The 115,343-nt window shown below is 61.6% G+C and carries 93 protein-coding genes and 2 pseudogenes (1 of these 95 running past the window's edge); 44 read left to right on the top strand and 51 right to left on the bottom strand.

Annotated elements, in window-relative coordinates; all coding sequences use genetic code 11:
- Nucleotides 1-18 precede the first annotated feature (18 nt).
- The 3 genes from PspS04_RS01715 (at nt 19) to PspS04_RS01725 (ending at nt 2,270) form a co-directional block, all read left to right on the top strand.
- On the top strand, nt 19-294 hold the full coding sequence (locus PspS04_RS01715) for a polyhydroxyalkanoic acid system family protein (RefSeq protein WP_095167283.1): 276 nt from the start codon (nt 19-21) through the stop codon (nt 292-294).
- 730 nt (nt 295-1,024) lie between these two features.
- Entirely contained in the window at nt 1,025-1,447 is a 423-nt protein-coding gene (locus PspS04_RS01720) for a phasin family protein (RefSeq protein WP_095167281.1), read from the top strand.
- Nucleotides 1,448-1,457: 10 nt separating this feature from the next.
- Complete coding sequence (locus PspS04_RS01725) at nt 1,458-2,270, top strand: phasin family protein (protein WP_159993252.1); 813 nt, start codon at nt 1,458-1,460, stop codon at nt 2,268-2,270.
- Between the two features lie 76 nt (nt 2,271-2,346).
- Here PspS04_RS01725 and PspS04_RS01730 read toward each other — a convergent pair whose 3' ends face one another.
- From PspS04_RS01730 to PspS04_RS01775, 10 genes are all read right to left on the bottom strand, one after another.
- Entirely contained in the window at nt 2,347-2,967 is a 621-nt protein-coding gene (locus PspS04_RS01730) for a TetR/AcrR family transcriptional regulator (RefSeq protein WP_095167277.1), read from the bottom strand.
- A 65-nt stretch (nt 2,968-3,032) separates the two neighbouring features.
- Nucleotides 3,033-4,715, bottom strand: a complete 1,683-nt coding sequence (gene phaC / locus PspS04_RS01735; protein WP_159993254.1) for a class II poly(R)-hydroxyalkanoic acid synthase — start codon at nt 4,713-4,715, stop codon at nt 3,033-3,035.
- A gap of 56 nt (nt 4,716-4,771) precedes the next feature.
- On the bottom strand, nt 4,772-5,629 hold the full coding sequence (gene phaZ, locus PspS04_RS01740; protein ID WP_095167273.1) for a poly(3-hydroxyalkanoate) depolymerase: 858 nt from the start codon (nt 5,627-5,629) through the stop codon (nt 4,772-4,774).
- A gap of 155 nt (nt 5,630-5,784) precedes the next feature.
- Entirely contained in the window at nt 5,785-7,464 is a 1,680-nt protein-coding gene (gene phaC, locus PspS04_RS01745; RefSeq protein WP_159993256.1) for a class II poly(R)-hydroxyalkanoic acid synthase, read from the bottom strand.
- Nucleotides 7,465-7,723: 259 nt separating this feature from the next.
- Nucleotides 7,724-8,104, bottom strand: a complete 381-nt coding sequence (locus PspS04_RS01750; RefSeq protein ID WP_159993258.1) for a gamma-butyrobetaine hydroxylase-like domain-containing protein — start codon at nt 8,102-8,104, stop codon at nt 7,724-7,726.
- An 83-nt stretch (nt 8,105-8,187) separates the two neighbouring features.
- Nucleotides 8,188-9,525, bottom strand: coding sequence for an HslU--HslV peptidase ATPase subunit (gene hslU / locus PspS04_RS01755; protein ID WP_095167267.1), 1,338 nt, complete (start codon nt 9,523-9,525; stop codon nt 8,188-8,190).
- Between the two features lie 53 nt (nt 9,526-9,578).
- Nucleotides 9,579-10,109 carry an ATP-dependent protease subunit HslV gene (hslV, locus tag PspS04_RS01760; protein WP_093425160.1) on the bottom strand — a complete coding sequence of 177 codons (531 nt, stop codon included), beginning with the start codon at nt 10,107-10,109 and terminating at the stop codon, nt 9,579-9,581.
- A 247-nt stretch (nt 10,110-10,356) separates the two neighbouring features.
- Nucleotides 10,357-11,055, bottom strand: a complete 699-nt coding sequence (locus tag PspS04_RS01765) for an SPOR domain-containing protein (protein WP_095167265.1) — start codon at nt 11,053-11,055, stop codon at nt 10,357-10,359.
- Between the two features lies 1 nt (nt 11,056).
- Nucleotides 11,057-12,793: an arginine--tRNA ligase gene (argS, locus tag PspS04_RS01770; RefSeq protein WP_159993260.1), complete on the bottom strand. Its 1,737-nt coding sequence runs from the start codon at nt 12,791-12,793 to the stop codon at nt 11,057-11,059.
- A gap of 158 nt (nt 12,794-12,951) precedes the next feature.
- Nucleotides 12,952-15,171 carry a primosomal protein N' gene (locus tag PspS04_RS01775; protein WP_159993262.1) on the bottom strand — a complete coding sequence of 740 codons (2,220 nt, stop codon included), beginning with the start codon at nt 15,169-15,171 and terminating at the stop codon, nt 12,952-12,954.
- Nucleotides 15,172-15,340: 169 nt separating this feature from the next.
- On the opposite strand from PspS04_RS01775, the gene rpmE reads away from it, so the two are divergent.
- Both rpmE and PspS04_RS01785 read left to right on the top strand, forming a co-directional pair.
- Nucleotides 15,341-15,559, top strand: coding sequence for a 50S ribosomal protein L31 (gene rpmE / locus PspS04_RS01780; protein WP_095167258.1), 219 nt, complete (start codon nt 15,341-15,343; stop codon nt 15,557-15,559).
- 332 nt (nt 15,560-15,891) lie between these two features.
- Nucleotides 15,892-17,160, top strand: a complete 1,269-nt coding sequence (locus PspS04_RS01785) for a malic enzyme-like NAD(P)-binding protein (RefSeq protein WP_159993264.1) — start codon at nt 15,892-15,894, stop codon at nt 17,158-17,160.
- Nucleotides 17,161-17,341: 181 nt separating this feature from the next.
- On the opposite strand, the gene PspS04_RS01790 is transcribed toward PspS04_RS01785, so the two are convergent.
- Nucleotides 17,342-19,780: a penicillin-binding protein 1A gene (locus PspS04_RS01790; protein ID WP_442966637.1), complete on the bottom strand. Its 2,439-nt coding sequence runs from the start codon at nt 19,778-19,780 to the stop codon at nt 17,342-17,344.
- Nucleotides 19,781-19,997: 217 nt separating this feature from the next.
- Here PspS04_RS01790 and pilM point away from each other — a divergent pair, with 217 nt between their 5' ends.
- From pilM to PspS04_RS01850, 12 genes and pseudogenes are all read left to right on the top strand, one after another.
- Nucleotides 19,998-21,041, top strand: a complete 1,044-nt coding sequence (pilM, locus tag PspS04_RS01795; protein ID WP_159993268.1) for a type IV pilus assembly protein PilM — start codon at nt 19,998-20,000, stop codon at nt 21,039-21,041.
- Nucleotides 21,041-21,598, top strand: coding sequence for a PilN domain-containing protein (locus tag PspS04_RS01800; RefSeq protein WP_159993270.1), 558 nt, complete (start codon nt 21,041-21,043; stop codon nt 21,596-21,598). Before pilM ends, PspS04_RS01800 begins: the two co-directional genes overlap by 1 nt.
- On the top strand, nt 21,595-22,200 hold the full coding sequence (locus PspS04_RS01805) for a type 4a pilus biogenesis protein PilO (RefSeq protein WP_159993272.1): 606 nt from the start codon (nt 21,595-21,597) through the stop codon (nt 22,198-22,200). Before PspS04_RS01800 ends, PspS04_RS01805 begins: the two co-directional genes overlap by 4 nt.
- The gene (locus PspS04_RS01810) at nt 22,197-22,724 is read left to right on the top strand and encodes a pilus assembly protein PilP (RefSeq protein WP_159993274.1); all 528 of its coding nucleotides are present in this window, start codon (nt 22,197-22,199) and stop codon (nt 22,722-22,724) included. The genes PspS04_RS01805 and PspS04_RS01810 overlap by 4 nt, the downstream gene beginning before the upstream one ends.
- 139 nt (nt 22,725-22,863) lie before the next feature.
- Nucleotides 22,864-24,108 (top strand): annotated as a pseudogene (locus PspS04_RS01815) (type IV pilus secretin PilQ); the annotation flags it as partial.
- A gap of 4 nt (nt 24,109-24,112) precedes the next feature.
- Nucleotides 24,113-24,631, top strand: coding sequence for a shikimate kinase AroK (aroK, locus tag PspS04_RS01820; RefSeq protein WP_095167243.1), 519 nt, complete (start codon nt 24,113-24,115; stop codon nt 24,629-24,631).
- A gap of 147 nt (nt 24,632-24,778) precedes the next feature.
- Nucleotides 24,779-25,879 carry a 3-dehydroquinate synthase gene (aroB, locus tag PspS04_RS01825; protein WP_159993278.1) on the top strand — a complete coding sequence of 367 codons (1,101 nt, stop codon included), beginning with the start codon at nt 24,779-24,781 and terminating at the stop codon, nt 25,877-25,879.
- 10 nt (nt 25,880-25,889) lie between these two features.
- Nucleotides 25,890-27,476 carry an SPOR domain-containing protein gene (locus tag PspS04_RS01830; RefSeq protein WP_095167239.1) on the top strand — a complete coding sequence of 529 codons (1,587 nt, stop codon included), beginning with the start codon at nt 25,890-25,892 and terminating at the stop codon, nt 27,474-27,476.
- A 348-nt stretch (nt 27,477-27,824) separates the two neighbouring features.
- The gene (gene gltB / locus PspS04_RS01835) at nt 27,825-32,270 is read left to right on the top strand and encodes a glutamate synthase large subunit (protein ID WP_095167237.1); all 4,446 of its coding nucleotides are present in this window, start codon (nt 27,825-27,827) and stop codon (nt 32,268-32,270) included.
- A gap of 32 nt (nt 32,271-32,302) precedes the next feature.
- Entirely contained in the window at nt 32,303-33,721 is a 1,419-nt protein-coding gene (locus tag PspS04_RS01840) for an FAD-dependent oxidoreductase (protein WP_095167235.1), read from the top strand.
- 187 nt (nt 33,722-33,908) lie between these two features.
- Complete coding sequence (gene hemE, locus PspS04_RS01845; protein ID WP_095167233.1) at nt 33,909-34,976, top strand: uroporphyrinogen decarboxylase; 1,068 nt, start codon at nt 33,909-33,911, stop codon at nt 34,974-34,976.
- 118 nt (nt 34,977-35,094) lie between these two features.
- Nucleotides 35,095-35,442, top strand: a complete 348-nt coding sequence (locus tag PspS04_RS01850; RefSeq protein WP_159993280.1) for a YgiW/YdeI family stress tolerance OB fold protein — start codon at nt 35,095-35,097, stop codon at nt 35,440-35,442.
- Between the two features lie 44 nt (nt 35,443-35,486).
- Here PspS04_RS01850 and PspS04_RS01855 read toward each other — a convergent pair whose 3' ends face one another.
- On the bottom strand, nt 35,487-36,764 hold the full coding sequence (locus PspS04_RS01855; RefSeq protein WP_095167229.1) for an MFS transporter: 1,278 nt from the start codon (nt 36,762-36,764) through the stop codon (nt 35,487-35,489).
- Between the two features lie 119 nt (nt 36,765-36,883).
- Between PspS04_RS01855 and PspS04_RS01860 the strand changes: the two genes are divergently transcribed.
- Nucleotides 36,884-37,780, top strand: coding sequence for a LysR family transcriptional regulator (locus PspS04_RS01860; protein WP_095167227.1), 897 nt, complete (start codon nt 36,884-36,886; stop codon nt 37,778-37,780).
- Nucleotides 37,781-37,890: 110 nt separating this feature from the next.
- Here the strand turns inward: PspS04_RS01860 and PspS04_RS01865 are convergent, their stop codons facing one another.
- Both PspS04_RS01865 and PspS04_RS01870 read right to left on the bottom strand, forming a co-directional pair.
- Nucleotides 37,891-38,145 (bottom strand): hypothetical protein, encoded by a 255-nt coding sequence (locus tag PspS04_RS01865; protein ID WP_159993282.1) that lies wholly within the window; start codon nt 38,143-38,145, stop codon nt 37,891-37,893.
- 30 nt (nt 38,146-38,175) lie between these two features.
- Nucleotides 38,176-38,565 (bottom strand): DUF6124 family protein, encoded by a 390-nt coding sequence (locus PspS04_RS01870; protein WP_159993284.1) that lies wholly within the window; start codon nt 38,563-38,565, stop codon nt 38,176-38,178.
- Nucleotides 38,566-39,031: 466 nt separating this feature from the next.
- On the opposite strand from PspS04_RS01870, the gene PspS04_RS01875 reads away from it, so the two are divergent.
- Nucleotides 39,032-39,628 carry a helix-turn-helix transcriptional regulator gene (locus PspS04_RS01875; protein WP_159993286.1) on the top strand — a complete coding sequence of 199 codons (597 nt, stop codon included), beginning with the start codon at nt 39,032-39,034 and terminating at the stop codon, nt 39,626-39,628.
- The gene (locus PspS04_RS01880) at nt 39,621-40,493 is read left to right on the top strand and encodes a queuosine precursor transporter (RefSeq protein ID WP_159993288.1); all 873 of its coding nucleotides are present in this window, start codon (nt 39,621-39,623) and stop codon (nt 40,491-40,493) included. Before PspS04_RS01875 ends, PspS04_RS01880 begins: the two co-directional genes overlap by 8 nt.
- 40 nt (nt 40,494-40,533) lie before the next feature.
- On the opposite strand, the pseudogene PspS04_RS01885 reads toward PspS04_RS01880, so the two are convergent.
- The 3 genes and pseudogenes from PspS04_RS01885 to tnpB form a co-directional block, all read right to left on the bottom strand.
- A pseudogene (locus PspS04_RS01885) lies at nt 40,534-40,734 on the bottom strand (7-cyano-7-deazaguanine synthase); the annotation flags it as partial.
- Nucleotides 40,735-40,770: 36 nt separating this feature from the next.
- Nucleotides 40,771-42,291 carry an IS66 family transposase gene (tnpC, locus tag PspS04_RS01890; protein ID WP_159993292.1) on the bottom strand — a complete coding sequence of 507 codons (1,521 nt, stop codon included), beginning with the start codon at nt 42,289-42,291 and terminating at the stop codon, nt 40,771-40,773.
- 18 nt (nt 42,292-42,309) lie between these two features.
- Nucleotides 42,310-42,669 carry an IS66 family insertion sequence element accessory protein TnpB gene (tnpB, locus tag PspS04_RS01895; RefSeq protein WP_237234957.1) on the bottom strand — a complete coding sequence of 120 codons (360 nt, stop codon included), beginning with the start codon at nt 42,667-42,669 and terminating at the stop codon, nt 42,310-42,312.
- Nucleotides 42,670-42,730: 61 nt separating this feature from the next.
- Between tnpB and PspS04_RS01900 the strand changes: the two genes are divergently transcribed.
- Nucleotides 42,731-43,234 carry a DUF4225 domain-containing protein gene (locus PspS04_RS01900; RefSeq protein WP_159993294.1) on the top strand — a complete coding sequence of 168 codons (504 nt, stop codon included), beginning with the start codon at nt 42,731-42,733 and terminating at the stop codon, nt 43,232-43,234.
- Between the two features lie 420 nt (nt 43,235-43,654).
- On the opposite strand, the gene PspS04_RS01905 is transcribed toward PspS04_RS01900, so the two are convergent.
- Genes PspS04_RS01905 through PspS04_RS01995 form a run of 19 tightly spaced genes read right to left on the bottom strand, consistent with a single transcriptional unit; the run spans nt 43,655 to nt 61,027 of the window.
- On the bottom strand, nt 43,655-44,911 hold the full coding sequence (locus PspS04_RS01905; protein WP_159993296.1) for a beta-ketoacyl-ACP synthase: 1,257 nt from the start codon (nt 44,909-44,911) through the stop codon (nt 43,655-43,657).
- Nucleotides 44,911-45,639: a 3-oxoacyl-ACP reductase FabG gene (fabG, locus tag PspS04_RS01910; RefSeq protein ID WP_095167209.1), complete on the bottom strand. Its 729-nt coding sequence runs from the start codon at nt 45,637-45,639 to the stop codon at nt 44,911-44,913. Before fabG ends, PspS04_RS01905 begins: the two co-directional genes overlap by 1 nt.
- Nucleotides 45,632-46,096: a hotdog family protein gene (locus PspS04_RS01915; protein ID WP_159993298.1), complete on the bottom strand. Its 465-nt coding sequence runs from the start codon at nt 46,094-46,096 to the stop codon at nt 45,632-45,634. The genes fabG and PspS04_RS01915 overlap by 8 nt, the downstream gene beginning before the upstream one ends.
- Nucleotides 46,093-47,289 carry a beta-ketoacyl-[acyl-carrier-protein] synthase family protein gene (locus PspS04_RS01920; protein ID WP_159993300.1) on the bottom strand — a complete coding sequence of 399 codons (1,197 nt, stop codon included), beginning with the start codon at nt 47,287-47,289 and terminating at the stop codon, nt 46,093-46,095. Before PspS04_RS01920 ends, PspS04_RS01915 begins: the two co-directional genes overlap by 4 nt.
- Nucleotides 47,286-47,786 (bottom strand): hypothetical protein, encoded by a 501-nt coding sequence (locus tag PspS04_RS01925; protein WP_159993302.1) that lies wholly within the window; start codon nt 47,784-47,786, stop codon nt 47,286-47,288. The genes PspS04_RS01920 and PspS04_RS01925 overlap by 4 nt, the downstream gene beginning before the upstream one ends.
- On the bottom strand, nt 47,783-49,030 hold the full coding sequence (locus tag PspS04_RS01930; RefSeq protein WP_159993304.1) for an NAD(P)/FAD-dependent oxidoreductase: 1,248 nt from the start codon (nt 49,028-49,030) through the stop codon (nt 47,783-47,785). The genes PspS04_RS01925 and PspS04_RS01930 overlap by 4 nt, the downstream gene beginning before the upstream one ends.
- Nucleotides 49,017-50,177 carry a sodium:proton antiporter gene (locus PspS04_RS01935; RefSeq protein WP_095167201.1) on the bottom strand — a complete coding sequence of 387 codons (1,161 nt, stop codon included), beginning with the start codon at nt 50,175-50,177 and terminating at the stop codon, nt 49,017-49,019. The genes PspS04_RS01930 and PspS04_RS01935 overlap by 14 nt, the downstream gene beginning before the upstream one ends.
- Nucleotides 50,171-52,513, bottom strand: a complete 2,343-nt coding sequence (locus tag PspS04_RS01940) for an MMPL family transporter (protein WP_159993306.1) — start codon at nt 52,511-52,513, stop codon at nt 50,171-50,173. The genes PspS04_RS01935 and PspS04_RS01940 overlap by 7 nt, the downstream gene beginning before the upstream one ends.
- Nucleotides 52,497-53,183, bottom strand: a complete 687-nt coding sequence (locus PspS04_RS01945) for an outer membrane lipoprotein carrier protein LolA (protein ID WP_159998716.1) — start codon at nt 53,181-53,183, stop codon at nt 52,497-52,499. The genes PspS04_RS01940 and PspS04_RS01945 overlap by 17 nt, the downstream gene beginning before the upstream one ends.
- On the bottom strand, nt 53,183-53,608 hold the full coding sequence (locus tag PspS04_RS01950; protein WP_159993308.1) for an acyl-CoA thioesterase: 426 nt from the start codon (nt 53,606-53,608) through the stop codon (nt 53,183-53,185). Before PspS04_RS01950 ends, PspS04_RS01945 begins: the two co-directional genes overlap by 1 nt.
- Nucleotides 53,601-55,145 (bottom strand): HAL/PAL/TAL family ammonia-lyase, encoded by a 1,545-nt coding sequence (locus PspS04_RS01955; protein ID WP_159993310.1) that lies wholly within the window; start codon nt 55,143-55,145, stop codon nt 53,601-53,603. Before PspS04_RS01955 ends, PspS04_RS01950 begins: the two co-directional genes overlap by 8 nt.
- Nucleotides 55,126-56,073 (bottom strand): LpxL/LpxP family acyltransferase, encoded by a 948-nt coding sequence (locus tag PspS04_RS01960; protein ID WP_159993312.1) that lies wholly within the window; start codon nt 56,071-56,073, stop codon nt 55,126-55,128. Before PspS04_RS01960 ends, PspS04_RS01955 begins: the two co-directional genes overlap by 20 nt.
- Nucleotides 56,070-56,804 (bottom strand): glycosyltransferase family 2 protein, encoded by a 735-nt coding sequence (locus PspS04_RS01965; protein ID WP_159993314.1) that lies wholly within the window; start codon nt 56,802-56,804, stop codon nt 56,070-56,072. The genes PspS04_RS01960 and PspS04_RS01965 overlap by 4 nt, the downstream gene beginning before the upstream one ends.
- Complete coding sequence (locus tag PspS04_RS01970; protein WP_159993316.1) at nt 56,797-58,479, bottom strand: acyl-CoA synthetase family protein; 1,683 nt, start codon at nt 58,477-58,479, stop codon at nt 56,797-56,799. The genes PspS04_RS01965 and PspS04_RS01970 overlap by 8 nt, the downstream gene beginning before the upstream one ends.
- Complete coding sequence (locus tag PspS04_RS01975) at nt 58,476-59,021, bottom strand: hypothetical protein (RefSeq protein ID WP_159993318.1); 546 nt, start codon at nt 59,019-59,021, stop codon at nt 58,476-58,478. Before PspS04_RS01975 ends, PspS04_RS01970 begins: the two co-directional genes overlap by 4 nt.
- Nucleotides 59,018-59,272 (bottom strand): acyl carrier protein, encoded by a 255-nt coding sequence (locus PspS04_RS01980; protein ID WP_095167185.1) that lies wholly within the window; start codon nt 59,270-59,272, stop codon nt 59,018-59,020. The genes PspS04_RS01975 and PspS04_RS01980 overlap by 4 nt, the downstream gene beginning before the upstream one ends.
- Nucleotides 59,273-59,281: 9 nt before the next feature.
- A complete protein-coding gene (locus tag PspS04_RS01985; protein WP_095167183.1) occupies nt 59,282-59,542 on the bottom strand; it encodes a phosphopantetheine-binding protein in 261 nt (86 codons plus the stop codon).
- Nucleotides 59,523-60,332 (bottom strand): lysophospholipid acyltransferase family protein, encoded by an 810-nt coding sequence (locus PspS04_RS01990; protein ID WP_159993320.1) that lies wholly within the window; start codon nt 60,330-60,332, stop codon nt 59,523-59,525. Before PspS04_RS01990 ends, PspS04_RS01985 begins: the two co-directional genes overlap by 20 nt.
- Complete coding sequence (locus PspS04_RS01995; protein ID WP_095167179.1) at nt 60,308-61,027, bottom strand: beta-ketoacyl synthase chain length factor; 720 nt, start codon at nt 61,025-61,027, stop codon at nt 60,308-60,310. Before PspS04_RS01995 ends, PspS04_RS01990 begins: the two co-directional genes overlap by 25 nt.
- Before the next feature lie 355 nt (nt 61,028-61,382).
- On the opposite strand from PspS04_RS01995, the gene PspS04_RS02000 reads away from it, so the two are divergent.
- The gene (locus PspS04_RS02000) at nt 61,383-62,153 is read left to right on the top strand and encodes a ParA family protein (RefSeq protein ID WP_159993322.1); all 771 of its coding nucleotides are present in this window, start codon (nt 61,383-61,385) and stop codon (nt 62,151-62,153) included.
- Between the two features lie 14 nt (nt 62,154-62,167).
- Here PspS04_RS02000 and trxC read toward each other — a convergent pair whose 3' ends face one another.
- Nucleotides 62,168-62,602 carry a thioredoxin TrxC gene (gene trxC / locus PspS04_RS02005; protein WP_159993324.1) on the bottom strand — a complete coding sequence of 145 codons (435 nt, stop codon included), beginning with the start codon at nt 62,600-62,602 and terminating at the stop codon, nt 62,168-62,170.
- Between the two features lie 194 nt (nt 62,603-62,796).
- On the opposite strand from trxC, the gene PspS04_RS02010 reads away from it, so the two are divergent.
- Together PspS04_RS02010 and PspS04_RS02015 are read left to right on the top strand one after the other, a co-directional pair.
- Nucleotides 62,797-63,093 carry a type II toxin-antitoxin system HigB family toxin gene (locus PspS04_RS02010; protein ID WP_159993326.1) on the top strand — a complete coding sequence of 99 codons (297 nt, stop codon included), beginning with the start codon at nt 62,797-62,799 and terminating at the stop codon, nt 63,091-63,093.
- Entirely contained in the window at nt 63,090-63,491 is a 402-nt protein-coding gene (locus PspS04_RS02015; RefSeq protein WP_103397313.1) for a helix-turn-helix domain-containing protein, read from the top strand. The genes PspS04_RS02010 and PspS04_RS02015 overlap by 4 nt, the downstream gene beginning before the upstream one ends.
- Nucleotides 63,492-63,497: 6 nt before the next feature.
- Here the strand turns inward: PspS04_RS02015 and selO are convergent, their stop codons facing one another.
- The 3 genes from selO to PspS04_RS02030 are packed head-to-tail and all read right to left on the bottom strand — an operon-like array spanning nt 63,498 to nt 70,137.
- Nucleotides 63,498-64,961 (bottom strand): protein adenylyltransferase SelO, encoded by a 1,464-nt coding sequence (selO, locus tag PspS04_RS02020; protein WP_159993328.1) that lies wholly within the window; start codon nt 64,959-64,961, stop codon nt 63,498-63,500.
- Between the two features lie 48 nt (nt 64,962-65,009).
- Nucleotides 65,010-68,360, bottom strand: a complete 3,351-nt coding sequence (gene mscK, locus PspS04_RS02025) for a mechanosensitive channel MscK (RefSeq protein ID WP_159993330.1) — start codon at nt 68,358-68,360, stop codon at nt 65,010-65,012.
- 34 nt (nt 68,361-68,394) lie between these two features.
- Nucleotides 68,395-70,137: a potassium/proton antiporter gene (locus tag PspS04_RS02030; protein WP_159993332.1), complete on the bottom strand. Its 1,743-nt coding sequence runs from the start codon at nt 70,135-70,137 to the stop codon at nt 68,395-68,397.
- Nucleotides 70,138-70,455: 318 nt separating this feature from the next.
- Here PspS04_RS02030 and PspS04_RS02035 point away from each other — a divergent pair, with 318 nt between their 5' ends.
- On the top strand, nt 70,456-70,686 hold the full coding sequence (locus PspS04_RS02035; protein ID WP_095167165.1) for a hypothetical protein: 231 nt from the start codon (nt 70,456-70,458) through the stop codon (nt 70,684-70,686).
- A complete protein-coding gene (locus PspS04_RS02040) occupies nt 70,683-70,985 on the top strand; it encodes a cell division protein ZapA (RefSeq protein ID WP_095167163.1) in 303 nt (100 codons plus the stop codon). The genes PspS04_RS02035 and PspS04_RS02040 overlap by 4 nt, the downstream gene beginning before the upstream one ends.
- Before the next feature lie 141 nt (nt 70,986-71,126).
- On the opposite strand, the gene PspS04_RS02045 is transcribed toward PspS04_RS02040, so the two are convergent.
- Both PspS04_RS02045 and putA read right to left on the bottom strand, forming a co-directional pair.
- Nucleotides 71,127-72,929, bottom strand: a complete 1,803-nt coding sequence (locus tag PspS04_RS02045) for an acyl-CoA dehydrogenase (RefSeq protein WP_159993334.1) — start codon at nt 72,927-72,929, stop codon at nt 71,127-71,129.
- Nucleotides 72,930-73,189: 260 nt separating this feature from the next.
- Nucleotides 73,190-77,143: a trifunctional transcriptional regulator/proline dehydrogenase/L-glutamate gamma-semialdehyde dehydrogenase gene (putA, locus tag PspS04_RS02050; RefSeq protein ID WP_159993336.1), complete on the bottom strand. Its 3,954-nt coding sequence runs from the start codon at nt 77,141-77,143 to the stop codon at nt 73,190-73,192.
- 459 nt (nt 77,144-77,602) lie between these two features.
- Between putA and putP the strand changes: the two genes are divergently transcribed.
- Both putP and PspS04_RS02060 read left to right on the top strand, forming a co-directional pair.
- Entirely contained in the window at nt 77,603-79,087 is a 1,485-nt protein-coding gene (putP, locus tag PspS04_RS02055; protein WP_095167159.1) for a sodium/proline symporter PutP, read from the top strand.
- Between the two features lie 186 nt (nt 79,088-79,273).
- The gene (locus tag PspS04_RS02060) at nt 79,274-80,113 is read left to right on the top strand and encodes a 23S rRNA (adenine(2030)-N(6))-methyltransferase RlmJ (RefSeq protein ID WP_159993338.1); all 840 of its coding nucleotides are present in this window, start codon (nt 79,274-79,276) and stop codon (nt 80,111-80,113) included.
- A 134-nt stretch (nt 80,114-80,247) separates the two neighbouring features.
- On the opposite strand, the gene msrA is transcribed toward PspS04_RS02060, so the two are convergent.
- The 5 genes from msrA to aceE all read right to left on the bottom strand — a co-directional run bounded on the left by msrA (nt 80,248) and on the right by aceE (nt 89,927).
- Nucleotides 80,248-80,898, bottom strand: a complete 651-nt coding sequence (gene msrA, locus PspS04_RS02065) for a peptide-methionine (S)-S-oxide reductase MsrA (protein ID WP_159993340.1) — start codon at nt 80,896-80,898, stop codon at nt 80,248-80,250.
- Between the two features lie 113 nt (nt 80,899-81,011).
- Nucleotides 81,012-83,705 (bottom strand): sensor domain-containing phosphodiesterase, encoded by a 2,694-nt coding sequence (locus tag PspS04_RS02070; RefSeq protein WP_159993342.1) that lies wholly within the window; start codon nt 83,703-83,705, stop codon nt 81,012-81,014.
- A gap of 191 nt (nt 83,706-83,896) precedes the next feature.
- A complete protein-coding gene (locus tag PspS04_RS02075; RefSeq protein ID WP_159993344.1) occupies nt 83,897-85,306 on the bottom strand; it encodes an alkaline phosphatase D family protein in 1,410 nt (469 codons plus the stop codon).
- A 317-nt stretch (nt 85,307-85,623) separates the two neighbouring features.
- Nucleotides 85,624-87,270 carry a dihydrolipoyllysine-residue acetyltransferase gene (gene aceF, locus PspS04_RS02080; protein ID WP_095167154.1) on the bottom strand — a complete coding sequence of 549 codons (1,647 nt, stop codon included), beginning with the start codon at nt 87,268-87,270 and terminating at the stop codon, nt 85,624-85,626.
- Nucleotides 87,271-87,281: 11 nt separating this feature from the next.
- A complete protein-coding gene (aceE, locus tag PspS04_RS02085) occupies nt 87,282-89,927 on the bottom strand; it encodes a pyruvate dehydrogenase (acetyl-transferring), homodimeric type (RefSeq protein ID WP_095167153.1) in 2,646 nt (881 codons plus the stop codon).
- A gap of 382 nt (nt 89,928-90,309) precedes the next feature.
- On the opposite strand from aceE, the gene glnE reads away from it, so the two are divergent.
- From glnE to PspS04_RS02150, 13 genes are all read left to right on the top strand, one after another.
- Nucleotides 90,310-93,249: a bifunctional [glutamate--ammonia ligase]-adenylyl-L-tyrosine phosphorylase/[glutamate--ammonia-ligase] adenylyltransferase gene (glnE, locus tag PspS04_RS02090; protein ID WP_159993346.1), complete on the top strand. Its 2,940-nt coding sequence runs from the start codon at nt 90,310-90,312 to the stop codon at nt 93,247-93,249.
- 334 nt (nt 93,250-93,583) lie between these two features.
- On the top strand, nt 93,584-94,618 hold the full coding sequence (waaF, locus tag PspS04_RS02095; RefSeq protein ID WP_095167151.1) for a lipopolysaccharide heptosyltransferase II: 1,035 nt from the start codon (nt 93,584-93,586) through the stop codon (nt 94,616-94,618).
- 1 nt (nt 94,619) lies between these two features.
- Complete coding sequence (gene waaC / locus PspS04_RS02100) at nt 94,620-95,681, top strand: lipopolysaccharide heptosyltransferase I (protein ID WP_159993348.1); 1,062 nt, start codon at nt 94,620-94,622, stop codon at nt 95,679-95,681.
- The gene (locus PspS04_RS02105; RefSeq protein ID WP_159993350.1) at nt 95,681-96,802 is read left to right on the top strand and encodes a glycosyltransferase family 4 protein; all 1,122 of its coding nucleotides are present in this window, start codon (nt 95,681-95,683) and stop codon (nt 96,800-96,802) included. Before waaC ends, PspS04_RS02105 begins: the two co-directional genes overlap by 1 nt.
- Entirely contained in the window at nt 96,802-97,608 is an 807-nt protein-coding gene (gene rfaP, locus PspS04_RS02110) for a lipopolysaccharide core heptose(I) kinase RfaP (protein ID WP_159993352.1), read from the top strand. Before PspS04_RS02105 ends, rfaP begins: the two co-directional genes overlap by 1 nt.
- The gene (locus tag PspS04_RS02115; RefSeq protein ID WP_159993354.1) at nt 97,608-98,360 is read left to right on the top strand and encodes a lipopolysaccharide kinase InaA family protein; all 753 of its coding nucleotides are present in this window, start codon (nt 97,608-97,610) and stop codon (nt 98,358-98,360) included. The genes rfaP and PspS04_RS02115 overlap by 1 nt, the downstream gene beginning before the upstream one ends.
- Entirely contained in the window at nt 98,360-99,802 is a 1,443-nt protein-coding gene (locus PspS04_RS02120; RefSeq protein ID WP_159993356.1) for a lipopolysaccharide kinase InaA family protein, read from the top strand. The genes PspS04_RS02115 and PspS04_RS02120 overlap by 1 nt, the downstream gene beginning before the upstream one ends.
- Before the next feature lie 198 nt (nt 99,803-100,000).
- Nucleotides 100,001-101,758, top strand: a complete 1,758-nt coding sequence (locus PspS04_RS02125; RefSeq protein ID WP_095169632.1) for a carbamoyltransferase family protein — start codon at nt 100,001-100,003, stop codon at nt 101,756-101,758.
- Nucleotides 101,742-102,872 carry a glycosyltransferase gene (locus tag PspS04_RS02130; protein WP_159993358.1) on the top strand — a complete coding sequence of 377 codons (1,131 nt, stop codon included), beginning with the start codon at nt 101,742-101,744 and terminating at the stop codon, nt 102,870-102,872. The genes PspS04_RS02125 and PspS04_RS02130 overlap by 17 nt, the downstream gene beginning before the upstream one ends.
- Nucleotides 102,872-103,768 (top strand): antimicrobial resistance protein Mig-14, encoded by an 897-nt coding sequence (locus PspS04_RS02135; RefSeq protein WP_159993360.1) that lies wholly within the window; start codon nt 102,872-102,874, stop codon nt 103,766-103,768. Before PspS04_RS02130 ends, PspS04_RS02135 begins: the two co-directional genes overlap by 1 nt.
- Before the next feature lie 8 nt (nt 103,769-103,776).
- Complete coding sequence (locus PspS04_RS02140) at nt 103,777-105,180, top strand: PIG-L deacetylase family protein (RefSeq protein WP_159993362.1); 1,404 nt, start codon at nt 103,777-103,779, stop codon at nt 105,178-105,180.
- A gap of 85 nt (nt 105,181-105,265) precedes the next feature.
- On the top strand, nt 105,266-106,222 hold the full coding sequence (locus PspS04_RS02145) for a glycosyltransferase family protein (protein ID WP_159993364.1): 957 nt from the start codon (nt 105,266-105,268) through the stop codon (nt 106,220-106,222).
- Nucleotides 106,223-106,331: 109 nt separating this feature from the next.
- Nucleotides 106,332-107,435 (top strand): glycosyltransferase, encoded by a 1,104-nt coding sequence (locus tag PspS04_RS02150; RefSeq protein WP_159993366.1) that lies wholly within the window; start codon nt 106,332-106,334, stop codon nt 107,433-107,435.
- On the opposite strand, the gene PspS04_RS02155 is transcribed toward PspS04_RS02150, so the two are convergent.
- Entirely contained in the window at nt 107,421-108,026 is a 606-nt protein-coding gene (locus PspS04_RS02155) for a toluene tolerance protein (RefSeq protein WP_159993376.1), read from the bottom strand. The genes PspS04_RS02150 and PspS04_RS02155 overlap by 15 nt on opposite strands.
- 109 nt (nt 108,027-108,135) lie before the next feature.
- On the opposite strand from PspS04_RS02155, the gene PspS04_RS02160 reads away from it, so the two are divergent.
- The 3 genes from PspS04_RS02160 to hldE all read left to right on the top strand — a co-directional run bounded on the left by PspS04_RS02160 (nt 108,136) and on the right by hldE (nt 112,720).
- Nucleotides 108,136-109,308: an O-antigen ligase family protein gene (locus PspS04_RS02160; RefSeq protein WP_159993378.1), complete on the top strand. Its 1,173-nt coding sequence runs from the start codon at nt 108,136-108,138 to the stop codon at nt 109,306-109,308.
- A 15-nt stretch (nt 109,309-109,323) separates the two neighbouring features.
- Complete coding sequence (gene msbA / locus PspS04_RS02165) at nt 109,324-111,132, top strand: lipid A export permease/ATP-binding protein MsbA (protein ID WP_095169624.1); 1,809 nt, start codon at nt 109,324-109,326, stop codon at nt 111,130-111,132.
- A 163-nt stretch (nt 111,133-111,295) separates the two neighbouring features.
- Nucleotides 111,296-112,720 (top strand): bifunctional D-glycero-beta-D-manno-heptose-7-phosphate kinase/D-glycero-beta-D-manno-heptose 1-phosphate adenylyltransferase HldE, encoded by a 1,425-nt coding sequence (gene hldE / locus PspS04_RS02170; protein WP_159993380.1) that lies wholly within the window; start codon nt 111,296-111,298, stop codon nt 112,718-112,720.
- 44 nt (nt 112,721-112,764) lie between these two features.
- On the opposite strand, the gene PspS04_RS02175 is transcribed toward hldE, so the two are convergent.
- The 3 genes in view from PspS04_RS02175 to PspS04_RS02185 are tightly spaced (at most 43 nt apart) and all read right to left on the bottom strand, a layout consistent with a single transcriptional unit that may run on beyond the window.
- Nucleotides 112,765-113,730 carry a metal ABC transporter ATPase gene (locus PspS04_RS02175; RefSeq protein WP_095169622.1) on the bottom strand — a complete coding sequence of 322 codons (966 nt, stop codon included), beginning with the start codon at nt 113,728-113,730 and terminating at the stop codon, nt 112,765-112,767.
- A gap of 43 nt (nt 113,731-113,773) precedes the next feature.
- Complete coding sequence (locus tag PspS04_RS02180; protein WP_095169621.1) at nt 113,774-114,586, bottom strand: aldo/keto reductase; 813 nt, start codon at nt 114,584-114,586, stop codon at nt 113,774-113,776.
- Nucleotides 114,583-115,343, bottom strand: the 3' portion of a protein-coding gene (locus PspS04_RS02185; RefSeq protein ID WP_159993382.1) for an NAD(P)/FAD-dependent oxidoreductase. It continues 415 nt past the right edge of the window; only the last 761 of its 1,176 coding nucleotides appear in the window; its start codon lies beyond the right edge, outside the window; its stop codon occupies nt 114,583-114,585. The genes PspS04_RS02180 and PspS04_RS02185 overlap by 4 nt, the downstream gene beginning before the upstream one ends.

Genomic DNA, 115,343 nt, shown 5'->3' on the forward strand with positions numbered 1-115,343 from the left:
TCAATCAGGAGTCAATCAATGGCCCGTATTAGTGTTGAACGTGCCCACGGCCTGGGCAAGGAAGCGGCGCGCGAGAAGGCCGATAAACTGGCCGAGAAGCTGGCTGCACAGTATGGCCTGGAGCCCAAATGGGCGGGCGATACCCTCAATCTCAAGCGCTCGGGGGTCAAGGGCGCAGTGCATGTGGGTGAGGATTCGATCCGGGTCGATGTCGAGCTCGGCCTGCTGATGTCGGCGATGAGCGGGACCATCAAGGCGGAAATCGAAAAAGCCCTGGATAAAGCCCTGGTCTGATTGTGAAGTATCCAGCATCGATGCGGCCTGACCCGCCGCCATCGCGGGCAAGCCCGCTCCCACAAAGATTGTGGGTGTATGCAAAATCAGCGAGCAGCCAAAGCGCACTGTGGGAGCGGGCTTGCCCGCGATGAGGCCGGTCCATTCAACATCGATAGTGCCTGACCCACCGTCATCGCGGGCAAGCCCGCTCCCACAAAGATTGTGGGTGTATGCAAAATCAGTGAGCACCCAAAGCGCACTGTGGGAGCGGGCTTGCCCGCGATGAGGCCGGTCCATTCAACATCGATAGTGCCTGACACGCCGCCATCGCGGGCAAGCCCGCTCCCACAAAGATTGTGGGTGTATGCAAAATCAGCGAGCAGCCAAAGCGCACTGTGGGAGCGGGCTTGCCCGCGATGAGGCCGGTCCATTCAACATCGATAGTGCCTGACCCACCGCCATCGCGGGCAAGCCCGCTCCCACAAAGATTGTGGGTGTATGCAAAATCAGCGAGCAGCCAAAGCGCACTGTGGGAGCGGGCTTGCCCGCGATGAGGCCGGTCCATTCAACATCGATAGTGCCTGACCCGCCGTCATCGCGAGCAAGCTCGCTCCTACATAGGTTTGTGGTGTATCCAGCGGTTTGTGTCGGTTCTTAGGGTGCCGTTTCTAATTTTTCTACCTACCTTGTGCCTGAGCCCGACTCTTTTGCGGGCAGTTCCTCAAACCTTCTGCGCGTGAGGTGCACCATGGCCAAAGTTACTTTGAAGAAAAAAACTGACGTTCAACCTGCCCCGGTGAACGAAGTGAAATCCTATGCCCGCAAGATCTGGCTGGCAGGCCTGGGTGCCTACGCCAAGGTCGGTCAGGAAGGCAGCGAATACGTTCAAGAGTTGATCAAGGCTGGTCAATCTGTTGAAAAGAAAGGCAAAAAAGTTGTTACGGAACAACTTGAAGCGGCCAACACTCAGATTGATAACGTCAAGGGTGATGTAGTCAGTCTCAAGGACCGCGTTGAAGTGCAGCTTGATAAAGTCGAGAAGGCTTTTGATACGCGTGTCGCCAGTGCCTTGAATCGTGTCGGCATTGCGTCTAAACATGACGTTGAGACACTCTCTGCTAAGCTCGATGAGCTAACGGCATTGCTCGAACGTGTCGCGCGTAAACATTAAGGAGAACGGGATGGCTGGTAAAAAGAATACTGAAAAAGAAGGCAGCTCGTGGATCGGGAAGGTCGAAGACTACTCCCGCAAAATCTGGCTTGCTGGTTTAGGCGTGTACTCGAAGATCGACACTGACGGTAGCAAGCTCTTCGATACACTGGTCAAGGATGGCGAGAAAGCCGAGAAGCTCACCAAGAGCGCTGTCGGTAAAAAAGTCGACGCCGCCAAGGACTCCGCTTCTTCGGCCAAGTCGCGCATCAGTGGGGTCAAGGATCGCGCGCTGGGCAAATGGGACGAACTGGAAGGGGCTTTCGACAAGCGCCTGAACAGTGCCATTTCGCGCCTCGGTGTGCCGAGCCGCAACGAAGTGAAAGCCCTGCACAGCAAGGTCGACACCCTGACCAAGCAAATCGAAAAACTCACCGGCGCCAAGGTTGCCCCCGTAGCGGCCAAAACCGCAGCGGCCAAACCGGCAGCCGCCAAGACTGCCGCCAAGCCACTGGCCAAGGCTGCAGCTAAACCGGCTGCCAAGCCAGCCGCCAAGCCGGCCGCGAAAACCGCAGCTGCCAAGCCTGCCGCGGCCAAGCCCGCCGCCAAACCTGCGGTGAAAGCTGCAGCAGCGAAACCTGCCGCCAAACCCGCAGCCGCGAAAAAGCCGGCAGCCAAGAAGCCTGCAGCTCCCAAAGCTGCCGCGCCGAAAGCCCCAGCGGTCGCTGCCAAGCCGGCCACTGCGGCTGCTGCGGTCAGCCCGGCGAACTCCGCCGCCGCGCCAGCACCTGCTGCGACCCCGACTGCTACGCCAGCACCTTCGGCGCCAACCAGTCAGTCCTGATATTCCCGGGACAGATAAAAACGCCCGGCCTGCGAAGGTCGGGCGTTTTTGTTGTGCGCGAATCGGCATCCAGCCCTTACGCCTGGCCTTCGAGGTATTGCAGCGCCAGGCGCTCGGTGGCGAGCTTGGCCGGCGGCAGCAGGTGGGGGGCGACCAGCATCATGATCTGGTAGACCACCACCCGCACTTCACCTTCACGGTCGAGAATTCGCTGGTAGTCCAGGGAGAACAATAGGGTCATGGTGATCTGTTCGACCAGTTGGCCCAGGGCCTGGGTGTCGCTGACCAGTTGGCCTTCGGCCTTGAGCCGGGCGAGCAGCGAGGCCAGGGTGCGCTTGATGGCATTGAGCAGGTTACGGATGCCCTTGGCCAGTTTCGGCAGGCGTCCGGCCAGGTTCGACAGGTCCTGGAACAGGAAGCGGTAGTGCGCCAGGCGCTCGATGATCAGATGCAGGAACAGCCAGTAGTCTTCCGGCGCCAGCCGGGCGTCCGACGGCGGATCGAGCAGCGGCGTCAGTTCACTCTGGAAACGTTCGAACAGCCCCAGGATCAACGGCTCCTTACCGTGGAAGTGGTAGTAGAGGTTGCCGGGGCTGATCCCCATTTCGTTGGCAACTTCCATGGTCGAGACGTTGGGTTCGCCCTTCTGGTTGAACAACAACAGGGCACATTCGAGAATCCGGTCGCGGGTTTTCATCCAGTCTTCTTAGTTGTCGAGCCTTGAGTGCCACGGCCTGTTCCCGGCCGTGGCGTCGAGAAAAATCAGCGCACCCGTACGTAGGTACCGGGCGCCGCCTCCATGGGTGGGTAGTGCTGATTGCCCAGGGCCATCAGGGTTTCCCGTTGGGCGCCGGAGCGCTCCTGGATCCATGCAAGCCATTGGGTCCACCAACTGCCGTCGACATGGCTGGCGTCGTAGTACCAGGCCCGAGGGTCGCTGGTCAGCTTTTCACTTTCGACGTAGTTGGCCTTGGGGTTGCCCGGCGGGTTGAGGATGCTCTGCACGTGACCGCTGTTGGACAACACGAAGCGGCGGTTGCCGCCAAGTAGGAGCGTGGAGCGGTACACCGCATCCCAGGGCGTGATGTGATCGTTGATCCCGGCCACGCTGAAGCTGTCGACGTTGACCTTCTGCAGGTCGATCGGCGTGCCGCACACTTCGAGGCCGCCCGGATGGGTCAGCGGGTTGTGTTTGAAGAAGTCCAGCAGGTCGCCGTGAAAGGCGGCCGGCAGGCGCGTGTTGTCGTTGTTCCAGTAGAGGATGTCGAACGCGGGCGGTTCCTTGCCCAGCAGGTAGTTGTTGACCCAGTAGTTCCAGATCAGGTCGTTGGGGCGCATCCAGGCAAACACCTTGGCCATGTCGCGGCCTTCGAGCACACCTTGCTGGTAGGAGCGTCGCTTGGCCGCTTCCAGGGTCTGCTCGTCAGCGAACAGAGTGGCGGGGCTGTCCAACTGGCTGTCGAGCAGGCTGACCAGGTAAGTGGCGCTGGAGATGCGCCGCAGTTGCCGCTTGGCTTGCAGGTGGCCCTGCAGCGCAGCGATGGTCAGGCCGCCGGCGCAGGCGCCCATCAGGTTGACCTCGCGGCTGCCGGTGATGGCCCGGCACACGTTCATGGCTTCTTCCACGGCCTCGACGTAGCTGGACAGGCCCCATTCGCGGTGGCGCACATCCGGGTTGCGCCAACTGATCATGAACACCTGCAGGCCGTTTTTCAGGGCGAACTGGACGAAGCTGTTGCTGGGGCTCAAGTCAAAGATGTAGTACTTGTTGATCTGCGGCGGCACCACCAGCAACGGCTTGGCGTACTGCTTTTCGCTCATGGGCTTGTATTGCATCAGCTCCAGCAGTTCATTGCGAAACACCACCGCGCCGGTGGTGGTGGCAACGGTCTTGCCGACCTCGAAGGCGTGCTTGGTGATCTGGCTGGGCAGCCCGTTGTTGTGCATCAGGTCATCGAACAGATGGCTCAGGCCGCGGACCAGGCTGTGGCCGCCGGAGTTGAACAGTTCCTTGATCGCCAACGGGTTGAGCAGGGTATTGGAGGGCGATACCGCATCGTTGAGCAAGGTGAAGGCAAAGTGCGCGCGGGCGCGATCGTCATCGGGCATGCCGCTTTCGTCGATCCAGCGTTTGACTTGTTTCTGCCAGCTCAGGTAGGCCTGCAGGCTGCGTCGGTAAAACGGATTGAGGGTCCAGCTGGGGTCGGCAAAACGACTGTCGGCGGCGTTGGGTTGGTGCAGGGTCTCACCCAGCAACACGCGGCCCAGTTGGCCACCCAGTGCCAGTGCGTGCCGGGCACTGTGTACCGGGTGACGCAAGCCGTGGGCGGCGACGTTGCGCAAGGTCGAGAGCAGGTCCCGGCCGCGCAGACCGGTGATCGCACTCTGGGCATTGATGAATGCAGCGGCTGTGGGCAAGGTGCCCGGCGCTGGTTTGTCTCGCATGAGTCAACACTCCTTCGTCAAGCCGTGAACAAGTCCCTCATTCCCGCCAGCGCACCTCAGGTGCCGCCATAGGGTGCCGGGTGCGGGTGCATCACCGCCCGCTGCCGTTCTTCCTGGAGGAACTTCATGATGATCGGGGCGACGGCCTCGGCCCGGGTGATCAGGAATAAATGACCGTCGTCGATTATGTGTAGCTGGGCGTTGGGAATACGCCAGGCGAGCAGGCGCATATTGACCAGCGGGATCAGCGGGTCGTCGTCACCGGCCAGCACCAGGGTCGGCTGGTGGATCTTGTGCAGCCAGTGGATGCTGGTCCAGCCCAGCCCCGCGAAGAGCTGCCAGTAGTAGCCCAGCTTGCCGGCGGAGCGGACTTTGCTGGCGTGGTCGGCGGCGAGGTTAGGGTCACGGCGAAATGAGCCACCGTAGATCATCGGCGCAATGCGAATCACGTGGGATGGTTGGATATAACGCCGTGGGCTGGCCATCATCCACAGCACTTTCGGCTTGCCCGGCACCATCACCGCGCCGGCCGCCGTGGCCGCCAATACCAGCTTCTTGCAGCGCTCGGGGTAGTCATGGGCGAACTGCTGCGCCAGGGCGCCGCCCCAGGACACGCCGATCACGTTGACTTGGCCGTAGTCGAGGTAATCGAGCATCCGTGCGGTCAGCTTGGCCAGCCCGGGAAAGCGATACGGCCGGCGCGGCGTCGATGAACCGCCGACACCGGGCACGTCGAAGGCAATCACTTCCAGGTCCGGGTCCAGCGCCTGGACGAACGGAAACACCAGCTCCAGGTTGGCGCCGATGCCGTTGAAAATCAGCAAGGGCGTCAAGTGAGGCTTGCCGGGGCGTACCGCAGTGCGGAGGGTCTGGCCATCCAGGTCGACGGTACGAAAGATGAACGGTTGCGGCATGCTTCAGGCCCTGTGGGTCACGTTCTCAAATTCATCCTCGGCAACCTGTGGGAGCGGGCTTGCCCGCGATAGCGCAGGATCAGTCAGCGCATTGGCTGAAGCTGCTGCCGACATCGCGGGCAAGCCCGCTCCTACAAGGGGGCGAGGTGTGTCAGTTATCGTTCGTGTACGTAGGTCCCTGGTGCGGCTTCACCCGCGGTAAAGGTCTTGTTGCCGAGTGCGCTCGGGGCTTTTTTCAGCTTGCCCGCGCGCTCGGCCTGCCAGGCCTGCCAGTGCAACCACCAGGAGTCGGTGTGCTTGGTCGAGTTTTCTTGCCACTGATCAGCGTTCGATGCCGTCTCGGTGCTGGTCATGTAGCGCGATTTCGGGTTGCCCGGCGGGTTCAGGATGCTCTGGATATGGCCGCTGCTGGACAGCACGAATTCGACCTTGCCACCAAACAGCTGGGCCGACTTGTAGCAGGACTTCCACGGGGTGATGTGGTCGTTGGTGCCGGCCAGGGAATAGACATCGGCCGTGACCTGCTTGAGGTCGATGGGCGTGCCGCACACTTCCAGTGCATTGGGGCGGATCAGTGGGTTGCTTTTGAACATCTCGATCAGGTCGCCGTGGAACGCGGCCGGCAGGCGGGTGGTGTCGTTGTTCCAGAACAGGATGTCGAAGATCGGCGGTTCGTTGCCCAGCAGGTAGTTGTTGACCCAGTAGTTCCAGATCAGGTCGTTGGGGCGCATCCAGGCGAAGACCTTCGCCATGTCCCGACCCTCAAGCACCCCGGCCTGGTAGGAGTGGCGCTTGGCGGACTCCAGGGTCTGCTCGTCGACGAACAGCGCCACCTGGGAGTCCAGGGTGGTGTCCAGGACGCTGACCAGCAGGGTCAGGGAGTTGACCTTCTTCTCGCCGATCGCCGCGTAGTGGCCGAGCAGGGCGGTGCAGGTGATGCCGCCGGAGCAGGCGCCCAGCATGTTGATGTCTTTGCTGCCGGTGATCGCGGTGACCACGTCGACCGCTTCCTTGAGCGCCTCGATGTAGGTCGACAGGCCCCACTCGCGTTGCGCCTTGGTCGGGTTACGCCAACTGACGATGAAGGTCTGCAGGTTGTTGCGCAGGCAGAAGCGCGCCAGGCTTTTTTCCGGGCTCAGGTCGAATACGTAGAATTTGTTGATCTGCGGCGGTACCACCAGCAGGGGGCGCTCGTGAACCTGTTCGGTGATGGGCCGGTACTGGATCAGCTCCAGCACGTCGTTGCGAAAAATCACCGCACCTTCGGTGGTGCCCAGGCTCTTGCCGACTTCGAAGGCGCCCATGTTGACCTGGCTCGGCATGCCACCGTTGTGTACCAGGTCCTTGGCCAGGTGGGAGAGGCCGTCGAGCAGGCTCTTGCCGCCGGTCTCGAAGAAGCGTTTGACGGCAGCGGGGTTGGCCGCGCTGTTGGTCGGGGCCATGGCTTCGGTCATCAAGTTGATGACGAAGTGCCCGCGGTTGATGTCCTGCTCCGACAGGTTGCTGTCGCCGATCCAGTCATGGAGCTCCTTGCGCCAGGCCAGGTAGGTTTGCAGGTAACGTTTGTAGAGCGGGTTCTGGCTCCAGGCCGGATCGTTGAAGCGACGGTCATCGCCTTCGGGTTGCAACTCGGATTTGCCGAACATCACGTTCTTCAGCTCGAGGCCGAAATGGGCCACGTGCTTGACGCTGTGAATGGGTTGTTTGATGGCCTGGGTCAGCACCATACGGGCAGAGGTAAGCAGATCTTTGCGACGCAAGCCGATGACAGGATTGAGCCCCAAGGTGTTTTCCGAGGCTTGGCGTTTCAGGTCATCGTTATTCTTGTTACTCATCTACGACGCTCCATTGTCCTGAGACGAGTACCTGAGTCCTGCTGTGTAGTCACACAGCCAATGCCAGGTACTACTGCTCGGGTGACCGTTAATTGCACATCGCTGACTTTTTACATCAGGGAGCGCTGCACAGAACTTGCCAGCTCCATTGGTTACCCGAGTTTAATTTTTTTCGCAAGCGGGCCAATGGAGGGTCCTGGGCGGGAGCATTCAAGCAGATGAAATTAGAAAATGCCTTCTAATGAGCGTAAGCCCCGGTCTAGAGCATCAGCTTGACTACGGACTCACTCGGATCGCGGGACTTTCCGGCGGCTTTGAGTTCACCAAGATAATCTTCCCAGAGGGCGTCCTGGCGCTGTGCCAACTGGTAGAGGTAATCCCAGGTGAAGAGGCCGCTGTCGTGGCCGTCGTCGAAGGTCAGTTTCAGTGCGTACTGGCCGGCCGGTTCGACCTTGCTCAGTCCTACGCCGATCTTGCCAAATTGCAGGATGGGTTTGCCATGGCCCTGGACCTCGGCGGAGGGGGAGTGCACCCGAAGGAACTCGGCGCTCAGTTGATATTCCTCGCCGGAGGGATATTTGAGCGACAGGGTTTTCGAGGCTTTGTGCAGCTTGATATCGGTGGGAAGCGGGGTTGTCATGGGGCTGGTCGTCCGTCATTGCGAGGGACCTGTGGGAGCGAGCCGGCTCGCCCCCACAGGTCCCTTATCGCAGTAGAAGTGACCTACAGGATATAACGGGACAGGTCTTCGTTTTGCGCCAATTCGCCCAGGTGGCTGTTGACGTAGTCGGCGTCGATGCGGATCGGCTGGTCGCTGTGGGCGCTGGCCAGGTCGCCGGCACTGAACGAAACCTCTTCGAGCAGGCGCTCGAGCAGGGTGTGCAGGCGACGGGCACCGATGTTCTCGGTCTTCTCGTTGACCTGCCAGGCGATCTCGGCCAGGCGCTTGATGCCGTCCGGCTGGAACTCGATGGCCAGGCCTTCGGTTTTCAGCAGGGCGCAATACTGCTCGGTCAGGGATGCGTGCGGCTCGCTGAGGATACGCTCGAAGTCTTCCGGCGACAGGGCCTTGAGTTCAACGCGGATCGGCAGGCGGCCTTGCAGTTCAGGCACCAGGTCGCTCGGCTTGCTCAGGTGGAATGCACCGGAGGCGATAAACAGGATGTGGTCGGTCTTGACCATGCCCAGCTTGGTGTTGACTGTGCAGCCTTCGATCAGCGGCAGCAGGTCGCGCTGTACACCTTCGCGGGAGACGTCGACGCCACCGGAATTGCCGCGCTTGGCGACCTTGTCGATTTCGTCGATGAACACGATGCCGTGCTGCTCGACCGCTTCCAGGGCCTTGGCCTTGAGTTCCTCGTCATTGACCAGGCGGCCGGCTTCTTCGTCGCGGACCAGCTTGAGCGCTTCCTTGACCTTGAGCTTGCGGTTCTTGCGCTTGCCCTTGCCCATGTTGGCGAACAGGCTCTGCAGCTGGTTGGTCATTTCTTCCATGCCCGGTGGCGCGGAGATATCGACGCCCGCGGCTTCGGCGACTTCGATTTCGATCTCCTTGTCATCCAGCTGGCCTTCGCGCAGGCGCTTGCGGAACAGTTGGCGGGTGTTGGAGTCCTGGGCCGGGGCTTCTTCGTTGTTGAAGCCGGTGCGTGCCGGTGGCAGCAGGGCATCGAGGATGCGCTCTTCGGCGGCGTCTTCGGCGCGGTGACGAACCTTGATCATTTCCTGTTCGCGCAGCAGCTTGATAGCGGCATCGGCCAGGTCACGAATGATCGACTCGACGTCGCGGCCAACGTAGCCGACTTCGGTGAACTTGGTGGCTTCGACCTTGATGAACGGTGCGTTGGCGAGCTTGGCCAGGCGCCGGGCGATTTCGGTTTTGCCGACACCGGTCGGGCCGATCATCAGGATGTTCTTGGGGGTGACTTCGACGCGCAGTTCTTCGGGCAGTTGCATCCGGCGCCAGCGGTTGCGCAGGGCGATGGCGACGGCGCGCTTGGCGTCGTCCTGGCCGATGATATGGCGATTGAGTTCGTGGACGATTTCACGGGGAGTCATGGACATAATAATTGGCGGACCTCAGGCAAGAGTGAGCGGTGGCGCGCAGCCACGCACGCTTACTCGGCGCAGTCCTGCTCCTCAATGGTCTGGGTGTGGTTGGTGAAGACACAGATGTCGCCGGCGATGCCGAGGGCGGTTTCGACGATTTCCCGGGCCGACAGGTCGGTTTTTTTCAGCAGGGCGCTGGCTGCCGCCTGGGCGTAACCACCGCCGGAACCCATGGCGATCAGGCCGTTCTCGGGTTCAACCACATCGCCATTGCCGGTGATAATCAGCGAGGCGTCTTTGTTGGCGACCGCGAGCATTGCTTCGAGGCGGCTCAGGGAGCGGTCGGTACGCCATTCTTTGGCGAGCTCGACCGCGGCACGGACCAGGTGGCCCTGATGTTTTTCCAGTTGGCCTTCAAAACGTTCGAAGAGGGTAAAGGCGTCGGCGGTGGCGCCAGCGAAACCGGCGATGACCTGGCCGTGGTACAGGCGACGAACTTTTTTCGCGTTGCCTTTCATCACGGTGTTGCCCAGGGAAACCTGGCCGTCGCCGCCCATGACGACTTTGCCGTGGCGGCGAACTGAAACGATGGTGGTCAAGGGAAGAGTCTCCACGCAGCGGGGCGAAAATGCCTTATGCCAACTCATATGGGGGTGCTGTGGCGTTTTTCAACTGCGCGGTGGTAGAGGGGACGAGTGGTGGTGGGTCGCAGGTCATCCTGGTGGGAGCGAGCCTGCTCGCGAAAGCGTTGTATCAGTCGCCATCAATGTTGACTGAATGTAGGCCTTCGCGAGCAGGCGGAGCGCCGTCCGACTCGCTCCCACAGGAGGGGGGTTGATCGTGCTGTCAGCGGCTCTGGCGTTGTTGTAACAACAGATTGCTGAAGCCGCTGCCCGCCAATTGTTTCTGGGCGGTGGTCAATTGTTCGCGGTTGCTGAACGGGCCGACCAGCACGCGGTACCAGGTTTCGTCCTTGACCGTGCCGGACTCGACCGAAACCGCCTGGCCGAGCAGGATGATCTGTGCACGGACCCGGTCGGCGTCGGCTTCCTTGCGGAACGAGCCGGCCTGCAGGAAGAACTTGGTCACCGGGGCCGCCTTGGCCACCGGAGGCGCAGGCGGTGGGGTCAGGCCGCTCAAGGCTGCCTGGGCGCGCGCGGTGTCGATCTTCGCCGCTTCTGCTGGCGTAACCGGTGCCACGGGCGCGGTCTGCGGTGTTGGCAGGGTTTTTTCAGGCACGGCGTCCGGCGGCACAATCACTTCCGATTCCGGCAGCAGGGTGTAGAAGTCATACTTGGGCTTCACCGGTTGCTGTGGGCTCGGCGGGGTCTTGTTGGCCTCGGCCATGCGCGTGGCTTTCTGTTCTTCCTGCTTGACCCGCTTGACGTCATCGCCCTTGCCCGGCTCCAGCTTCATCAGGAACACGATGAAGGCGCCCACGGTCAGGCCGATGGCCATCCATAGCCAGCCCGGAATCGGCTGTTTTGCAGGAGCTTGGTAACGGCTGGCGCCACGCTTGGGTGCAGGTTTTTTCTTGGCAGCCAACTTACATACGCTCCAGTGTTTCCAGGCCCAAGAGTTCCAGGCCTTGCTTGAGGGTGCGACCGGTCAGCGCGGCGAGGCGCAAGCGGCTCTGCATCTGTGCCGGGGTTTCGGCGCTGAGGATCGGGCAGTTCTCGTAGAAGCTGGAGAACAGCCCGGCAACGTCGTACAGGTAAGTGCAAAGGATGTGCGGCGTGCCTTTCTCGGCGACGTTGTTCAGCACTTCACCGAACTGCGCCAGCTTGGCTGCCAGTTCGTGTTCGTGCGCGGCCTCTAGGACGATCTGCCCTTGGACTTCGCTGAAATCCTTGCCCAGTTTGCGGAACACGCCAGCCACGCGGGTGTAGGCGTACAGCAGGTAAGGCGCGGTATTGCCTTCGAAATTGAGCATCAGGTCGAAGTTGAAGCTGTAGTCGCTGGTGCGGTGCTTGGACAGGTCGGCGTATTTCACCGCACCGATGCCCACCACCTTGGCGATGTTGCGCAGGTCGGCCTCGGCCAGCTCCGGGTTCTTTTCCTTGACCAGGGTGTAGGCGCGCTCCTTGGCTTCGTTGAGCAGGTCGATCAGCTTCACGGTGCCGCCATCACGGGTCTTGAACGGACGGCCATCAGCGCCGTTCATGGTGCCGAAGCCCATGTGTTCCATTTCCATTGGATGGGTCACGAAGCCGGCCATGCGTGCCACGGCGAATACTTGCTGGAAGTGCAGGGCCTGGCGCTGGTCGACGAAGTACAGGGCGCGGTCGGCCTTGAGCACGCCGCTGCGGTAGCGCACGGCGGCCAGGTCAGTGGTGGCGTACAGGTAGCCGCCATCGGCCTTGACGATAATCACCGGCAGCGGGTCGCCGTCGGCATTCTTGAATTCGTCGAGGAACACGCACTGGGCGCCGTTGCTCTCGACCAGCATGCCTTTGGCCTTGAGGTCGTTGACCACATTGATCAGGTCGTCGTTGTAGGCGCTTTCGCCCATGACGTCGGCCATGGTCAGCTTGACGTTCAGTTGTTCGTAGATTTTCTGGCAGTGCGACAGCGAGATGTCCTTGAACTTGGTCCACAGGGCCAGGCATTCCGGGTCGCCGGCTTGCAGCTTGACCACCAGGCCACGGGCGCGGTCGGCGAACTCTGCGGATTCGTCGAAACGTTGCTTGGCGGCGCGGTAGAAGTTCTCCAGGTCCGACAGCTCGTCGCTGGTGATCGGGTTTTCCTGCAGGTAGGCCATCAGCATGCCGAACTGAGTGCCCCAGTCGCCCACGTGGTTCTGGCGGATCACGGTGTCGCCGAGGAACTCCAGCACGCGGGCCACGCCGTCGCCGATGATGGTCGAGCGCAAGTGGCCGACATGCATCTCTTTGGCCAGGTTCGGGGCCGACAGGTCAACCACGGTGCGCTGCACGGGACCGGCCTTGCGCACGCCGACTTTGGCGTCGGCCAGGGCCGCATCCAGGCGCGATGCCAGGGCCTGGGTGTTCTGGAAGAAATTGAGGAAACCCGGGCCGGCGATTTCCGCCTTGCTGACGTTTTCGTCGGCCGGCAGGGCGGCAATGATTTTTTCCGCCAGGTCGCGGGGTTTCATGCCGGCCGGCTTGGCCAGCATCATGGCAATGTTGCTGGCGAAGTCACCGTGGGTCTTGTCACGGGAGTTCTCCACCTGAATCGCCGGCGTCAGGCCTTCAGGCAACACACCGTCGGTAACGAGTTGGGTGAGGGCTTGCTGGATCAACTGGCGAATGGTGTCTTTCATGGTCTTCTCTTTCAACCGCAAAGCGGCGGCGCGTCAATGCGCAGGTGGAAAAACTGGACATTATCCGTTGCGAAGTCGGGCTTGCCAACCTTAGCAGGCCGGTTACGGATATGTGGTGACAAATCGGTTGCCATGGCGGGCAGACGACTTGCAGGCGGTCAATACAAATCGACGGGGTCGACATCCAGCGACCAGCGCACCGCGCGTGCGCTGGGCATCTGCTCCAGCACCAGTAGCCAGCTGCTTAACAGTCGATGCAGGGGCGCTCGGGCCGTGGCTTGCAGCAGCAGTTGCGCGCGATAGCGTCCGGCGCGGCGTTCCATCGGTGCGGGCACCGGGCCCAGCAGCTCGATGCCACTGAGGTTCTGCTCGGCCAGCAACCGCTCCGCCTCGCTGCAGGCCTCGTCGAGGAAACCTTCGGCCTGACCGGGCTTGTGCGCTTCGGCGCGCAGCAATGCCAGGTGGGCAAAAGGCGGCAGCCCCGCGGCGCGGCGTTCGCTCAGGGCCTGTTCGGCAAAGGCGAAGTAGCCCTGCTCGGTCAGTTGCACCAGCAACGGATGGTCCGCCAGGTGGGTCTGGATGATCACCTTGCCCGGCTCTTCGGCCCGCCCGGCGCGTCCGGCAACCTGGACAATCAACTGGGCCATGCGCTCGCTGGCGCGGAAGTCACCGGAAAACAGGCCGCCGTCGGCATCGAGAATCGACACCAGGGTGACGCGGGGAAAGTGGTGTCCCTTGGCGAGCATCTGGGTGCCGACCAGAATGCACGGCTGGCCTTTCTGAATGGTGGCGAACAGTTGGTTCATCGCGTCCTTGCGCGACGTACTGTCGCGGTCGACCCGCAGCACCGGAAAGTCGGGGAACAGGATGCCCAGGCGTTCCTCGGCGCGTTCGGTGCCGGCACCCACTGGGCGCAAATCGACTTTGCCGCACTTGGGGCAATGCCGCGGGACGCGTTCGACATAACCACAATGGTGGCAGCGCAGCTCGCCGGAGCGTTGGTGCACGGTCATCCGTGCATCGCAGCGCTGGCATTCAGACATCCAGCCACAATCGTGGCACAGCAGGGTTGGGGCAAAGCCGCGGCGATTGAGAAACACCAGCACTTGCTGGCCGGCGGCGAGGGTCTGGCCAATGGCTTGTTGCATCGGCCCGGAAATGCCGCTGTCCAGCGGACGGCTTTTCACATCCAGGCGCAGGAAGCGCGGCTGTTTTGCGCCGCCGGCACGCTCGTTCAGGCGCAGCAGGCCGTAACGACCGGTGTAGGCGTTGTGCAGGCTTTCCAGGGACGGCGTCGCGGAGCCAAGGACGATCGGGATATTTTCCTGGCGGGCTCGCACCAGTGCCAGGTCGCGGGCGTGGTAGCGCAAGCCTTCCTGCTGTTTATAGGAGCCGTCGTGCTCTTCATCGATGATGATCAGGCCAGGGTTCTTCATGGGCGTGAACAATGCCGAGCGAGTGCCGATAATAATGTCGGCATCGCCGTCGCGGGCGGCCAGCCAGGCCTCCAGGCGCTCGCGGTCGTTGACTGCCGAGTGCACCAGGGCGATTCGCGCATTAAAACGCTGCTCGAAGCGCGCCAGGGTCTGCGGTCCGAGGTTGATCTCCGGGATCAGGACCAGCGCCTGTTTACCGGCCTCCAGGGTTTTGCGGATCAGTTGCAAATACACTTCGGTCTTGCCGCTGCCCGTCACGCCGGCCAGGAGAAAGGCATGGAAACTGTCCAGGCCAGCGCTGACGGCTTCGTAGGCGGCGCGCTGCTCCGGATTCAAAGGTAGTTCCGGCTGGGCCAGCCAGTGTTCGTGACGCTCGCCGGGGGCGTGCTTGCGGATCTCCACCTGCACCAGTTCCTTGGCCAGCAGCAGGTCGAGGCTGTCCTTGCTCAGCATCAGCTTGCTCAACAACTGATGGGCCACGCCGTGGGGATGCTGGGCCAGGGTCGCCAGGGCTTCGCGCTGGCGCGGGGCGCGAGCGATGCGCGGGTCGTCGAGCCTGGCCCCGGGGCTGATCGACCAGAAGCGCTCCTGGCGCGCCTCGGCCAGTTCGCCCTGGCGCAGCAGGACCGGCAAGGCCCAGCTCAGGGTGTCGCCGAGGCTGTGCTGGTAGTACTGGGAGGTCCACAGGCACAGCTTGAACAATGACGCCGGCAGCGGTGGCGTGGCATCCAGCAGCGCGAGGGCCGGCTTGAGCTTTTCTGCCGGGACTTCGCTGTGGTCGGTGACTTCCACCAGGATGCCGATCATCTCGCGCCGGCCGAACGGTACCCGCAGGCGCATCCCAGGGTGCAACTGCGCCCGCAGCACGCCCGCCGGGGCGCGGTAATCGAACAGGCGGCGCAAGGGCGAAGGCAGGGCGAGGCGCAGGATGGCGTCGGGCACGCGGGGGATTCTCTATAGGACGGGCGGTGAAGAAGGGCCGGAGCCTAGCAGACGGTCGGCATCAGGGACAGCTTGCGTGATTTGGAAGGTCTGGTAGAATCCGCGGCCTAATTACGTGCGGTATTCAACAATGGTGTTGAGTGGCGGCACGCTAGCCTGAGGAATCACCATGAAAGCCGATATCCATCCAACATACGAAATCACCGCAGTTACCTGCAGCTGTGGCAACAAGTTCGAAACTCGTTCGAACCTGGCCAAGCCTCTGGCGATCGACGTATGCAACGAGTGCCACCCGTTCTACACCGGTAAGCAGAAGACTCTGGATACTGGCGGCCGTGTACAGCGCTTCGCAGATCGCTTCGGTGCTTTCGGCGCGAAAAAGGCCTAAGGCCAATCAGCCTGGAAGGCCATTGCGGCTTTTGCAGATTGATGAAAAAGGCGTCCCTGGTGGACGCCTTTTTTTATGCCCGGGATTTGTCGCGGGGCCTGAAGAGAGCCTGTTGTGGTGCTGCCCAGTCACTTGCGGGCAGGCTTGGATAAATAATTGTAGACATTTTTTATGGCGATTGTGAACAGTTGAGCCCTTGTGTTCCGTGGCTCTTGGCCCAAAGTCGTAGGGCGGGGCGCTTGACAGGGGTGACTGGTCAGTCTTGTGGGGACTTTGCCAGGCGCGTATCCTCGCTGACCAGTCTGTCCAACAGTAAAAAGCGGAATGCCCCCATGTCTGATCTGAAAACTGCCGCTCTCGAATATCATGCCCATCCTCGTCCAGGGAAGCTGAGTGTCGAGCTCACCAAGGCCACCGCTACCGCTCGCGACCTGTCGCTGGCCTACAGCCCCGGCGTAGCCGAACCAGTTCGCGAAATCGCCCGCGATCCTGAACTGGCCTACAAGTACACCGGTAAAGGCAACCTGGTTGCAGTGATTTCCGATGGCACCGCGATTCTCGGCCTGGGTAACCTCGGCCCATTGGCTTCCAAGCCAGTCATGGAAGGCAAGGGTGTACTGTTCAAGCGTTTCGCTGGTATCGACGTATTCGACATCGAAGTCGACTCCGAGAGCCCGCAAGCCTTCATCGACACCGTCAAGCGCATCTCCATCACCTTCGGTGGCATCAACCTGGAAGACATCAAGGCCCCTGAGTGCTTTGAGATCGAACGTGCTCTGATCGAGCAGTGCGATATTCCGGTGTTCCACGATGACCAGCACGGCACCGCGATCGTAACCGCGGCCGGCATGATCAATGCCCTGGAAATCGCTGGCAAGACCCTTGCCGATGCCAAGATCGTTTGCCTGGGTGCAGGCGCTGCGGCCATCTCCTGCATGAAATTGCTGGTGAGCATGGGCGCCAACATCGAAAACATCTACATGGTCGACCGTACCGGCGTGATCCACTCCGGCCGTGACGACCTGAACCAGTACAAGGCAGTCTTCGCTCACGCGACCGACAAGCGCACCCTGGCTGACGCCCTGCAAGGCGCAGACGTGTTCGTTGGCCTGTCCGGCCCGAACCTGTTGAGCGCTGAAGGCCTGAAGTCCATGGCGGCCAACCCGATCGTGTTCGCCTGCTCCAACCCTGATCCAGAGATCGCCCCGGAACTGGCGCACGCCACCCGTGACGACGTGATCATGGCCACTGGTCGTTCGGACTACCCGAACCAGGTCAACAACGTACTGGGCTTCCCGTTCATCTTCCGTGGTGCCCTGGACGTTCGCGCCAAGCGCATCAACGAAGAAATGAAAGTAGCCGCTGCCAACGCCCTGCGTGAACTGGCCAAGCTGCCTGTGCCACAGGAAGTGTGCGACGCCTACGGCGGCATCAAGCTGGAATTCGGTCGTGAGTACATCATCCCGAAACCAATGGATGCCCGCCTGATCACCGTGATCTCCGATGCCGTGGCCAAGGCCGCCATCGAGACCGGCGTAGCAACCCTGCCGTATCCGAAGAACTACCCGCTGAAAAGCGTGGATGATGTGTTCAACGGCTAAGCCCGTTTAGCGCTTCAACACAAAGCCCCGGCTCCTGCGAGTCGGGGCTTTTTGCGTTGTGGGCGCGGGCTTGTCGGGAGCGCTATGGCGCAGGGTCTCTCAAGCCTTGCGCGCACCAGGATCCGGCGCAAAAAAAGCCCCGCACTTGTGTCGAAGGCGGGGCTTTTTCAATGGTGTGGCATCAGAACAAGTCGATTGGCGCCACTTCGTCTGCCGGCAGTGGGCTGCCCGGGGCGCTGCCGTTGCCCAGCTCGCTGCCGGTCGGAGGCGTGTCTTCGGCCTTGAACAGTTCGAAGTAGGCGCCTGGCGTGCCTGGGGAGGCGGCGCGACCGCTGACCGGGTCTACCCGCAGGCTGAGGATGCCCTCGGGCTCTGGCTGGGTGTGTGGCGGCTTGTCCTTGAGGGCGGCGCCCATGTAGCTCATCCAGATCGGCAGCGCGACGGTGCCGCCGAACTCGCGCCGGCCGAGACTTTCCGGCTGGTCGAAACCGGTCCAGACAGTGGTCACGTAGTCGGCGTTGTAACCGGAGAACCAGGCGTCCTTGGACTCGTTGGTGGTACCGGTCTTGCCCGCGAGGTCGCTACGACCCAGGGCCAGGGCGCGACGGCCGGTGCCGCGCTTGATCACGTCTTCCAGCATGCTGTTGAGGATGTAGGTGGTGCGCGGGTCGACGATACGTTCGGCGATCGCCGGTGCCTGCTCGGGTGCTGGTGCGGCCGGGGCTTCGCCTGGGATGGCGTCGACAGTAAAGGTCTCGCCGGTCGGCGCGGCGATACCGTTGCTGGCGATATCGCCCTTGGGCACGCTCGGCGGGTTGGCGACGAACAGCGTGTCGCCATTGCGGCTTTCGATCTTGTCGATGATGTACGGGGTGATCTTGTAGCCGCCGTTGGCGAACGTGCTCCAGCCGGTGGCGATCTCCATGGGCGTCAGGGTTGCGGTGCCCAGTGCCAGCGACAGGTTTGGCGGCAGGTCCTGCTTGTTGAAGCCGAAGCGGCTGATGTAATCGATGGTCTTGCTGACGCCCATCGCTTGCAGCAGGCGGATCGAGACCAGGTTGCGCGACTTGTACAGAGCTTCGCGCATGCGGATCGGGCCGAGGAAGGTGTTGGTGTCGTTCTTCGGGCGCCAGACCTTGTCCAGGTACTCGTCGACGAACACGATCGGCGCATCATTGACCAGGGTCGCTGCGGTGTAGCCGCTATCCAGCGCCGCACTGTAGACGAATGGCTTGAAGCTCGAGCCTGGCTGGCGCTTGGCCTGCATGGCGCGGTTGTAGTTGCTCTGCTCGAAGGCAAAGCCACCGACCAGGGCGCGGATCGCACCGTTTTGCGGGTCCAGGGACACCAGTGCGCCTTGGGCGACCGGAATTTGTTTGAAATGCAGGCTGTTGTCGGGCTGGCGCTGGACGCGGATCAGGTCGCCGACCTGGGCCACATCGGACGGTTGGCGCGGATTAGGCCCCATGCTGTTGGTGTTGAGGAATGGCCGGGCCCATTTCATGCTGTCCCAGGCCACGTGCTCTGCGCCGGTGCGGGTCAGCACCTGCAAGCCATTCTTGTCGACCTCGGTGACGATGGCCGGCTCAAGGCTGCTGATGGTGCGCTGCTTGGTCAGCTCGCTGGCCCAGGCGTCGGGCGTCTTGCCTGGAAGGCGGGATTCGGGGCCGCGGTAGCCGTGACGCTGGTCGTAGGTGATGAGGCCTTCATGCACGGCAGTGTTGGCCATTTCCTGAAGGTTGCTCGGCACGGTCGTGGTGACCCGGAAGCCTTCGGTGTAGGCGTCGCTGCCGTAGCGTCCGACCATTTCGGCGCGGGCCATTTCGGCGATGTAGGGGGCGTTCACTTCCGGAGTCGGCACGTGGTAGCTGGCATTGAGCGGCTCATTGACCGCAGCTTGGTACGCCGCCTCGTCGATTTTGCCGAGCTTGTACATGCGTCCCAGGATCCAGTCGCGACGTTCCTTGCTGCGCGCCGGGTTGGCCAGCGGGTTGAAGCGCGAAGGGGCCTTGGGCAGGCCGGCAATCATCGCCATCTGCGCCAGGCTGACGTCGCGGATCGACTTGCCGTAATACACCTGCGCCGCCGCCTCGATGCCGTAGGCGCGGTTACCCAGGTAGATCTTGTTGACGTAGAGCTCGAGGATCTCGTCCTTGGTCAACTGACGCTCGATTTGCAGGGCCAGGAGGATCTCGGTGGTCTTGCGCGAGAAGCTGCGTTCGCTGGTCAGGAAGAAGTTCTTCGCTACCTGCATGGTGATGGTGCTGCCGCCGGACTGGATGTGTCCGCTTTTTACCAACTGCGTGGCGGCACGCATCAGGCTGCTCGGATCGACGCCGTAGTGATTGGCGAAGTTGTCGTCTTCAGCACTTAGTAACGCATTAATGAAATTGGGCGGAATGTCGGCGAAACGTATGGGATTGCGGCGCATCTCGCCGAATTCGGCGATCAGTTTGCCGTCGCTGCTGTAGACCCGCAAAGGAATCTGCAACTGGATACTTCGCAGTGCCTCCACTGACGGCAGTCCGGGACTAAGGTAAAGAAACGCCCCGCTCAGACCCAGCAGCAGTCCGCAGAAAACAGCGACGATGGACCACCCGAAAAATTTCAGCAGACGAATCAAGGCTTTTGGATATCCAGGGCAAAGAATGAATTTGGCGTCAGGGCATTCAGGGAAAACAAGGAGCGGCCTGCGCTTGAAGAAAGCGGAAAAAAACGCTGGGCATTATAAGCATTTTTCCGCTTAAAGCGCATTTGGCCACGCTGTCAAGACGTTGCGATTGCCTGCAAGGCCGGCAAAGCACGCGTAACTCACGGAAAGTCATAGGGAATTGACTGTGCCACGACTCTTCAGGAAAAAACCTAGAACCCTCTTGGGTATCGACATCGACGCCGCCTCGGTCAGGCTGGTCGAATTAAGCCGCTCAGGCGCGTGTTATCGGCTCGAGACCTACGCAATAGAGCCGTTGCCGGCGAATGCAGTGGTGGAGGCCGCCATTGTTCAAGTGGAGGTCGTGGGGCAGGCATTGGCCCGCGCATGGCTGAAAGCCGGGACCCGGGTGCGCAATGTAGCAGTGGCGGTTTCCGGATCGGCGGTCATCACCAAGACCCTGGAAATGCCAGCGGGAATGACGAACGACGACCTGGAAAGCCAGTTGAAGCTGGACGCGGACCAGTACATTCCCTATCCCCTCGATGACATGGCCCTGGATTTCCAGGTCCAGGGAATCTCGCGGCACAATCCGGGGCAGGTCGAGGTGTTGCTGGCGGCCTGTCGCAAGGATCATGTCGAGTTGCTTGAGGCCGCGCTGGAACTGGCTGGGCTGACGGCGCGGGTGGTGGATATCCAGGCGCATGCGCTGGCGCGTTGCGTGGATCTGCTGGCAACGCCGCCGGACGGTGCCCAGGCGCAGTCGCTAGTGGCGCTGGTCGAGATTGGCAACGGTCTGTCGACTTTAAGTGTGATAAGCGCTGGCCAGATCCTGTATGCCCGCGAACAACTGCTGGGTGCGCACCAACTGAACCAGGCCAGTGAGCCGAGCTACGGGTTTGCTCTCGAACCGGCAGGAGTGGCGACGCAGCCGGGTGGGCTGGACCTGTCTCGCGATGCTGAGGTATTGGCGCAACAGCTATCGCGCTCATTGCAGGAGTTTTTCGCCTTGGGCCAGCACGGCGCAGTCGAGCATATCCTGCTGGCCGCAGGGGCCTGCGCGGTGGCCGGGCTGGATCGCCTGCTCGAACAGCATCTGGGCATCCCGACCCGGCTGGCCAATCCTTTTGCCGGCATGGCCTTGGGCAGTGCGGTCGATGCTGCGGCGCTCGCCCACAATGCGCCCGGGTTGATGGTCGCGTGCGGTCTGGCGTTAAGGAGCTTTGACTGATGGCCAGGATCAATCTTCTGCCATGGCGTGAAAAGCAGCGCGAGGCGCGGCACCAACATTTCTTGTGGCAGTTGGTCGGTATCGCCGTAGTTGCGACCGGCCTCATCGTGCTGGGCGAGCGCATCCTTGACCGCGCCATCGAGCAGCAAGCTTCGCGCAACGCCTACCTTGGTGCCCGCATTGCCAGCCTGGATGAGCGGATCAGCCAGATCAGCGATCTACAAGCCCGGCGCGAGCAGTTGCTGGCGCGGTTGCAGATCATTCAGGGCCTGCAAGGTAATCGGCCGGCCAGTGTCAGGCTCTTCGATCAATTGACCCGCGCGCTGACCGATGGTGTGTATTTCACCGAGTTGGGGAGGGTCGGCAAGACGCTGTCGATCGGCGGTGTGGCCGAATCCAATGCCCAGGTTTCGCAGCTCCTGCGTAGCCTTGCGGCCGCGGGTGGCCTGGCTGTTCCTGTGCTGGAGGAGGTTAAAACAGCAAGCGCTGGCGACGAGGGCTCGACCAGTGTTTTTCGCTTGACCGTGGCTCAGGCGCAAGCAGGCTTGGAGGCATGAGGCGGCTGCCATGGTTGACCCTCGATGGCCTGGACATGCACAACATGGCGACCTGGCCGGCGCTGGGCAAAGCCCTGCTGGGCGTGCTGTTGATGGTGCTGCTGTTGGTCCTGGGCTACAGCTTTTATTTGCGCGACCTGCAGGCGCGGCTAGTACTTGCCCGTGCCGGGGAGGACGAGCTCAAGCAGGTATTTGTGAGCAAGGCGCATCAGGCGGCCCATTTACAGCCTTACCTCGAACAGATGAGGACTATGCAAAGCGCCTTCGCCACGCTGTTGCGACAACTGCCCGGCGACACTGAGATGCCGGGGTTGCTGGAGGACATCAGTCGTGCAGGCTCGGGCAGTGGTCTGGAGCTGGAAGAGATCAAGTTGTTGCCCGAGGTCAACCAGCCGTTCTACGTCGAGCTGCCAATCCAGATCAGCGCGACGGGTGCCTACCATGACCTGGCGGCGTTCGTCAGCGCTGTCTCGGCCTTACCGCGGATCGTCACGCTGCACGACTTCAGCATTCGCCCGCTGGATTCCAGCGAGGGTCCGACGCTGCGCATGAACATCCTGGCAAGAACCTATCGCTCCGCCGACAGCGGGCAGCAACCATGAACACGGTGCGTTGCGGGTGGTTGGCGTTGTTGCTCGGTGGTCTGGCTGGCTGTGGTGGTGAGCGCGATTTCAGTGATCTGGACACCTTCATGGATGAAGCGCGCCTTGAATTGCCCGGCCCTCTCGAAGCCGTGCCGACGTGGGCGTCGTACCCGGTGTTCAGTTACGGCGCGGCGTCGCTGCGCAGTCCGTTCTCGCCGCAGGTCACGACGGGCGAGGAGGGGCTGGTGCGAGGCGAGCCAAGGGGTGAGCCGGATCGACTGCGGCCCCGCCAGCACCTCGAGCGCTTCGGTATCGAGCAGTTCGAAATGGTCGGCACCATGGTCGGTACCTCGGGGGCGTATGCCCTGCTGCGCGGTGCGGGTGCGGTGCATCGGCTCAAGGTGGGTGACTACCTCGGGCGCAATGAAGGCCGAGTGGTATCGGTCAGCGAGACCCGGGTCGAGGTGGTCGAGCTGGTGCCCGACGGCCAGGGCGCCTGGCTGGAACGACTACGCAGCCTTTCCTTGAACACGCACTCCTAGTGGAGCTCTAACCATGTACAGGATTTTTTCGACCCTCGGTGTGGCGCTATGGATTGCGCTGCTGTCACCGGGGTTGTTGGCCAACTCCAGGGCGCTGGATATTGTCGCGCCGCCCGGTGATCAGCGCGCCGAGCGTCATGCCTACAGTGGCGAAAGGTTGTCGTTGAATTTCCAGGACATCGAAGTGCGTTCGGTGCTGCAACTGATCGCCGACTTCACTGGCCTCAATCTGGTGGCCAGCGACTCGGTGCAGGGCAGCATCACGCTACGCCTGGATAACGTGCCCTGGGACCAGGCGCTGGACCTGGTACTCAAGACCAAGGGCCTGGACCAGCGTCGGGCTGGCAACGTCCTGCTGGTCGCCCCGGCGCAGGAAATTGCCGCCCGTGAGCGGCAGACGCTGGAGTCGCAGCGGCAACTGGCCGAACTCGCCCCACTGCGGCGTGAGCTGTTGCAGGTCAATTACGCCAAGGCCACTGAAATAGCCCGGCTGTTCCAGTCAGTGACCAATGCCCAGGACCGACTCGACGAGCGAGGCACGCTGACGGTGGATGAGCGGACCAACAACATCATCGCCTTCCAGACCCAGGATCGAATGGACGAGCTACGACGGATCGTCACGCAACTGGATGTGCCGGTACGCCAGGTGATGATCGAGGCGCGGATCGTCGAGGCCAATGTCGATTACGACAAGAGTCTGGGCGTGCGCTGGGGTGGTGCGATGGGCCGGGGCAACTGGAGTGCCTCCGGGGTTGGCGGCGATGGAGCGGCTCTGCTCAGCTCGGGCAGCGCGCCATTTGTCGATATGGGGGCAGCGGGTGCTACCTCGGGGCTGGGCATTGCATTCATTACCGATAACCTGCTGCTCGACCTTGAACTGTCGGCCATGGAGAAAACCGGCAACGGCGAAGTCGTCTCGCAACCCAAGGTGGTGACTGCCGACAAGGAGACCGCGAAGATCCTCAAGGGCACCGAAATTCCTTATCAGGAGAGCAGCTCCAGCGGCGCCACCTCGGTGTCGTTCAAGGAGGCTTCGCTGTCGCTGGAGGTGACGCCGCAGATCACCCCGGACAATCGCATCATCATGCAGGTCAAGGTCACCAAGGACGAGCCCGATTACCTGAACAAGGTGCAGGATGTGCCGCCGATCAAGAAAAACGAGGTCAATGCCAAGGTGCTGGTGGTCGATGGGGAAACTATCGTGATAGGCGGGGTTTTCTCAAATACTCAAAGCAAGGTTGTAGATAAGGTGCCATTTCTTGGTGATGTGCCGTATCTTGGCCGCCTTTTCCGGCGTGACGTGGTGTCGGAGAAAAAATCCGAGCTGCTGGTATTTCTCACTCCGCGTATCATGAATAACCAGGCGATTGCTGTGAGTCATTGATTCTGTGCGAAATTTGATTCTTGTTGGGCCAATGGGTGCGGGTAAAAGCACCATCGGCCGCTTGCTGGCCAAAGAGCTGCGTCTGCCGTTCAAGGATTCCGATAAGGAAATTGAATTGCGCACAGGCGCCAATATCCCGTGGATCTTCGATAAGGAAGGCGAACCCGGCTTTCGTGATCGCGAGCAGGCGATGATCGCCGAGCTCTGTGAGCTCGATGGCGTGGTGCTGGCGACCGGCGGTGGTGCGGTCATGCGCGAAGCCAATCGTCGGGCGCTGCACGCCGGCGGTCGCGTGGTCTACTTGCACGCCTCGGTCGAGCAGCAGGTCGGGCGCACCGCGCGCGACCGCAATCGTCCCTTGCTGCGTACCGCTGATCCGGCAAAAACCCTGCGTGACTTGCTGGCCCTGCGCGATCCGCTGTATCGGGAAATCGCCGACCTGGTGGTGCAAACCGATGAGCGGCCGCCGCGGATGGTGGTGCTGGATATTCTGGAACGCTTGCAGCAGCTACCTCCCCGTTAATCCGCAGGGCGAAATGCGCTATCCTCGGCGTCGCGCCATGGCGGCCGTCGGGTGTGGCGCATGGCTAGCACGCCACGTCACACAGGCAGACGTGGCCAGTCGATAACATAAGACAGGACGCCTGATTCCAACTTACTGTGGGGACACATGCAGACACTTAAGGTTGATCTAGGCGAGCGTAGCTACCCGATCCATATTGGCGAAGGGTTGCTGGATCAGCCCGAGTTGCTGGCGCCACACATCGCCGGACGGCAGGTGGCAATCATCTCCAACGAGACCGTTGCCCCGCTGTATCTGGAGCGCTTGACCCGCAGCCTGGCGCAGTTCTCGGTCATTTCCGTGGTACTGCCCGACGGCGAAGCCTTCAAGAACTGGGAAACCCTGCAAAGCATATTCGACGGCCTGCTGACCGCGCGCCATGACCGCCGCACCACCGTGATCGCCCTGGGCGGCGGAGTGATTGGCGACATGGCCGGGTTCGCTGCCGCCTGTTACCAGCGGGGCGTGGACTTCATCCAGGTACCGACCACCCTGTTGTCGCAAGTCGACTCCTCGGTGGGCGGCAAGACCGGTATCAACCATCCGCTGGGCAAGAACATGGTCGGCGCCTTCTATCAGCCCAACGTGGTGCTGATCGATACCGCCACCCTTAATACGCTGCCGGAGCGCGAGCTGTCCGCGGGCCTGGCCGAAGTCATCAAGTACGGTTTGATCTGCGACGAGCCGTTCCTCACCTGGCTCGAAGAAAACGTTGACCGCCTGCGGGCTCTGGACCAGGACGCCCTGACCTATGCGATCGCGCGCTCCTGTGCAGCCAAGGCCGCGGTGGTCGGTGCCGACGAGCGTGAGACCGGCGTGCGCGCCACTCTCAACCTGGGACATACCTTCGGTCACGCCATCGAAACCCACATGGGCTATGGTGTGTGGCTACATGGTGAGGCGGTCGCTGCTGGCACCGTAATGGCCCTGGAGATGTCCTCGCGCCTGGGCTGGATCACTCCCAAGGAGCGTGACCGGGGCATTGCCCTGTTCCTGCGCGCCGGGTTGCCGGTGATCCCGCCGCCAGAGATGAGCGAAGCCGATTTTCTCGAACACATGGCAATCGACAAGAAAGTAATCGACGGACGTCTGCGCCTGGTGCTGCTGCGCCGCATGGGCGAGGCAGTCGTGACCGACGATTATCCGAAAGAGATTTTACAGGCAACGCTGGGAGCGGATTACCGTGCCCTGGCTCAGCTGAAAGGTTAATAAGATCACAATGACCAGTTTGCATGCCGACGAGGCGTTCCTAGGCCACTACCAGTTGAACCACGACCCCTTTGCTCCGCGGGTGCCTGGCTTCAAGTTTTTCCCTGCCCAGCGCAAACCGGTGCTGGGGCAACTGCATCACCTGGCCCGCTACAGCCAGTTGTTGCTGGTGGTCACTGGCCCGCTGGGCAGTGGCAAGACCCTGTTGCGTCAGGCGCTGGTGGCCAGCACCAACAAACAGTCGGTGCAGAGCGTGGTGGTTTCCGCCCGTGGTGCCGGCGACGCAGCGGGTGTGCTGCGTCAGGTAGCCCAGTCCCTGGATGTCGCCCAGGCGGAAGTCGGTGCGATCCTCAAGCAAGTGGTGCAACTGGCGCTGACCGGCCAGGAAGTCTATCTGCTGGTGGATGATGCCGAGCAGCTCGACGAATCGGCGCTTGAGGCTTTGCTGGCCTTGGCTGCTGGCGCCCCGGAAGGCCGCCCGCATGTGTTCCTGTTTGGCGAGCCTTCGCTGATCGCCGGGCTTGAGCAGTTGAGCACCGAGGAAGAGCGCTTCCACGTGATCGAGCTGCAGCCCTACGCGGAAGAAGAAACCCGCGAATACCTGGCCCAGCGTCTTGAGGGTGCGGGCAGGGGAATCGAACTTTTTACCGCTAATCAGATCTCTGAGATTCACGAAAGCTCCGACGGCTGGCCTGGAAACATCAACCAGGTTGCCCGCGATGCGATGATCGAAGCCATGATTGCTAGCCGCTCCGCGGTCAAGCGTCCAAGTATGGGGTTCAACATGCCGAAGAAACACGTATTGGCGATATCCGCCGTAGTCGTGGTCGCGGTGGCTGCCGCCTGGTTGCTGCCAGGTCGCAACAAGACACCAACCACCGGGGCTCCAGCCAACGAGCAGGCGCAGTTACCCCTGGGTCAGGGTGCCAACGGCGGTGCGCCGTCGGTCGAATTCGCCGGCAATACCCAGCCAATGCCCTTGCCGTTGGTCGGCCAGTCGCAGCCGGTGATGCGCGGTCCTTTGGCTGAAGCTGCCGGTGGCATCACCGAGGGCGATGATGGCGTGCCGCTCGAAGGCTCCAGCAGTGTTCCGCCGACCGTAACCACCATTGCTCCGCCAAGCGGCGTGCCTGCCGGTCCTGCGCCGACGCCCGCGGCCAAGCCGGTGCCTGCGCCAACCCAGGTCGCGACGGCCAAGCCTGCCCCGGCCCCAGTGGCCAAGCCGGCACCCGCGCCTGTGGTCAAGCCAGCGCCGGTGACCAAGCCAGTAGAGAAGCCAGCCACTGTCGCCAAGGCAGCGCCGGCAGCCGGTGGCACCTGGTATGCCGGTCAGAAGCCGGGTAACTACGTGGTACAAATCCTCGGCACCAGCTCGGAAGCCTCGGCCCAGAGCTTCGTCAAGGAGCAGGGCGGCGAGTACCGTTATTTCAAGAAAGTTCTCAACGGCAAGCCGCTTTACGTCATCACCTACGGTAACTTCGCCAACCGCGATGCCGCTGTATCCGCCATCAAGGCCTTGCCAGCGAAGGTTCAGGCTGGTAAACCTTGGCCTCGCTCTGTCGCCAGCGTCCAACAAGAACTGGCAACAGCTCGCTGAAGATTCGGCGGCCTTACCCAGGCCGCCTCTCCCGGCACCTCAAAATTTCTGCAAGGCATGCTGCCCTCAGGCCGCGTGCATTGTGGTGTCTGCGTCACAGTAGTCTTTGAGTCGTTGCGGTCAGAATTAAAAAAAGTTTTGACTAGCACAGTAGATCGCTTTAAACCTTTCATAAATGCGACATAGATTTGCGACATTTCGTCGTCAAATTTGTGAGCCTCTGTGTCGGTGTGTACAATGACCTCCCTTTTGCCCCCGCAAAGCTGGCGTACGTTCGGCGCGGAAGGTAAGTGGTTGAATTGAAAAGAAATTTGTCTCGATAAGAGGCAGCCTGGTGAGAAAGTGTCTATGAAAGCAGGTCTGTACCAACCAGATGAATTCAAGGATAACTGCGGTTTCGGCCTGATAGCCCATATGCAGGGCGAACCCAGTCATACCCTTTTGCAAACGGCCATCGAGGCCCTGACCTGCATGACCCACCGCGGTGGGATCAACGCCGACGGCAAGACCGGTGACGGTTGCGGTCTGCTTATTCAGAAACCGGATGTGTTCCTGCGGGCAATCGCCCAGGAAACCTTCGGCGTAGCATTGCCCAAGCAATATGCAGTGGGCATGGTGTTCTTCAATCAGGACCCGGTTAAAGCCGAGGCCGCGCGCGAGAACATGAACCGCGAGATCCTCGCCGAAGGCCTGCAGTTGGTCGGCTGGCGCAAAGTGCCGATCGATACCAGCGTCCTTGGCCGCCTGGCCCTGGAGCGTCTGCCGCAGATCGAACAGGTGTTCATCGCCGGCGATGGCCTGAGCGATCAGGACATGGCAATCAAGCTGTTCAGCTCCCGTCGTCGTTCGTCCGTGGCCAACGCCGCCGACACCGACCACTACATCTGCAGCTTTTCCCACAAGACCATCATTTACAAAGGCCTGATGATGCCGGCGGACCTCACCGCCTTCTATCCGGACCTGAGTGACCAGCGCCTGCAAACCGCGATCTGCGTGTTCCACCAGCGCTTCTCCACCAACACCCTGCCGAAATGGCCGTTGGCCCAACCGTTCCGCTTCCTGGCGCACAACGGCGAGATCAACACCATCACCGGCAACCGCAACTGGGCCGTGGCCCGTCGCACCAAGTTCAGCAACGACCTGATGGACCTGGAAGAGCTCGGCCCGCTGGTCAACCGCGTGGGTTCGGACTCCTCGAGCATGGACAACATGCTGGAGCTGATGGTCACCGGTGGCATCGACCTGTTCCGTGGCGTGCGGATGATCATTCCGCCAGCGTGGCAGAACGTCGAGACCATGGACCCGGACCTGCGTGCGTTCTACGAGTACAACTCGATGCACATGGAGCCGTGGGACGGTCCGGCTGGCGTGGTCATGACCGACGGTCGCTACGCGGTGTGCCTGCTTGACCGTAACGGTCTGCGTCCGGCGCGCTGGGTCACTACCAAGAACGGCTTCATCACCCTGGCCTCGGAAATCGGCGTCTGGAACTACCAGCCGCAAGATGTGATCGCCAAGGGCCGCGTGGGTCCGGGCCAGATCTTTGCCGTGGACACCGAGACCGGGCAGATCCTCGACACCGACGCCATCGACAACCGCTTGAAGTCCCGTCATCCGTACAAGCAATGGCTGCGCAAGAATGCCCTGCGCATCCAGGCGACCATGGAAGACAACGACCACGGTTCGGCTTTCTACGACGTCGACCAGCTCAAGCAGTACATGAAGATGTACCAGGTGACGTTCGAAGAGCGTGACCAGGTACTGCGTCCACTGGGTGAGCAGGGCTACGAAGCTGTTGGTTCGATGGGCGACGATACGCCGATGGCCGTGCTGTCCCAGCGCGTGCGCACGCCGTACGACTATTTCCGCCAGCAGTTCGCCCAGGTTACCAACCCGCCGATCGACCCGCTGCGTGAAGCCATCGTCATGTCGCTGGAGATCTGCCTCGGTGCCGAGCGCAACATCTTCCAGGAGTCGCCGGAACACGCTTCACGCGTGATCCTCAGCTCGCCGGTGATTTCCCCGGCCAAGTGGCGCTCGCTGATGAACCTCGATCGCCCGGGCTTCGAACGCCAGATCATCGACCTCAACTACGACGAGAGCCTTGGCCTCGAAGCCGCAGTGCGCAATGTCGCTGACCAGGCTGAAGAAGCCGTGCGCGCCGGTCGCACCCAGATCGTGCTGAGCGACCGTCATATTGCCCCGGGCAAGTTGCCGATCCACGCTTCGCTGGCTACCGGCGCGGTGCACCACCGCCTGACCGAAAAAGGCCTGCGCTGCGACTCCAACATCCTGGTCGAGACCGCCACTGCGCGCGATCCGCACCACTTCGCGGTACTGATCGGGTTCGGCGCTTCGGCGGTCTATCCGTTCCTGGCCTATGAAGTGCTGGGCGACCTGATCCGCACCGGCGAAGTGCTGGGCGACCTCTATGAGGTGTTCAAAAACTACCGCAAAGGCATCACCAAGGGCCTGCTGAAGATCCTGTCGAAGATGGGCATCTCCACCATTGCGTCCTACCGTGGTGCGCAGTTGTTCGAAGCCATCGGCCTGTCCCAGGAAGTCTGCGACTTGAGCTTTCGTGGCGTACCGAGCCGGATCAAGGGCGCGCGTTTCGTCGACATCGAAGCCGAGCAGAAGGCCCTGGCTGCCGAAGCCTGGAGCCCGCGCAAGCCGATCCAGCAGGGCGGCCTGCTGAAGTTCGTCCACGGTGGCGAATATCACGCCTACAACCCGGACGTGGTCAACACCCTGCAAGCCGCTGTGCAGCAGGGTGACTACGCCAAGTTCAAGGAATACACGGCGCTGGTGGATAACCGCCCGGTGTCGATGATCCGCGACCTGTTCAAGGTCAAGACCCTCGAGACGCCGCTGGACATCAGCGAGATCGAACCGCTGGAATCGGTGCTCAAACGCTTCGACTCCGCCGGTATCTCGCTCGGCGCGCTGTCGCCGGAAGCCCACGAAGCCCTGGCCGAAGCCATGAACCGCCTGGGTGCGCGTTCCAACTCCGGCGAAGGCGGCGAAGACCCGGCACGCTACGGCACCATCAAGAGCTCGAAAATCAAGCAAGTCGCCACTGGCCGTTTTGGTGTGACCCCGGAATACCTGGTCAACGCCGAAGTGCTGCAGATCAAGGTGGCCCAGGGCGCCAAGCCAGGCGAAGGCGGGCAACTGCCGGGCGGCAAGGTCAACGGCCTGATCGCCAAGCTGCGTTACGCAGTGCCAGGCGTGACCCTGATCTCGCCTCCGCCGCACCACGACATCTACTCGATCGAAGATTTGTCGCAGCTGATTTTCGACCTCAAGCAAGTCAACCCCAAGGCCCTGGTCTCGGTGAAACTGGTGGCAGAAGCTGGCGTCGGCACCATTGCCGCCGGTGTGGCCAAGGCCTATGCCGACCTGATCACCATCTCCGGCTACGACGGCGGCACCGGTGCTTCGCCGCTGACCTCGATCAAGTACGCCGGCGCTCCATGGGAACTGGGACTGGCGGAAACCCACCAGACCCTGCGCGGCAACGACCTGCGCGGCAAGGTTCGGGTGCAGACCGACGGTGGCCTGAAAACCGGCCTCGACGTGATCAAGGCGGCCATCCTCGGCGCTGAAAGCTTCGGTTTCGGCACCGCGCCAATGATTGCCCTGGGCTGCAAATACCTGCGCATCTGCCACCTGAACAACTGCGCCACCGGCGTGGCGACCCAGAACGAGAAGCTGCGCAAGGATCACTACATCGGTACCGTCGACATGGTGGTGAACTTCTTCACCTACGTCGCCGAAGAAACCCGTGAGTGGCTGGCCAAGCTGGGCGTGCGCTCCCTCGAAGAGCTGATCGGGCGGACCGACCTGCTGGACATCCTCGAAGGCCAGACCGCCAAGCAGCAACACCTGGACCTGACACCGTTGCTGGGCAGCGATCACATCCCGGCAGACAAACCACAGTTCTGCCAGGTCGAGCGCAACCCTCCGTTCGACAAGGGCCTGCTGGCCGAGAAAATGGTCGACCTGGCCACCTCGGCCATCAACGACCTGAGCGGCGCCGAATTTAACCTGGACATCTGCAACTGCGACCGTTCGATCGGTGCGCGGATCTCCGGTGAAATCGCGCGTAAGCACGGTAACCAGGGCATGGCCAATGCGCCGATCACCTTCCGCTTCAAAGGTACTGCCGGGCAGAGCTTTGGCGTATGGAACGCCGGCGGCCTGAACATGTACCTGGAAGGCGATGCCAACGACTACGTGGGCAAGGGCATGACCGGCGGCAAGCTGGTTATCGTTCCGCCCAAGGGCAGCCTCTACAGGACGCAGGACAGCGCCATTATCGGCAACACCTGCCTGTACGGCGCCACGGGCGGCAAGCTGTTTGCCGCCGGTACCGCGGGCGAGCGTTTTGCGGTGCGTAACTCCGGTGCCCACACCGTGGTCGAAGGCACTGGCGATCACTGCTGCGAATACATGACCGGTGGTTTTGTCTGCGTCCTGGGCAAGACCGGTTACAACTTCGGCTCAGGCATGACCGGTGGTTTCGCCTATGTGCTCGACCAGGACAACACCTTCGTTGACCGGGTCAACCATGAACTGGTGGAAATCCAGCGGATCAGCGGCGAGGCGATGGAAGCCTACCGTAGCCATTTGCAGCGCGTGCTGAACGAGTACGTCGAGGAAACCGACAGCGAGTGGGGTCGTGAGCTCGCCGAGAACCTCGATGATTACCTGCGCCGTTTCTGGTTGGTCAAGCCTAAGGCTGCCAGCTTGAAAACGTTGCTTTCCAGCACTCGTGCCAACCCGCAGTGATATGCGCCTGAAGAGTTTGATGAGGTTTTAACATGGCTGAACGTCTGAATAATGACTTCCAGTTCATCGAGGTCGGGCGCAAGGATCCGAAGAAGAAACTGTTGCGTCAACGCAAGAAAGAGTTCGTGGAAATCTACGAACCCTTCAAACCCCAGCAGTCGGCCGACCAGGCCCACCGCTGCCTGGGTTGCGGTAACCCGTATTGCGAATGGAAGTGCCCGGTGCACAACTTCATTCCCAACTGGCTCAAGCTGGTGGCCGAGGGCAACATCCTCGCCGCCGCCGAACTGTCGCACCAGACCAACACCTTGCCGGAAGTCTGCGGCCGGGTGTGCCCGCAAGACCGTCTGTGCGAGGGTGCCTGCACCCTTAATGACGGCTTCGGCGCGGTCACCATCGGCTCGGTGGAGAAGTACATCACCGACACCGCGTTCGCCATGGGCTGGCGCCCGGACATGTCCAAGGTCAAGCCGACCGGCAAACGTGTCGCGGTGATCGGTGCGGGCCCGGCGGGCCTGGGTTGTGCCGACGTGCTGGTGCGCGGCGGGGTGACCCCGGTGGTGTTCGACAAGAACCCGGAAATCGGCGGTCTGCTGACCTTCGGCATCCCCGAGTTCAAGCTGGAAAAGACCGTACTGAGCAATCGCCGCGAAGTCTTCACCGGCATGGGCATCGAGTTCCGCCTCAACACCGAGGTGGGCAAGGACGTGACCATCGAGCAGTTGCTCGAAGAATACGATGCGGTGTTCATGGGCATGGGCACCTACACCTACATGAAGGGCGGCTTTGCTGGTGAGGACCTGCCGGGCGTCTACGACGCACTGGACTTCCTGATCGCCAACGTCAACCGTAACCTGGGCTTTGAAAAGTCGCCGGAAGATTTCGTCGACATGAAAGGCAAGAAGGTCGTGGTTCTCGGCGGCGGTGATACGGCGATGGACTGCAACCGCACCTCGATTCGCCAGGGCGCCAAGTCGGTGACCTGTGCCTATCGTCGTGATGAGGCGAACATGCCAGGCTCGCGCAAAGAGGTGAAGAACGCCAAGGAAGAAGGGGTGAAATTCCTCTACAACCGCCAGCCGATCGCCATTGTCGGCGAAGACCGGGTCGAAGGCGTGAAGGTAGTCGAGACCCGTCTCGGTGAGCCGGACGCCCGTGGCCGCCGCAGCCCCGAGCCGATTCCGGGCTCCGAAGAGATCATCCCGGCCGACGCCGTGGTCATCGCCTTTGGTTTCCGTCCAAGCCCGGCCAGTTGGTTCGAGCAGTTCGACATCCAGACCGACAGCCAGGGCCGCGTCGTGGCCCCGGAGCAAGGCAAGTTCAAGCACCAGACCAGCAACCCGAAAATCTTCGCCGGTGGCGACATGGTGCGCGGTTCCGACCTGGTAGTGACGGCGATCTTCGAAGGCCGCAATGCCGCCGAAGGGATCCTGGATTACCTGGGCGTGTAAACCCCGTTCGAAACTGCAACGCAATACCTGTGGGAGCTGGCAAGCCAGCTCCCACAGTGTTTTGTGGTGCTGCAAAAACTGCATTTCATTGCGACAAATTGACCCGATAGACAAAAGGCTGACCTGCAACCGTGCCTTTTGCGTCCGGCTCTGAGAAAATGCCCGCACTTTTTTTCCGGATGCCGACATGACTGCCCTGAAGAACGACCGTTTCCTTCGTGCCCTGCTCAAGCAACCCGTAGACGTCACGCCCGTGTGGATGATGCGTCAGGCCGGTCGCTACCTGCCTGAATACCGTGCCAGCCGCGCCAAGGCCGGCGACTTCATGAGCCTGTGCATGAACCCGGAGTTCGCGTGCGAAGTCACCATGCAGCCGCTCGATCGCTATCCGCAGCTGGATGCGGCGATCCTGTTCTCCGACATCCTGACCATCCCCGATGCCATGGGCCAAGGCCTGTACTTCGAAACCGGCGAAGGTCCGCGCTTCAAGAAAGTCGTCAGCACCCTGGCCGACATCGAAGCCCTGCCGATTCCTGATCCGCACAAAGACCTCGGCTACGTGATGGACGCAGTCAGCACCATCCGCCGCGAGCTCAACGGCCGCGTGCCGCTGATCGGCTTTGCCGGCAGCCCCTGGACCCTGGCCACCTACATGGTTGAAGGCGGCTCGTCGAAAGACTACCGCAAGACCAAAACCATGCTCTATGACAACCCGCAAGCCCTGCACCTGCTGCTGGACAAGCTCGCGCAGACGGTCACCAGCTACCTCAACGGGCAGATCATGGCCGGCGCACAAGCAGTGCAGATCTTCGACAGCTGGGGTGGCGCCCTGTCGGCGGCGGCGTACCAGGAGTTCTCCCTGGCCTACATGCGCAAGATCGTCAACGGCCTGATCCGTGAGCACGAAGGCCGTAAAGTGCCAGTGATCCTGTTCACCAAGAGCGGCGGCCTGTGGCTGGAAAGCATCGCCGACACTGGCGCTGATGCATTGGGCCTGGACTGGACCTGCGATATCGGCAGCGCCCGTGACCGCGTCGGCAGCAAGGTAGCCCTGCAAGGCAACATGGACCCGACCGTGCTGTACGCCAAGCCAGAAGCAATCCGCAGCGAAGTCGGGCGAATCCTCGCCAGCTACGGCAAAGGCAGCGGCCACGTGTTCAACCTCGGCCACGGCATCACCCCGGAAGTCGATCCGGAACACGCCGGTGCCTTCCTGCGCGCGGTGCACGAGTTGTCGGCGCAGTATCACGAGTGATCATGACCCGATAAAAAACGCCCGGCGCTTGCCGGGCATTTTTTTGCGCGCAGATTAAGTTTCAATTCAGCGAGCCTGTTTACGCTGGGTCCATCGAAATCCAGATGGAATCATCGCCATGAAAGCACGCTACCTCGTTCTGCTCGTTGCCCCCCTGTTCAGCACCGCGGTCCTGGCTGCCGGTTACACCGGGCCGGGTGCCGAGCCCATCACCACGGTGGCCGCGGCCAACGAAGCGGCTGACGACACGCCAGTCGTCCTGCAGGGTTTTGTGGTGAAGAAGCTGAACAACGACGACAAATACGAGTTCAAGGATTCCAGCGGTACGGTCACCGTTGAGATCGATGATGAGGATCTACCTGCGGTCGCCTTCAACGACAAAACCCGGGTCAAGCTGACCGGTGAAGTGGAAAAGGGCTTGCTCAAGCGTGAGATCGATGTCGATCGGGTGGAAATCCTCAATTAAGACCGAGTTTTTCCCCAAGGGCCGGCATGCGGCCCTTTTTTGCGTCAGGGCTTGGCGCTCTCCGCCAGGGTCGGCAACTTCGCCAGCTTCAACGCGACCAGCAGCGCAATCACCAGCAGCGTGCCGATGAACAACCCGATCCCGTTCCAGCCGCCCTGGTGCCAGAACACGCCGCCCACCGTACCGGCGATGCTTCCCCCGGCGTAGTAGCTGAACAGGTACAGCGACGATGCCTGGCCCTTGGCCTTGGTGGCGCGGCGGCCGATCCAGCTGCTGGCCACCGAGTGTGCGCCGAAGAAGCCGAAGGTGAAGATCAGCATGCCGACGATCACCAGTGGCAACGGGCTGAGCATGGTCACGGCCAACCCGCCAAGCATCAGCACGATGGTGCCCCAGAGCACCTTGCGCCGACCCAGGCGATCGGCCAGGGAGCCGATCTTCGCCGAACTGTAGATGCCCGACAGGTACACCACCGACAGCAGCCCGACCAAGGCCTGGTCCATGTGGTACGGCGCGGCCAGCAGGCGATAGCCGATGTAGTTGAACAGCGTGACGAAGGCGCCCATCAGCACAAAGGCTTCGAGGAACAGCAGCGGCAGGCCGGCGTCGCGAAAATGCATGGTGAAGCCATCGAGCAAGCTGCGTGGGTGCAGCGAGCGCGCGCGGAAGTTGCGCGATTCGGGGAGGATCTTCCAGAACACCGCCGCGGCGATCAGCGCCAGCCCGCCAATCACCAGCATCGCCGTGTGCCAGCTGACGAAGTCGATCAGCACCCCGACTATCAGTCGGCCGCACATGCCGCCAATGGCGTTGCCGCCGATGTACAGGCCCATTGCCAGGCCGATGTGCTGTGGATGGATCTCTTCACTGAGGTAGGTCATCGCCACCGCCGCCAGGCCGCTCAGGGCCAGGCCGGTCAGCGCGCGCATCAGCAGGATGCCCTCCCAGGTCGGCATCAGGGCGCTGCCCAGGGTGCACAGCGCGGCGGCGAACAACGCTGCGACCATCACCGGTTTGCGGCCGATGCGGTCGGACAGGGGGCCGGTGATCAACAGGCCGATGGCGAGCATGCCGGTGGACACCGAGAGAATCAGGCTGCTCTGCGCGGCATTGATCGAGAACTCATGGGAAAACAGCGGCATCATCGGCTGCACGCAGTACAGCAAGGCAAAGGTGGCGAAGCCGCCGCTGAACAGCGCGAGCACCGTGCGCAGGAACATCGGCGTACCTTTTTCGATGTACACCTCATGCAGTTGGGCGACCCCGGGGGCCTGTGCGGCAGGCGGAAGATCATGGGCGAGTGGCGCAACAGCAGTTTTCACGGGGGACCTCGGGAGTGCACGGCCGGGCAGGCAATGAAAAAAGCATATAGCTGGCTAATGTTTCTATCCAATATATTGTTCGACCTGTTTAAGAGGTTTTACGACCTAATGGAGTTTTCATGGAATTGCGCCATCTGCGCTACTTCATCGCCGTCGCCGAAGAACTGCATTTCGGCCGCGCGGCACAGGTGTTGGGCATCTCCCAACCGCCACTGAGCCAGCAGATCCAGGTGCTGGAACAAGAGGTCGGGGCGCGTCTGTTCGAGCGTACCAATCGTCGGGTCGAACTCAGCGAAGCTGGCCGGCTATTCCTCGAAGAGGCGCGGCTGGTACTGGCCCAGGTCGACAAAGCCGCCGATGTGGCGCGCCGCGCTCAACTCGGCGAGCTGGGGGAGTTGAAGATCGGCTTCACCTCATCGGCGCCGTTCAACTCAACCATCCCCCAAGCCATCTTTGCCTTTCGCCAGCGCTTCCCGGCCGTGCACCTGAACCTGCGGGAAATGAGCAGCACCCAGGTCGCCGATGCACTGGTGGACGAGTCGATCCAGGTCGGCATCATGCGGCCGTTGCCGCTGCCGGACTCGCTGGAGGTGGTCGAGCTGACCCGCGAGCCGCTGGTGGCGGTACTCAGTGCCAAGGACCCGTTATCGGTGGGCAGTGAGGAGGGCCTGTTTCTGTCGGCGCTGGCCCATGAACCGTTCGTGTTCTTTCCGCGCAGCTACGGCAGCGGCCTCTACGCGCAACTGCTGAGCCTGGCACGCGACGCCGGCTTCAGCCCGCACTTTGCCCAGGAAGCCGGCGAGGCCATGACCATCATCGGCCTGGTAGCGGCGGGGCTGGGAGTCTCGGTACTGCCGGCGTCCTACCAGCGGATGCGCATCGACGGCGTGGTCTACCGACCGCTACTCGATCCCCTGGCCATGTCGGCGGTATGGCTGGTACAGCGCAAGGACCAGAAGTCACCGATGGCCAAGGCGTTTGTCGAGCTACTGACGCGCAAGGTCGATGAGGCTTAGGCGGCGATATCGCAGGGAGCGGCAATCTCACATCAGCTCGCGGAAGCCGAAGTCGGCGCCGCGAAAGTTGAGGCAGTGGGCGATCTCCGTGAGCCCGCCCTTGTTCTGTACTAAGCCGAAACCTGCAACTGTAATCGTCGCCCGATGACATCCAACAAATCACATCCATCGCGCAATGAAGTCACTAGTACTCGCGCCAGTTCACTGTAAACGCCCTCGCTAGACGCGAAACCTTCCAACAGCTGAGTTGCAGTACGGATGCGGTAGGCGGCTATTTCGTGCAAAACGTCTAGTGGTGCTTCAGTGTCGATCAGCAGCGATGCAATGGTGCACTCGATGCCGGTGACAGGCATATATCGATCCATGACAAAACCTCCATTGGGTAAAGAAGCCGATCACTTGTAACTGGAATTTTTAGGCACAGCCTCAGGTATTCCATCGGACCGTTCCAAGTTGTCCAGAACCCGATTTACCAGTAACTCACCCAACACGGCCAGTTGATTTATGGCCAACGCTACATTGCGGCGCGAGCCTTCCAGTTCGTAGGCCAGGTCGCTGCTCATGGCATCCAGGGAGGCGAGGGTTTCACTGGCGTGACAGAGCAGAGATTCGGTGTCGACATTGGGGATGATGGTGAAAACATGGCTGACAGGGTCAATGCGGCCAGGGTGGCGCAGGTGCGCGCTGACGGTGCGCCCGCTGAACTCGCAGATCTTTGACAGATCGACCGTATCGACAGAGGTGGCTCTTGGTGATGTCGATACATGGGGGGTGTTTGTTTTCATACCGGAGCTCCTTGCAAGGCTTATGAAAGCATTAGTCCCATGCTGGCAAACAGGATGGGTTAGTGGCTTCTAGATCTGATGTGCAAGAAGTAATACCAGAAAATTCAATTAAATTAATCAATTAAATTAACATCTGTGTAATTGAATGATTCAAATCTGGCTGTTAGTACGGCTATGTCGGTAGGCGCGGCTTTTCATCAGCTTGTTTGCGCTGAGCGTGCGTGTATCGACGTCTCCTATTTAGGTAGGAAGATTCCTTTTTGGTGTGTAGTTATAATTCGTTGAGTAAGGTGCTGTTGGAAAGTGGAAGTTGGGAGCATCATTTGACGACAGGGCGATGTGTTTGTAATAGTGGTTTTTGATCAGGGGGCTGAGAGGTGGGCGTGGTCTCACACAGAATAGTCTTCGGTGTCATTTGGAAAGGCCGTGCGGCTTGTTGAAACAATAAGTAATTGGTGGCTATTTGATGTATAAGAAAGAAAAAACCGAAAACTTAAAGAATAATATTAAATATCTCATAAAGAGTCGTGGAGAAACTCGGCTGTCTTTGTGCAATTCCAGCGGTTTAACCAGGACAACCATCTACAATATTCTGGAGGGGCGGGTAGTCAATGTACAACAGTCGACTATTCGCAAAATATCAGATTTTTTTGGGGTGTCTTACAAGGAGTTAGAAACTGTTGACTTTGAGGAAAAAGAAATAATAGAAAGCAGTGTGTCGTTGCGTGGGAATATGAATCCCGCGGCAGTGCCAATAATAAAAGAAAGCTTGCTGATTAAAAGTTTTGATAAAAGAATCGGTGAGTTGATCATCTCTCATCCGTTGACATATTACTTTGGAGTGGCAAGTAATCTAATTGGTGTGCTTCTGGAGAGTGATATGGGAGGGGCAAACGAATCAGGAGATCTATTGATAGTGAAGAAAGGCGTGTCGAGTAGCAATGGCGAAAAACTAGTATACGACATAAGAACAGAGAGAATATCTGTCGTCAGAGGGTCAGATTTTGACTCGGATATTTTTTGTATTATAGGAGATATAGTAGAGGAGAGGTTTAATGGTTAGTGATTCGGAAGGTGGAAAGTACAAACTTTTGGGGTTTGAGAGCAGTAAAGGGCTTGCTGTGATTATGGTCCTTTCTACGGGGAAAATTTTTAAGATAGAATTGGGTAATTTGTTGAAAAGTGATGTGTTGGATGATTTGAATAAGCGTGAAATAAAAGATGTTTATCGGAAATTTTATTCTGGAGGGACAGTATTGACGGCCTATGAAATAAGTGATCGCCATGAGCGGTCGTGGATGACTTATGTTGCGCTCAATCTAGCGCTGTTTGCGCTTTATATCTTTACTAATGTCGCCTCGGCAAAGCTTGTGTATTTAGAATATTTTGATGTCGTTGTTACTCCTGGTGTTTTCCTTTACCCTTTGACGTTTTTAATAGTTGATCTGTTGAATGAGTCTTATGGGCTTCGGCTGGCAAGGAGGGCGATATTGTTTGCTTTTGCAAGTAATGCCTTTATTCTTTTTCTGCTTGCTGCCACTAGCTATCTCCCAGGACTAGCTGGTTGGAAGCTTGATGTGCCCTATGGTGAAGTTATTGGTCATGTCTCGTCTGCATTAGTAGCGTCATCTGTTTCTTTCCTTTTTTCTGAATATGTAAATTCCTATCTGCTGTGTAAGATAAAGGAACTTACAAATTCCAGGTTTTTGTTTTTGCGTGTGTTTTTCAGTACTTTTTTTGCAGTGATAATAGATAGCTTCATTTTTTGCTTTATCGCATTTTACGGCTCTATGGATAATGGAGATATCCTAAAGATAATTTATATACAGATAGCTATCAAAATGTGTTTTGCTGTTTTTAATGTATTGCCTGCCTATGGAGCAAGGTCATTGTTTAAAAGGTATGTCGCAGGTAGTCAGGTTGCATAAAGAAGGGAGAGGGTATTCCACTCCCGTAGTTCTTTTTTATCTATTGTAATTTTATTTTCAGACTGTTTTTGGTGTCCGTAGAGTTTTCCAAGAAAACCCTCAGTCCTGCTGCGCGTAGATTGCAGGCGTCGCAGTTGGCGCATCCACTCCCCTTGAGTCCGTTGTAGCAAGTCAGTGTGTGATGGCGAATCAAGTCCAACTGATTGTAATGATCGGCCAGTGCCCAGGTTTCGTAAGCGTTCCATGAACCCCACCTATTCAAAAATAGGCGGCGCGCTTAGCGGTGCGATGCGAACGAGCAGTTCCAAGGCAGTAAGGCTTCGTAATCTTCAACCGAGGTTGCCTGTGGCAGGCGTTCAAGTGCGTGGCGCAGCCACGCATAGGGCTCTTGGCCGTTGGCTTTAGTCGTCTCGACCAGGCTGTAAAGTTGAGCGCTGGCCGTCGCGCCTTTGGGCGTGTCGCTGAACAGCCAATTCTTGCGTCCGATAACGAAGGGCCGGATCGCACGCTCGGCCGCATTGTTGTCGATCGGCAAGTAACCGGCTTCGGTGTAGCGCACCAACTTGATCCAGTTGCTGGCCAGGTAGCTGATGGCTTTGCCCAGTGCATTTTGCGCCGTCACTTGTGGCTGGGTTTTCTCCAGCCATGTGTGCAACTGGGCCAACACCAGCAGGCTGTTTTGCTGTCGGCTTTCATGGCGATGTTCATCGCCGACTTCTTTTAAATCTCGCTCGATACCGTACAGCTTGTTGATCAGATTCAGGGCGATATCCGCACGCCCGGTTTTGCCCTTAGGCTGCACCTTTTGCGCCTCGACAAACTTGCGTCGCGCATGTGCCCAACAGCCTAAACGTTCGACACCGGATTGCGCACCCAAGGCGTTATAACCGGCGTAATCGTCGGTCATCAGGTAACCGCGATAACCTTCGAGCAGGCGCGACGGAACCTCCTGCGCCCGACTGGTCGAGTAGTCAAAAAGGATCACCGGCTGATTCGGCGGCCCGCCGGTTTGCACCCACATCCAGGATTGGCTGGCGGGGTCTCGATCAGGCTCTTTCATCACTTGGACACGCGTTTCATCGCAGTGGATCACACGACTTTCCAGCAGCCGATCCCGCATCAAATTGATCAAGGGCTGCAGGTGTTCGCCGCACTGGATAACCCAGCGCGCCAAGGTCTGGCGTGGAATATCGACGCCGTGGCGACCGAGGACTTTTTCGAAGCGATGCAGCGGCAAACCGTCGACGTATTTGGTCGTCAGCAACATCGCCAACACACTGGGGCTGGCCATGCTCTTTTCGATCAGTTGCGCAGGCTTGTCTGCGGTAACCGGTGCGGTTTCGCAATCGCGGCAACCGTAGACCTTGCGCACATGTTTGATCACGCGGATTTGCATCGGCACGATCTCCAGCTGCTCGCTGATTTCCTCGCCAATGGCGTGCTTGCGGCAACCGCAGGCGCAGGTCAGCTCGTGCTCGGGCAGTTCGTGAATGACTTCGATACGCGGAAGATCGGCGGGCAGAGGCTTGCGTTTGCCCCGTCGCTTGGTCGGCGCTACGACCTCTTCTTCAACCGCTTCGTCGACGCTTTCAGCTTCGTTGAACAAGGCCATTTGCGGGGTCGCAGGATCGGCTGTTTGCTCTGACTTGCGCCCGAAAAGGCGCTGACGCAACAGCGCGTTTTCTTCTTCGAGATGAACGATTTTGCCCTTATCCGACTCGCGCTCACTCAGCATTTGCTCAAGCAGTCGCTTGAGCAAAACAGGGTCGTCAGGAAGGTCTTTGGACATGGAAATCATGCCCTGGATTATACCGAATCAAGCGACGAATCGAGGCGTCAAAACTTGATGCGGACGGTTGCGCCACAAATCAAAACCGTCCAGTAACCAGTTGAGTTCTTGAACCGTCAGTACGATGGCTTCATCCGAACAATCCGGCGATGTTTTGAAGCGCTCGGATTCCAGCCGCTTTAGCCAAAGGCAAAAGCCGTTGCGCTCCCAATACAAAATCTTCACTCGGTTGCGAGGCTTGTTGAGGAACACGAAAAGCACCGGGTCAAACACCGCGACCTTGATGTCCAGTTCGACCAGAGCGGCGAGGCCGTCGATGGATTTTCGGAAGTCGACGGGCTTGGGATAGAGATAGACTTTATCGACTTTTGCGTCGGGACGCATCATGAGGTGCTGGCTCCGGAAAGGAATCGGGAGCACAGCATCGGGGATCAGGTGATGACTTTGAATGTGGGGTTTATGGTGCGCTTACCTTTTTTATGCTCAAAACGGAGTTGGGGTTGTTGCAGGTGCCATGCAGGTTGAAGTAGGAGTTGCCATTACGGGGGCTTCATATGGATTGGCAGCACCGCTCGGTGCATTTTTCGTCGCGCATGGAGTTAATAATATTTACGAAGGAGGGATGAATATTTATAACGGTCCTGCCGCCCAAACAGTACGGGGGCCTACTAGGCGCGCCTATGCATCATTTATGGGGGATGATTATAAGGGGGATGTAGCATATGGAACCATCGACTTGATTTTGTCTGCTGGCGGTATGATGCGACCAGTACGCAAGGTGGATTCTGTACAGCTTTTCAGGCGAGATCCACTGAATTACGAGTCGGCCTACCAGCAATCTGGTAAGTTGGCTTTGTTTTTTGAGGCGCTAGTTGATTCAATTACAATTAATTCTTTGGTTTCAAAGGACGGGTCGGAAATGGAAAGCAAATGGCGTGAGGAGCGACGGTGACTACCAAATCTTACGAAGTCTTGGAATATAAAAGCGCAAACTCGCGGTAACAATGATAGTGAACACAATGCCATTGACAATCCAATAAGTAGTGCCATTTAAGGGAAATATTTTTGTTATTCCCCACACAATAATCATTGTGTATCCCATGGAGCAGCCGATAACAACCAAGCCCAAACTTGCTAAGTATCTGATTGTATACATTATAGAAGTCCTTATCCGCAGATCATTGTGTTCAATATAACCTGAATTTACAAAATAAGTGTAACACTGAAACAAAAGACAGAGGATCTTACCCGGTCTACACTTGCCGCAATATGCTCTTTCCTGTGAGCGATATCGCGGCAACAGTATTTAACAGCTGGCCACCACTTGCACGATCCCTCTGGCGCTCGATTGCCAGCGAAACAATGGCCACCGTTATGCCGCTGGCAAGCCAGCTCCCGAGTGCATGGACCAGCGCTTGAAAATCAACGAAGTATTCACCCCGCCAAACGCAAAATTATTGTTCATCACGTACTGGTTGCACATCTGCCGGAACTCGCCACGCAGGTAGTCCAGCGCGCCGCACTGGGGATCGACGTGGTCGAGGTTGAAGGTGTGGGCGTATTCGTCGCTGTTGAGCATTTCAATGCTGAACCAGGACTCCAGGGCACCGCAGGCGCCCAGGGTGTGGCCCAGGAAACTCTTTTGCGAGCTGATGGGCATGCGGTTGCCGAACAGGCTGCTGGTGGCCAGGGTTTCGGCGATGTCACCCTGTTCGGTGGCGGTGCCGTGGCCGTTTACGTAGCCGATCGCTGCTGGCTCCAGGCCGGCGTCCTCTAGCGCCAACTCCATGGCCCGGCGCATGGTGCTCTGTTCTGGACGGGTGGTGTGTTGACCGTCGGCGTTGCTGCCGAAACCGACGACTTCGGCGTGGATATGCGCACCACGAGCCAGCGCGTGCTCAAGTTCTTCAAGCACCAGCATGCCGCCACCCTCACCGATCACCAGGCCGTCGCGCGCAGTGTCGTAGGGCCGTGGGCTGGATTGCGGCGCATCGTTTTTCAGGCTGGTGGCGTAGAGCGCATCGAACACCATGGCCTCGGTCGGGCACAGCTCTTCGGCGCCGCCGGCGAGCATCAACGGCAAGCGTCCGAACTTGATCGCCTCATAGGCGTAGCCGATGCCCTGGCTGCCGCTGGTGCAAGCGCTGGACGTGGGGATCAGGCGCCCGGTGAGGCCGAAAAAGATGCTGATATTGGCTGCCGTGGTGTGCGGCATCATGCGCACGTAGGAGTTGGCGTTGAGCCCTTCGGCCACCGAGTTGAGCAGCATGTTGCCGAAGGCCTTGATCTCGTCGGTGCTGCCGGTGGATGAGCCGCAGGCCACACCCATGCGCCCGTCCTTGATCGACTCGTCACCTAGCAGGCCAGCGTCGGCCAGGGCCCGTTCGGCCGCGCCAACTGCCAGGCGGGACACCCGGCCCATACTGCGCAGCTGTTTGCGGGTCCAGTGGGCCGGCACCTTGAAGTCATCGATGGGGCCGGCCAGCCGGGTGTTCAGCTCGGTGAACCGATCCCACTCGTGCATGCGCCGGATGCCGCTGTGGTTGGCCTTGAAGTGGCCGGCGATGGTTGCCCAGTCGTTACCCAGGGAGGTGATGCCGGCCATGCCGGTGACGACGACGCGCTTCATCAACACAGGCCTCCATTGACGGCCAGTACCTGGCGGGTGATGTACGAGGCTTCCGCCGACATCAGGAAGTTCACCGCGCCAGCCACTTCCTGTGGGGTGCCCAGGCGTTGTGCGGGGATCATTTTCATCAGTTCTTCCACCGGCACGTTGTCATCGAGCATGGCTGTGTCGATCAGGCCGGGTGCGACGCAGTTGACGGTGATTTTGCGCTTGCCCAGTTCGATCGCCAATGCTTTTGCCGCGCCGATCAGACCGGCCTTGGAGGCACTGTAGTTGACCTGCCCGCGATTGCCGATCAAGCCCGACACCGACGTGATACAGACGATCCGGCCGGCGGCGCGGCGGCGGATCATCGGCATCATCACCGGGTGCAGTACGTTGTAGAAGCCGTCGAGATTGGTGCGCATGACCTGGTCCCAATCTTCTTCGCTCAGGGCGGGAAATGCACCGTCGCGGGTCAGTCCGGCGTTGAGCACCACGCCGTAGTAGGCGCCATGGGCCTCGACATCGGCCTCCAGCACGGTTTTGCACCGGGCGCGGTCGGCGACGTCGAACTGCAGGACCCGGGCGCGCCGGCCGAGGGCCTCGATCTCGGCCTGGACCGCGTCGGCCTCGGCGCGACCGCTGCGGCAGTGGACCACGATGTCATGCCCGGCCTGCGCCAGGCGCAGGGCGATGGCGCGGCCGATGCCACGGCTGGAGCCGGTGACCAGTACGAATTCAGTCATCACTGGACTCCTTGGATTGATCGAGATATTGAGCCGCCTGGGGCGGGCGGAACACATTCAGGCGAGCACTGGCGTGAATGCCGGTGCCGTGGATATGGCATTCGAACACGCCCATGCCGTTGTCGTCTTCCAGGGAGCGGATTGCGTGGATGGTCAGTTCGGTGCCGGCCGGGAACTGCTCGACGTTGCATTCGAACTTGCGGGTACCGAGCAGGAACCCCAGCTCCACGGGATTGCCGCGCCGCCGGGCCTGGCAACCGGCAAAGGCGGCGACGCTCTGGGCCATCAGCTCGATGCCGACCCAGGCTGGCAGGCTGCCGTCCGGATGGTTGAACAGGCCGTCGGGCTTGACCGTCAGTTGGGTGTGAATCTGTTCTTCGTCGAACCCCAGGACCCGGTCGATGAGGATCATGTCGCCAGCGTGGGGCAGCAGTTCGGCGAGCGGCCAGTCAATCATGGTGCGTCTCCGATAATCAGGCTGACGTTGTTGCCACCGAAGGCGAAGGAGTTGCTCATCAGGTAGCGCGGACCAATGGACGCCAGGCGATCGGTCGGCGTCACCCATTGCAGTGCTGGCAGCCCTGGGTCCGGCTGGCCGTCCCAGAGGTGAGGAGGCAGGACGCGGCCGGGGTTGTCCGCGCCCAGGCTCAGCCAGCAGAACGCTGCTTCCAGGGCGCCGGCGGCACCCAGGGTGTGGCCGGTCAGGGGCTTGGTCGAGGAGCACGGTACGCCGGCCGGGAACAGACTGGCCACGGCCTGGCTTTCCATCGCATCGTTGTGCTGGGTCGCGGTGCCGTGCAGGTTCAGGTAGCTGATCTGCCCGGGCTGCAGGCCGGCACGGTCGAGGGCTTTGTGCATCGCTTGCCGCGCGCCGCGACCGGAGGGCTCGGGGGCGGAAATATGGTGTGCATCGGAACTGGCGCCGCCACCGAGCAGGGCCAGCGTCGGTTGCTCATTGGCACAGCGGGTCATCAGGAACAGTACCGCCGCCTCGCCGATGTTGATGCCATTGCGGTTCACGGAGAACGGATTGCAGCGTTGTTCGGACACCGCTTCCAGGGCCGAAAAACCGTTGAGCGTCAGCTTGCACAGGCTGTCGACGCCGCCGCACAGCACCGCGTCGCACAGGTCCTGGTCGAGCAGGCGCTGGGCGCTCAGCAGGGCGCGGGCGCTGGAGGTGCAGGCGGTGGAAATCACATAGGCCGGGCCGCGCAGTTGCAGCCAGTCGGCGAGGAAGTCCGCCGGGGCGCCCAGTTCCTGTTGCCGGTAGTCATAGTCTGCGGGGAATCGCCGGTCCCGCAGATAGGTGGCCAGGCCCTGGCTGGCTTCGTCGATCCCTGAGGTGCTGGTGCCCAACACCACTGCTATACGCTGCGCTCCGTAGCGTTGGATGACCTGGTCGATGTCGGCACGGATCTGCAGCGCCGCTTCCAGCAACAGCTGATTATTGCGACTGGCGTGCTGGCGCAGATGAGCGGGAATGGCTGCCAGTTCACCCTGGACTGCCGCCACCGGCAGGGCGCGCTGTGGCACCCAGCCCGACTCGACACGCATCCCCGAGCCGTCCCCGGCGAACAGGTTGCGCGCGACTTCCTGCTGCCCGCGACCGAGGCTGCAGACCAGCCCGAGGGCGTTGAGGTAAGCCGTCATGGGGTGTCCCCGCGAAGTGGCGTGACCTGATAGGTCGGGCCCTGGGGCAGGCTGAGCTGAAAGTTCAGGGGCTGGGCATAACGTACGTCCCAGCGCGTGGGCAGCGAACGTTGCGCGCCATGCTGCCAGGCGCTGGGGTAGTTGGCTTGCAACTGGTCTGGCGGCGTCAGGGCAAACAGTAACGCGGCGAACAACTCCCGGGCTTGCGGGTTGGGCGGCAGCAGGCCGTCAGCCTGCCACTGGCCGTTGACCAGTTTCTGGCGTGCCTGGGGGATACCCAGCAAGTCCATCATTGACCAGCGAATCCCGGGTTCTTCACGCTGGATCACCAGCACCCAATCCTGGCGTTGCTGGTCCTGCGATTGTTGCACGTGCAGTTGCAGCGGCAGCGCCAACGCCGGTTGCCCCGCGGGCAGAGGTGGTTGGCCTGCGCATGCGCTCAGCAGCAAGGCAGCACCCAGCAGCATCAGGCGAGCGACAAGGTCACGCTGGCTCATGTGGCATCCCGGGCACAGAACTGCGAGATCATTTTCAGCCGGCGCCGGGCCTCGCTGACAAACGGATTGCGTTCGTCCCAGGCATAGCCGGCGAGGATCGCGCTGATCATGCGGCGGATCTCCACGGTGCCGCCCTGGTGGTAGATCACATCCTGGAAGGTGCCGTTGTACCAGCCTTCGACATAGCAGCGGAAGGTGTCGACCCCGCGTTTGAGGGGGTCGGCGAACTCGCGTTGCCAATCGACGCTGTGCCCCTGTAGTTGGCGATCGAGGACCGCGGCGGCCATGCTCGCCGAGCGCATGGCGATGGTCACGCCGGAGGAAAACACCGGGTCGAGGAACTCCGCGGCATTGCCCAGCAGGGCAAACCCCGGCCCGTGCAAGGTCTTGACGTTGGCCGAGTAGCCGCCGATGGTCCGGGCCTCGGTGTCCCACACGGCGTTTTGCAGAACCTTGGCCAGGCTCGGGGTTTCGGCGATGAAGCCTTGCAGGCAGGCATCCAGGTCGGCGCTGCGCCCGGCGAAATGCTCGGCGGCCGCGACCACGCCCACCGAGCAGCGGCCATTGCTGAACGGGATGGTCCAGAACCAGATATCGCGTTGGGTCGGGTGGGTAGTGATGAGGATTTTCTCGCGCTCGAACGCCGGGCTGTCGATCCGGTCCTGCACGTGGGTGAACACTGCCTGGCGCAGCGGAAAGTTCGACGCCACTTCGAGGTCGAGCAAACGCGGCAGCACGCGGCCGTAGCCACTGGCGTCGAGGATGAAGGCGGCTTGCACGAGGTACTGGCTGCCGTCCTCGCGCAGTACCTGCAGGAGGGGTTGCGGGCGCTCGACATCGACGCTGACGATGGCCTCGCCGTAGCGGATTTCCACCCCTTGCAAGGCGGCCTGGTCGGCCAGCAACTTGTCGAAGTCGGCGCGCTGCACCTGAAAGGTGGTCGGCTTGCCGGCGGTGAAGGTGTCACCAAAGTCGAAGGCGCTGTAGTGCTCGCCCCAGGCGAAGGCGGCGCCGTTCTTCAGCTGGAACCCGGCGGCGTTGACCGCATCGAGCATGCCGGCTTCTTCGACGAAGTCCAGGCAGTGACACAGCAGGCTCTCGCCGATGGAAAATCGCGGGAAATGCTGGCGTTCGATGACCAGCACATCGTGGCCCTTGCGCTTGAGCAGCGCGGCGGCAATCGCCCCCGAGGGGCCGGCGCCGATGATCACTACCTGACGCTGTTCTATTTCAACGGTTGGCACGTGGACTCCTTGCCGTAGCGGCGCTATTTCCGGGGGCGCGGTGCATGCCGAGCAAGGCCGGCAGTAGCGTCGCGACGAGACCCATCAGCATCAGCGCGAAGTACAGCGCGCCACTGATGAGCTGTTGTTGCAGCAGCAGGTTGAGAAAGACGATCTCGCTCAACCCGCGAATATTCAGCAGCACAGATTCGCGCCAACGGCTGGCACCTGCAAAGGATAGTCCGGCCCAGCCCAGGCCCAGCCAGTTGCCGAGCAATTTGCTGGCGATCGGCAACAGCAGCAAGGCCAGCAATTGACCCCAGCCCAGGCTGTCGAGGGCGCTGTGCACGTCGATCTGCACAATGCCGAAGGTCAGGATCAGCGGGATGGCGATCCAGGTCTGCACACGGTTCATCCACACCGCCGGCAGGGGCAGCACCAGCGCGATTTTCATGGTGGCCATCAACAGCAGGTAGCCGATGCCGAGAATCAGGGCGTTGAGCTTGTAGTGCTCGGCCACTACCAGCAACAGGAAAAACCCGGCGCTGTAGATCAGCGGCTGGCGCAGCCCGAGCAGGCGCAGGAGCAGCGGCGTGCACGCACCGGCCAACGGCAGCAACAGGCTGCTCAGGTGCAGGCTGCCCTGGGCTACGGCGAACAGGGTCCAGCAGGTCAAGTCGATGAGGATCGCCGTTTGCACCAGGCGTCGGGTCGCAGCCGCGGGATAGCCGATGTGGCGCAGGTACAGGTACAGCACCGGGATCGCGGTGATCGCGAACAGCAGGCCGACCGCCAGGGAACTGATCCAGGGTTGCGCTGGCAGCAGCCAGATGGCCGTGGCCAGGCCGCAGGCGAAGGGCAGGCAAAAGCTCGGCAGGGCGATTTTCAGGCTCTGGCGGTCCAGGCGCAGGTCGATCACGTCGCTGAGGATATGCCCCAGCAGTAAGGCAAAACCCAGGCTGTAGAGGTTTTTCAGCCACCCGGGGCCAATCAGTTCGGCACCCGTGAGCTGCCAGCCCGGCTCGATCCAGAAGTACATCAGCAACGGCAGGCCAAAGGTGGCCAGCAGCAACTGGCTGACGATCGGAATCAGGCCCAGGTGTCGGCCGAGGTAGGTGGCCGCGGCGAACAGCGCCAGGGCCAGGAGCCAGAACAGGGCAATCAGCATGCTTGCGGCTCCCGGCGTGGCGCCGTGTGGGCCTGGCTTCCCGCCCACGGCGCGAGGATGAAGCTGAACACCAGCCCCAGGCTCACCGCCAGGCCGAAGTTGCTCACCGCCGGGGTGCTGGACACCGCCAGCAGGCCGAACGACAGCCAGGTGGTCAGCGCCGCCAGCAGGGTGCCTAGCAGGCTCACCGCCGCGCCACCCACCTGTTCGCGCATCAGGATCGCGTAGTCGACGCTGATCGCCGTTACCAGCAGCAGGCCGAACAGGCTGAACAGGGTCAAGGGTTGCCCCAGCCAGCCCAGGCTGGCCAGGCTGCACAAGGCGGCCAGCAACGGCAGGAGGACGATGCGCAGGGCACCGCCCAGGCCAAAGGGCAGAATCAGCACCAGCACGATCAGCACGCAGGAAGCGAGCTTCAACTCGGCGGCGCTGATTTGCGTGGCGGCGAATACCTGGTTCAGGTCGCCGAGGCGATCCACCAGCACCACGCCGGGCAAGTCCTGGGTCTGCACCCGCAGTAATGCTGGGTCGTTCAAGCCTTGCAGGCTGACCATGGCCGCTACGCCCTCGGCGTTTGGGCCCAGCCAGAGGGTGCGGTAGGGTTCAGCCAGCGGCCCCAGCAGCGCGGCATCGATATCCTGCAGCGGCAGTGCCTGCAACGCCGCCAGTTCTGCCTGCAGCGCCTCGTTCGAGATGCCGAGGGCCAGCAAGGGTTGCCAGTGCTGGGGCAGCTTGGCCAACGCCTCGCGCACCTGCTGCTGCACGCTGGTGGCACTGACCAGTTGATCGAGCGCGAGGAAACCCTGGAGTTTTTCCAGGTTGACCAGTTGCTCCAGGCGTTCGCTCAAGGCGCTCTGGCGCTCGAGCAATTGCTCCTGGTTGGCGGCCCGCACCAGGAAAAACTGACTGGTGGGCTGAAAGCCGGTGATCTGCGCGATGGTCCGCGCCTCTTCGGTGAGTTGCGCGGGCGCTCCGACCCATTGGCGAATGTCGTTGCGCGTGTGCAGTTGCAACAGGCCACCGACACAGAAGGCGAGCAGCAGCGCGAGCAACACGGGGGTGCGCAAGTGTTTGAGCAGGGCTTCGCGCAGGTTCAGCAGTCCTTCGCAGATCCGCAGCGGCCACTGCGCCGGGTTCAGCTCCAGGCCCTTGAGCAGCGCCGGCAGCAGGCACACCGCCGACAGATAGGCGCCGAGCAGTCCGGCGGCCGAGAACACGGCGATCTGGGTCAGGGCCGGGAAGGGTGTCCAGGCCAGGGCCAGGTAGCCAATGCAACTGGTGAGCAGGCTCAGGGTCAGCCCCGGCAAGGTCAGGCGCAAGGCCGGCCAGCTGCGCCAGGGTTTCAGGCTCCAGCTCTTGGACAGGTAATGCAGTGGGTAATCCACCGCCACCCCGATCAGGCTGGAACCCAGGACCAGGGTCATCACATGCATGTGGCCAAACAGCGCGACACAGGCCACCGCGCCAAACAACATGCCCACCAGCACCGGGACGAACGCCAGCAGCACCCGCCAGCGGCGGAAAGCCAGCAACAGCAGGAGCAAGATCCCCAGGGTGGCGCCGCCGCCGACCCAGGTCATCTCCCGGGTCGCCTGCTGCTGACCGGCAGCGGCATACAGCAGGCCGCTGGCCGCGAGCAGTTGCACGTCAGCCTTGGCGGCCTGTTCGCGGCTGCGTTCGAGCAGCCCGGCCACTTGCAGCGGCAGTTGCATGTCGAAGGCATTGCCGGCGGTGCGGGCCCGCAGCAGGACCCAGCTCTTGCCGTCGGCGTCGGCAATCAATGCGCCACTGCCGATGTCCAGCTGCACCACGCCGCGCTGCGGTTGGCTGTTCTGGATACGCCCGGTCAGGCCCAGCCAGTCGTCCTGGCTGGGCACCAGGCTAAAGCTGCTGAAGGGGTCGAACAGGGCTTGCAGGCGTTGCTGGATAAAGGCGTCCGGCTGTTCCAGCAATTGTTGCCGGTCGGTCTTCGACAGCATGGCCAGGCGACCTGACAGCAGTTGGCTGCGCAGGGCCGGCAGATCGGCTTGCAGATCCCACTGGACCTTTTCGAACAGACCGCTGGCCTGCCATTGAGCGCCGAGGGTCTGCGCCATCTGGATGGCCTGACTGCGCTGCTGATGGCCGACCAGCACCAGCATTTCCCGGTTCAGCGGTTCTTGCATGCGCTGTTCGGCGCGCAGTTCCAGCGCGTCGGGAGTGGTGCCGGGCGCCAGTTCCATGAGGTTGGCCGACAAGGGCGCGCCGTCGCGCCATTGCCAGGCGCCGAGCGCGAGCACGCCCAGCAGCAGGCCCAGGAACAGCCAGGGCAGCCTGCGTTCACTGGGCAAAGTCATGTTGCTCCGCGTCACTGAGAGGTTGATTGGCGGTGCTGTCCTGCATGCGCAGCAGGGTGCTGTCGCCCTGGGTTTCGAGCAGTTCGATGCGCTGTACCAGTTCACCGCCGTCGATGTTGATTTGCTGGAATACCTGCTTGAGCAGCAGCGAACGCGGGGTCAGGGTCAGGTGCCAGCGCTGTGCATCGCCACTGAGCGCCAGTTCGAAATCACGTTGCAGGCCGCTGCTGTCACCTTGCAGCACCGCGAGGAACAAACGGTTCTGCTCGGCACCGGCGCTTTTGCCCGGCAGCATCTGCCAGCCGTTGGCGTCACGCCGGGCGATGCCTTGGGCGGTGATGCGGTAGTCCTGCTGCAGCGGAGTCTTGAGCAACCAGAGCAAGCCGTGATCCTTGGCCAGCACGAAGCTGCCCAGGCTGGTCAACGGTTGGGGTAGGGCGCGCAGGTGTTTTTCCTGAATGAACTGGCCGTGGATTACCGTGGGCTTGGCCAGTTGAGTGCTGAGCTGTTGCAGGTCGAATGCCTGTGCGCTGAAGCTCAGTAATACCCCCATTCCGGTAGGAGCGAGCTTGCTCGCGAAGAACCTGAGGACGCATCGCAATACCAGGCGTGCAGCGTTATCGTTGACGACTTTCGCGAGCGAGCTCGCTCCTACAGGGGGGGTGTGCATCATTCGAGGGCTCTCGTGACGGCATCGGTGAACACTTTCGGCGAGGCCAATTGCATCTCGCGGCTGGCCAGGTCGACGGCGACCTGCACCGTGCAGGCACGGGTCAGGCGCTCGCCGCTGGCGAGGTCGCTGATCAGGTAGTTGATCTTCAGGCGGTTTTCCCACTCCACCAGGCTGGCCCGCACATTCAGCCGCTGGCCGAACACGGCGCCGCGCACGTAGCGCAACTGCAGGTCGATCACCGGCCAGGCGTAGCCAGATTCCTGCATGGCCTTGTAGTTGTGGCCCAGGCTGTCGAGCAGGGCGCAGCGGGCGATCTCCAGGTACTTCACGTAATGGCCATGCCAGACCACGTGCATGCTGTCGACGTCAAAGAACGGCACGAGGATCTCGGTGTCGTGGTGCAGCACTCCCTTGCTACGCATGCAGCCTCCAGTGTTGTTCGCCGATTCGTTGCAGGCACAGGCGCAACTCGCCTTCCAGGGCGCGGTCTTCGATCACCGGGGCAAAGTCCTTGGCCAGCTCCGCGTGCATGGCCGCCAGTGCTGGCGGCAATGGCCGGGCATCGGCTGCCTGGCCGCGTAGCCACACCCCTTGCTGGGCGGCCAGCAAGGTGGCGGCAGCGACCTGCTCGGTCAGCTCCAGCACGCGGATCGCGTCGCGGGCGGCAATGGTGCCCATGCTCACCTTGTCCTGGTTGTGGCATTCGGTGGAACGCGAGAACACGCTGGCCGGCATGGTGTTTTTCAACGCTTCGGCGGTCCAGGCGCTGGTGCCGATCTGCACCGCCTTGAAGCCGTGGTTGAGCATGGCCCGCTCGGCGCTGGCGCCTGACAGGTTGCTCGGCAAACCATGGTTGTAGCGTTCGTCCACCAGCAAGGCGAGCTGACGGTCGAGCAGGTCGGCGACGTTGGCCACCAGGTTCTTCAGGCTGTCCATGGCGAAGGCGATGTGCCCACCGTAGAAGTGCCCGCCGTGCAGCACGCGCTCGGCTTCGGCATCGATGATCGGATTGTCGTTGGCGCTGTTGAGTTCAATCTCGATGAACGAGCGCAGCCAGTTCAGGCTGTCCGCCAGTACGCCCAGCACATGGGGTGCGCAGCGCAGCGAGTAGCGGTCTTGCAAGCGATGCAGGGGCGCGGTGGGCGCATCGATCGCCAGGTCCTTGCGCAGCCAGGCGGCGACTTGCATCTGCCCTGGGTGGGGCTTGGCGGCGAACAGGCGCTCGTCGAAGTGTTCCGGGTTGCCTTGCAGGGCGACCACATTCATCGCGGTAATGCGCGTGGCCAGTTGCAGCAGGTAGTCGGCGCGGGCGAAGGCCAGGCAGGCCAGGCCGGTCATCACGGCGGTGCCGTTCATCAGCGCCAGGGCTTCCTTGGGGCGCAGTACCAGCGGTGCCCAGCCGAGCTCGCGGTGGACCTCGGCCGAGGTGCGGCGCTCACCGCGCCACAGCACCTCACGCTCCCCAGACAGGGTTGCGGCCACGTAGGACAGCGGCGTCAGGTCACCGCTGGCGCCCACTGAACCCTCCTGCGGGATCAGCGGCAGGATGTCCTGGTCGAGGAACGCCTGCAGGCGCTCCAGCAGTTCCACGCGAACCCCGGAGACGCCATGGCACAGCGACTGCAAGCGTGCGGCCAGTACGGCGCGGGTGGCCTGGGCATCAAGCAACTGGCCCAGGCCGCAGCCGTGAAAGGTGTACAGGTGACGGGGCAGGGCCTCGACGTGGTGCAGCGGAACCGCCACCACGCAGGAGTCGCCGTAACCGGTGGTCACGCCATAGATCACGCCTTCCTTGTCCAGCAACGAATCGAGAAACCGCGCGCCCTTGGCGATGCGCTCGCGGTAGGCGCTGTCGCTTTGCAGCCGCGCAGGGGCCTGGCGGTTAGCCAGGGCCAGCACGTCCTCGATGCGCAAGGGGAGTTCGCCGAAGGTTACCGGCTCAAGCGTGGGCGTCGTCATCGGCTTTCCAGAAAGGGTAGAAGTTGAACCATTGTTGGGGCGCTTGCAGGCAATAGTGACTCAGGCGTTCGGCATAACGGGAAGCCCACTGATGAATGACCTGCTCGCGCTCGCTGCGTTTCCACAGTATCGCCTCGGCGAAGGGTTCGAGGGTCAGTCGGTAGTGGCCCGCGGGTTGCTTCAGGCACAGCAGCAGATTGACCGGGCATTTCAGCAAGCCGGCCAGCAACCACGGGCCTTGCGGGAACGCCGCCGGATGGCCGAGGAAGTCCACGGTCACGCTGCGCCCGCCGTGCAGGGGCACCCGATCACCGGCGATCGCCAACCATTCGCCACGCTCCAGGCGCTCGTGCAGCTGCAGCATGGTCAGCGGGTCCAGCTCGCTGACCTGGATCAGCCGCAGGTTGGTTGCCCCGGCCTCCCCCAGCAAGCGGTTGAACTGCTCGGCGTGCTTGGTGTGCACCAGCACGTTCATGGTGACCCGCTCGCCGATCTCCGCCAGTGCGCGGCACACCTCGAGATTGCCCAGGTGGGCGCCCACCAGCAGTTGCCCGCGGGCACCGCGCAGTTGATTGCGCAGCAGGGCCGGGTCGATGATCTCGATCTGCTCGATGCTCAGCTTGCCGTTCCAGACGTCGAGCTTGTCGAGCATCGAGTCGGCAAAGGCCATGAACTGGCCAAACACCCGCCAATGGCTGGGGCGCAAGTCGTCGCGAGCGCTCCAGTCGGCCAGGCGCTGCTGGTACTGCCAGGCGCTCTGGCGGGCATTACGGCCAAACAGGAAAAAGTACAGGACGATGCCGTACAGCAGCGGGCTCAATGCGCGTCGGCCCAGCAGCTTGGCAGCGCCGGCGGTGAATTTCATCAACCAGAAGCTGCCGCGCTCCTCGCGGTCGGCCCAGTGCTTGTTATCGGCGTTGCCACTCATCGGCGCCACCGCCGCCAGAGCAGCGCGGGCGAGCGCAGCAGCATGCCGAAGAACAATCGGGTGTGCATGCGCGTGATCAGCACGTTGTCGTGGAACAGGCGAAAGTGCGAAACGCCGTCCAGTGGGTAGTGCACCCGGGTTTGCAGCCACAGCATGGGCTGGTTGCGCCAGGCCAGGCGCACCAGGATGTCGGAGTCGAAGTCCATGCGCCGGCCGATGTTGGCCGAGTCGATCAGGGCCAGGGTCGGTGGCAGCGGATAAACGCGATAACCACACATGGAGTCGCGGATCTGCAACGACAGGGTGTTGATCCAGACCATCACGTGCGTCAGGTAGCGCGCGTACAGGCGGCCTTTGGGCACGCTGGCGTCGTACAGTGGGTAACCGCAGACCAGCGCCTCGGGGTGGGCTTTGGAGCAGGCGATAAACCGCGTGGCATCCTGCAGGTCATGCTGGCCGTCGGCGTCCACCTGCAGGGCATGGCTGAAGCCCAGGCGCGCGGCTTCGCGCAGGCCGTGCATCACCGCGCCACCCTTGCCCTGGTTGACGCCCAGGCGCAACACAAACACCTTGGGCCGTTGGCCGAGGGCATCCAGTACCGCGGCGCAGGCCGGGCTGCTGGCATCGTCCACCAGGATGCACGGCAAATCGGCGGCCAGCATGGCCTCGACCACCCGGGTAATGGCGGTTTCGTGGTTGTAGACCGGGATCACCGCGCAAGGGTTATGCATCAATTGCGCTCTCGAGCAGGATCCGCCCACTGGAGCAGGTGGCGGTGGCATTGCGGTAGGTGAAGTACAGCTTGCCGCGTGTTGCGTCAAAGCGCAGGTGCAGCTGGATTTCATCGCCCGGGCGCACCAGTTGCTGGAACTTGAGCACTTCCATACCGGCAAACTTTTGCGGCAGGTTCATCAACTGCAGGCCCAGCTTCAAGGCCCAGTCCACCTGCACCACGCCCGGCAACACCGGTGCGAGAGGGAAGTGACCGCTGAAGTAGGCCAGGTCCGGGGGCACGGCCAGTTGCAGGCTCCACTGACCTTCGTCTTCACTCTGCTCCAGCACCTCGGGGGCCTTGGGGCGCGGCGCCAGGAGCAGGGCATCGATGGTTTTCTGCGGGAGTTTGCCCTGGGCATTCATCGGCAGTTGTCGCAGCAAGCGCCAGCGGCGGGGCAGTGCCAGGGCTTCGCAATGCTGGTTGAGGTGTTCACGCAGGACCTGGGTCAGGTTGCGCCGACCAATATTGCGCAAGGCATGCAGGCCCGTTTCGCTGAGCACCAGCACTGCGCCGAGCGAGGCACGGTTTTCCTGGACCACGCCCAGGCGGGCTTCGGCGACCCAGTCGTGGGTCACCAGGGCTTGCTCGAGCATGGGCAGGGAAATGCGTTTTTCTTCCAGTTTGACGATCCGGTCCAGGCGCCCCAGCAGTTCGAAGCGCCCGTGCGCGTCGATGCGGGCGGCATCGGCACTGTGTTCGACATGACCGGGCGGCAGGTAGGGCGAGGCGATCAGCAAGGCGCCGTCGCTGTCCTGGCGCAGCTGGACGCCGGCAAAGGGCTGCCAGGGCTCATGCCCCTGACGCCAGGCAATGCCACCGGTTTCCGAGCTGCCGAGGATTTCCGTTGGCCATTGCTGCAGTCGGTCGTGAAGACTTTGCGCGGCTTCGCCCGGCAGCGCGCCACCGGAAGAAAACACTCGGCGTACCGCACTCAGGGCCGGCCAGTCGAGGTTGTCGCCCATGCGCTTGAGCAGGGCCGGGCTGGCGACCCAGGCAAAGGCCGGATGTTCGCGACTGGCGCGCTGCAGGTCTTCGGGAAACGCCAGTTGTTTGCGCACGAACGGGCGCCCGGCACACAACGGCCACAGGACGCGGAACAACAGGCCGTAGATATGTTGCGTGGCGACGCTGCCAATCAGGCAGGCGTCGCCCAGGTCGGCGCCCCACAACTGCTCGAGAGCCTCGACTTCGTTGGCCAGTTGGCGCAAGGACTTGTCGATGCGCTTGGGTTCACCGCTGGAGCCGGAGGTGCACAGGCTCAATTGGCAGCGATCGAGATCCAGGGTGGCGGGCGCCAGTGGCGGGTCACGCAAATCGTCGAGGCAGGCATCACCCGGCTGGTTGCTCAGCCACAGCTCGACTTCACTGCTCCAGCGTTGACGGGTCTGGGCTTGCAGGTCGGCAGGCAGCAGTACGCTGACCCCGGCCCGCCAGGCGCCGAGCAGGGCGATGGCCAGGTCGGCGGCGTCTTCCAGGTGCACGGCAATACGCTGCACGCCGCGGGCCTGCAGGCCGGCAGCCAGGCTCAGCGCCTGCTCGCACAGGCGTGCATGGTCGAGCGCCGGGCTGCTGGTCACGGCCCGCTGTGTTTGAGTCTTGAGCAACAGGTGCTCAAGTTTTATCCAGTTCATGGGTGGCCTCGTACCCGTTGTCGTATGAGCCACTCGATGGCAAACATCAGACCGATCAAAACGTAGGAAATCAGCCCGGTGTACAGCGCCCACCAACTCAGCGGTGCCCACAGGGTCAGGGCAGCAGCACACAGGCCGTTGCACAGGAAAAACAGGCACCAGGCAATCGTCACATGGCGGGTATAGCTAATGGCCTTTTGTGGCAACTGCGGCTCGCGCAGGCGCGCCAGGCGCTCGACCATCGGCGGGCCGTACTTCAGGCTCGCGCCGAATAGCCCCAGCAACAGGCCGCTGATCAGCACCGGGTACCAACGCAGCAGGCCCGGGCTGTCGAACAGCGCCAGCATCAGGCAAAACAGCAGCACTGCAGCGGCCATCAGCACGTCGCCAGGGCGTCGTTTGCCGGTCACGGCCCTGGCCAGCCACAGGCTGCCCAGCAGCAAGGCGAATTGCCACGGGGCGAAGTGCGCCATGCCGTAATACACCGCAAAGGGGTACAACAGGCCCGTGAGCAACAGGCCAAGGCCGATCACTGGGCTCATGCTGCCGGTTGAACCAGACGATAGACCGCCTCGACCACATCGCTGACAGTGCGCACCGACTTGAACTCTTCGGCGGCGATTTTCTTGCCGGTCTGGCGCTTGATGTGGTCGATCAGGTCGACGGCATCGATGCTGTCGATCTCCAGGTCCTGGTACAAGTGGGATTCAAGACTCACGCGCGCCGGATCCAGTTCAAAGAGTTCGACCAGGGCATCGCGCAAGGTGTTGAAAATATCGTCACGAGTTTGCATGGTCCGGTCTCAAGCTGCCTGTTTTGCCGTGACGAACGCCGCAAGGCTCGCCACATTGATGAAGTGGTTGCGGGTGTCCTTGGCGTCGGCATCGATCTTGATGCCGTACTTTTTCTGGATCGCCAGGCCCAGCTCCAGGGCATCCACGGAGTCCAGGCCCAGGCCTTCGCCGAAGAGCGTCTGCTCATCGCCAATGTCATCGACACCGATATCCTCCAGGCCCAGGGAATCGATGATCAGCAGTTTTATCTCACGGTGCAGTTCGCTCATCTTCGGCGAGCTCCTTAATATAGTAATGATGCAAGTAGTCGTTGAGCTTGCGCGAGGCCTGCGGCGCAGGCCCCATCGCGGCGAAGGCTTGTGGGTCTATATCGGCCCCTACGCGGAAACTGAAGTGCACGCGGCGCTTGGGGATCCGGTACCAGGGTTCGGCTTTGGTCAGGGTGGTCGGGCTGACCTTGATTATCACCGGGGTGAGGATGCTCGCACCCCGCAGGGCAATGGCCGCCCCTCCACGATGGAAGGCCGGTGGCTGGCCGGGCTGGGTGCGTGTGCCTTCCGGGAAGATAATCAGGGTTTGCCCGCTCCTGAGCGCGTCGGCGGCGGCATCGAGCATGTCCATGCTGCCGTCGTTGCTGATGTATTCAGTGCAGCGTAGCGGACTGCGGGTAAAGGGGTTCTCCCAAAGGCTTTGCTTGACCACGCAATTGGCGTGGCGCACCAGGCCGATCAGAAACACCACGTCGATCAGCGACGGGTGATTGGCCATGATCATCTGTCCCGGACGGCCGAGGCGTTCTGCGCCCTGGATGTCGTAGGTCAGCACGCCGGTACGGGCCATGAACCGCACAAACAGCCAGAATAGCCGGCTGACCGTCGCGCGTGCCCGCCGCCTGTGGGTCGGGGCATCTGCGGGCAAGCAACCGAGTACCGGAAAAACCACCAGCCGCAGGCACAGCCCACCCAACCCGAACAGGGCAAAGCTGGCAGCCGTCGCCAGCAGGCGCCAGTAGTAGGCGTCGCGGTTTTTTTCGGTCACGGATTGCGTTGCCAGGTCCATACACGATTTTTCCAGGCATGTTGGCAAGAAGTCTCCTGGCCGAGGAGCACAGGTAACAGATTCAGCGCGTGGGGCCAGTGGGCTTTGGACAACGGATCCGCTGCGCTGTTCAGGGACAGCTGCCAGTCTTTACCGGGGGTCAGCAGCAAGCCGACGGCGTAGGGGAACGGCACGTCGTCGATCCACGGTGAGTAGGCCTGGGGGGGCTGATCTTCGGTCACCACCAGCAGCACTGCCGGTGCACCTTCGTCGAGCAGGGCTGCGGCTTCCAGCACGCCATGTTCGAGGCCGTCACCGGCGGCGGCCAGGGCGGTCATTTCGCTGGTTTCCCCGCGCATGATCGACCACAGTCCGATGATCGCATTGTGCACTGACAGGCTGAACTGGGTAGGCGACAGCGGCTGCTCGGTCGCCAGGTCGCTGAGGATCTCGAAGGTGCGCGGGGTTTCACCATGACGGGACACGAACACCAATGGCAGGTGCTCGCGACCTTCGGCCAGCGGCCAGCCGACGCTGAAGGCCATGCGGGCCAGGCGGCTCAGGCGGCGGCGCTGCATGGCTGGAAGAAAGGATACGTCGGGAGCCTCATCGCTGGCCGGGAGTACCACCGGTTGGCGGCTCCAGGCTTGCCAGTCGTCCACGCTTACGAGCCCAGGGGCCCAGGCGCGCCATTGGGCGATGCTGAATGTGATCACTGAATTCTTCCCGCCCCTGCGGGCTTCCTTGACGCGGTAAGTCGTTTCGATCGGCGACAGACCTGGCGTGGCACAGAGGCCGAGTGTCGCGCATTATCCCGGTGCTGTTGGCTTGTAGCAAATGCTGGTTACATTTTGTTCAGTAGATGATGGGCGTTCTCAAGTAATCGGCGGCGGGGTAATTCTGCGGGTTTCGCCGGGAAAATCTGCCAGCCACTTCTTCAGTCATTGGAAGATCGCGCTGGTTAACTCGAAGAGATTGCAGCTGACTCTGTAGTCTGTTTGCCGCCAAGGTAGCTAAGCGGCATCGAGGCCTACTACACTCGGTCATTCTTTGATACACGGAGGTTTTGCAATGCGGCGCGTGGTGTTCAATCAGAAAGGTGGCGTGGGCAAATCCAGTATTGCCTGCAATCTGGCGGCGGTCAGCGCCAGCGAGGGCTATCGCACCCTGCTGGTGGATCTCGATGCCCAGGCCAATTCCACTCAATACCTCACCGGGCTGACCGGCAATGACATTCCGATGGGGATTGCCGACTTCTTCAAGCAGACCCTGTCGTCCGGGCCGTTCTCGAAGAAGAACCGGGTGGATATCTATGAAACCCCGTTCGACAACCTGCACGTGATCACCGCCACGGCTGAACTGGCCGACCTGCAGCCCAAGCTTGAGGCGAAGCACAAGATCAACAAGCTGCGCAAATTGCTCGACGAACTGGCCGAAGACTACGACAGGATCTACCTCGACACCCCGCCAGCCCTGAACTTTTATGCGGTTTCAGCGTTGATCGCCGCCGATCGCGTGTTGATTCCCTTTGATTGCGACAGTTTTTCCCGTCAGGCGCTGTACGGCCTGCTGGCGGAGATCGAAGAATTGAAGGAAGACCACAACGAAGGCCTGGAGGTCGAAGGCATCGTGGTCAACCAATTCCAGGCGCGGGCCAGCCTGCCACAGCAGATGCTCGATGAGTTGATTGCCGAAGGCCTGCCCGTGTTGCCGGTGTACCTGGGCAGTTCGGTGCGCATGCGTGAGTCGCACCAGGCCAACATGCCGCTGATCCACCTCGACCCGCGGCATAAACTGACCCAACAGTTCGTCGACCTGCACAATCTGTTGGAACACTCCTGACCTTCACGCGCGCATCAGATGCCCTGTGCGCGTAGCCAGCCAAGCAATTGCGGTAATGCCATGGCCCCGCTCTGGCGCGCCACTTCCCGGCCGTTCTTGAACAGGATCAGGCTGGGAATCGAGCGAATCGCCAACTGAGCCGACAATTGCTGATTGGCCTCGCTGTCCAGCTTGGCCAGGCGGCATTTGCCCGCCAGTTGCCCGGCCGCCTGCTCGAACACCGGTGCAAACGATTTGCATGGCCCGCACCAGTCCGCCCACACATCCACCAGCAGCGCCAGATCGCCCTTGATCTGGCTGGCGTAGTCGCCTTGCTTCAATTCAAACGGCTTGTTCAGCAGGACTTCGGCCTTGCAGCGCCCGCATTTCGGATGGTCGTTGAGGCGCTCGGCGGGAATGCGGTTGAGGCCGTTGCAGTGGGGGCAGGGGATGAGGAGTGGGTCGGTCATGAGTGATATCCAATGGGAAGCTGATATCACCTAGTTGGAGACGTTTGCTCATGTTTTCAATCGCGCAGTGATCAGCGTTAAAACTAGGCTGAGTCGTACCGAGCCAGACCGCTGGTCTACTTCGGATTATCGCAACTTGCGATATCTTTTATCTGTGATTAACTCCCCATAGCAAAATGCGATAAGGATGTTGCATGCATGTTCTCACCGAAAAAAGAGTACGTGAAGCCAAGGTCAGATGGCCAATGGCAGCCAATGCGCTGGACCATTGGTATCAATTAGCCAAAGGAAGCAAACCGTCGGATTTTGCGGCGATGAGAGCCACATTCCCTGCTGTCGACAAGGTAGGTGAGCTTCATGTTTTCGATATCGGTGGCAACAAGCTGCGGTTGATAGCTTTTGTCAGATATCGATCGCAAAAGCTTTATATCAAGCATGTGCGGGATCATCGCGAATATGACCGCGGCAAGTGGAAGGAGGAAAAAGCATGAGTGTACTGATCAAAAAAGCTGCCGAGCATTGGGAGTTTGTCTCACCGCTGCTTCGAAAACCGAAAAGTGAAGATGACTATGACCTGCTGGCGCATGCGCTGGACGAGTTGCTCGAGATGACGGGCGATGATGAGTCCCACCCGCTGATGAGCCTGGTGGATATCATTGGTGACTGGATTGAGGAGTGGGACCATAAGCATCACCCGATGCCCAAGCCTAGCGGGGTCGAGATTCTTGGCTACTTGATGCGTGAACACGGCCTCAGCCAGAGCGACCTGCCTGGCGTCGGCCCTCAGTCGGTCGTGTCCGAAATCCTGAGTGGCAAGCGCCAGCTCAACCTGCGCCAAGTCCGCTGGTTGGCCGAGCGCTTTAGCGTGTCGGTTGAAGTCTTTATCTGACTCACCTCACGACGAACAACTGATCTCCAGATGCTTGCCCCATTCCGGCGGGCGTTCAGCGTAGCTGTCCATTCCCGGTTGTTGCTCGAACGGCTTGCTCAGCACCGCGTGCAGGCGGCGGACTTCGCAATAGTCGCCATTTTCTGCCGCATCGATGGCTTTTTGCGCCAGATAGTTGCGCAGGATGTACAGCGGGTTGACCGCGTGCATCCGTGTGCGGCGCTGTTCCTGGTCAACCAGCCCTTCACGGGCCACCCGGTCCTTGTAGCGCTCGCCCCACGCATCAAAACCCTGGATGTCGACAAAGTCATCGCGCAAGCGGGCTAGGGCCTGCTCGGGTGCCTGATCGCCGAGGCGGCGGAAAAACAGGCTGTAGTCGACGGCACTGTTTTGCATTAACTGCAGTAGCTGCTCGACCAGGGCCTGGTCACTGTCTTCGCCGGTGGTCAGGCCCAGGCGTCGGCGCATCAGGTCCAGGTAATGGGCCTGGAACAGCGGCAAGTACAGGCTCAGGGCCTCGCGCAGGGCTTCGACACTGATGAATGGCGTCAGGGCCTGCGCCAGGGCGCTGAGGTTCCACTGGCCGATCGGTACCTGATTGCTGAACGAGTAGCGGCCCTGGTCATCGGAGTGGTTGCAGATGAAGTGGGCATCGAAATCGTCGAGAAAGGCGAATGGCCCGAAGTCGAAGGTGATGCCCAGGATCGACATGTTGTCGGTGTTCATCACCCCGTGGCAGAACCCATAGGCCTGCCACTTGGCAATCAGCTCGGCGTTGCGCTCGACGATTTCGCGGAACATCGCCAGGTAAGGCTCCGGCTGTTCCAGGCACTCGGGGAAGTGCTGCGCCAGGACGTGTTCGCCGAGGGCCTTCTGTTGCTCGGGACGTTTGGTGTAGTAGAAGTATTCAAAGTGGCCGAAACGCACGTGGCTCGGCGCCAGGCGCAGGACCATCGCCGCCCGTTCCTGTTTCTCTCGCCACACCGGTGTGCTGGAGCCGATCACACACAGCGCGCGGCTGCTTGGGATGCCCAGCGCGTGCAGCGCTTCCGAGGCGAGGAACTCGCGGATCGAGGAGCGCAGCACGGCGCGGCCATCGCCCATGCGTGAGTAGGGCGTCTGCCCGGCCCCCTTGAGGTGCAGGTCCCAATGCTCGCCGGCCTGGTTGTAGACCTCGCCCAGCAATAGCCCGCGGCCATCGCCCAGTTGCGGGTTGTAGGAACCGAACTGATGCCCGGAGTAGACCATTGCCCGGGGTTCGGCTTCTGCCCACAGTTTATGACCGCCGAACAGCTCGGCGAACACCGGGGTCTCGGCCACCGCCGGGTCGAGGTCCAACAGGGCCATGGCGGCGGGGCTGGCCACGACCAGGCGCGGCTCGCTGATGGGCTCGGGTAGGACATGGGTTGAGAACGCGTCGCCCAGGCGAGCGAAGCGGTTGTCGAAGGTCAGTTCGTCGAGGGCTTTCAACGGCCATCTCCAGCAGAATGTCCGAGCATTCTGCTGGGGATTGTCCGGTTAGTCGAGTTTCGGCGCGGGTGGTTGTTGCTCGCCAGAGAGGTCCTTTGCCGCAACGATGGTTTTCGCTTCCGGTTCGATCGGCACCATCTTGTATTCCTGGCCGTGGAGGTTCTTCAGGTACACCTCCATCTGCCGGAACGAGATGTTGATGTGCTGCTTCTTGAACTCGCGGTTGATGAACCGGTTGATCTCGTCGAGGACCGGGTTGCGGTCACCCAGGTCACGCACGTGCACGCGCAGTTCGTGATCCAGGGTGCTTTCGCCGAAGTTCAGGAAGTACACGTGGGGCTCCGGCTCCTTGAGCACCCGCGGATTGTCGCGGGCGGCCTTGAGCAGCAGCTCCTTGACCAGGTCCAGGTCCGAGCCATAGTCCACGCCAAGCTTGAGCGTCACACGGGTGATGGTGTCGGTCAGCGACCAGTTGATCAGTTGCCCGGTGATGAACGTCTTGTTCGGGACGATGATGTCCTTGCGGTCGAAGTCGGTGATGGTGGTTGCGCGGATGCGGATTTTGCTCACCGTGCCCGACAGGTTGCCGATGGTGATGGTGTCGCCGATCCGTACCGGACGCTCGAACAAAATCATGATCCCGGAGATGAAGTTGGCGAAGATTTCCTGCATGCCGAAACCCAGGCCGACCGAGAGCGCCGCCACCAGCCATTGCAGCTTGTCCCAACTGACCCCGAGGGTCGACAGGGTGGTCACGAAACCGATGCCGGCGATCACGTAGGTCAGCAAGGTGGTGGTGGCGTAGGCGCTGCCCTGGGCCAGGTCAAGCTTGGACAGCACCAGCACTTCCAGCAGGCCGGGCAGGTTGCGCGCCAGGGCCATGGTGATGCCGATGATGATCAGGGCGCCGAGCATGTCGCCGATGCTGATCGGCACCATGCTCATGTTGGCGCCGGTGCCGCTGGTGTATTCGTAGAGGGTGATGTTGTCCAGGTACGAGAACACCGTGATCAGGTCGGCCCAGACCCAGTACAGGGCGGCAATGAAGCCACCCAGCAGGGCCAGGCGGATCAGGCGCAGGGATTGCTCGTTGACCTTCTCGATGTCCAGCGTCGGCTCTTCGACCACCACTTCGCCATCGCCGGCTTCCTTGGCCGCCAGGCGCTTGGTCAGCGCCCGCTGGTAGGCCAGGCGCCGAGCCGCCACGGACAGGCCACGCACGAAGGTGGCCTCGATCACCAGCCAGAACATCAACAGGTACAGGGTGTTGATCAACCGGTCGCTGAGCTTCAGGGCGGTGTAGAAGTAGCCAAAGCACACGGCAATGAACAGCGCCACGGGCAGCGCGGTGAACATCACCCCGACCGCCTTGCGAAACAGCGAGGCGTTGTTGTGGGTCGGGCTATGCAGCAACAGGCGACTGAGCAGCCAGGCCATCAGGGCGTAGCAGGTCAGCACCACGCCGATGCCCAGCACATCATCGGCCAGTGCCGCCGGTTGCAACTCGGCCACCGCTACCACGGCGACCAGCGCGATCACCACCACGCCCAGGCGCCGGATCCAGCCGCGAAGGAACTCGACCTGGGGTTTTTCCCAGCGGAAGTGCAACTGCGCCACGCCGCCGGGAGCCAGGATCCGGTAGGCGGTGTAGAACACCAGCCAGGCCTGGGACACTTGCAGCAGGGCCGCACCGAGGTTGGTGTTTTGCCCGCGGGCGTCGATCTGCAAGGCGTAGCCACACAGCGCCAGTGCCAGGGAAACCGGCATCGCCAGCAGCACATTGATCAGAATTGCCTGGGGCGTGTGCCATTGACTGTCGCGCTTGAAGTGCCCGATATCCTGGTGGACCTTGTTCAGGCGGCCATACAGGTACTTGCGGCGCCACAGTAGAAAGCCGATCAGCAGCGCCAGCGGGGTGAACAGCAGCGGTCGCTGGATCAGGCCGTCACTCAGCTCGGTCAGGGTCGAGGTCCAGGGCAGGGTGTTGATCTGCTTTTCCAGGCGCGTCGGCACGGCCCGCAGCCATTCCAGGTCCAGCGGCTTGTTGCTGGGGATCCAGAACATCTGTTCGTCGAGGGTCGAGCGCAGGTTCTGGGCGGTGGTCAGCAGTTGCTTCTGGTTCAACTGCAGGGTGATGGATTCGTTGAGCAGGGCGCTCAGCTCACGGTTCAGGCGCTCCAGCAGGTCGACCCGGGTCAGTGCCAGCTCCAGCAGGTTCTTGCGCAGTTGCGGGGTGACCTGGTCCGGCGGTTGGGCTGCCAGCAAGTTATCCACATAGGCTGTGGGATTGCTGATCAGCTCGCGTTGCTGATTGACTTCGAATTGGTACAGGCGGATGTCGGCAATCTGGTCGGCCAGGTCGCGGTCCAGGCGCAAGCGGGGCAGGGCCTGCTTTTGCTTGTAGAGGATCTTCGACAGCAGCAGGCTGCCCTTGAGGACGCTGATCTGTTCATCCAGCGCCGCGTCGCTCTGGGTCACGGTGTCGAGCTGCTGTTTGGTTTGCAGGTTCTGCTGGGTCAGTTCGTTGAGGCGGTCGGTGCTTTTGAGCAGGTAGTCGGAGAGCTTCAGGTTGGCCGCGCTTTCGGTGGCGAGCAGGCTGCTGCCGCCGGCTTTCTGGGCTTCGATCGACTGCTGGGTAACCGTCTCCTGGGACTGTGCCAGGCGTTTCTGGTTGATCAGGGTCTGCAGGTCCTGGATCTCCCGCTCCATACGCATAGTGCGTTCGGTCAGCAGGTCGTGCTGGCTGTTGCCCAGGTCCTGTAGCTGGCTGTTGCCGGCCAGTTCCTGGCGGCGCAGCGGGATCAGCGCATTCAGGGCGGCGAGCTCGGCGTTGAGCAGATCGCGTTGCTCGTTGGAGAGAGTCTTGCCGTTGTCCTTGCCGGTCTTGAGGATGTTGTTGATCTGCAGGATGCGGGTCTGGCTGCTGCTGATTTCGGCCTGGGCGCGCTCGGGGCGGGTCTGGGCCGTGATGATCAGGCTATTGGCATCGGCCAGGGCCTTTTGCAGGTCGCTTTGCTGGGTACTGCGCTCGGTGAGCATCTGTTCGAGCTGCGGCACGCTCAGGTTGGCGTAGCGCTGGGCAACCGGGATCACCTTGGTCGCCTCGAGACGGTCCAGTTCGCGCTGGTTCTCGATGTTCTGCTTGGGCGCGGTGCTCAGCTGTTGCTTGAGGTCGTTGAGGCGCTTGTCGTAATCGGCCTTGTTCGACAGCTGGGTCAGGGTCTGTTGCAGTACCGCTTGCAGGGCTTTTTGATCGGCCTCGGGCAGTTTGCGTTCGGCGATCTTGTCCAGGCTCTTCTGCACGGTGTCAGCGGAAGGTGGTTCGGCCGCCTGCAGGGTGCCGACGGAAAGACTCAGCCCCAACAGGGCTACAGCTAAAAATGTGCGCAGGGTTGGCATAGAGACCGATCGAAAACGTGGCGGAAAAAGGAGTTTAGAGGAACAAGCCGGGGCCCGGGCGACTTCCTTCGGGGAATCTGACGCCCACTTTGGCAATCTTGTTCCCGTCCATGACCGCAACCGTCCAGATGGTGTTGTTCCATTCCACCTGGTCACCTACCACCGGAGCGCCGCCGACTTTCTGGGTAATGAAGCGGCCCAGCGGCATGTCCGGATCGACCCCTTCGAGTTGCAGCCCGTACAGCGCGGAAACCGCGCCCAGCTGGGCGTCGCCTTCGAGAACGAAGTCGCCGAAAAAACGCAGGTCGAGGCCCCGTTGCGGGGCCTGGCTGAACAGTTTTCCGAGGGCCGGGAGGTTGTGTTCATGGCCGATCACGCAGAGCAAATCATCGACTTCGAGCACCGTACTACCCGACGGATGGAGCAGTTGCTGGCCGCGAAACAGGGCAGCGATGCGGGTGCCTTCGGGCATTTTCAGCTCGCGCAGGGCTGCGCCGATGCACCACTTTTCCGCGCCGAGACGGTAAACGAACAGTTCCCACTCGCTGGTCACGTGCACTTCCAGGGCTGCGCGGGAGATCGGCGCGGGCTCCGGCGGCACCGTCACCTTCAGCAGCTTGGCCACCCACGGCAGGCTCGTGCCCTGGACCAGCAGCGACACCAGCACGATGAAGAACGCCAGGTTGAAGTACAGCTGGGCGTTGGGCAGCCCGGCCATCAGCGGGAACACCGCGAGAATGATCGGTACCGCGCCGCGCAGGCCGACCCAGGAAATGAACACCTTTTCCCGCCCATGGAAGGCCTTGAACGGCAGCAGGCCGACCATCACCGACAGCGGCCGGGCAAACAGGATCATCCACAGGGCCAGGCCAAGGGCCGGCAGGGCGATCGGCAGCAGGTCGTGGGGCGTTACCAGCAGGCCCAACACCAGGAACATGCCGATTTGCGCCAGCCATGCCATGCCGTCGAGCATGTGCAAAATGCCGTGGCGGCTGCGCACCGGGCGGTTGCCGATCACCAGGCCGCACAGGTACACCGCAAGGAAACCACTGCCGTGCAGGGCGTTGGTCAGGGCAAAGACCACCAGGCCACCGGCGATCACCAGGATCGGGTACAGGCCGGTGGCGAGGTTGATCCGGTTGACCATCTGCAGCATCAGCCAGCCACCGCCCAGGCCAATCAGGCCGCCGATGCCGAACTCGCGCAGCAGGTGAGTCAGCAGGCTCCAGTGCAGGCCGGTCTGGCCGCTGGCGAGCATGTCGATCAGGGTCACGGTGAGGAACACCGCCATCGGGTCGTTGCTGCCGGACTCGATTTCCAGGGTGGCCGTCACACGTTCGTTGAGGCCCTTGCCGCCGAGCAGGGAGAACACCGCCGCGGCATCGGTGGAGCCGACGATGGCGCCGATCAACAGGCCCTGGATCAGGTTCAGGTCGAACAGCCAGGCCGCGGCCATGCCGGTCAGCCCGGTGGTGATCAGCACCCCGACGGTGGCCAGCGACAACGCCGGCCATAACGCCACGCGAAAGCTCGAGACTCTGGTGCGCAAGCCGCCATCGAGCAGGATCACGGCCAGGGCCAGGTTGCCGACCAGGTACGCGGTGGGGTAGTTATCGAAAATGATGCCGCCACCGTCAACGCCGGCGGTCATGCCCACGGCCAGGATGATCACCAGAATCGGGATGCCCAGACGGGAGGAAAGTGAACTTACTAGAATGCTCGCACCTACCAGCAACGCGCCGATCAAGAACAGGCTGTTGATGGTCGTCGCATTCAAAGGCAGTACTCCGGAAAGCTGAAAGGCGGGCGCGAACTGACCATGCAGTCTGCGTGCCAGCGATTCTAACCTGTTGAAATGTGATGCTGTCAAAAAGCTTTTAAGTGGCCTGTTTCACCCCCGTGTAATCAAGGGGGCGCGGGTAACAATTGCTTGCCCCTGACGAGTTGCAGGAACCAGATGGGCCAATCGCAGTCTTTAACATTCGCAGGAAAGATCGCCGCCAGGAAAATCAAGGCTCTGCGCCGCAATAACCCTGGCGCCTGTGGTGACTTTTCTTTATCGTACGCGCCCTTTGAAAATGCCCGGAATATCAAAATGTTGGAAGCAACCCTAAGCCAATTGGAACAACTGGTCAGCGAGCTGGTGCAACAGAACCAGGAACTGCTCGGCACTAACCAGACCCTGAGCGCCGAGCTGGCCCAGGCCAAGGACGAAAACGAAAGCCTGCAATTGAGCCTGATGGAACAGGAAGAAAAGCAGGGTGCCACCGTAGCCCGTATTCAAGCCCTGGTTGAGCGTGTGAGCGCAGGTCCTGTGAACGCATGAATCACGGTGCCGATGGGGTAAAAGTCGTTTCCATTCTTGGAGAAGACTATTCGATCAAGGCGCCGGCCGGGGAAGAGCAGATGCTGCTCGACGCCGCGCTCATGCTCAAGGCGGTGCTGGCTGAGACCAAGAAGAAATACCCGACCCTGATCGGGGACAAACTGCTGGTGCTGACGGCGATGAACCTGTGTTCAAAGCAGTTGGAAATGCAGAAACGTCACCAACAGGAACTCGACCGTTACCAAGAGCAAGTCAGCGCCACGGTCGAAGTGATTGCCAAGACCATCAGTCAGGTCTGACTGAAAATAGCGTCGGCCCAACTGACGCTATCGCGGGCAAGCCCCGCTCCCACTTATCTGTGAACAACACAGATCCTTGTGGGAGCGAGCTTGTTCCGGGCGGCGATCCGATGATTGGATTTCAGCACCGCAAGGCAGTGATCAAAACCACTCATCCTGCATGCCCAGGCACACGTCATCGCGCGCTTCAAGAATCGCCAGCTCATGGTGGCAACCCGGCACTTCCCAGGTCAGGAAGTAGCGCGCCGCCTGCAGCTTGCCTTTATAGAAACCGACGTCCGCGGCATTGCCCTTGGCCAACCCTTCTTCGGCGCGGATCGCCTGTTCCAGCCAGCGCCAGCCGATCACCGTGTGACCAAATACCTTCAGGTACAGCGCCGAGTTGGCCAGGCTGCTGTTGACCTTACCCTGAGCCAGATCGGTCAGCAGGCCGATGGTCACGGTTTGCAGGCGCGCCACCAGCTTTTCTAGTGGCTCACGTAATGGCGTCAGCGATTCATATGCCTGGGCACGTTCGGCGGTGTCGGCGATCAGGCGGATCAGTTGCTTGAGCCCCGCGCCGCCGTTCTGCGCGAGCTTGCGCCCCAGCAGGTCCAGCGACTGAATGCCGTGGGTGCCCTCGTGGATCGGGTTCAGGCGGTTGTCGCGGTAGTACTGCTCCACCGGGTACTCGCGGGTGTAGCCATGGCCGCCGAGGATCTGGATCGCCAGTTCGTTGGCCTTCAGGCAGAACTCCGATGGCCAGGATTTGACGATGGGCGTCAGCAGGTCCAGCAGTTCGTGCGCCTTTTTGCGCTCGGCTTCGGTCTCAAGCGTCGTGGTGTCATCGAACAATCGCGCTGCGTAGAGGCCGAGGTCGAATGCGCCTTCGACGTAGGCTTTCTGGGTCAGCAGCATGCGCTTGACGTCGGCGTGCTGGACGATCGAAACCGGGGCGGTATTCGGGTCCTTGCTGTCCGGCAGGCGACCTTGCGGGCGTTCGCGGGCGTATTCCAGGGAATACAGGTAGCCGGCATACCCCAGCATCACCGCGCCCATGCCGACGCCGATCCGCGCCTCGTTCATCATCTGGAACATGCAGCTCAGGCCTTGGTGCGGCTTGCCTACCAGATAGCCGACACACTCCCCGTTATCGCCGAAGTTCAACGCAGTCGAAGTGGTGCCGCGCCAGCCCATCTTGTGGAACAGGCCGGCCAGCAGCACGTCGTTGCGCTTACCGAGGCTGCCGTCATCGTTGACCAGGAACTTGGGGACGATGAACAGCGAAATCCCTTTCACGCCGGCCGGCGCGTCCGGCAGCTTAGCCAGCACCATGTGCACGATGTTTTCCGAGAGCGGATGATCGCCGCCGGAAATAAAGATCTTGTTGCCCTTGAGACGATAAGTACCGTCAGACGCCGGTTTGGCGCGGGTGCGGATGTCCGACAGCGACGAGCCGGCGTGGGGTTCGGTGAGGGCCATGGTGCCGAAAAACCGACCGTCGATCATTGGCTGCAGGAAACGTTGTTTCTGCTCGTCGGTGCCAAAGCTCTCGATCAGGTTGGCCGCGCCCATGGTCAGGAACGGGTAGGAAGTGGTTGCCGCGTTGGCTGCTTGAAAGTGGGCGAAACAGGCTTGCGACAGCAGGGTCGGCAACTGCATGCCACCGGCTTCGAAACTGCGGGCGGCGTTGAGAAAACCGGCTTCGAGGAAGGCATCCACGGCAGGTTTGACTTCCGGGATCAGGATCGCCTTGCCGTCTTCATAGCGCGGCTCGTTCTCGTCGCCCTTGCGGTTATGGGGCGCAAAGTACTTCTCGGCGATGCTGCGGGCGGTGCCAATGGCCGCGTCAAAGGTCTCGCGGTTGTGCTCGGCGAAACGCTCGCGCTGAGTCAAACCCTCGGCATCGAGGACTTCGTACAGCTCGAAAGCCAGATTGCGGGAACTGAGCAGCGTCTCGGACATGGCGGCCTACCTGTTTTGGAATGGGCCGAGTCTAGAGGCGGGAAGGGCGGGGTGAACAGGAAGATTGATGAGCGTGATGGTGGGCAAGAGCGGTGACTTAACATACTCACCACAAACCACTGTGGGAGCTGGCTTGCCAGCGATGGCGGCAGATCAGTCAACACTAATGGTGACTGACACATCGCTATCGCTGGCAAGCCAGCTCCCACAGGGATTGTTGCTTAACCGGGCATCTGTTGCAGGTGCCCGGCTTATCGGTTTTAGCCAATAGTCATCAAGCTGGCGTTACCGCCGGCCGCTGCGGTGTTGACGCTCAGCGCGCGCTCGATCACCAGGCGTTCCAGCGCAATGCCGGTTTCCCCCGGCGCCTGGCCGTGGACCCCGACGATGGCGCCGGCACGGGTTGCCACTTGCTGGCAGACCGCACGCAACTGGTCGGAGTGACCATGATGCAGCACGGCATCAATGACGACTTCGTCCTTGGTCCAGTCTGCAACCCGCTGGATGCGCGCCTGTACTTCTTTTGGCAGACGGGCCAGCAGTGCCTTGCTCAGCTCGTTCTCCGGCATCACTGCCGAGCCGCCCACGGCCAGGACCGCCGCCAGTTGCGTCAGTAGGTCGCTTTCGCTGTCCGCCAGGCACAGTACGTGTTCGCGCGGCAGGATCGCATAGCTGTTGCGCTCGCCGGTCGGGCCGGCCAGGACGCGGGTGATACCGCTTTGCGATTGCTCGGCGAACTTCACGCACAGGGCGCTGAGGTCGTTGAGCTTGTGGCTGTCGGCCCAGGCTTGCAGGGCGGTCAGTGGCTTGCGCATGGCATCACGCAGACGCACATCCGGCGCTGTCTCGGCATCGGCACGGGCGAAGGATTGCTCGATCGCGTCGCTTGGGCGAGTCGACAGCAGGCGGTACAGGTACAGCGGGCCACCGGCTTTCGGGCCAGTGCCCGACAGGCCTTCGCCGCCGAACGGTTGCACGCCGACCACGGCACCCACGATGTTGCGGTTGACGTAGACGTTACCGGCATTGACGTTGTCGATCACCTTGGCGATGGTCTCGTCGATGCGAGTGTGCACGCCCAGGGTCAGGCCGTAGCCGGAAGCGTTGATCTGCTCGATCAGCAGGTCGATGTCTTTGCGCTTGTAGCGCACCACGTGCAGTACCGGGCCGAAAATCTCGCGTTGCAGCTCGTCGAAGCTTTCCAGCTCGATCAGGGTCGGCATGATGAAGGTGCCGCGTTTGACTTCCTCGCCATCGGCGATTGCCACCTGGTACACGCTGCGACCTTTGTCGCGCATGCCCTGGATGTGCTTCTCGATGCCAGCCTTGGCTTCGGCGTCGATCACCGGGCCGATGTCCACGGACAGGCGCTCCGGATTGCCCAGGCGGCATTCAGCCATGGCGCCCTTGAGCATTTCGATCACGCGGTCTGCCGAATCTTCCTGCAGGCACAGCACGCGCAGTGCCGAGCAGCGCTGGCCGGCGCTGTCGAAGGCCGAGGAAACCACATCGATCACCACCTGTTCGGTGAGGGCCGAGGAGTCGACGATCATGGCGTTCTGGCCACCGGTTTCGGCGATCAGTGGAATCGGACGGCCCTGGGAGTCCAGGCGCCCGGCGATGTTGCGTTGCAGCAGGCGCGCGACTTCGGTGGAACCGGTGAACATCACGCCTTTGACGCGATCGTCGCCGACCAGGCCGGCACCGACGGTTTCACCACGGCCTGGCAGCAGTTGCAGGACGCCTTCAGGGATACCGGCTTCGAGCAGCAGGCGCACGGCTTGAGCGGCGATCAGCGGGGTCTGTTCCGCAGGCTTGGCCAGTACCGGGTTACCGGCGGCCAATGCAGCAGCCACTTGACCACTGAAGATTGCCAATGGGAAGTTCCACGGGCTGATGCACACCACCGGACCCAGTGGGCGGTGGGCGTCGTTGCTGAAATCGTTGCGTGCCTGCACCGCGTAGTAACGCAGGAAGTCCACGGCTTCGCGCACTTCGGCGATGGCGTTGGCGAAGGTCTTGCCGGCTTCGCGGGCCAGCAGGCCCATCAGCGGCTGGATCTCGCCCTCCATCAGGTCGGCGGCACGTTCCAGGATCGCCGCGCGCTCGGCGGGCGGGGTGGCCTGCCAGATCGGTGCGGCGTTGAGGGCGCACTGGATCGCGTTGTCGACGTCTTCGACGGTGGCTTCCTGGACGTGGCCGACCACGTCGCGATGATCCGACGGGTTGAGGACCGGTGCCGGGGTTTCGCTGCTGGAGGCACAACCGAGCATCGGCGCGGCTTTCCAGTTGTTATGGGCGCTCGACAACAGGGCGCAGGACAGCGACGCCAGGCGATGTTCGTTGGCCATGTCGATGCCGCTGGAGTTGGCGCGCTCGCTGCCATACAGATCACGCGGCAGCGGGATACGCGGGTGCGGCAAGCCGAAGCCGCCTTCCAGCGTCGCCATCTGCTCGATCTGGTTCACTGGATCGGCCACCAACTCCTGGATGGAGATCGACTGGTCGGCGATCCGGTTGACGAACGAAGTGTTCGCGCCGTTTTCCAGCAGGCGACGTACCAGGTACGCCAGCAGGGTTTCATGGGTGCCGACCGGTGCGTACACGCGGCACGGACGGTTCAGCTTGCCTTCGGAAACCTTGCCCACGACTTGTTCGTACAGTGGTTCACCCATGCCGTGCAGGCACTGGAACTCGTACTGGCCCGGGTAGTAGTTCTGACCGGCGATATGGTAGATGGCCGACAGCGTGTGGGCGTTGTGGGTCGCGAACTGCGGGTAGATGACTTCTGGTACCGACAGCAGTTTTCGCGCGCAAGCAATGTAGGAAACGTCGGTGTACACCTTGCGGGTGTAGACCGGATAGCCTTCCAGGCCTTCGACCTGGGCACGCTTGATCTCGCTGTCCCAGTACGCGCCTTTTACCAGGCGGATCATCAGGCGATGACGGCTGCGGCGAGCCAGGTCGATCACATAGTCGATCACGTACGGGCAACGCTTCTGGTAGGCCTGGATCACAAAACCGATGCCGTTCCAGCCAGTCAGTTGTGGTTCGAAGCACAGGCGCTCGAGCAGATCCAGCGACAGTTCCAGGCGGTCGGCTTCTTCGGCGTCGATGTTCAGGCCGATGTCGTATTGCTTGGCCAGCAAGGTCAGCGACAGCAGGCGCGGGTACAGCTCGTCCATCACGCGCTCGTACTGGGCGCGGCTGTAGCGTGGGTGCAGGGCCGACAGCTTGATGGAGATGCCCGGGCCTTCGTAAATACCGCGACCGTGGGACGCCTTGCCGATCGAGTGGATGGCTTGCTCGTAGGACGCCAGGTATTTCTGCGCGTCATGTTCGGTCAGCGCTGCTTCGCCGAGCATGTCGTAGGAGTAGCGGAAGCCCTTGGCTTCGAACTTGCTGGCGTTGGCCAGGGCTTCGGCGATGGTTTCGCCGGTCACGAACTGCTCGCCCATCAGGCGCATGGCCATGTCGACGCCCTTGCGGATCATCGGTTCGCCGCTTTTGCCGATGATGCGGCTCAGGGACGAAGTCAGGCCGGATTCGTTATGGGTGGAGACCAGTTTGCCGGTCAGCAGCAGGCCCCAGGTCGCAGCATTGACGAACAGCGACGGGCTGTTGCCCAGGTGCGGTTGCCAGTTGCCGGTGCTGATCTTGTCGCGGATCAGGGCGTCGCGGGTACCTTTGTCGGGAATCCGCAGCAGCGCTTCGGCCAGGCACATCAGGGCCACGCCTTCCTGGGACGACAGGGAGAATTCCTGCAGCAGACCCTGGACGATGCCTGCACGGCCGCCGGCGCTCTTCTGGTTACGCAGTTTTTCCGCAATCGAGGCGGCCAGCTTGTTGGTGGCATCGGCCATCGCTGCAGGCAGGCGGGCCTGTTCGAGCAGCATTGGCACCACTTCCGGCTCAGGGCGACGGTAGGCGGCGGTGATCGAGGCGCGCAGGACCGATTGCGGCAGGATGCTTTCCGCGAACTCAAGGAAGCACTGGTGCGCGTGGTCGACGTGCACGTCAGTGCTGTCATCGGCCTCGGCACGGGTCAAACCGTTGAGCTCGGTCAGGGTTGCACCACCCTCGAGTTTTTCCAGGTAATTGAAAATCGCCTGCTTGATCAGCCAGTGCGGCGTGCGATCAATCGAGGTCGCGGCGGCTTTGAGGCGCTCGCGGGTCGGGTCGTCGAGTTTGACCCCAAGGGTGGTGGTAGCCATATTTTTATCCTCATGTTTGCCACGACTGCGTGGCATCAGCTGGCGGCAAGATTAGCGGCGCACTGAGGGAGGTGCAACCTGGTGCAACCCTTTTTTGTCGGAATTATCGGCAGTTCGTCAGGAATTAAATTCAAGCAACAGCGTGTCGCCCCTGCTTGGTGCTTTTTCTCCCAGTCCGTTGAGTTTCTTGCTCCGAAAGGGAGCAAAAACTGTCCTTTAAAATAAATTTCCGACTGGGTGCAACTTATTCGGGCGAAACAGGTTGCACCTCATTTGCTTTGTTGAATAGCATTCGCGCCCAAGGTGCAACCATCCACGAGACGGTTCATCGGCTGATGGCTTTCCTGGGGAAACATCAGTCATAAATGCGCGGATTCTCCAATCGTCTTTCAAGCGTAATCGTTTGGTGGCGGTTCAACAGACCGCTGCTACATAAAAACAAAGCCAGGGCGTAACTCAATGAGTGCAAGCAATCCAACCCTGATCACGTTCGTGATCTACATCGCAGCAATGGTGCTGATCGGCTTCATGGCCTATCGCTCCACCAACAACCTTTCTGACTACATTCTCGGTGGCCGTAGCCTGGGCAGCGTCGTGACCGCGCTTTCCGCTGGCGCCTCGGACATGAGTGGCTGGTTGTTGATGGGCCTGCCAGGTGCCATCTATATGTCGGGCCTGTCGGAAAGCTGGATCGCCATCGGCCTGATCATCGGTGCCTACCTGAACTGGCTGTTCGTGGCCGGTCGCCTGCGGGTACAGACCGAGCACAACGGTGATGCACTGACGCTGCCGGACTACTTCTCCAGCCGCTTCGAAGACAAGAGCGGCCTGCTGCGCATCATTTCTGCCGTGGTGATCCTGGTGTTCTTCACCATCTACTGCGCTTCCGGCATTGTGGCTGGCGCCCGTCTGTTCGAAAGCACCTTCGGCATGTCCTACGAGACTGCGCTGTGGGCCGGTGCTGCGGCGACTATTGCCTACACCTTCGTCGGTGGTTTCCTGGCAGTCAGCTGGACCGACACCGTGCAAGCCACACTGATGATCTTCGCCCTGTTGCTGACGCCGATCATCGTGCTGCTGGCCACCGGTGGCGTCGACACCACCTTCCTGGCCATCGAAGCGCAAGATCCAAGCAACTTCGACATGCTGAAAAACACCACCTTCATCGGCATCATCTCGCTGATGGGCTGGGGCCTGGGCTACTTCGGCCAGCCGCACATCCTGGCGCGCTTCATGGCGGCGGATTCGGTGAAATCGATCGCCAAGGCGCGTCGCATCTCCATGACCTGGATGATCCTGTGCCTGGGCGGCACCGTGGCAGTGGGCTTCTTCGGTATCGCCTACTTCTCGGCGCACCCGGAAGTTGCCGGCCCTGTGACCGAGAACCACGAGCGTGTGTTCATCGAGCTGGCCAAGCTGCTGTTCAATCCGTGGATCGCTGGCGTGCTGCTGTCGGCCATTCTGGCGGCGGTAATGAGCACCCTGAGCTGCCAACTGCTGGTGTGCTCGAGTGCCCTGACCGAAGACTTCTACAAGTCCTTCCTGCGTAAGAACGCTTCCCAGGTCGAGCTGGTCTGGGTCGGCCGCGCCATGGTCCTGGCGGTTGCACTGGTGGCCATCGCGATGGCAGCCAACCCGGAAAACCGCGTACTGGGCCTGGTGAGCTACGCCTGGGCCGGCTTCGGTGCCGCCTTTGGTCCGGTTGTACTGATTTCGGTACTGTGGAAAGGCATGACCCGTAACGGCGCACTGGCCGGTATCGTGGTAGGTGCGGTGACTGTGATCGTCTGGAAGCATTTCGAACTGTTGGGTCTGTACGAAATCATCCCGGGCTTCATCTTCGCCAGCCTGGCAATCTTCCTGGTCAGCAAGATGGGCGAACCATCGGCCGGCATGCTGCAGCGCTTTGCCGCAGCAGAGAAAGATTTCCACCTGAACAAGTAATTGCCAGGGCCAATGCCCTGATCAATCGCTGATCAAAGAACGGCCCGCAGCCTGATGGATGCGGGCCGTTTTCGTTGGTGGACTTTGCTGAAACAGGCAACTGCAAAAGCGCAGGCCCGCTCAGCCGTGAACCCCTGACTTGCTGGCCGGTAAAAGGTAAACTTCGCCTCCTTCGCAGGAGCAGCCATGAATTATCGTCACGCCTTCCACGCCGGCAATCACGCCGACGTGTTCAAACACCTGACCTTGACCCGCCTCATCGCCCTGATGTCGCGCAAGGAGCAGCCGTTTGCCTATCTCGACACCCACGCCGGCATTGGTCTGTATGACTTGCAGGGCGACCAGGCCAGCCGGACCGGTGAGTACCTGGAGGGTATCGCGCGATTGTGGGGCGAGCCGGACCTGCCGGTGCTGACGGCCGACTACATGCAGGTGCTGCACGAGATGAACCCGGATGGCCAGTTGCGCTACTACCCTGGCTCGCCGGAGCTGGCGCGGCGCCTGACCCGCCCGCAGGATCGTGTCCTGCTCAACGAGAAGCACCCAGAAGACGGCTTGCTGCTCAAGGACAACATGAAGGGCGATCGCCGGGTCAAGGTGCACCTGGGCGAAGGCTGGCATGTGCCCCGGGCGATGCTGCCGGTGCCTGAGAAGCGTGGCTTGATGCTGATCGATCCGCCGTTCGAGAAGCTCGATGAGATGCAGCGCTGTGCCGCTTCGCTCAAAGAAGCGATTGGCCGCATGCGCCAAACCGTGGCGGCGATCTGGTACCCGGTGAAGGACCAGCGCATGTTGCGCCGCTTCTATCAGGACCTGGCCGGCAGCGGCGCGCCGAAGTTGCTGCGTGTGGAATTGCTGGTGCATCCGCTGGATACGCCGAACAGCCTGAACGGCTCCGGGCTGGCGATTGCCAATCCGCCGTGGGGGCTGGAAGAGGAATTGCGGGAGCTGCTGCCGTGGCTGGCGCAGAAGCTGGGCCAGACCCAGGGTGGGTGGCAGATGGATTGGTTGATTGCCGAGAGTTGATCAGCTGTTTTAGCGGCGTCTGATCGGACGCCATCGCGGGCAAGCGGAGCGCCGCCCGGCCCGCTCCCACAGGTTTTGTGGGAGCGGGCCGGGCGGCGCTCCGCTTGCCCGCGATGCTATTGACGATCTGCAAATCAGATCGGGCAGGTCACGCCTGTGCCGCCGATCCCGCAGTAGCCCTCAGGGTTCTTCGCCAGGTACTGCTGGTGATACGCCTCGGCGTAGTAGAAGGTCGGGGCCTGTTCGATTTCGGTGGTGATGGTGCCCAACCCCGCCTTGGTCAGCTGCGCCTGGAACGTCTGCTCGCTGGCCTTGGCTTCCTCCAGTTGTTCAGGTTTGACCGCGTAGATCACCGAACGGTACTGGGTACCGATGTCGTTGCCTTGGCGCATGCCTTGCGTCGGGTTGTGCAGCTCCCAGAACATCGCCAGCAATTGCTTGTAGCTGATCCGGTCCTGGTCATACACCACCAGCACCACTTCGGTGTGGCCGGTCAGGCCCGAGCAGACTTCCTCATAGGTCGGGTTGGGGGTGAAGCCGCCGGCATAACCCACCGCCGTGCTGACCACGCCTTCACGCTGCCAGAACTTGCGTTCCGCGCCCCAGAAGCAGCCCAGGCCGAAGATCGCGAACTCCACGTTGCCGATGAAGGGACCCAGCATGTACTGGTCCTTATTGACGAAGTGTTTCTCCGGTACGGTGATCGGGGATTCGCGGCCGGGCAGGGCTTGTTCTTTAGTTGGGAGCACGTTTTTGTTCACCAGAATTTCCGAGCGCAAGACCATGATCAGTCCTCTCAGTCAGAGTATGTAAGTAGTCAGACCGCCAGTGTGCCGAATAATCCCCGCGGGAGCGAGCACGCCGCAAGCGGGCGCTCGCTCCCGCAGGGATGACTCAGTCAGGCAATTGGGCCACGTGGGTAGCGTTTGAGCTTGTCGATCAGCTCGGCGCCGGGGATCGGCCGGTCGAACAGGTAGCCCTGGCCGACGTCGCAGCGATGGCGGCGCAGGAAGGCCAGTTGTTCGGCCGTCTCGATGCCTTCGGCCACCACTTTGAGCTTGAGATTATGGGCCATGGCGATCACGGCCGAGGTGATCTCCATGTCGTCCTGGTTGTCCGGGATCTCATGAATGAAGCTGCGATCGATCTTGATGATGTCGATCGGGAATTTCTTCAGGTAGCTGAGGGACGAATAACCGGTGCCGAAATCGTCCATGGCCAGGGTCAGGCCCAGGCGTTTGAGCTGGTCGAGCTGCAGGTGAGTGTCTTCGGTGGCTTCCAGCAACAGGCCTTCGGTCAGTTCAAGCTCCAGCAGGTGGGCGGGGAGCTTTTCTTCCTTGAGGATGTTGGCAATCGAGGACACCAGGTCCGGGTCGGAGAACTGCTTGGGTGACAGGTTGATCGCCACCTGCAGGTTGCCCAGCCCGGCAGCGCTCAGTTGGATGCTCATGCGGCAGGCCTGGCGGGCGATCCATTTGCCGATGGGGATGATCAGGCCGGTCTCTTCGGCGACGCTGATGAACTGGTCGGGGCGGATCATGCCTTTTTCCGGGTGGTTCCAGCGCAGCAGCGCTTCCATCCCCAGCAGGCGACCGGAGCGCAGGCACAGCTTGGGCTGGTAGAACACGTCCAGCTCGTTCTGGGTCAGGGCGCGGCGCAGGTTGTTCTCCACGAACAGCTTGTAGCTGGCCTCGGCGTTCAAGGCTTCGGTGAACACCTGGACCTGGTGTTTGCCATTGGCCTTGGCCTTGTGCAGGGCCAGCCCGGCGTTGCGCATCAGTGTTTGCGGGTCGCGCCCGTGCAGCGGCGCGCAGGCCACGCCGACGGAGGCGGTGACGCTGATCAACTGGTTATCGACGAACATCGGCTTGTCCAGCGTCATCAACAGCTGGCTGGCCATTTGCTGACCGATAGACAGGCTGGCGTCATCCAGCAGTACCGCAAATTCGTTGCTGGCAAAACGCGCGAGGCTGCCACTCGGGCTCAGGCTGTTGCGCAGGCGGCGGGCCAGGCTGATCAGCAGCTTGTCGCCGGTCTGGTGGCCGAGGCTGTCGTTGATCCGCTTGAAATTGTCGATGTCCACCAGCAGCAGGCAGATCGGGCTGTCGCTGTCGCGGGCAAAACGTTCGTCGAGGTTGCGGATAAACGCGGGGCGATTGCCCAGGTTGGTCAGGTTGTCGGTATAGGCCAGGCGCTCGATGCGCTGCTGGGCCAGCTTGGCCTGGGTGATGTCTTCGTAGATGCCGATGTAGTGGGTCAGCTCACGGTTGTCGCCATACACCTTGGAAATCGACAACTGGCCCCAGTAGGGCTCCAGGTTCTTGCGCCGGCTCTTGAACTCACCTTGCCAGCTGTTGCTCTTGGCCAGGCTCGAGGGCGCGTCGAACAGCAGTTCGCTGAGATTTTCCAGGGCCGGCAGTTCCGACAGGCGCTGGCCGTGGACTTCTTCGGTGCTGTATTGGGTGATCGCCGTGAAGCTGGGGTTGACGTACTCGACCACGCCGTCGCAATTGACCAGCAAAAAGGCGTTGGCACTTTGCTCGACCGCACGCTGGAACAGGTGCAGGGCGCTGGTGGCGGTGCGCCGGTTGTGGTTGTTGATGACCTGGGCAAACTGGTCGGCCAACTCGCCGGCGAAAGCGATTTCGTCCGACTGCCAGGCACGGGTCACGCCGGTCTGTTCCAGGCACAGGACGCCGACCACCTGGCCGTCCACGCGGATGCTGGCATCGAGCATGGCGTTGACGTCCCGTGGACGCAGGCTCTCGGCCATTTCCCGGGTGCGCGGGTCATGCATGGCGTTGTGGGCATCGATGGCCCGGCTCGAGTGCAGGGCTTCCAGGTAATCGGGGAAGCCGCTGGCGTCGATCACTTCGGGTAGCCGGTGTTCCTGCGAAGAGCGGTGGTAGGCGGAAATCGGCAGCAGTTGGCGATTTTCCAGGTTCCACAGGCTGGCGCTGTCGATCTGGTAGATATCGCAGGCACTGCGGGTAATCAGTTCGGCCGCTTCGCGCAACGAATTGCCGGAGCTGTAGCGCTGGCGCGTCAGCAGCAGGATCAGGTCTTGCTGGGCACGCATGCGCTCCAGGTGTTGCAGTTGTTCCTGCTGGGCGCGCTGGTTCAACTCCAGGGCAATCTGCAGGCGCGAATTCTGGGTTTCCAGGTCAAGCGCCGGCAGCAGGGGGTCGTCTTCGAACAGGCCGTCGACCACCAGCAGATAACCGCGCAGCAGGTGCCGATTGTGTTGTTTATAGGCTTCGCCCATTTCCAGCAGGCTCAGGGAGCCCTGGGCAGTGTGCAGGGTGTAGCGGATCAGGTAGTGCGGGCTTTGGCTCAGTTGCTGCTGGATCGTATCGTGCAACTGATAACGGGCTTCAGGCTCCATCAGGCTGGCGTAGGGCGAGCCGACCAGGGCGCAAAGCTCTACGGCGGGCAGGCCGAACTGGCGTTCGCAGTTGGGGTCGAGAAACAGCAGGGCCCAGCTTGCTTCATTCAGCCGCTCGAAACGCAGCATGCCGAGCCGCGAGGGCACAGGCAATTGCGTCACTACCTCGGCCACCATTCGGCTGGCGGCATCGGGATGGCTTTTCATGGAAGAAACTCGCTTCGAAAATGCTGAACGCGACGTGCTCACGCCCTCTGTGTAGCCAGCGGCAAGGTTGCATGATGCCGCCCTGGCTGACAATAGAGGATGAAGGCTTAGTGCTATAGGTGTTTATCGGCCGAAACACGGATTTCTGTAGGAAAACTGCGCGTAATTTGTGGGATTTCGTAAGGCCACACCTACACAACAAGTGGCAGAGTCTGGGGGGGAGGGTGCAGGGGAAGGTTTACCGAATACAACAGGTCGCCACCCGTGTCGCGGTACTCCACGCGAATATGCTCGGTGTGCACCGTCAGGTGTGCGAAGTTGTCCTGGCTGATCACCTTGCTTGTCCATTCGAGGTAATAGTCGCCGGCAGCGGTTTTCGCCAGCGGCTGGTCAAGGATGAACGACGAGGACTTGGCAAAGGGCAGCCAGGCGCTGTTGCAAAACGGTGACGAGACGATGGTCTGCACCTCGAAGTCCGGGTCTGCTGTGTGACGTAGGCGCGAGGTGAGTGAGCCGTGGACGTCACCCGAGATGATCAGCACATTCCTGATCTTGTGCAGGCGGATGTTTTCGAGGATGCGCAAGCGCTGTTCGGGGAAGGCTTTCCAGGTGTCACTGTCATTGCTTTTACTGTCCGGGAACAGCATCACGCCGGTGACCAGCATTTTGACCCGCGCCGGGCTGTGGATCAGCCACTTGAGCACCGCTTGCTCTTGATCGGCATCGATGATGCGTCGGTCGTCGGCCGAGAGGTTGCGTCGGGTTCGGGTGTCCATGACAAACCACTCGATGTCCCCCTGGGCAAATTGGTACCAGTAATGTGCCGGCTGGTCATCGGGTTGCTCGCCAGCCGGACCATGACTGGCTTGATAGATTTCGTACGCGGCCATCGCGTTGCGATACAGGCTGTTGTCGTTGCCACCGGCGTTGGCGGGCCAGTTATCCTCTATTTCGTGGTCGTCGAGAATCATGTAGGTCGGCAATGAGGCCATTAGCGCCCGAATATGGGGCTGAGAAAAAGCCGCGCGGTACTTGGCGAGAATATCCGGGTAATCGCGGTCCGGGGCGACGAGGTTCATGTCGTCCACATACACCTGGTCACCGGTCATCACCAGGGCGCTGATCGCTGGCGAGGAGGTGTCTGCCAGCCGCTTGATCGCCGCAAAGATCCGGTCGCCCTTGGCGGGCGCTGACGGGAGACCCAGGGTCATGCGCAGGTAGCGGCACGAGCCGACGATGTAGCTGCGGGGGGTGCAGGCTTTGCTGGAGGCGGTGCGAAAGCGGTAGGTTTCCCGGGGCCATTGCAGTTTTAACGGGTCAAGGGTTTCCAGGGCTGGTCGGGTATTGCCCGTATTGAACCAGCCTGCCTGGTACTCATACTCGGTATCGCTGGCGAGGTCATGCAGCGCGATCACCGCCGACATGTCGCGAGCCGTCGTCAACTCGGCAAAGAGCACTTTGGACCAGTTCGGATCGCCCGTGCGGCGATAACGCAGCCCGGCAAATACCCAGGCGTTGGTCACTGGGGCGCCTCGCAGAAACAGGCGGGTGTGTTGAAAGGTGGTATGGCCAACAATCGGGCCGACAGTAGGCTTGAGCATATTCGAATCCATTCGAAGTGCGGCGTGGGAAGTCGCGTCCAGCACGGTATGTGTGCTTTGCAATTCATCTTATGGCTGGAGGGCATTTGAGAATTGGCGGGGAAGTGGACCCGGGACGTGGTCCTGGTCAACTGTTGGCGTAGTCTTTGGTGTTAACGCCGGTAGGAATGCGTAGCGGTTTTGCCTAAGCGCCTTTCGAGGTTGGGCTGTTTTGCAGGCAAAAAAAGCCCCGCCAATTGGCGGGGTTGAGGTACGAGCGTGGCGCTCGGAAAACGTGGAGCACGCAGGGCCCTTCGCGAAAGAAGGGCCCAGCGGTCTTACAGCAGGATGGTGCGGATGTCGCCCAGCAGGTCGCTCAGACGCTTGGTGAAACGGGCCGCAGCGGCGCCGTTGATCACACGGTGGTCGTAGGACAGCGACAGCGGCAGCATCAGTTTCGGCTGGAAGGCTTTGCCGTCCCAGACTGGCTGGATGGTTGCCTTGGACACGCCGAGGATCGCCACTTCCGGTGCATTGACGATCGGCGTGAAGCCGGTGCCGCCAATGTGGCCGAGACTGGAGATGGTGAAGCAAGCGCCTTGCATGTCGTCGGCCGTGAGCTTCTTGTCGCGGGCTTTGGCAGCCAGCGCAGCGGCTTCGCCAGCCAGTTGCAGCAAGCTCTTCTGATCAACGTTCTTGATCACAGGAACCAGCAGGCCGTCTGGGGTATCAACCGCAAAACCGATGTTCACGTACTTCTTGCGGATGATCGCCTTGCCGCTTGGTGCCAGGGAGCTGTTGAAGTCCGGCAGTTCCTTGAGCAGGTGTGCGCAAGACTTGAGCAGCAGCGGCAGAATGGTCAGCTTGACGCCAGCCTTCTCGGCCACAGCTTTCTGGGCAATACGGAACGCTTCCAGCTCGGTGATATCCGCCGAGTCGAATTGGGTCACGTGCGGAATGTTCAGCCAGCTGCGGTGCAGGCTCGACGCGCCGATTTGCATCAGGCGGGTCATCGGCACTTCTTCGGTTTCACCGAAGCGGCTGAAGTCCACGACTGGAATCGGAGGGATGCCAGCGCCGCCAGTAGCACCGGCGGCCGGGGCTTCCTTGGCCTTCTGCATCATGGCCTTGACGTAAACCTGCACGTCTTCCTTGAGCACACGACCGTGCGGGCCGCTAGGGCTCACCGAATTCAGCTCGACGCCGAATTCACGGGCCAGTTGGCGTACGGCCGGACCGGCGTGAACCTTGGCACCGCTTGGCGCTGGCGCAGCAGCCGGGGCCGCAGCGGCCTCGGCTTTGGCAGCAGGAGCAGGGGCGGCAGCGGCAGGTGCCGCTTCAGCCTTGGCCGCCGGAGCTGGCGCAGCAGCAGGTGCTGGGGCTGCAGAGGCTGCACCCTGGACTTTGAGCTTGAGGATAAAGTCGCCAGTGCCGACTTCGTCTTCGAGCTTGACCGCGATGCTTTCCACGACGCCGGCAGCCGGCGAAGGGATTTCCATGCTGGCCTTGTCGGATTCCAGGGTGATCAGCGACTGATCAGCCTCGACGGTGTCGCCGACCTTGACCAGCAGTTCGATGATCTTGGCCTTGCCCGACGAGCCGATGTCCGGGACATGAATGTCCTGCACGGTGGCGGCGGCAGGTGCAGCAGCCGGGGCCGCAGGGGCCTGGGCAGCAGCTGCAGGCTTTTCAGCCGCAGGAGTGGCAGGAGCAGCGGCAGGAGCGGCTGGCGCAGGGGCTGCATCAGCAGCACCTTCGATTTCCAGCTCCAGCAGTTCGTCGCCTTCTTTCAGGCGATCGCCCAGCTTCACTTTCAGGCTCTTGACCACGCCGGCCTTGGGAGCAGGGATTTCCATGCTCGCCTTGTCCGATTCCAGGGTCAGGATGCTCTGGTCGGCTTCGACTTTGTCGCCGACCTTCACAAACAGTTCAATTACTTCACCTTCACCGCTGCCGATGTCAGGTACGCGAATGAGTTCGCTCACGGAAAATCTCCTCAGCAGTCCAGTGGGTTGCGTTTTTCCGGGTTGATACCGAACTTGGCGATGGCTTCAGCCACAACCTTAGGTTCGATGTCACCACGGTCAGCCAGTGCTTCCAGGGCTGCCAACACCACGAAATGACGGTCAACTTCGAAGAAATGACGCAGTTTCTTGCGGCTGTCGCTGCGGCCGAAACCGTCAGTGCCCAGGACTTTGAATTCCTTGGACGGTACCCACTGACGGATCTGCTCGGCGAACAGTTTCATGTAGTCGGTAGAGGCAATCACCGGACCTTTACGGCCGTTCAGGCACTCTTCGACGTAGCTCAGCTTAGGCTTCTGGCCTGGGTGCAGACGGTTGCTGCGCTCCACGGCCAGGCCATCGCGACGCAGTTCGTTGAAGCTGGTAACGCTCCATACGTCAGCGCCGACGTTGAACTCTTCACGCAGAATCTTCGCCGCTTCACGGACTTCACGCAGGATGGTGCCGGAGCCCATCAGCTGTACGTGGTGCGCCGCTTCGCGGTTGTCTTCTTCGAGCAGGTACATGCCCTTGATGATGCCTTCTTCCACACCGGCCGGCATGGCTGGCTGCTGGTAGGACTCGTTCATCACGGTGATGTAGTAGAAAACGTCCTGCTGCTCTTCGGTCATCTTCTTCATGCCGTCCTGGATGATCACCGCCAGCTCGTAGCCGTAGGTTGGATCAAAGGTGCGGCAGTTCGGGATGGTGGCAGCCAGGATGTGGCTGTGACCGTCTTCGTGTTGCAGGCCTTCGCCGTTCAGCGTGGTCCGCCCAGCGGTACCGCCGATCAGGAAGCCACGGGTACGGCTGTCGCCGGCCGCCCAGGCCAGGTCGCCGATCCGCTGGAAGCCGAACATCGAGTAGAAGATGTAGAACGGCAGCATTGGCTGGTTGTGGTTGGAATACGAAGTACCGGCCGCGATGAAGGAGCTCATGGCGCCTGCTTCGTTGATCCCTTCTTCAAGGATCTGGCCCTTCTTGTCTTCCTTGTAGAACATCACCTGGTCTTTATCGACTGGCTCGTAGAGCTGGCCGACGGAGGAGTAGATGCCCAACTGGCGGAACATGCCTTCCATACCGAAGGTACGGGCTTCGTCCGGGATGATCGGGACGATGCGCGAACCGATTTCCTTGTCCTTGACCAATTGCGCGAGGATCCGCACGAAGGCCATGGTGGTGGAGATTTCACGGTCGCCCGAGCCGTCCAGGATCGCCTTGAGGGTGTCCAGTGGCGGGGTCGGAATGCTCACGCTCTGGGCGCGGCGCTGTGGCACGAAACCGCCCAGTGCAGTACGACGCTCGCTCAGGTAGCGGGCTTCAGCGCTGTTTGGCTCAGGCTTGAAGAACGGCAGGTTCTCCAGCTCTTCGTCCTTGACCGGGATGTCGAAACGATCGCGGAACAGCTTCAGGCTTTCAACATCAACCTTCTTGGTGTTGTGCGCGGTGTTTTTCGCTTCGCCGGCACCGGTGCCATAACCCTTGATGGTCTTGGCCAGGATGACGGTCGGTTGTTCTTTGTGGTTGACCGCTTCGTGGTACGCCGCGTAGACCTTGTACGGGTCGTGGCCGCCACGGTTGAGCTTCCAGATCTCGTCGTCGGACAGATCGGCAACCATCGCCTTGAGTTCTGGCGTGTTGAAGAAGTGCTCACGGACGAACGCGCCGTCCTTGGCCTTGTAGTTCTGGTACTCGCCGTCGATGACTTCGTCCATGCGGCGTTGCAGGATACCGTCGACGTCCTTGGCCAGCAGTGGGTCCCAGAAACGGCCCCAGATGACTTTGGTCACGTTCCACTGGGCACCACGGAACACACCTTCGAGTTCCTGGATGATCTTGCCGTTGCCGCGAACCGGGCCGTCGAGGCGCTGCAGGTTGCAGTTGATGACGAAGATCAGGTTGTCCAGCTTCTCGCGGCCAGCCAGGGAGATCGCGCCCAGGGATTCGGGCTCGTCGCACTCGCCGTCGCCCAGGAAGCACCAGACTTTCTGCTTGCCTTCCGGAATGAAGCCACGGGCTTCCAGGTACTTCATGAAGCGTGCCTGGTAGATCGCCTGGATCGGGCCCAAGCCCATGGATACAGTCGGGAACTGCCAGAAGTCAGGCATCAGCCAAGGGTGCGGATAGGACGAGAGGCCCTGGCCGTCGACTTCCTGGCGGAAGTTGTTCATTTGTTCTTCGGTGATGCGGCCTTCCATGAACGCACGGGCGTAGACGCCTGGCGAGGTGTGACCCTGGAAGTAGATCAGGTCGCCGCCGTGTTCGTCGGTCGGGGCCTGGAAGAAATAGTTGAAGCCGATGTCGTACAGGGTAGCGCTGGAGGCGAAGCTGGAGATGTGACCGCCCAGGTCAGAATCTTTCAGGTTCGTACGCATCACCATGGCCATCGCGTTCCAGCGTACCAGCGAGCGAATGCGGCGTTCCATGAACAGGTCGCCAGGCATGCGTGCTTCGTGGGTAACGGGGATGGTGTTGCGGTATGGCGTGGTGATGGCGTAAGGCAGTTGCGAACCGCTACGGGTTGCGAGTTCGCCCATACGGGTCATCAGATAGTGAGCACGGTCTTCGCCTTCTTTGTCGAGAACCGATTCCAGGGCGTCCAGCCATTCCTGGGTTTCGACGGGATCGAGGTCTTGCATGGCTTGCTCCAGGGCGGAAAGGCTACCAGAATCGGTTGCCTGAGTTAGCGACTGGCCTTGTGGGCAGACGTTATAAATTCTTGGAATGCCGGAGGTTGATTCGGCGGCGTGTAGTTTTACTACAAATCTCCGGGCATTTCAGCCTTTCGAATGTATATACGAGTAGTAAAACTACAGAAGAACGGCTTGTGGCCTCCTGCTGTGTTGTGAGAATAATCGTTACTCTTGGTCTTTAGCCAACCAGAATAGGGTCGAGCGTGATGCTGGCTACCAAAAATATTGAGATTTCAGCTATTTCTAACCTTTGTTCGACAGTCCTTTGCGTAGTGCAATTGCTGGGTTCACTACAGACCGCCCTTTCTACGCCGATCAAGGATAGACCATGAGCCTGCCTTCGCTTGCCCAACTGCCCGCCATTCTCCAGCCGTTTGTCAGCCGTGCCGAGCAATCGTTGCGCGCGGCCGTGGCCGCCCTCGACGATGATCATGGCCTGTCCACCTGGACGCCCGAACGCTGGGCGCAATGGGCTCGCGTGACGGGCGCCAGCGACTTTGTCTCTGAACAATGTGTACGTGACCCCTTGATGTTGCTGGCGCTGGTGCAGTCCGGCGAGTTGGACCGCCCTTTCGCTGCGGGCGAGCTATGCGCGCAGATCGCAACGGCAGCGCAGGCAGCTACCACCGATGACGAACTGGCCCGGGCACTGCGCCGCCAGCGTAACCGGCACCAGGTGCGCATCATCTGGCGCGACCTGAACCGTCAGGCCGACTTGATCCAGACCTGCCGCGATCTCTCGGACATGGCCGATGCCAGCATCGACCAGGCCTATCAGTGGTTGTACCTGCGCCACTGCCAGCAGTTCGGCACGCCCACCGGGCGGCGCAGTGGCGAGCCGCAGCAGATGGTCATCCTCGGCATGGGCAAGCTCGGCGCGGTGGAACTCAACCTGTCCTCGGACATCGACCTGATCTTCGCCTACCCCGAAGGCGGCGAGACCGTCGGCGTCAAGCGTGCGCTGGATAACCAGGAGTTCTTCATTCGCCTGGGCCAGCGGCTGATCAAGGCGCTGGACCCGATGACCGTCGACGGTTTTGTATTTCGCGTCGACATGCGCCTGCGTCCGTACGGCTCGTCCGGCGCGCTGGTGCTCAGCTTCAATGCCCTGGAGCAGTACTATCAGGACCAGGGCCGTGACTGGGAACGCTACGCCATGATCAAGGCGCGGGTGGTGGCCGGCGACCAGGTCGCAGGGGCGCAATTGCTCGACCTGCTGCGCCCGTTCGTCTATCGGCGCTACCTGGATTTCTCGGCGATCGAAGCGCTGCGCACCATGAAGCAGTTGATCCAGCAGGAAGTGCGGCGCAAGGGCATGGCCGACAACATCAAGCTGGGCGCCGGTGGCATCCGTGAAGTGGAATTCATCGCCCAGGCCTTCCAGCTGATTCACGGCGGCCGCGACCTGAGCCTGCAGCAGCGTCCTCTATTAAAGGTGCTCAGCACGCTGGAAGGGCAGGGTTACCTGCCGCCGGCGGTGGTCGGCGAATTGCGCGAGGGTTATGAGTTTCTGCGTTACACCGAGCACGCGATCCAGGCGATTGCCGATCGGCAGACACAAATGCTCCCCGACAACGAGCAGGATCAGGCGCGCATCGCCTTTATGCTGGGTTTTGCCGACTGGCCAGCCTTCCATGCGCAGTTGATGTATTGGCGGGGCCGGGTCGACTGGCATTTCCGTCAAGTGATCGCCGATCCCGACGAAGAGGAGGGTGCGCAAAGCGAAGTGGTGGTCGGTGGTGAATGGTTGCCGCTGTGGGAAGACGCCCAGGACGAAGAAGCCGCGTGCCGTCAGTTGCAGGAGGGCGGTTTTGCCGATGCGCCGAAAGCCCTGAAGGCCTTGGCCGGCCTGCGAGGCAGTCCGCAGCTGCGGGCAATGCAGCGTCTGGGGCGCGAGCGTCTGGACGCCTTTATCCCGCGCTTGCTGGCCCAGGCCGTCGAGCACGCCAACCCGGACCTGGTGCTGGAGCGCGTGCTGCCATTGGTCGAGGCCGTGGCGCGGCGCTCGGCGTACCTGGTATTGCTCACGGAAAACCCGGGTGCCTTGCGCCGCTTGTTGACGCTGTGCGCGGCCAGTCCGTGGATTGCCGAACAGATCACCCGCTTCCCGCTGTTGCTCGATGAGCTGCTCAACGAGGGGCGTCTGTTCAAGCCGCCCCTGGCACCGGAGCTGGCGGCGGAGCTGCGCGAGCGCCTGACGCGTATTCCCGAGGATGACCTGGAACAGCAGATGGAGGCCCTGCGGCACTTCAAGCTGGCGCACCGCCTGCGGGTCGCCGCCTCGGAAATCGCCGGTAGCCTGCCCTTGATGAAGGTCAGCGACTACCTGACATGGCTGGCCGAGGCGATCCTCGAGCAGGTCCTGGCCCTGGCCTGGCGCCAGACCGCCGCCAAGTATGGTTCGCCACAGCGCCCCGACGGCACCTTGTGCGACCCAGGCTTTGTGATTGTTGGCTACGGCAAGGTCGGCGGCCTGGAACTCGGCCATGGTTCGGACCTGGACCTGGTGTTTATCCACGACGGTGACCCGCAGGCGGAAACCGACGGGCCCAAGCCGATCGATGGCGCGCAATTTTTCACCCGCCTGGGCCAGCGCATCATTCATTTGCTGACCACCCAGACCAACTCCGGGCAACTCTACGAAGTCGATATGCGCCTGCGGCCTTCCGGCGCCTCGGGGCTGTTGGTCAGTTCGCTGGGGGCGTTTGAGCGCTATCAAGAGAATGAAGCGTGGACCTGGGAACATCAGGCGCTGGTGCGCGCCCGTGTGCTGGTGGGCAGCCAGGATGTCGGCCAGGCGTTCGAGAAAGTCCGCGCCAAGGTGTTGGGGCGAGCCCGCGATTTGCCCAAGCTGCGCCAGGAAGTCAGCGAGATGCGCGCCAAGATGCGCGATAACCTGGGAACCAGGATTACCGGTGCCGGGACGGCGGCCAATGCCTTCGAAGCCACGGTGCTGTTCGACCTCAAGCAGGACGCCGGTGGTATCGTCGATATTGAATTTATGGTGCAATACGCGGCTTTGGCGTGGTCCCAGACGCATCCGCCGTTGCTGCGCTGGACAGACAACATCCGCATTCTGGAAGAGCTGGAGCACGAAGGCTTGATGCCTGCGGCCGATGCCAGCCTGATGCGTGAGGTCTACAAGGCCTATCGCGCCGCCGCTCACCGCCAGGCGTTGCAGAACGAGGCCGGGGTGGTGGCAGGCAACCAGTTTGTCGATGAGCGCCAACAGGTGTTGCGAATCTGGCGCGAGTTGGGGCTAAGCTGACGCGGGGTAGTTCAAACACCTCATGCCCCTTGTGGGAGCGGGCTTGCCCGCGATGGCGTCGTCAGACATCACCGTTGATGTCGGCTATTACATCGTTATCGCGGGCAAGCCCGCTCCCACAGTGAAGGTGCTGTGATTGGTAGATCTGGAGCCACTCAAGCGACACTGCACGGGATGTGCACCAATACCCATGTGGGAGCGAGCCTGCTCGCGATAGCGGAGTGTGAGTCGACAGCAGTGTTGAAGGTAATCACCCCATCGCGAGCAAGCCCGCTCCCACAGTGTTTTTCGAAGCAGGGAGGCCAATGCCTCCCCTATTCGTTTGTGGATAACTATGAAAATTCTGATCGTTGGGCCCAGTTGGGTCGGTGACATGGTGATGGCGCAGACACTGTTCATGTGTCTGCAGCAGCGTCATCCACAGTGCGAAATCGACGTGCTGGCCCCGGAGTGGAGCCGGCCGATCCTTGAGCGCATGCCCCAGGTGCGCCGGGCCTTGAGCTTTCCGCTCGGCCACGGCGCGCTGGAGCTGGCAACGCGCCGGCGGATCGGCAAGTCCCTGGCCGGCCAGTACGACCAGGCGATCCTGCTGCCCAACTCGTTGAAGTCGGCGCTGGTGCCGTTTTTTGCCGGCATCGCCAAGCGCACCGGCTGGCGTGGCGAGTTTCGCTACGGTCTGCTCAACGATGTGCGCACGCTGGATAAAGAGCGCTACCCGCTGATGATCGAGCGTTTCATGGCGCTGGCCTATGAACCGGCAGCCGAACTGCCGACGCCTTATCCACGGCCCAGCCTGCAAATCGATCCTGTGACCCGCGAGGCGGCATTGGCCAAGTTCGGCCTGACCCTCGATCGCCCGGTGCTGGCGCTGTGTCCGGGGGCCGAGTTCGGCGAGGCCAAGCGCTGGCCTTCCGAGCATTACGCCAAGGTCGCCGAGGCGAAGATTCGCGAGGGTTGGCAGGTCTGGCTGTTCGGTTCGAAGAACGATCACGCGGTCGGCGAAGAGATCCGTTCCCGGTTGATTCCCGGGCTGCGGGAAGAGGCGATGAACCTCAGTGGCGACACGTCGCTGGCCGAGGCCATCGACTTGCTGTCCTGCGCCGACTCGGTGGTCTCCAACGACTCCGGGCTGATGCACGTGGCCGCGGCGCTGAATCGTCCGCTGGTGGCGGTCTACGGTTCGACTTCGCCGGGCTTTACCCCGCCGCTGGCCGAGCACGTCGAAATCGTGCGCCTGGGCATCGAATGCAGCCCGTGTTTTGACCGCACCTGCCGCTTCGGCCATTACAACTGCCTGCGCCAGCTGATGCCGCAAGCGGTGAACGATGCCTTGCAGCGGTTGCAGGGCACTGTGGTCGAGGTTCGTTAAGTTGCGGGTACTGTTGATCAAGACCTCTTCGCTGGGCGATGTGATCCATGCGTTGCCCGCGCTGACCGACGCTGCGCGGGCGATCCCCGGCATCCAGTTCGACTGGGTGGTGGAAGAAGGCTTCGCCGAGATCCCCACCTGGCATCCGGCGGTGGGCAAGGTGATTCCCGTGGCGATCCGTCGCTGGCGCAAGAATCTCTGGCAGACCATCAAGAGCGGCGAGTTCAAGCGCTTCAAGCAAAACCTGCAGGCGACCAAGTACGACTTGGTGATCGATGCCCAGGGCCTGCTCAAAAGTGCCTTGCTGACCCGTTACGTGCGGGCGCCGGTGGCTGGCCTGGACAAACACTCGGCGCGCGAGCCGCTGGCGGCGCGCTTCTACTCGCGGCGCCTGGCGGTGGCCCGTGGGCAACATGCGGTAGAGCGTTTGCGCCAGTTGTTCGCCGTGGCCCTGGGCTACGACTTACCCAAAGGCCTGGGCGACTACGGCCTGAACGTCGAGCGCCTGGTGGAGTTGCCGCGCAAGAATCCGTACGTACTGTTCCTGCACGGCACCACCTGGGACACCAAGCACTGGCCGCAAGCCTATTGGCGCGAACTGGCCGAGCGCATGGGGCACCTGGGCATGGCGGTGAAGTTGCCGTGGGGTAATCCGGCCGAGAAGGCGCGCGCCGAGCGAATCGCCCAGGGCCTGCGTAACGCCGAGGTGTTGCCCAAGCTGAACCTGGCGGGCGTCGCCAAGGTGTTGGCCGGCGCGCAAGCCTGCGTGGCGGTGGATACCGGCCTCGGGCATCTGGCCGCGGCGCTGGACGTGCCGACGGTGTCGCTGTTCGGTCCGACCAACCCGGGCCTGACGGGCGCCTATGGTCGCAGCCAGGTGCACATGGCGAGTGATTTCCCCTGTGCGCCGTGCATGCAAAAGAAATGTACCTACCAACCGACGGCTGAAGACCAGCGTCGGTTTGATCTCAAGCGCGAGTGGCCACTGTGCTTCACTCGCCTGAACCCCGAGCGTGTCGCGAGCCGACTGAGCACGTTGTTAATGGCTGAGGAGCTGCGCTGATGCAATTGGCTTTTGTACTGTACAAATATTTCCCGTTTGGCGGCTTGCAGCGTGATTTCATGCGCATTGCCCTGGAATGTCAGCAGCGCGGACACCAGATCCGCGTTTACACGCTGATTTGGGAAGGCGACGTGCCGCCGGGTTTTGAAGTGCTGGTGGCGCCGGTGAAGGCGTTCTTCAACCATCGGCGCAATGAAAAACTCAGCGCCTGGATGGCCGAGGACCTGGCCAGGCGCCCGGTGGACCGCCTGATCGGTTTCAACAAGATGCCTGGCCTGGACGTCTACTACGCCGCCGACGGTTGCTTCGAGGACAAGGCGCAGAACCTGCGCAATTCGTTGTACCGCCGCTGGGGTCGCTACCGGCATTTCGCCGAGTATGAGCGCGCGGTGTTCGCCAAGGACGCGAAAACCGAAGTGCTGATGATCTCCGAAGTCCAGCAGCCGCTGTTCATCAAGCATTACGACACCCCGCTGGAGCGCTTCCACTTGCTGCCGCCGGGCATTGCCCAGGACCGGCGCGCGCCGCCGAATGCCGGCGAAATTCGCGCGGACTTTCGCCGTGAGTTCTCCCTGGCCGACGACGAGTTGCTGCTGGTGCAGATTGGCTCCGGGTTTAAGACCAAGGGCGTTGACCGCAGTCTCAAGGCCCTGGCCGCGCTGCCGGCCGAATTGCGTAAACGCACGCGGCTGTTTGTAATTGGCCAGGATGACCCCAAAGTATTCCAGTTGCAGAGTGCCGCACTGGGCCTGGGCGATAATGTGCAGTTCCTCAAGGGCCGCAGTGATATCCCGCGGTTCCTGCTCGGTGCCGACCTGTTGATCCACCCGGCGTACAACGAAAACACCGGGACGGTACTGCTCGAAGCGCTGGTGGCCGGGTTGCCGGTGCTCGTCAGCGCGGTGTGCGGTTATGCCCATTACATCGCCGAGGCCGACTGCGGCCTGGTGCTGGACGAGCCCTTCGAGCAGGCGCAACTCACGCAGTACCTGACGACCATGTTGAGCGATGATGCCGCACGTGCGGCCTGGAGCCGTAATGGCCTGGCCTTCGCTGACACGGCCGACCTTTACAGCATGCCGCAGCACGCGGCGGATGTGATTCTGGCGGAGCAACACTGATGAAGTTGATTCTGGCCGAACCGTTCAAGAGCCTGTGGGCCGGACGCGATGCGTTCAGCGCCGTCGAAGGCCTGGAGGGCGAGGTTTACCGTGAACTCGAAGCGCGCCGCACCCTGCGCACCGAAGTCGCTGGCAACGGCTACTTCGTGAAGATTCACCGGGGTATCGGCTGGGGCGAGATCTTCAAGAACCTGCTCACGGCCAAGCTGCCGGTGCTCGGCGCGGGCCAAGAATGGCGGGCGATCCAGCGCTTGCACGAGGCCAGGGTGCCGACCATGACCGCCGTGGCCTATGGCGAAAAAGGCAGCAACCCCGCTGACCAGCATTCATTCATCATCACCGAAGAGCTGGCGCCGACCGTCAGCCTCGAAGACTTCAGCATCGACTGGGCCCGGCAAGCGCCGGAGCCCCGGCTCAAGCGCGCGCTGATTGCCGAAGTGGCGCGCATGACCGGCATGATGCACCGCGCCGGGGTCAATCACCGCGACTGCTATATCTGCCATTTTCTGCTGCACACCGACAAGCCGGTCACGGCTGAGGACTTCAAGCTCTCGATCATCGACCTGCATCGGGCCCAGACCCGCCCGGCGATCACCCGGCGCTGGCGCAACAAGGACCTGGCCGCGCTGTACTTCTCGGCACTGGACATCGGCCTGACTCGCCGCGATAAGCTGCGTTTCCTCAAGGGTTATTTCCTGCTGCCGTTGCGCCAGATCCTGCGTGAAGAAGCCTCGCTGCTGGCCTGGCTCGAGGGCAAGGCGAACAAACTGTACGAGCGCAAACAGCGCTATGGGGATGCGCTCTGATGACTGATTTTCTAGCCGCCGAGGACCGCGAGCGGTTCGAACGCCACGGGCTTGCCACGTTCGATGCGCTGTGGGCGCGGGAACTGGAAGCGGTGGACGAGCCCAACACCTCGGGTGGGGGCTGGAGCAGCGTGTTCCGCCTGGACCTGGACGGCCAGGGGTATTACCTCAAGCGCCAGAGCAACTACCTGACCCGGACCCTGCACCGACCCTTCGGCGAACCGAGCTTTGCCCGGGAATTTCGCAACATCAGTCGTTACCGGCAGTTGGGGGTTCCGGCGCTTGAGGCGGTGTTCTTTGGCGAGCGCAAAGTCGCCGGCGAAGTCCGCGCGATCCTGCTGACGCGGGCGCTGGATGGCTGGAGCGACCTGGATGCGCTGCTGCAACAATGGCCGCAGCTCAGCGCCGGGCAACAGGCGGCGATCCTGCGCGCCTGCGGCTTGTTGGCGCGACGGCTGCACGGCGTGCGCCAGGTGCATGGCTGCTTTTATCCCAAGCACATCTTCTTGCAGGCCGATGGCGAAGGCTACCGGGCGCAACTGATCGACCTGGAGAAAACCCGCCCGCTGCTGTTTGGCCAGCGCGACCGGGTCAAGGATCTGGAGCCGTTGTTGCGCCGAGCGCCGGTCTGGAGCACCGAGAATGTGCGCAGCTTGCTGGCGGCGTACCTGGATCAACCCGCCGACAGTGCGCTGGTGGATGCCTGGCTGCAGCGCTTGTCCGCTCGACGCAGTCATAAGGGGACGCGTTGATGCGTTTGTCTGAACTGAAAAACGCCGGACGCACCCCACAACTGCCGTTGAGCCTGGAGTTGGCCGATGCCGCGGGCCCGGCGCAGTTGCAACTGCTCAGTCTGCTGCGGGTGCTGCCCGGCCAGCGCTATGTCGGGGCCGGGGTCTGGCGCGGGCGTCCGGTGTTGGCCAAGTTGCTGGTGGGCCGCAAGGCGGCGCGGCATTTCCAGCGTGAGCTGGACGGTGTGCGCCTGCTCGCGGCCCAAGGCCTGACCACCCCGTTGTTGCTGGCTGACGGCCTGAAAGAAGGCGAGGGCGGCTGGTTGCTGTTCGAACTGCTCGAGGGCGCGCACAGCCTGGGCGACGCCTGGCAACAGGTCGAAGCCCTGCCAGTGCTGGCGGATGAGCAAAGCGAAGTGCTGGCCGAGGCGCTGGCCGCCATTGGCCAGATGCACAGCAAGGGCCTGTGGCAATCGGACCTGCACCTGGACAATCTGCTGCGCCACGGTGGTCGGCTGTATTTGATCGACGGTGCCGGGATTCATGCCGAAACCGCGGGGCAGCCGTTGTCGCGGCAAAAGGTCCTGGAAAACCTCGGGGTGTTTTTTGCCCAGTTGCCCAAGACGCTGGAGCCGTTCACCGAAGAGTTGCTGGTGCATTACCTGCTGAGCAATGGCGAGCACGCGTTGCCGCTCGAAGCCTTGCAGAAGCAGGTACGCAAGATTCGTAGCTGGCGACTCAAGGATTACCTGATCAAGGTTGGCCGCGAGTGCTCGCTGTTCGCCGTGCAGCGCGGGGCCTTTGGGTTGCGTGCGATTCGCCGCGACGAAGAGGCCGCCATGTTGCCGGTGCTGGAGCAGGCCGATGCCTTGCTCGACCAGGGGCATCTGTACAAGACCGGCGGCGCGGCGAGTGTGGGCAAGGTTGAGGTGGGTGGTCGTACGCTGGTGGTCAAGCGCTACAACATCAAGGGGTTTGCCCACTGGCTCAAGCGTTTCTGGCGTCCGAGCCGCGCCTGGCATTCCTGGCGCGAGGGCAATCGCCTGGCGTTCCTCGGCATCGCCACGCCCAAGCCGCTGGCGTTGCTGGAAAAACGGTTTTTCTGGCTGCGCAGCCGGGCCTACCTGATCACCGAGTATCTGCCGGGGCCGGACATCATTGAGCGTTTTGCGCCCTATGTGGAAAGTGGCGAGGCGCCTGAGGCTGAGTTGGTGGCGCTGGATCAACTGTTTGCCGAGTTGATCGCCGAGCGCATCAGTCATGGTGATTTCAAGGGGCATAACCTGTTCTGGGACCGGGATCGCTGGTCGTTGATTGACCTGGATTCGATGTGTCAGCACGCTTCACTCAGTAGTTTTGCGCCGGCTTATGCGCGGGATCGGGCGCGGTTCATGCGTAATTGGGGTGAGGGGTCGGCGTTGTATCGGGTGATTGATCAGCGGTTGCCCAAGCAGGTGGCTTGACTCTTTTTTTTGGAGGGGTATACCCCAACCCCCCGTAGCAGCTGTCGAGCCCGCGAGGCTGTGTTCGAGGACGCAGTCCTCGCCGCCCGTCATCTTTACGCTATAATCTCGCCCTTTAGCTGTTTCTCGCCTTGGTGCGGGGACACATTATTTCCAGGCGCACGTCGCCTGCATGCAGACTAAAGAGGCTAGACCCCTGTGGCATTGACGATTCTTGGCCTGTCCGGCGCCCTTAGCCATGATCCTTCCGCAGCGCTGTACATCGACGGCAAGCTGGTCGCGGCTGCTGAAGAAGAGCGCTTCGTACGCGATAAACATGCAAAGAACCGCATGCCTTACGAATCGGCGAAGTTCTGCTTGGAACAGGCCGGTATCAAACCTTCAGACGTTGACGTAGTCGCGATCCCGTTCGCCCCGATCAGCCTGTTCGGCAAGGCCCGCTGGCAGTACGCCAAGCGTTACTGGTACGCCCCGGATCGCGCACTTGACGCGATCCTGATGGGCAACCGTCGCTACAAGCGCTATCGCAACAAGATCGTCTGGTGCCTGGAGCAACTGGGCTTCGATCCGAAGAAAATCAAGATCGAGCCGGTCGAGCACCACTTGGCCCACGCCTCCAGCGCTTATCACTGCTCCGGTTTCAAAGAGAAAACCGCGATCCTGGGTATCGACGGCAAGGGCGAGTACGCCACGACCTTCTTCGGTTACGGCGAAAACGGCAAGATTCACAAGATCAAGGAATTCTTCGATCCGGACTCCCTCGGCGGCCTGTATGGCGCGATCACCGAGTTTCTCGGCTTCGACATGCTCGACGGTGAGTTCAAGGTCATGGGCATGGCGCCGTACGGTGACGCCAGCAAATACGATTTCTCGCGCCTGGCTTCGTTCGAAAACGGCGAGTTGGTGATCAACACCGACTACGCCAACGTCATCGGCCTGCGTCGTTATAAAGAGAAGGGCAAGGGTTACTACTTCTCGCCGAAGCTGATCGAGTGGCTGGGTCCCAAGCGCGAAGGTGACATCGCCGACGAGCCTTACATCCACTACGCCGCCAGCATTCAAGCGCTGTTCGAAAAAATTTCGCTGCAGATGATCGATCACTACCTGGGCGACGTGCTCAAGGAAACCGGCAAGCTGGCCTATGCCGGTGGCTGTGCGTTGAACGTCAAGCTGAACCAGAAAATCATTGCTCGCGACGACGTCAAAGAGCTGTTTGTGCAGCCTGCATCCGGCGATGCCGGTACCGCAGTTGGCGCTGCTGCCTACGTGTCCCACGCCCGTGGCGTACCGGTCGAGAAGATGGAACACGTCTACCTCGGCCCCTCGTACAGCAACGAAGACGTGATCGCCGCGTGTGCCCGTCACCCGAGCAAGCCTGCTTGGCGCAAGCTTGAGAACATGCCGGAAAACATCGCCAAGATCATGGTCGATGGCAACCCGGTAGCCTGGTTCCAGGGGCGCATGGAGTTCGGTCCGCGTGCCCTTGGTGGTCGTTCGATCATCGGTTGCCCGAGCGCCGTTGGCGTGGCTGACCGGATCAACCACCAGATCAAGTTCCGCGAGCGCTGGAGGCCTTTCTGCCCGTCGATGCTCGACACCGTGGCGCCGCAGATGATCAAGATCGATCACCCGGCCCCCTTCATGACCTTCACCTTCGAAGTGGCTGAAGAGTGGAAGACCCGCGTGCCGGAAGTCGTCCATGAAGACGGCACCTCCCGAGCCCAGGTGCTCAAGCGTGAGTACAACCCACGCTACTACGACATGATGAAAGCCCTGGAAGTGCTGACCGGCAACGGTGTGTCGCTCAATACCTCGCTCAACCGTCGTGGCGAACCGATGATCTGCTCGCCGACCGACGCGCTGAACATGTTCTTCGGTTCCGATCTACAGTATTTGATCATGGAAGACATTCTCGTGGTCAAAGACGGCGCGGACGCTTATGACACGCTCGGCTGAGCGCCATGTCCTGCAGTTCTGTCACGGCTATGACGGGCCGTTCCTGGACTGCGCCCGGCAGTACGCCAGCCTGTTTGCGGGCTCCGGTTATCGTGTGACCACGGTGTTCCTCACCGGGGTGGCCGATGCCGAAGTCGCAGCCGGCTGCGCGTCTGACGAAGTGCTGTTCATGGAATACAGCTCCAAGGCCATTCGTGGCCTGAAGCTGGGCGCGATTGCCGATCTGCGCAAGATCGCCCAGTCGCGCCAGTTCAGTTTCTGTATCGCCCACCGGTTCAAGCCGATCTACATCGCCTTGCTCGCCACGGCGCTGCCGGTGATTGGCGTGCACCACGCCTTTGGTGACTACCAGCGGCGTACGCGCAAGCTGTTTGCGCAGATTTTCCGCAAGCGTCTGAGCCTGCTCGGGGTCTCTGACGCGGTGCGCGACGACATGCGCCGCTGCCTGCCGAAATGGCCGGCAGCACGCATTCAAACGCTCTACAACCGTATCGATGTCGACGCCTTGCAGGCCAGCCAGCTGTCCTTCGCCCAGGCGCGGGAAGAGTTGGGCCTGTCGCCGGATGCCTGGGTGGTCGGCAACGTTGGCCGCCTGCACCCGGACAAGGACCAGGCCACGCTGCTCCACGGCTTTGCCCAGGCTTTGCCAGGCTTGCCGGTCGATAGCCAACTGGCGATTCTCGGCACCGGCCGCCTGGAGCAGGACCTCAAGGAACTGGCCCGCGAACTGGGGATCGGCGATCGCGTGTTGTTCCTCGGCCAAGTGCCTGAAGCGCGTCGCTACTTCCGCGCTTTTGATGTGTTTGCCTTGAGCTCCGACCATGAACCTTTTGGCATGGTGCTACTCGAAGCCATGGCGGCCGGCGTGCCGTTGTTGGCCACGGCGTGTGGCGGGGCCAAGGAAGTGGTCGAAGGCGTCGGTATCCTGTTTCCTCTGGGCGACGCCGAGCACCTGGCGCAAGGGCTGCAACACCTGGCCCGGATGGACCAGCGGGAGCGCCAGTTGTGCGCCGAGCTGATGCTTGAGCGCCTGCGCCAGCAATTTTCCGATCGCGCGGTACGCGAGGCGTTCTGGCGTCTGCCGCCTGTCATTGATCTGACGACGAGGGCTTGATGCTCAACCGATTCCAAGGCTGGCGCGAACGCGGCTGGTCCGTTGTCGACGCGTCGACCTATTGCGACGCCTGGCAACGTTGGGGGGGCAGCGTCGCGACTCACCCGCTGGTGGTCGAGCGCCTGGCTGACCTGGCCGGTATTCCCGTACGTTACCTGGCCTGGGAGCAGGGCGGCGAGCTGCAGGCGGCGATCCCGACCTGGGGCCGCGACCTGGCCTTGTCCAAGGATGTGCTCAAGCGTCATGGCAAGAAAGGTCTGTTTGACCTCGGCAATGCCGAGTTGATTCTGCCGGCCGCCCCCGATGCCCAGGCCGTGCTGCGCCATCGTGCCCGCTACTTGTCGGCGCTCAATGAAGGTCGTTTCACCGGCCTCAGGCTGCAAGCCGAGCAATTGGCGATGGCACGCACACCCGAAGAACTGTCGAAGAAATTTCGCTACAACCAGCGCCGTGAACTGCGCTTGCTGGAAGAAGCGGGCGGCGTGGTGCGGCCGGTCAGCGAGTTTTCCAGCAGCGAACTGGCCGCTATCTACTGCGATCTGTTCCAGCGCCGCTGGGGTTTCCCAGCCACGGGTGCGGCGCGCATGAGCGAGGTGCTGGAGTTGCTGCGCGAGTTGTTGATCGGTTCGGTGATCTTCCTCAACGATGCGCCGATTGCGATCCAGCTGGTGTACCGGGTGCAAGCGCCGCAGTGGATCAGCGTCGAGTACATCAATGGCGGGGTCGACCCCGAGACCCGTGAGTTCAGCCCCGGTAGCGTGCTGAGCTTTCTCAACACACAAAGTGCCTGGGAGCAGGCGCGGGCAGTCGACAAGCCGTTGCGCTTTTCGTTTGGTCGCGCAGATCGTGAATACAAGGACCGTTGGTGCAACCCCGTGCCCGTCTTCACTGTATGAGCCAGCCCATGAGTCGCAAGCAGCAACTGCTCAAGCGTCATCGACGCAACAAACGCATCGGCCTGTTGATCACTCTGGTGCTGTTGGTCGGCATCGGCGTGCTGCTGGCCTGGTGGGTGCCGCTGGTGCTGGCGGTGCTGGCCTGGGTCGCCCACGAGGCCTGGTTCGCCGACCATTTGTTCTATTCGCCCAAGGACGATTACGTCTACAGCTTCCCGCCGTACACCCCGCAGCCCAAGGTTCGCCTGGACGGGGACCGGCTGTTGCTGGATGAGGGCGTGATCCTGGCGGACGACACCACGCTGGTCCTGGCCGTGCAGGTCAAGAGCACCTGGCTGGGGCGCTTTTTCGACCCGGTGGTCGAGCTGGCTGGCGGTGATCAGCCGGATCGGCAAGTCTTCGAACGCGGGGTCAGTGGCCTGCGTTACCTCAACCTCAGTGGCCAGGCGCAGGTTCTGTCTGCCGGTCAGTTGCGCTTGCGTGGGCATTTCTGCCGGCTGGCCGGGGAGCCGCTGCTGTGGTCGATCGAACAACCGGACTACCGCCAGCAGCGGGTCATGGTGATTGCGCCCCATGCCGATGATGCCGAACTCGCCGCATTCGGCCTGTACAGCCAGGCTGCCGAGACCTGGATCGTTACCCTGACGGCCGGTGAAATCGAAGCCGAACATTATCAGGCGATGGGCCTGGACAAGGTCCAGGCATCGCGGCTCAAGGGCCGTCTGCGCGCCTGGGACAGTATTACGGTGCCCCGTTGGGCCGGTGTGCCCGAGGCGCACTGCGTGCAGTTGGGGTATTTCTGCCTGCAGTTGCCTGCCATGCAGGCGGCACCGCAACAGCCGGTGGCCTCCCGCGAGGCCGAACTGGGCGATATCCGCGCCTTCCGCCGGTTCAACCCGTTTACCTTGCCGGGCGACCTCGACGGCCGCCCGACCTGGAACAATCTGCTGGCCGATCTGCGCGAAGTCCTGCTCAAGGCGCGCCCTGAGGTGATCGTGCTGCCCCACAGCTCGCTCGATCCCCACCCTGACCACATCTGTGCCCAGCAAGCGGTGCTGGAGGCGTTGCAGGGGCTTGAGTGGCAGCCCTCGGTACTGCTCGGCTACGCTAATCACCTGCACGACAACGATCGCTGGCCCATGGGCGACTCCGGTGCCGGGATTGCCTTGCCGCCGGTGTTCGACGGGTCGCAGGTGCTGCAGCCGTATTGCCTGAGCCTGTCGCTCGAACAGCAGCGGGACAAGGCCATGGCGCTGGGCATGATGCATGACCTGCAGCCCCGCGCACCGTTCAAGCGGCGCTTGCGCCGTGGCTTGCAGCGCTGGCTGGCAGGGCGTCGGGGTTCGCCCTATGGCGAAAACGAGTTTTTCCGCAAGGCAGTGCGTCGCCACGAGCTGTTCTGGCGTTTGTAATTATGTATTGCGGGACATCTTTCTACTGAGATCGTGGGTTAATCTCTGCACTTTTTTTGGGCTGGCGGGCACTGCAAGGAAAACGATGAAGGTTCTATTTCTGGTGCAGAAAGAACAGCGGGCGATTCTCGACCGCTTGTATGAAGGCGTGGCCGATCATTGCGAATGCGACCTGCGGTGGCTCAGCAGTGACGAGCAGCGCAACCTGCGCCGCTACTTCCGTCGTGAAGTGGATGTGACGCGTTATGAGCGCATCGTGTTTTTCCTGCGGTTCAAGCAGGAAATCCGCCAGGCGAGTTTTATCCGCACCATCCCCAACCTGGTGATCCTCGAGCACGACGCCTACCAGAACTACATTCCTTGCAAATACACCGGCAAGTTCAGTGCGCACTACCGCCGCCTGCCGTGGGCACGGGTCATCAGTTCCGGCTTCGTGGTCGCCGAGCGCTTGCGCCAGGAGGGCTTCGACGCGGTGTTCGTGCCCAAGGGCTATGACCAGAGCCTGTTGCAGGATCAGGGCCGGGAGCGCGATATCGAGCTGGCCTTCGTCGGCAGTACCAACAGCGTTGCCTACAGTGGGCGCAAGGCATTGCTCGACGAGTTGGCCAGTGTCGAACCGCTGGTGGTGACTCGCACCAAGTCCGGTGACGAGTATCGCGATACGCTCAACCGGATCCGCTTTTTCGTCAGTGCCGATGTCGGCATGGGCGAGTTCATGATCAAGAATTTCGAAGCCATGGCCTGCGGCTGCGTGCTCCTGGCCTTCGACCAGGGCGAGGCCGAGAGCCGTGCGCTGGGCCTGCAGGACATGCACAACATCGTGTTCTATCGTGACATTGCACAGTTGCAGGAAAAGCTTGCGCTGCTGCGTGCCGATACTGGGCTGGCAGCCAGCATTGCCCGCAATGGCCGGGACCTGGCCGTCAGCCAGTTCAGTTTTGCGCGGGTCGGCCAGCGGATCGTCGAAGAGCTCCAGCCCCCGCTAAGACCGCGCGCGGCCTTGAGCCTGGTCGAACGAATTCGCCTGAAGTTGGGTATTTGACCGGGTATTCCAAGCGTTTGAGAGCATTTGAAACTATAACTGGCAATGACCAGGCACTGTTGGGGTCCAACAGTGCCTCAAGCCGATGTGGAAAAGGGTGCCCCGCTCGATGAGTATCCTCAATGTCATGTGGTCCGGTGGCTCAGCCTTTGCCTCCATCCACAAGGTTCATCGGCAGATTCTGAGCCAGGTGGATCCGACCATCACGGTCAATACCTGGCTGCTGTGCGGCGATAAGCAAGGCTGTGCCGCCGATATCGGGCAAACCCGGGAGTGGCACTTGTCCTCCAGCCGGCTCAAGGGCAAACACGTCTGGAAACTGCTGCAGGGCAGGATGCGCGCGCACTTCCACCGCGCCCTCAAGGACACGGATACACAAGTGGTGTTGCTCGATGGCCTGGGCACTGCCCGCGCCTTGTTGCCGGTCCTGGAAAAACTGCCGTCGCTGCGTGCGGTGGTGCTGTTTCACGGGGAAACCCGGATCAGGGCCGCCGACCGTCAGTTGTTGGCGGGGTTCGATTCCTCCCGGTTGACCCTGGCGGCGGTTTCCCAAACTCTCGCTGAGTCATTGGCCAGCGCTCTGCATTTGCCGGTCGTCACGTTGCGCAGTGCGCTTGACCCCGTCGACTTTCGCTCCCGCCTGCTGTCTCGCGAACAGGCCCGAACCCGTCTGCACCTGCCCACCGATGACACTCCGGTGGTGGGCGCAGTGGGGCGTCTGGTGGGTAACAAGGGATTTGCCTGCTTGATTGAGGCGTTTGCCATGGCGCTGATCGAGCGTCCGCGCCTGCACCTGGTGATTGTCGGTGAAGGTCATGCACGCGCCGCCCTGCAGGAGCGGATCAACCAGCTCGGCCTGCAGGGGAGTGTCTCGCTGCCTGGGCACCTGGACGATGTGGCAAGGCTGTACCGAGCATTCGACTGGGTGGCGATCCCGTCGCTGGAAGAGGGCCTGGGCCTGATTCTGCAGGAGGCGGTACTGGCCGGTGTGCCGGTATTGAGCAGCGAGCTTGCGGTGTTCCGCGAGCAGTTGGCAGAGGCGGGGTGGTACGCCGCGACAGAAGACACTCAAGCCTGGAGCGAGGCGCTGATCAAGACGTTCAGCGTCGCTCCCGAGCAGATTGCCCAGGCTCAATCGGCGGTACTGTGCCCGGACCGCGGGTGGCTGGAATTCAGCCAGGCAGCCCGGACCCTGTTGTCATGCCGGCAGTAGGGATCGCTCGAGAGTGTGCATTGGAAAGCTCTCGTTCAGCTTCTCGCGCTCAATATAGCGCGCGAAGTGTTGCAGGTTGCGCTTGACTAGATGCGGTGGCAGCGGCCCGCGGGTGAAGCGCATGTCGGCGACATCAATCAGGCCATACTGATTGTCGGGCGTCACCACGATGTTGCCCAGGTGCAGCGAGCGGAAGTAGACCCCGGCGCTGTGCAGCTGGCGAATGAACAGGGTCAATGCGGGCAAGGCCTGTTGCCAGTCGAAGCCTGCCTTGGCTGCAATCTGGCGCAAGGTTTCGCCAGGCAAGGGGCGGTAGAGGACTGCCGTCATGCCGGGCGTTTCCAGTTGATGGAATTTCAGCGTCTGCAGGGTCGGGATGCCGAGTTCTTCGAGCTGGGCGGCGTTCTCGATAAAGCGTTTCGAGTACGGGCGAAACAGGGCCGACGAGAGCAGTCGCTTGCGCCGGAACAGCTTGAGAATGTTGCCGTCCGGCAAAAGGAATACTTTCGGGCCGAAGCTGTCGGCTTCTAGTACTCTGGCGCCTTCAACCATTTGAGTTAAAGCGGCGTGTGGAAGCCGGAAGCATTGCATGTAGGAAGCCTTGTAGAAAAATGGGGCGTATGTGCGATCAATGATGCCGAAAAGTTGTTGTTTTCACCATGCCGTGTTGGCACTTGGATTTTTCAGCGGGAGCGGGTAGATGCAGGAAACGCGTTGGGCGCAGGTTTGGATGGCGACAGGTCTTCTATGGTTTTTGCTCGCTATCGCGTTCGCTCCAACCAACAAGATTTACCAGCAAGGGTTGGTCGCGTTTCTCTGGTTGCCGACCCTGTTTCTGGCCTGGTCGGCACGGGCTCGACTGGCTGAGTTGTGGCAAGCGCAGCGGGTGCTGTGCCTGGCGGTCCTGGCGCTGGGAGCCTGGGCGTTGCTGACCCTGCTCTGGACCCAGGATCCCGAACCTTCGCGCGGGGCCAAGCGCGCGCTGTACGTCATCGTCTTCCTGCTGTTTTTCCCGGTACTTGCCAATACCCGCCCCGAGCGGGTGATTCGCATCATGCAGTGGGGCGGCCTGGGGCTGGCCTTGACGGCGGTGCTGGCGGCCATCAAGTTCTACCTGGTCGACGATAACCTGTGGACCGCGCGCCTGGTTGGCCTGGGCCAGTTGGCTCATCCGATCCTGGGTGGTTATGTGCTGGGCCTGGCAGCTGTCTGGCTGGCGCACTGGATTCCGCAGGAGCGCTGGAAACAGGCGGTCTGGGTGGTGGCGCTGGCATTCCTGTGCGGGTTTGTCGTGCTGTCCCAGAGCCGGGGAGCGGCACTGGCCCTGTTGCTGACGTTCGTCAGCATGCCGATCTGGAGTCGCGACCGCCACAGCCGTCTGATCGCCGTCGGCGCACTGACGATGGCGATGTTCGCATTCTGGCTGCTGGAGCCTTTGGTGATGGCCAGGGGCGCCTCATTCCGCCCGCAAATCCTGATGGCCAGCCTGGACATGATTGCCCAGCACCCGTGGCGTGGCCTGGGCCTGGGTTCGGCCTACTCGGTGTTTACCGAAGGCCATGAGTTCGATCACGCCCACAACCTGTTTACCCACATCACCATCGAATTGGGGCTGCCCGGGCTGCTGCTCTGGTGCGTGGTCTGGTTTGCCGTGCTGCGCGAGGCGTGGCGGGCACGTGATACGGTGTACGGCCGTGGCATCATCGGGATCTGGATGTTCTCGTTCCTGGCCATGCAATTCGACGCGGCGAGCATCAGTGGCACCCCGCGTGCCGAGTGGTTCATCAGTTGGTTGCCGGTGGGCCTGGCCAGCGTTTTGGTATGGACACAGGCCAAGTTCCAAGCCTGTGATAAAATTCCGCGTTCTACCTAAGAAGTGAGCTCTACGATGAGTGCAGCACCGCCCAATGCGGAACAGGATTCAAGCCTGAAAATCTATTTTCGACTGCTGGGGTATGTAAAACCCTACGTAGGCATTTTCCTGTTGAGTATCCTGGGCTTTGTGATATTTGCCTCCACTCAACCGATGCTGGCCGGGATTCTCAAGTACTTCGTCGATGGCTTGAGCAACCCCGAAGCCGTGCTCTTCCCCAATGTGCCGTTCCTCCAGGACCTGCAGTTGCTGGTGGCCGTGCCCCTGCTGATCATTCTGATCGCGGCGTGGCAGGGACTGGGTTCGTTCCTGAGTAACTACTACCTGGCCAAGGTTTCCCTGGGCCTGGTGCATGACCTGCGGGTGGAGCTGTTCAACAAGCTGCTGGTATTGCCTAACCGCTATTTTGATACCCATAACTCCGGGCATCTGATTTCCCGCATTACCTTCAACGTGACCATGGTCACCGGGGCGGCGACCGACGCCATCAAGGTGGTGATTCGTGAAGGCCTGACAGTGATTTTCCTGTTTGCCTACCTGTTGTGGATGAACTGGAAACTGACCCTGGTGATGCTGGCGATCCTGCCGATCATTTCCTTCATGGTCGGCAACACCAGCAAGAAATTCCGCAAGCAGAGCAAAAAAATCCAGGTGGCCATGGGGGACGTGACCCATGTCGCTTCCGAAACCATTCAAGGCTATCGCGTGGTCCGCAGCTTCGGTGGCGAAAGCTACGAAGAGCAGCGTTTTGCCCGGGCCAGCCAAAGCAATACCGACAAGCAGCTGCGCATGACCCGCACCAGCGCCATCTACACCCCGGCGCTGCAGTTGGTGATCTATACCGCCATGGCCTCGCTGATGTTCCTGGTGCTGTTCCTGCGCGGTGATGCCACCGCCGGTGATCTGGTGGCCTACATCACCGCTGCCGGTTTGTTGCCCAAGCCAATCCGCCAGCTGTCTGAAGTCAGCTCGACCATCCAGAAGGGTGTCGCCGGTGCTGAAAGCATCTTCGAGCAACTGGACGTCGAGCCGGAAGTCGACAGCGGCACAGTCGAGCGCGAGCGCATCAGCGGTCGCCTGGATGTGCACAACCTGAGCTTCACCTACCCGGGTACCGATCGGGAAGTATTGAAAAACATCAGCTTCAGCGCAGCCCCCGGGCAGATGATCGCGCTGGTGGGGCGTTCGGGCAGCGGCAAATCGACACTGGCTAGCCTGATTCCACGTTTCTACCATCACGAAAGCGGCAAGATCCTGCTCGATGAGGTCGAGATCGAAGACTATCGCCTGCGTAACCTGCGCAAGCACGTGTCCCAGGTCACTCAGCATGTGACCTTGTTCAACGATACGGTCGCCAACAACATTGCCTATGGCGACCTGGCCGGCGCGCCTCGCGAGGACATCGAGAAGGCCGCTGAAGACGCCTATGCCATGGACTTCATTTCCCAGTTGCCGCAGGGCCTGGACACTGAGGTCGGGGAAAACGGCGTGCTGCTGTCAGGTGGTCAGCGCCAGCGCCTGGCCATTGCCCGCGCCCTGTTGAAGAACGCGCCATTGCTGATCCTCGATGAGGCGACTTCCGCCCTCGATACCGAGTCCGAGCGCCATATTCAGGCAGCCCTGGATAAAGTCATGAAGGGCCGCACCACCCTAGTGATTGCCCACCGGTTGTCGACCATCGAGAAAGCCGACCTGATCCTCGTCATGGATCACGGCGAAATCGTTGAACGCGGTACCCACACCCAGTTGCTGGCCCAGGGCGGGTACTATTCGCGCCTGCACGCCATGGGCCTAGATGAGCCGACTCCGGCCGGTATTGCCTGATAACGACAGAGGGGTGAGCCTGGCTCACCCCTCTATTTGTCTGAATTGTTTAAAAAATAAACAATTTCACAGTCTGCATCACAGCCGATGAAGCTCTCGAACTAGCCAGCGTTCACCCTGTGCTAATATCGCGCCCCTGTTCATTTTGTATGTGGGTTGCACCATGAAGTTGTCCATGCCGCGATTCGATCAAGCCCCTGTCTTGGTGGTCGGCGATGTCATGCTCGACCGTTATTGGCATGGTGGTACCTCACGGATTTCTCCTGAGGCACCGGTGCCGGTGGTCAAGGTCGAGCAAATCGAAGACCGCCCGGGCGGTGCCGCTAACGTTGCGTTGAACATTGCTGCGCTCGGCGCGCCAGCGTCCCTGGTCGGCGTGACCGGTGACGACGAAGCTGCCGACAGCCTGACCAACAGCCTCAAGGGCGCTGGCGTGCGGGCGTTGTTCCAGCGCATCGCCCACCAGCCGACCATCGTCAAGCTGCGGGTCATGAGTCGTCACCAGCAACTGCTGCGTATCGATTTCGAGGAACCCTTCGCCACCGACGCCCTGGCGCTCGGCACCGAGGTCGATAATCTGCTCGAAGGCATCAAGGTGCTGGTGCTGTCCGACTACGGCAAGGGCGCCTTGAAGAACCACCAGGTGCTGATCCAGGCGGCTCGTGCCCGTGGCATTCCGGTGCTGGCCGACCCCAAGGGCAAGGACTTCTCGATCTATCGCGGCGCCAGCCTGATCACCCCTAACCTCAGCGAGTTCGAAACCATTGTCGGCGGTTGCGTCGATGAGCACGACCTGGTGAGCAAGGGTGCCAAGCTGATGCACGACCTGGATCTCGGCGCGTTGCTGGTGACCCGTGGCGAGCACGGCATGACCTTGTTGCGTCCCGATCATCCGGCGCTGCACCTACCGGCGCGTGCCCGCGAAGTGTTCGACGTGACCGGTGCCGGCGATACGGTGATTTCGACCCTGGCGGCGGCGATCGCGGCTGGCGAAGAACTACCCCACGCAGTGGCACTGGCCAATCTGGCGGCGGGCATTGTGGTCGGCAAGCTGGGTACGGCGGCCATCAGTGCTCCGGAATTGCGTCGGGCGATTCAGCGTGAAGAAGGCTCGGAGCGCGGCGTACTGGGGCTCGAGCAACTGTTGCTGGCCGTCGACGATGCGCGTGCGCACAACGAGTCGATCGTCTTTACCAACGGTTGCTTCGATATTCTCCATGCGGGTCACGTGACCTACCTGGAGCAGGCGCGGGCCCAGGGCGATCGCTTGATCGTCGCGGTCAACGACGACGCTTCGGTGAGCCGCTTGAAAGGCCCTGGCCGACCGATCAACAGCGTTGATCGGCGGATGGCCGTACTGGCGGGCCTGGGCGCGGTGGACTGGGTGATCAGCTTCCCTGAAGGCACCCCGGAAAACCTGCTGACCCAAGTCAAGCCGGACGTGCTGGTCAAGGGTGGCGACTACGGGATCGACCAGGTCGTCGGCGCCGATATTGTCAGCGCCTATGGCGGCACGGTGAAGGTGTTGGGGCTGGTGGAAAACAGCTCGACTACCGCGATCGTCGAGAAGATCCGCAAGACCGAGTAAGGCTGAGCCGGTGCGAGGGCTTGCTCCCTCGCCACCGCCCGCGTTTAGCGGGTCGCCTTGCGCGGCACGATTTTCTTCAGCAGTTGCCTGGCCTTGCCGGTCAGGCGGCTCAAGCCTGACGGCTTGCCTGGCTGGCTCAAGCCTTGTTGCTTGAGCCAGTCCTTCCATTTGATTCGTTCATCGCGTACCAGCCAGCCTTCCTGCCGGGCAAAACTCTCGGCCAGGTACAGACCGCGCGTGCTCGCCGGGTACAACTGATCCTTTTTCAGGGTGTAGAGCTCGGGCAGCGGCTGACCATCCTTGAGGGGCATCAGGTACAGGTCCGGGCGCTTGCGGTCCAGGCGGGCGACCAGTTGATCGCCTTCCAGGCGCTCGTCGACATGGAACAGGCTCAGGGACTTGGCTTCCTTGGGCACATCCAGGCGCAAATCGTAAATCAGTTGCAGCGACGCCGTGGGCAGGTGCACGTAGGCCCGTGGGCGCTCGATCAATTGCAGGTTGGCGCAGCGCACCGGGCGTGCCGCGCCCGACTCCGGGGTCAGGCGAAACGGCATGGCTTCGCGGTAATGCAGGGCGGTGGCATAGGGCGCTGGCAGCCAGGTGTCGTTGAACCGACCGCCGAGCCAGCCTTCCGGGGTTTCCAGCAGGCATTCTTCGGCGATCTCCTGAATCGCCGTGTGCAGCGGCAGATTCAGCTCGTGGGCCGGAACGTAACCGGAAATCAGCTTGAGCACCACATCGCCACGGTCCTGGCGGCGTTGGCGCACCAACACCCAATAGTCGCGATTCTGCCAATGCAGGGTCAGGCGCACTGACACGCCGAGGTTGGCCAGCTCCAGGGCAAAGTGTTCGGCATTGGCCACCGTGACCGGGCGTCGACGTTGCAGGGTCTGGGAGAAGTTGAGCGGCATCCCGACGCTCTGGTAGCTCAGGCCTTCGGGAGTCGCTTCGACGTATAACGGCAGGGTCTTGAAGTTGCTGGGGTTCTTTCTTATGAGCGTGCGCGGCATGTCGGCTCCTTCTTGCGTCGGGGTCGGCCGCCTCGGCGGCGGTTCAACGACTGGCTAGGACTTGAGCAACGGTCGCCACATTGTGGGCGAGGTGCAGCGGATTGATGGTCCCGACAATAGCACTGGCAACCCCGGGTTGGGCAAACAACAACTCGAAGCTGGCACGTACCGGGTCCACCCCCGGACTCAGGCACACGTGACCGCTGGCCAGGGCTTTTTTGACCAGGATCGCTTTGCCGTGTGCAGCAGCGTAGTCGATCACCGGCCGCTCGGCCTGTTCGTTGAGATTGTACGTGACCATGGCGCAATCGCCCTGTTCCAGAGCCTTCAGGCCGCCTTCGACGGTTTTTCCGGAGAAGCCGAAACCGCGAATCTTGCCCTCGGCCTTGAGCGCGGCGAGGGTCTGGTAGACCTCACTGTCGTTGAGGATCGCCAGGTCGTTGCCGTCCGAGTGCACCAGCACCAGGTCAATAAAATCCGTTTCCAGACGTTGCAGGCTGCGCTCGATCGAGAAACGGGTATGGGCGGCACTGAAATCGTGGCGCGACTGGCCGTCGGCGAACTCTTCACCGACCTTGCTGACAATCACCCAGTCTTCGCGCTGGCCACGCAGCAGCGGGCCGAGGCGTTCTTCGCTGCGGCCATAGGCGGGGGCGGTGTCGATCAGGTTGATGCCCAGGTCGCGGGTCAGCTTGAGCAGCATGCGCGCTTCGTCGTCGTCGGGGATCTGGAAACCGTTGGGGTACTTCACCCCTTGATCGCGACCCAGCTTGACGGTGCCCAGGCCCAGTGGCGAAACCCGCAGGCCGGTGCTGCCCAGCGGGCGGTGCAAGTCGTGCAGAGTGGCCTGGCTCATGGCAGCAGTTGCTCCCAGGCCGGTACCGCCATGGGTGGTTTCGGCAGGTCGGGCAAGGGCGCCGGGTGGCTCGGCTGGATGCCGTCGCGCTGCAGGGCAGCGAGCACCCGGTCAGCAAAGTCCGGGGCCAGTGCCAGCTTGGTTGGCCAGCCCACCAGCAGGCGGTCCTGCTCGGCGAGGAAGGCGTTGTCGGGACGGCTCAGGCCCGACTGCTGCGGCTCGGCGCGATCGACGCGCAAGGTTGCCCACTGCGCCTGGCTGAGGTCGATCCAGGGCAGCAGTTGCCCGAGTTCTTTTTGCGCGGCGGCGATTTGCGCAGCGGGTTCGCGTGCTACACCTTCGGCTTCCGCAATATCACCGCCCAGGTACCAGACCCATTGGCCATCGGCCGCCGGATGGGTGGTGACGGTGATGCGCGGTTTTGGCCCACCGCCCAGGCAATGGGCGTACAGCGGCTTGAGGCTCGGGCCCTTGACCAGGATCATGTGCAGCGGCCGGCATTGCATGGCCGGCTGGCTGAGGCCCAGGGCGGCGAGCAGGTCGGCATTGCCGGCGCCGGCGCTGAGGACGATGCGTTGCGCGCGGATCTCCCGCTCGTCGACCCGCAGGCCGACCAACTGACCGTCTTCCAGCAACGGTTCGATCTGCTGTGCAGCCAGCAGGCCATCACCGGCCAGTTGCGCCAGGCGGCTGATCAGGCTGGGGACATCGACAACCAACTCGGCCAGGCGATAGACCTTGCCCTTGAAGCGTTTGT

This window comes from Pseudomonas sp. S04 (assembly GCF_009834545.1).
In the GTDB taxonomy this organism is placed as follows: domain Bacteria; phylum Pseudomonadota; class Gammaproteobacteria; order Pseudomonadales; family Pseudomonadaceae; genus Aquipseudomonas.

What these genes read in the sequence shown, in the direction of transcription:
- PspS04_RS02140 (WP_159993362.1), top strand. Translation starts at nt 103,777, where the DNA reads ATGAGTCGCAAGCAGCAACTGCTCAAGCGTCATCGACGCAACAAACGC.
- PspS04_RS02040 (WP_095167163.1), top strand. Translation starts at nt 70,683, where the DNA reads ATGAATCACGGTGCCGATGGGGTAAAAGTCGTTTCCATTCTTGGAGAA.
- PspS04_RS01940 (WP_159993306.1), bottom strand. Translation starts at nt 52,513, where the DNA reads ATGACTTTGCCCAGTGAACGCAGGCTGCCCTGGCTGTTCCTGGGCCTG.
- PspS04_RS01875 (WP_159993286.1), top strand. Translation starts at nt 39,032, where the DNA reads ATGTATAAGAAAGAAAAAACCGAAAACTTAAAGAATAATATTAAATAT.
- PspS04_RS02120 (WP_159993356.1), top strand. Translation starts at nt 98,360, where the DNA reads ATGCGTTTGTCTGAACTGAAAAACGCCGGACGCACCCCACAACTGCCG.
- PspS04_RS01960 (WP_159993312.1), bottom strand. Translation starts at nt 56,073, where the DNA reads ATGAGTGGCAACGCCGATAACAAGCACTGGGCCGACCGCGAGGAGCGC.
- hemE (WP_095167233.1), top strand. Translation starts at nt 33,909, where the DNA reads ATGACTGCCCTGAAGAACGACCGTTTCCTTCGTGCCCTGCTCAAGCAA.
- PspS04_RS01970 (WP_159993316.1), bottom strand. Translation starts at nt 58,479, where the DNA reads ATGAACTGGATAAAACTTGAGCACCTGTTGCTCAAGACTCAAACACAG.
- PspS04_RS01935 (WP_095167201.1), bottom strand. Translation starts at nt 50,177, where the DNA reads ATGCTGATTGCCCTGTTCTGGCTCCTGGCCCTGGCGCTGTTCGCCGCG.
- PspS04_RS01725 (WP_159993252.1), top strand. Translation starts at nt 1,458, where the DNA reads ATGGCTGGTAAAAAGAATACTGAAAAAGAAGGCAGCTCGTGGATCGGG.
- PspS04_RS01715 (WP_095167283.1), top strand. Translation starts at nt 19, where the DNA reads ATGGCCCGTATTAGTGTTGAACGTGCCCACGGCCTGGGCAAGGAAGCG.
- PspS04_RS01805 (WP_159993272.1), top strand. Translation starts at nt 21,595, where the DNA reads ATGAGGCGGCTGCCATGGTTGACCCTCGATGGCCTGGACATGCACAAC.
- PspS04_RS01810 (WP_159993274.1), top strand. Translation starts at nt 22,197, where the DNA reads ATGAACACGGTGCGTTGCGGGTGGTTGGCGTTGTTGCTCGGTGGTCTG.
- PspS04_RS01955 (WP_159993310.1), bottom strand. Translation starts at nt 55,145, where the DNA reads ATGACGACGCCCACGCTTGAGCCGGTAACCTTCGGCGAACTCCCCTTG.
- aceE (WP_095167153.1), bottom strand. Translation starts at nt 89,927, where the DNA reads ATGCAAGACCTCGATCCCGTCGAAACCCAGGAATGGCTGGACGCCCTG.
- rpmE (WP_095167258.1), top strand. Translation starts at nt 15,341, where the DNA reads ATGAAAGCCGATATCCATCCAACATACGAAATCACCGCAGTTACCTGC.
- PspS04_RS02130 (WP_159993358.1), top strand. Translation starts at nt 101,742, where the DNA reads ATGACACGCTCGGCTGAGCGCCATGTCCTGCAGTTCTGTCACGGCTAT.
- PspS04_RS02105 (WP_159993350.1), top strand. Translation starts at nt 95,681, where the DNA reads ATGCAATTGGCTTTTGTACTGTACAAATATTTCCCGTTTGGCGGCTTG.
- putP (WP_095167159.1), top strand. Translation starts at nt 77,603, where the DNA reads ATGAGTGCAAGCAATCCAACCCTGATCACGTTCGTGATCTACATCGCA.
- PspS04_RS02060 (WP_159993338.1), top strand. Translation starts at nt 79,274, where the DNA reads ATGAATTATCGTCACGCCTTCCACGCCGGCAATCACGCCGACGTGTTC.
- PspS04_RS01860 (WP_095167227.1), top strand. Translation starts at nt 36,884, where the DNA reads ATGGAATTGCGCCATCTGCGCTACTTCATCGCCGTCGCCGAAGAACTG.
- PspS04_RS02035 (WP_095167165.1), top strand. Translation starts at nt 70,456, where the DNA reads ATGTTGGAAGCAACCCTAAGCCAATTGGAACAACTGGTCAGCGAGCTG.
- PspS04_RS01880 (WP_159993288.1), top strand. Translation starts at nt 39,621, where the DNA reads ATGGTTAGTGATTCGGAAGGTGGAAAGTACAAACTTTTGGGGTTTGAG.
- PspS04_RS01990 (WP_159993320.1), bottom strand. Translation starts at nt 60,332, where the DNA reads ATGGACCTGGCAACGCAATCCGTGACCGAAAAAAACCGCGACGCCTAC.
- phaZ (WP_095167273.1), bottom strand. Translation starts at nt 5,629, where the DNA reads ATGCCGCAACCGTTCATCTTTCGTACCGTCGACCTGGATGGCCAGACC.
- PspS04_RS01870 (WP_159993284.1), bottom strand. Translation starts at nt 38,565, where the DNA reads ATGAAAACAAACACCCCCCATGTATCGACATCACCAAGAGCCACCTCT.
- PspS04_RS02160 (WP_159993378.1), top strand. Translation starts at nt 108,136, where the DNA reads ATGCAGGAAACGCGTTGGGCGCAGGTTTGGATGGCGACAGGTCTTCTA.
- PspS04_RS01945 (WP_159998716.1), bottom strand. Translation starts at nt 53,183, where the DNA reads ATGCACACCCCCCCTGTAGGAGCGAGCTCGCTCGCGAAAGTCGTCAAC.
- tnpB (WP_237234957.1), bottom strand. Translation starts at nt 42,669, where the DNA reads ATGATGCGTCCCGACGCAAAAGTCGATAAAGTCTATCTCTATCCCAAG.
- phaC (WP_159993256.1), bottom strand. Translation starts at nt 7,464, where the DNA reads ATGAGTAACAAGAATAACGATGACCTGAAACGCCAAGCCTCGGAAAAC.
- PspS04_RS01980 (WP_095167185.1), bottom strand. Translation starts at nt 59,272, where the DNA reads ATGCAAACTCGTGACGATATTTTCAACACCTTGCGCGATGCCCTGGTC.
- PspS04_RS01985 (WP_095167183.1), bottom strand. Translation starts at nt 59,542, where the DNA reads ATGAGCGAACTGCACCGTGAGATAAAACTGCTGATCATCGATTCCCTG.
- argS (WP_159993260.1), bottom strand. Translation starts at nt 12,793, where the DNA reads ATGAAAGACACCATTCGCCAGTTGATCCAGCAAGCCCTCACCCAACTC.
- rfaP (WP_159993352.1), top strand. Translation starts at nt 96,802, where the DNA reads ATGAAGTTGATTCTGGCCGAACCGTTCAAGAGCCTGTGGGCCGGACGC.
- PspS04_RS02000 (WP_159993322.1), top strand. Translation starts at nt 61,383, where the DNA reads ATGCGGCGCGTGGTGTTCAATCAGAAAGGTGGCGTGGGCAAATCCAGT.
- hldE (WP_159993380.1), top strand. Translation starts at nt 111,296, where the DNA reads ATGAAGTTGTCCATGCCGCGATTCGATCAAGCCCCTGTCTTGGTGGTC.
- PspS04_RS01925 (WP_159993302.1), bottom strand. Translation starts at nt 47,786, where the DNA reads ATGAGCCAGCGTGACCTTGTCGCTCGCCTGATGCTGCTGGGTGCTGCC.
- PspS04_RS01840 (WP_095167235.1), top strand. Translation starts at nt 32,303, where the DNA reads ATGGCTGAACGTCTGAATAATGACTTCCAGTTCATCGAGGTCGGGCGC.
- phaC (WP_159993254.1), bottom strand. Translation starts at nt 4,715, where the DNA reads ATGCGAGACAAACCAGCGCCGGGCACCTTGCCCACAGCCGCTGCATTC.
- PspS04_RS02075 (WP_159993344.1), bottom strand. Translation starts at nt 85,306, where the DNA reads ATGCTCAAGCCTACTGTCGGCCCGATTGTTGGCCATACCACCTTTCAA.
- fabG (WP_095167209.1), bottom strand. Translation starts at nt 45,639, where the DNA reads ATGACTGAATTCGTACTGGTCACCGGCTCCAGCCGTGGCATCGGCCGC.
- PspS04_RS01905 (WP_159993296.1), bottom strand. Translation starts at nt 44,911, where the DNA reads ATGAAGCGCGTCGTCGTCACCGGCATGGCCGGCATCACCTCCCTGGGT.
- PspS04_RS02145 (WP_159993364.1), top strand. Translation starts at nt 105,266, where the DNA reads ATGAAGGTTCTATTTCTGGTGCAGAAAGAACAGCGGGCGATTCTCGAC.
- PspS04_RS01915 (WP_159993298.1), bottom strand. Translation starts at nt 46,096, where the DNA reads ATGATTGACTGGCCGCTCGCCGAACTGCTGCCCCACGCTGGCGACATG.
- gltB (WP_095167237.1), top strand. Translation starts at nt 27,825, where the DNA reads ATGAAAGCAGGTCTGTACCAACCAGATGAATTCAAGGATAACTGCGGT.
- PspS04_RS01730 (WP_095167277.1), bottom strand. Translation starts at nt 2,967, where the DNA reads ATGAAAACCCGCGACCGGATTCTCGAATGTGCCCTGTTGTTGTTCAAC.
- PspS04_RS01900 (WP_159993294.1), top strand. Translation starts at nt 42,731, where the DNA reads ATGTGGGGTTTATGGTGCGCTTACCTTTTTTATGCTCAAAACGGAGTT.
- PspS04_RS01750 (WP_159993258.1), bottom strand. Translation starts at nt 8,104, where the DNA reads ATGACAACCCCGCTTCCCACCGATATCAAGCTGCACAAAGCCTCGAAA.
- PspS04_RS01800 (WP_159993270.1), top strand. Translation starts at nt 21,041, where the DNA reads ATGGCCAGGATCAATCTTCTGCCATGGCGTGAAAAGCAGCGCGAGGCG.
- msbA (WP_095169624.1), top strand. Translation starts at nt 109,324, where the DNA reads ATGAGTGCAGCACCGCCCAATGCGGAACAGGATTCAAGCCTGAAAATC.
- trxC (WP_159993324.1), bottom strand. Translation starts at nt 62,602, where the DNA reads ATGACCGACCCACTCCTCATCCCCTGCCCCCACTGCAACGGCCTCAAC.
- putA (WP_159993336.1), bottom strand. Translation starts at nt 77,143, where the DNA reads ATGGCTACCACCACCCTTGGGGTCAAACTCGACGACCCGACCCGCGAG.
- PspS04_RS02155 (WP_159993376.1), bottom strand. Translation starts at nt 108,026, where the DNA reads ATGCAATGCTTCCGGCTTCCACACGCCGCTTTAACTCAAATGGTTGAA.
- tnpC (WP_159993292.1), bottom strand. Translation starts at nt 42,291, where the DNA reads ATGATTTCCATGTCCAAAGACCTTCCTGACGACCCTGTTTTGCTCAAG.
- PspS04_RS02115 (WP_159993354.1), top strand. Translation starts at nt 97,608, where the DNA reads ATGACTGATTTTCTAGCCGCCGAGGACCGCGAGCGGTTCGAACGCCAC.
- PspS04_RS01965 (WP_159993314.1), bottom strand. Translation starts at nt 56,804, where the DNA reads ATGCATAACCCTTGCGCGGTGATCCCGGTCTACAACCACGAAACCGCC.
- msrA (WP_159993340.1), bottom strand. Translation starts at nt 80,898, where the DNA reads ATGGTCTTGCGCTCGGAAATTCTGGTGAACAAAAACGTGCTCCCAACT.
- PspS04_RS02070 (WP_159993342.1), bottom strand. Translation starts at nt 83,705, where the DNA reads ATGAAAAGCCATCCCGATGCCGCCAGCCGAATGGTGGCCGAGGTAGTG.
- PspS04_RS01720 (WP_095167281.1), top strand. Translation starts at nt 1,025, where the DNA reads ATGGCCAAAGTTACTTTGAAGAAAAAAACTGACGTTCAACCTGCCCCG.
- PspS04_RS02135 (WP_159993360.1), top strand. Translation starts at nt 102,872, where the DNA reads ATGCTCAACCGATTCCAAGGCTGGCGCGAACGCGGCTGGTCCGTTGTC.
- hslU (WP_095167267.1), bottom strand. Translation starts at nt 9,525, where the DNA reads ATGTCCATGACTCCCCGTGAAATCGTCCACGAACTCAATCGCCATATC.
- PspS04_RS01975 (WP_159993318.1), bottom strand. Translation starts at nt 59,021, where the DNA reads ATGAGCCCAGTGATCGGCCTTGGCCTGTTGCTCACGGGCCTGTTGTAC.
- PspS04_RS01920 (WP_159993300.1), bottom strand. Translation starts at nt 47,289, where the DNA reads ATGACGGCTTACCTCAACGCCCTCGGGCTGGTCTGCAGCCTCGGTCGC.
- PspS04_RS02010 (WP_159993326.1), top strand. Translation starts at nt 62,797, where the DNA reads ATGCATGTTCTCACCGAAAAAAGAGTACGTGAAGCCAAGGTCAGATGG.
- PspS04_RS01865 (WP_159993282.1), bottom strand. Translation starts at nt 38,145, where the DNA reads ATGGATCGATATATGCCTGTCACCGGCATCGAGTGCACCATTGCATCG.
- aroB (WP_159993278.1), top strand. Translation starts at nt 24,779, where the DNA reads ATGCAGACACTTAAGGTTGATCTAGGCGAGCGTAGCTACCCGATCCAT.
- waaF (WP_095167151.1), top strand. Translation starts at nt 93,584, where the DNA reads ATGAAAATTCTGATCGTTGGGCCCAGTTGGGTCGGTGACATGGTGATG.
- PspS04_RS02045 (WP_159993334.1), bottom strand. Translation starts at nt 72,929, where the DNA reads ATGTCCGAGACGCTGCTCAGTTCCCGCAATCTGGCTTTCGAGCTGTAC.
- glnE (WP_159993346.1), top strand. Translation starts at nt 90,310, where the DNA reads ATGAGCCTGCCTTCGCTTGCCCAACTGCCCGCCATTCTCCAGCCGTTT.
- PspS04_RS02150 (WP_159993366.1), top strand. Translation starts at nt 106,332, where the DNA reads ATGAGTATCCTCAATGTCATGTGGTCCGGTGGCTCAGCCTTTGCCTCC.
- PspS04_RS02180 (WP_095169621.1), bottom strand. Translation starts at nt 114,586, where the DNA reads ATGAGCCAGGCCACTCTGCACGACTTGCACCGCCCGCTGGGCAGCACC.
- PspS04_RS02175 (WP_095169622.1), bottom strand. Translation starts at nt 113,730, where the DNA reads ATGCCGCGCACGCTCATAAGAAAGAACCCCAGCAACTTCAAGACCCTG.
- PspS04_RS01950 (WP_159993308.1), bottom strand. Translation starts at nt 53,608, where the DNA reads ATGCGTAGCAAGGGAGTGCTGCACCACGACACCGAGATCCTCGTGCCG.
- PspS04_RS01785 (WP_159993264.1), top strand. Translation starts at nt 15,892, where the DNA reads ATGTCTGATCTGAAAACTGCCGCTCTCGAATATCATGCCCATCCTCGT.
- PspS04_RS01850 (WP_159993280.1), top strand. Translation starts at nt 35,095, where the DNA reads ATGAAAGCACGCTACCTCGTTCTGCTCGTTGCCCCCCTGTTCAGCACC.
- PspS04_RS01830 (WP_095167239.1), top strand. Translation starts at nt 25,890, where the DNA reads ATGACCAGTTTGCATGCCGACGAGGCGTTCCTAGGCCACTACCAGTTG.
- PspS04_RS02015 (WP_103397313.1), top strand. Translation starts at nt 63,090, where the DNA reads ATGAGTGTACTGATCAAAAAAGCTGCCGAGCATTGGGAGTTTGTCTCA.
- mscK (WP_159993330.1), bottom strand. Translation starts at nt 68,360, where the DNA reads ATGCCAACCCTGCGCACATTTTTAGCTGTAGCCCTGTTGGGGCTGAGT.